The organism is Flavobacterium cucumis (assembly GCF_900148835.1).
Lineage (GTDB): Bacteria > Bacteroidota > Bacteroidia > Flavobacteriales > Flavobacteriaceae > Flavobacterium > Flavobacterium cucumis.
Genome location: NZ_FRYK01000003.1, coordinates 173,015 through 288,357 on the forward strand (window position 1 = coordinate 173,015; position 115,343 = coordinate 288,357).

Annotated in this window: 101 protein-coding genes, 4 tRNA genes, 1 other RNA gene and 1 pseudogene (2 of these 107 running past the window's edge); 69 read left to right on the forward strand and 38 right to left on the reverse strand. The window is 32.8% G+C overall.

The window, feature by feature from the left end:
• The 4 genes and pseudogenes from BUE95_RS09625 to BUE95_RS09640 all read left to right on the forward strand — a co-directional run.
• Positions 1 to 296: the final stretch of an anthranilate synthase component I family protein gene (locus BUE95_RS09625; RefSeq protein WP_073583861.1), read on the forward strand. 991 nt of this gene lie to the left of the window's left edge; only the last 296 of its 1,287 coding nucleotides appear in the window; its start codon lies off the left edge, out of view; the stop codon is at positions 294 to 296.
• Between the two features lie 82 nt (positions 297 to 378).
• A pseudogene (locus BUE95_RS09630) lies at positions 379 to 695 on the forward strand (four helix bundle protein).
• Between the two features lie 93 nt (positions 696 to 788).
• On the forward strand, positions 789 to 2,036 hold the full coding sequence (tilS, locus tag BUE95_RS09635; protein WP_317041533.1) for a tRNA lysidine(34) synthetase TilS: 1,248 nt from the start codon (positions 789 to 791) through the stop codon (positions 2,034 to 2,036).
• Complete coding sequence (locus BUE95_RS09640; RefSeq protein ID WP_073583865.1) at positions 2,033 to 4,039, forward strand: protein-disulfide reductase DsbD family protein; 2,007 nt, start codon at positions 2,033 to 2,035, stop codon at positions 4,037 to 4,039. The genes tilS and BUE95_RS09640 overlap by 4 nt, the downstream gene beginning before the upstream one ends.
• A 72-nt stretch (positions 4,040 to 4,111) precedes the next feature.
• On the opposite strand, the gene BUE95_RS09645 is transcribed toward BUE95_RS09640, so the two are convergent.
• Positions 4,112 to 6,649 carry a zinc-dependent metalloprotease gene (locus tag BUE95_RS09645; RefSeq protein WP_073583867.1) on the reverse strand — a complete coding sequence of 846 codons (2,538 nt, stop codon included), beginning with the start codon at positions 6,647 to 6,649 and terminating at the stop codon, positions 4,112 to 4,114.
• Between the two features lie 187 nt (positions 6,650 to 6,836).
• Here BUE95_RS09645 and BUE95_RS09650 point away from each other — a divergent pair, with 187 nt between their 5' ends.
• The 3 genes from BUE95_RS09650 to BUE95_RS09660 all read left to right on the forward strand — a co-directional run bounded on the left by BUE95_RS09650 (position 6,837) and on the right by BUE95_RS09660 (position 8,765).
• The gene (locus tag BUE95_RS09650) at positions 6,837 to 7,787 is read left to right on the forward strand and encodes an NAD(P)H-dependent flavin oxidoreductase (RefSeq protein WP_073583869.1); all 951 of its coding nucleotides are present in this window, start codon (positions 6,837 to 6,839) and stop codon (positions 7,785 to 7,787) included.
• A 34-nt stretch (positions 7,788 to 7,821) separates the two neighbouring features.
• A complete protein-coding gene (locus BUE95_RS09655; protein WP_073583871.1) occupies positions 7,822 to 8,211 on the forward strand; it encodes a hypothetical protein in 390 nt (129 codons plus the stop codon).
• Positions 8,212 to 8,294: 83 nt separating this feature from the next.
• Positions 8,295 to 8,765 carry a hypothetical protein gene (locus BUE95_RS09660; RefSeq protein WP_073583873.1) on the forward strand — a complete coding sequence of 157 codons (471 nt, stop codon included), beginning with the start codon at positions 8,295 to 8,297 and terminating at the stop codon, positions 8,763 to 8,765.
• 78 nt (positions 8,766 to 8,843) lie between these two features.
• On the opposite strand, the gene BUE95_RS09665 is transcribed toward BUE95_RS09660, so the two are convergent.
• The gene (locus tag BUE95_RS09665) at positions 8,844 to 9,887 is read right to left on the reverse strand and encodes a glutaminyl-peptide cyclotransferase (RefSeq protein WP_073583875.1); all 1,044 of its coding nucleotides are present in this window, start codon (positions 9,885 to 9,887) and stop codon (positions 8,844 to 8,846) included.
• A gap of 88 nt (positions 9,888 to 9,975) precedes the next feature.
• Here BUE95_RS09665 and ffs point away from each other — a divergent pair.
• The 4 genes from ffs (at position 9,976) to BUE95_RS09685 (ending at position 12,601) form a co-directional block, all read left to right on the forward strand.
• An RNA gene (ffs, locus tag BUE95_RS09670) (signal recognition particle sRNA small type) lies at positions 9,976 to 10,073 on the forward strand.
• Between the two features lie 68 nt (positions 10,074 to 10,141).
• Positions 10,142 to 11,140 (forward strand): enolase C-terminal domain-like protein, encoded by a 999-nt coding sequence (locus BUE95_RS09675; protein ID WP_073584194.1) that lies wholly within the window; start codon positions 10,142 to 10,144, stop codon positions 11,138 to 11,140.
• Positions 11,141 to 11,177: 37 nt separating this feature from the next.
• Positions 11,178 to 11,981 carry an SDR family oxidoreductase gene (locus tag BUE95_RS09680; RefSeq protein WP_073583877.1) on the forward strand — a complete coding sequence of 268 codons (804 nt, stop codon included), beginning with the start codon at positions 11,178 to 11,180 and terminating at the stop codon, positions 11,979 to 11,981.
• A gap of 95 nt (positions 11,982 to 12,076) precedes the next feature.
• Positions 12,077 to 12,601 (forward strand): GNAT family N-acetyltransferase, encoded by a 525-nt coding sequence (locus tag BUE95_RS09685; RefSeq protein ID WP_073583879.1) that lies wholly within the window; start codon positions 12,077 to 12,079, stop codon positions 12,599 to 12,601.
• Between the two features lie 11 nt (positions 12,602 to 12,612).
• Here BUE95_RS09685 and BUE95_RS09690 read toward each other — a convergent pair whose 3' ends face one another.
• Positions 12,613 to 13,491, reverse strand: a complete 879-nt coding sequence (locus BUE95_RS09690) for a Brp/Blh family beta-carotene 15,15'-dioxygenase (protein ID WP_073583881.1) — start codon at positions 13,489 to 13,491, stop codon at positions 12,613 to 12,615.
• A gap of 109 nt (positions 13,492 to 13,600) precedes the next feature.
• Here BUE95_RS09690 and BUE95_RS09695 point away from each other — a divergent pair, with 109 nt between their 5' ends.
• Together BUE95_RS09695 and fsa are read left to right on the forward strand one after the other, a co-directional pair.
• Entirely contained in the window at positions 13,601 to 14,335 is a 735-nt protein-coding gene (locus BUE95_RS09695; RefSeq protein WP_073583883.1) for a bacteriorhodopsin-like, read from the forward strand.
• Positions 14,336 to 14,461: 126 nt separating this feature from the next.
• Positions 14,462 to 15,118, forward strand: coding sequence for a fructose-6-phosphate aldolase (gene fsa, locus BUE95_RS09700; protein WP_008257736.1), 657 nt, complete (start codon positions 14,462 to 14,464; stop codon positions 15,116 to 15,118).
• Between the two features lie 84 nt (positions 15,119 to 15,202).
• Here the strand turns inward: fsa and BUE95_RS09705 are convergent, their stop codons facing one another.
• A complete protein-coding gene (locus tag BUE95_RS09705) occupies positions 15,203 to 16,603 on the reverse strand; it encodes a TlpA family protein disulfide reductase (protein WP_073583885.1) in 1,401 nt (466 codons plus the stop codon).
• A gap of 156 nt (positions 16,604 to 16,759) precedes the next feature.
• Here BUE95_RS09705 and BUE95_RS09710 point away from each other — a divergent pair, with 156 nt between their 5' ends.
• The 6 genes from BUE95_RS09710 (at position 16,760) to BUE95_RS09735 (ending at position 22,439) form a co-directional block, all read left to right on the forward strand.
• Positions 16,760 to 18,379 carry an ABC-F family ATP-binding cassette domain-containing protein gene (locus BUE95_RS09710; protein ID WP_073583887.1) on the forward strand — a complete coding sequence of 540 codons (1,620 nt, stop codon included), beginning with the start codon at positions 16,760 to 16,762 and terminating at the stop codon, positions 18,377 to 18,379.
• A 211-nt stretch (positions 18,380 to 18,590) separates the two neighbouring features.
• Entirely contained in the window at positions 18,591 to 19,130 is a 540-nt protein-coding gene (gene pyrR, locus BUE95_RS09715; protein WP_073583889.1) for a bifunctional pyr operon transcriptional regulator/uracil phosphoribosyltransferase PyrR, read from the forward strand.
• Between the two features lie 90 nt (positions 19,131 to 19,220).
• Complete coding sequence (locus tag BUE95_RS09720; protein ID WP_073584196.1) at positions 19,221 to 20,150, forward strand: aspartate carbamoyltransferase catalytic subunit; 930 nt, start codon at positions 19,221 to 19,223, stop codon at positions 20,148 to 20,150.
• A 5-nt stretch (positions 20,151 to 20,155) separates the two neighbouring features.
• Positions 20,156 to 21,097, forward strand: coding sequence for a tetratricopeptide repeat protein (locus BUE95_RS09725; RefSeq protein ID WP_073583891.1), 942 nt, complete (start codon positions 20,156 to 20,158; stop codon positions 21,095 to 21,097).
• A 30-nt stretch (positions 21,098 to 21,127) separates the two neighbouring features.
• Positions 21,128 to 21,460, forward strand: coding sequence for a ribonuclease Z (locus BUE95_RS09730; protein WP_073583893.1), 333 nt, complete (start codon positions 21,128 to 21,130; stop codon positions 21,458 to 21,460).
• 73 nt (positions 21,461 to 21,533) lie between these two features.
• On the forward strand, positions 21,534 to 22,439 hold the full coding sequence (locus BUE95_RS09735) for a ribonuclease Z (RefSeq protein ID WP_073583895.1): 906 nt from the start codon (positions 21,534 to 21,536) through the stop codon (positions 22,437 to 22,439).
• A 67-nt stretch (positions 22,440 to 22,506) separates the two neighbouring features.
• On the opposite strand, the gene BUE95_RS09740 is transcribed toward BUE95_RS09735, so the two are convergent.
• Entirely contained in the window at positions 22,507 to 23,013 is a 507-nt protein-coding gene (locus BUE95_RS09740) for a hypothetical protein (RefSeq protein WP_073583897.1), read from the reverse strand.
• A 212-nt stretch (positions 23,014 to 23,225) separates the two neighbouring features.
• Here BUE95_RS09740 and BUE95_RS09745 point away from each other — a divergent pair, with 212 nt between their 5' ends.
• Entirely contained in the window at positions 23,226 to 24,347 is a 1,122-nt protein-coding gene (locus BUE95_RS09745; protein WP_073583899.1) for a cysteine desulfurase family protein, read from the forward strand.
• Between the two features lie 377 nt (positions 24,348 to 24,724).
• On the opposite strand, the gene BUE95_RS09750 is transcribed toward BUE95_RS09745, so the two are convergent.
• On the reverse strand, positions 24,725 to 25,117 hold the full coding sequence (locus tag BUE95_RS09750) for a hypothetical protein (protein ID WP_026725027.1): 393 nt from the start codon (positions 25,115 to 25,117) through the stop codon (positions 24,725 to 24,727).
• 48 nt (positions 25,118 to 25,165) lie between these two features.
• Positions 25,166 to 25,813 carry an orotate phosphoribosyltransferase gene (gene pyrE / locus BUE95_RS09755; protein ID WP_073583901.1) on the reverse strand — a complete coding sequence of 216 codons (648 nt, stop codon included), beginning with the start codon at positions 25,811 to 25,813 and terminating at the stop codon, positions 25,166 to 25,168.
• 7 nt (positions 25,814 to 25,820) lie between these two features.
• On the opposite strand from pyrE, the gene BUE95_RS09760 reads away from it, so the two are divergent.
• The 5 genes from BUE95_RS09760 (at position 25,821) to BUE95_RS09785 (ending at position 33,697) form a co-directional block, all read left to right on the forward strand.
• Positions 25,821 to 26,429: an NUDIX hydrolase gene (locus BUE95_RS09760; protein ID WP_073584198.1), complete on the forward strand. Its 609-nt coding sequence runs from the start codon at positions 25,821 to 25,823 to the stop codon at positions 26,427 to 26,429.
• 557 nt (positions 26,430 to 26,986) lie between these two features.
• Positions 26,987 to 28,075, forward strand: a complete 1,089-nt coding sequence (locus BUE95_RS09770) for an efflux RND transporter periplasmic adaptor subunit (RefSeq protein ID WP_073583905.1) — start codon at positions 26,987 to 26,989, stop codon at positions 28,073 to 28,075.
• A 20-nt stretch (positions 28,076 to 28,095) separates the two neighbouring features.
• Positions 28,096 to 31,284: an efflux RND transporter permease subunit gene (locus BUE95_RS09775; protein WP_073583907.1), complete on the forward strand. Its 3,189-nt coding sequence runs from the start codon at positions 28,096 to 28,098 to the stop codon at positions 31,282 to 31,284.
• On the forward strand, positions 31,271 to 32,707 hold the full coding sequence (locus tag BUE95_RS09780) for a TolC family protein (RefSeq protein ID WP_073583909.1): 1,437 nt from the start codon (positions 31,271 to 31,273) through the stop codon (positions 32,705 to 32,707). Before BUE95_RS09775 ends, BUE95_RS09780 begins: the two co-directional genes overlap by 14 nt.
• 129 nt (positions 32,708 to 32,836) lie before the next feature.
• The gene (locus BUE95_RS09785; RefSeq protein WP_073583911.1) at positions 32,837 to 33,697 is read left to right on the forward strand and encodes a patatin-like phospholipase family protein; all 861 of its coding nucleotides are present in this window, start codon (positions 32,837 to 32,839) and stop codon (positions 33,695 to 33,697) included.
• A gap of 28 nt (positions 33,698 to 33,725) precedes the next feature.
• Here BUE95_RS09785 and BUE95_RS09790 read toward each other — a convergent pair whose 3' ends face one another.
• Together BUE95_RS09790 and BUE95_RS09795 are read right to left on the reverse strand one after the other, a co-directional pair.
• Complete coding sequence (locus BUE95_RS09790; RefSeq protein WP_073583913.1) at positions 33,726 to 34,391, reverse strand: toxin-antitoxin system YwqK family antitoxin; 666 nt, start codon at positions 34,389 to 34,391, stop codon at positions 33,726 to 33,728.
• A gap of 9 nt (positions 34,392 to 34,400) precedes the next feature.
• Positions 34,401 to 36,125 carry a M14 family zinc carboxypeptidase gene (locus BUE95_RS09795; protein ID WP_073583915.1) on the reverse strand — a complete coding sequence of 575 codons (1,725 nt, stop codon included), beginning with the start codon at positions 36,123 to 36,125 and terminating at the stop codon, positions 34,401 to 34,403.
• 264 nt (positions 36,126 to 36,389) lie between these two features.
• Here BUE95_RS09795 and BUE95_RS09800 point away from each other — a divergent pair, with 264 nt between their 5' ends.
• The 4 genes from BUE95_RS09800 (at position 36,390) to BUE95_RS09815 (ending at position 38,986) form a co-directional block, all read left to right on the forward strand.
• Complete coding sequence (locus tag BUE95_RS09800; protein ID WP_073583917.1) at positions 36,390 to 37,736, forward strand: DEAD/DEAH box helicase; 1,347 nt, start codon at positions 36,390 to 36,392, stop codon at positions 37,734 to 37,736.
• Positions 37,737 to 37,804: 68 nt separating this feature from the next.
• Positions 37,805 to 38,050: a type II toxin-antitoxin system ParD family antitoxin gene (locus tag BUE95_RS09805; protein WP_073583919.1), complete on the forward strand. Its 246-nt coding sequence runs from the start codon at positions 37,805 to 37,807 to the stop codon at positions 38,048 to 38,050.
• A complete protein-coding gene (locus tag BUE95_RS09810; protein WP_073583921.1) occupies positions 38,050 to 38,349 on the forward strand; it encodes a type II toxin-antitoxin system RelE/ParE family toxin in 300 nt (99 codons plus the stop codon). The genes BUE95_RS09805 and BUE95_RS09810 overlap by 1 nt, the downstream gene beginning before the upstream one ends.
• A 1-nt stretch (position 38,350) precedes the next feature.
• Positions 38,351 to 38,986 carry a class I SAM-dependent methyltransferase gene (locus BUE95_RS09815; RefSeq protein ID WP_073583923.1) on the forward strand — a complete coding sequence of 212 codons (636 nt, stop codon included), beginning with the start codon at positions 38,351 to 38,353 and terminating at the stop codon, positions 38,984 to 38,986.
• A 1-nt stretch (position 38,987) separates the two neighbouring features.
• Here the strand turns inward: BUE95_RS09815 and coaD are convergent, their stop codons facing one another.
• The 4 genes from coaD to BUE95_RS09835 are packed head-to-tail and all read right to left on the reverse strand — an operon-like array spanning position 38,988 to position 40,990.
• The gene (coaD, locus tag BUE95_RS09820) at positions 38,988 to 39,446 is read right to left on the reverse strand and encodes a pantetheine-phosphate adenylyltransferase (protein ID WP_073583925.1); all 459 of its coding nucleotides are present in this window, start codon (positions 39,444 to 39,446) and stop codon (positions 38,988 to 38,990) included.
• Between the two features lie 2 nt (positions 39,447 to 39,448).
• Positions 39,449 to 39,790: a DUF5615 family PIN-like protein gene (locus tag BUE95_RS09825; protein ID WP_073583927.1), complete on the reverse strand. Its 342-nt coding sequence runs from the start codon at positions 39,788 to 39,790 to the stop codon at positions 39,449 to 39,451.
• Positions 39,787 to 40,011 carry a DUF433 domain-containing protein gene (locus BUE95_RS09830; protein ID WP_073583929.1) on the reverse strand — a complete coding sequence of 75 codons (225 nt, stop codon included), beginning with the start codon at positions 40,009 to 40,011 and terminating at the stop codon, positions 39,787 to 39,789. Before BUE95_RS09830 ends, BUE95_RS09825 begins: the two co-directional genes overlap by 4 nt.
• Positions 40,012 to 40,015: 4 nt before the next feature.
• On the reverse strand, positions 40,016 to 40,990 hold the full coding sequence (locus tag BUE95_RS09835; protein ID WP_073583931.1) for a D-alanine--D-alanine ligase: 975 nt from the start codon (positions 40,988 to 40,990) through the stop codon (positions 40,016 to 40,018).
• A 179-nt stretch (positions 40,991 to 41,169) separates the two neighbouring features.
• Here BUE95_RS09835 and BUE95_RS09840 point away from each other — a divergent pair, with 179 nt between their 5' ends.
• Positions 41,170 to 41,829: a PASTA domain-containing protein gene (locus BUE95_RS09840; RefSeq protein WP_073583933.1), complete on the forward strand. Its 660-nt coding sequence runs from the start codon at positions 41,170 to 41,172 to the stop codon at positions 41,827 to 41,829.
• The gene (locus BUE95_RS09845; RefSeq protein ID WP_073583935.1) at positions 41,816 to 42,856 is read left to right on the forward strand and encodes an RluA family pseudouridine synthase; all 1,041 of its coding nucleotides are present in this window, start codon (positions 41,816 to 41,818) and stop codon (positions 42,854 to 42,856) included. The genes BUE95_RS09840 and BUE95_RS09845 overlap by 14 nt, the downstream gene beginning before the upstream one ends.
• Before the next feature lie 9 nt (positions 42,857 to 42,865).
• Here BUE95_RS09845 and BUE95_RS09850 read toward each other — a convergent pair whose 3' ends face one another.
• The 8 genes from BUE95_RS09850 to tsaD form a co-directional block, all read right to left on the reverse strand.
• A complete protein-coding gene (locus BUE95_RS09850; RefSeq protein WP_073584200.1) occupies positions 42,866 to 43,435 on the reverse strand; it encodes a hypothetical protein in 570 nt (189 codons plus the stop codon).
• Between the two features lie 5 nt (positions 43,436 to 43,440).
• Positions 43,441 to 44,619 carry a THUMP-like domain-containing protein gene (locus BUE95_RS09855; protein ID WP_073583937.1) on the reverse strand — a complete coding sequence of 393 codons (1,179 nt, stop codon included), beginning with the start codon at positions 44,617 to 44,619 and terminating at the stop codon, positions 43,441 to 43,443.
• 2 nt (positions 44,620 to 44,621) lie between these two features.
• Positions 44,622 to 45,716, reverse strand: coding sequence for an AI-2E family transporter (locus BUE95_RS09860; protein WP_073583939.1), 1,095 nt, complete (start codon positions 45,714 to 45,716; stop codon positions 44,622 to 44,624).
• A gap of 72 nt (positions 45,717 to 45,788) precedes the next feature.
• A complete protein-coding gene (locus BUE95_RS09865) occupies positions 45,789 to 46,739 on the reverse strand; it encodes a zinc metalloprotease (protein WP_073583941.1) in 951 nt (316 codons plus the stop codon).
• Positions 46,740 to 46,916: 177 nt separating this feature from the next.
• Positions 46,917 to 47,555 (reverse strand): DUF4159 domain-containing protein, encoded by a 639-nt coding sequence (locus BUE95_RS09870; RefSeq protein ID WP_073583943.1) that lies wholly within the window; start codon positions 47,553 to 47,555, stop codon positions 46,917 to 46,919.
• Positions 47,548 to 48,252 carry a 16S rRNA (uracil(1498)-N(3))-methyltransferase gene (locus BUE95_RS09875; RefSeq protein WP_073583945.1) on the reverse strand — a complete coding sequence of 235 codons (705 nt, stop codon included), beginning with the start codon at positions 48,250 to 48,252 and terminating at the stop codon, positions 47,548 to 47,550. The genes BUE95_RS09870 and BUE95_RS09875 overlap by 8 nt, the downstream gene beginning before the upstream one ends.
• 6 nt (positions 48,253 to 48,258) lie before the next feature.
• A complete protein-coding gene (locus BUE95_RS09880; RefSeq protein ID WP_073583947.1) occupies positions 48,259 to 49,227 on the reverse strand; it encodes an alpha/beta hydrolase family protein in 969 nt (322 codons plus the stop codon).
• A 3-nt stretch (positions 49,228 to 49,230) separates the two neighbouring features.
• Positions 49,231 to 50,253: a tRNA (adenosine(37)-N6)-threonylcarbamoyltransferase complex transferase subunit TsaD gene (tsaD, locus tag BUE95_RS09885; RefSeq protein WP_073584202.1), complete on the reverse strand. Its 1,023-nt coding sequence runs from the start codon at positions 50,251 to 50,253 to the stop codon at positions 49,231 to 49,233.
• 162 nt (positions 50,254 to 50,415) lie between these two features.
• Between tsaD and BUE95_RS09890 the strand changes: the two genes are divergently transcribed.
• The 5 genes from BUE95_RS09890 (at position 50,416) to BUE95_RS09910 (ending at position 58,373) form a co-directional block, all read left to right on the forward strand.
• Entirely contained in the window at positions 50,416 to 54,855 is a 4,440-nt protein-coding gene (locus BUE95_RS09890) for a translocation/assembly module TamB domain-containing protein (protein WP_234977647.1), read from the forward strand.
• A 134-nt stretch (positions 54,856 to 54,989) separates the two neighbouring features.
• The gene (gene pfkA / locus BUE95_RS09895; protein ID WP_073583949.1) at positions 54,990 to 55,976 is read left to right on the forward strand and encodes a 6-phosphofructokinase; all 987 of its coding nucleotides are present in this window, start codon (positions 54,990 to 54,992) and stop codon (positions 55,974 to 55,976) included.
• A 25-nt stretch (positions 55,977 to 56,001) separates the two neighbouring features.
• Positions 56,002 to 57,012, forward strand: a complete 1,011-nt coding sequence (gap, locus tag BUE95_RS09900) for a type I glyceraldehyde-3-phosphate dehydrogenase (RefSeq protein ID WP_073583951.1) — start codon at positions 56,002 to 56,004, stop codon at positions 57,010 to 57,012.
• 69 nt (positions 57,013 to 57,081) lie between these two features.
• Entirely contained in the window at positions 57,082 to 57,933 is an 852-nt protein-coding gene (locus tag BUE95_RS09905; RefSeq protein ID WP_073583953.1) for an N-acetylglucosamine kinase, read from the forward strand.
• A gap of 68 nt (positions 57,934 to 58,001) precedes the next feature.
• The gene (locus BUE95_RS09910) at positions 58,002 to 58,373 is read left to right on the forward strand and encodes a methylglyoxal synthase (protein WP_073583955.1); all 372 of its coding nucleotides are present in this window, start codon (positions 58,002 to 58,004) and stop codon (positions 58,371 to 58,373) included.
• Between the two features lie 6 nt (positions 58,374 to 58,379).
• Here BUE95_RS09910 and BUE95_RS09915 read toward each other — a convergent pair whose 3' ends face one another.
• Positions 58,380 to 59,141 (reverse strand): C40 family peptidase, encoded by a 762-nt coding sequence (locus BUE95_RS09915; RefSeq protein WP_073583957.1) that lies wholly within the window; start codon positions 59,139 to 59,141, stop codon positions 58,380 to 58,382.
• An 86-nt stretch (positions 59,142 to 59,227) separates the two neighbouring features.
• The gene (locus BUE95_RS09920) at positions 59,228 to 60,406 is read right to left on the reverse strand and encodes an acetyl-CoA C-acyltransferase (protein ID WP_073583959.1); all 1,179 of its coding nucleotides are present in this window, start codon (positions 60,404 to 60,406) and stop codon (positions 59,228 to 59,230) included.
• Positions 60,407 to 60,674: 268 nt separating this feature from the next.
• Here BUE95_RS09920 and BUE95_RS09925 point away from each other — a divergent pair.
• From BUE95_RS09925 to yaaA, 4 genes are all read left to right on the forward strand, one after another.
• Positions 60,675 to 60,758: transfer RNA gene (locus BUE95_RS09925), tRNA-Ser, on the forward strand.
• A gap of 14 nt (positions 60,759 to 60,772) precedes the next feature.
• Positions 60,773 to 60,847 (forward strand) — tRNA-Pro (locus BUE95_RS09930).
• A gap of 14 nt (positions 60,848 to 60,861) precedes the next feature.
• Positions 60,862 to 60,935, forward strand: a tRNA-Arg gene (locus BUE95_RS09935).
• 145 nt (positions 60,936 to 61,080) lie between these two features.
• Positions 61,081 to 61,839: a peroxide stress protein YaaA gene (yaaA, locus tag BUE95_RS09940; RefSeq protein WP_073583961.1), complete on the forward strand. Its 759-nt coding sequence runs from the start codon at positions 61,081 to 61,083 to the stop codon at positions 61,837 to 61,839.
• 63 nt (positions 61,840 to 61,902) lie between these two features.
• Here the strand turns inward: yaaA and BUE95_RS09945 are convergent, their stop codons facing one another.
• The 11 genes from BUE95_RS09945 to BUE95_RS09995 form a co-directional block, all read right to left on the reverse strand.
• Positions 61,903 to 63,423, reverse strand: a complete 1,521-nt coding sequence (locus BUE95_RS09945) for a flotillin family protein (RefSeq protein ID WP_073583966.1) — start codon at positions 63,421 to 63,423, stop codon at positions 61,903 to 61,905.
• A gap of 12 nt (positions 63,424 to 63,435) precedes the next feature.
• Positions 63,436 to 63,993 (reverse strand): NfeD family protein, encoded by a 558-nt coding sequence (locus BUE95_RS09950; protein ID WP_073583970.1) that lies wholly within the window; start codon positions 63,991 to 63,993, stop codon positions 63,436 to 63,438.
• Between the two features lie 83 nt (positions 63,994 to 64,076).
• The gene (gene trpA, locus BUE95_RS09955; protein WP_073583974.1) at positions 64,077 to 64,838 is read right to left on the reverse strand and encodes a tryptophan synthase subunit alpha; all 762 of its coding nucleotides are present in this window, start codon (positions 64,836 to 64,838) and stop codon (positions 64,077 to 64,079) included.
• Positions 64,839 to 64,873: 35 nt separating this feature from the next.
• A complete protein-coding gene (gene trpB / locus BUE95_RS09960) occupies positions 64,874 to 66,067 on the reverse strand; it encodes a tryptophan synthase subunit beta (protein ID WP_073583977.1) in 1,194 nt (397 codons plus the stop codon).
• Entirely contained in the window at positions 66,057 to 66,692 is a 636-nt protein-coding gene (locus BUE95_RS09965) for a phosphoribosylanthranilate isomerase (RefSeq protein ID WP_073583981.1), read from the reverse strand. The genes trpB and BUE95_RS09965 overlap by 11 nt, the downstream gene beginning before the upstream one ends.
• Entirely contained in the window at positions 66,689 to 67,474 is a 786-nt protein-coding gene (trpC, locus tag BUE95_RS09970) for an indole-3-glycerol phosphate synthase TrpC (protein ID WP_073583984.1), read from the reverse strand. Before trpC ends, BUE95_RS09965 begins: the two co-directional genes overlap by 4 nt.
• Before the next feature lie 73 nt (positions 67,475 to 67,547).
• Positions 67,548 to 68,540 (reverse strand): anthranilate phosphoribosyltransferase, encoded by a 993-nt coding sequence (gene trpD / locus BUE95_RS09975; RefSeq protein ID WP_073583987.1) that lies wholly within the window; start codon positions 68,538 to 68,540, stop codon positions 67,548 to 67,550.
• Between the two features lie 38 nt (positions 68,541 to 68,578).
• Positions 68,579 to 69,142: an anthranilate synthase component II gene (locus tag BUE95_RS09980; RefSeq protein WP_073583989.1), complete on the reverse strand. Its 564-nt coding sequence runs from the start codon at positions 69,140 to 69,142 to the stop codon at positions 68,579 to 68,581.
• A 62-nt stretch (positions 69,143 to 69,204) separates the two neighbouring features.
• Positions 69,205 to 70,605, reverse strand: a complete 1,401-nt coding sequence (locus BUE95_RS09985; protein ID WP_073584015.1) for an anthranilate synthase component I family protein — start codon at positions 70,603 to 70,605, stop codon at positions 69,205 to 69,207.
• 200 nt (positions 70,606 to 70,805) lie between these two features.
• Positions 70,806 to 73,208: an alpha-ketoacid dehydrogenase subunit alpha/beta gene (locus BUE95_RS09990; RefSeq protein WP_073584028.1), complete on the reverse strand. Its 2,403-nt coding sequence runs from the start codon at positions 73,206 to 73,208 to the stop codon at positions 70,806 to 70,808.
• Between the two features lie 182 nt (positions 73,209 to 73,390).
• Positions 73,391 to 76,186 carry a gluzincin family metallopeptidase gene (locus tag BUE95_RS09995; RefSeq protein ID WP_084530268.1) on the reverse strand — a complete coding sequence of 932 codons (2,796 nt, stop codon included), beginning with the start codon at positions 76,184 to 76,186 and terminating at the stop codon, positions 73,391 to 73,393.
• Positions 76,187 to 76,351: 165 nt separating this feature from the next.
• On the opposite strand from BUE95_RS09995, the gene BUE95_RS10000 reads away from it, so the two are divergent.
• From BUE95_RS10000 to BUE95_RS10030, 7 genes are all read left to right on the forward strand, one after another.
• Complete coding sequence (locus tag BUE95_RS10000; protein ID WP_073584029.1) at positions 76,352 to 78,331, forward strand: endonuclease; 1,980 nt, start codon at positions 76,352 to 76,354, stop codon at positions 78,329 to 78,331.
• Between the two features lie 100 nt (positions 78,332 to 78,431).
• Positions 78,432 to 78,854 carry a hypothetical protein gene (locus BUE95_RS10005; protein ID WP_073584030.1) on the forward strand — a complete coding sequence of 141 codons (423 nt, stop codon included), beginning with the start codon at positions 78,432 to 78,434 and terminating at the stop codon, positions 78,852 to 78,854.
• Positions 78,855 to 78,905: 51 nt separating this feature from the next.
• Positions 78,906 to 81,323, forward strand: a complete 2,418-nt coding sequence (locus BUE95_RS10010; RefSeq protein WP_073584031.1) for an ATP-binding protein — start codon at positions 78,906 to 78,908, stop codon at positions 81,321 to 81,323.
• Complete coding sequence (locus BUE95_RS10015) at positions 81,320 to 81,679, forward strand: response regulator transcription factor (protein WP_073584032.1); 360 nt, start codon at positions 81,320 to 81,322, stop codon at positions 81,677 to 81,679. The genes BUE95_RS10010 and BUE95_RS10015 overlap by 4 nt, the downstream gene beginning before the upstream one ends.
• Before the next feature lie 12 nt (positions 81,680 to 81,691).
• Positions 81,692 to 82,894, forward strand: a complete 1,203-nt coding sequence (locus BUE95_RS10020) for a YaiO family outer membrane beta-barrel protein (RefSeq protein ID WP_073584033.1) — start codon at positions 81,692 to 81,694, stop codon at positions 82,892 to 82,894.
• Positions 82,894 to 83,622 carry a HEAT repeat domain-containing protein gene (locus tag BUE95_RS10025; protein WP_073584034.1) on the forward strand — a complete coding sequence of 243 codons (729 nt, stop codon included), beginning with the start codon at positions 82,894 to 82,896 and terminating at the stop codon, positions 83,620 to 83,622. The genes BUE95_RS10020 and BUE95_RS10025 overlap by 1 nt, the downstream gene beginning before the upstream one ends.
• Positions 83,619 to 85,052 carry a glycosyltransferase family 2 protein gene (locus BUE95_RS10030; protein WP_073584035.1) on the forward strand — a complete coding sequence of 478 codons (1,434 nt, stop codon included), beginning with the start codon at positions 83,619 to 83,621 and terminating at the stop codon, positions 85,050 to 85,052. Before BUE95_RS10025 ends, BUE95_RS10030 begins: the two co-directional genes overlap by 4 nt.
• A 16-nt stretch (positions 85,053 to 85,068) precedes the next feature.
• On the opposite strand, the gene glmM is transcribed toward BUE95_RS10030, so the two are convergent.
• Positions 85,069 to 86,457, reverse strand: a complete 1,389-nt coding sequence (gene glmM / locus BUE95_RS10035; protein WP_073584036.1) for a phosphoglucosamine mutase — start codon at positions 86,455 to 86,457, stop codon at positions 85,069 to 85,071.
• Positions 86,458 to 86,557: 100 nt separating this feature from the next.
• On the opposite strand from glmM, the gene BUE95_RS10040 reads away from it, so the two are divergent.
• From BUE95_RS10040 to BUE95_RS10060, 5 genes are all read left to right on the forward strand, one after another.
• Positions 86,558 to 87,151: an acyl carrier protein phosphodiesterase gene (locus BUE95_RS10040; RefSeq protein WP_073584038.1), complete on the forward strand. Its 594-nt coding sequence runs from the start codon at positions 86,558 to 86,560 to the stop codon at positions 87,149 to 87,151.
• 49 nt (positions 87,152 to 87,200) lie between these two features.
• Positions 87,201 to 89,018, forward strand: coding sequence for a chloride channel protein (locus tag BUE95_RS10045; protein ID WP_073584040.1), 1,818 nt, complete (start codon positions 87,201 to 87,203; stop codon positions 89,016 to 89,018).
• A gap of 14 nt (positions 89,019 to 89,032) precedes the next feature.
• On the forward strand, positions 89,033 to 89,473 hold the full coding sequence (locus BUE95_RS10050) for an acyl-CoA thioesterase (RefSeq protein WP_084530269.1): 441 nt from the start codon (positions 89,033 to 89,035) through the stop codon (positions 89,471 to 89,473).
• Positions 89,474 to 89,542: 69 nt separating this feature from the next.
• The gene (gene uvrA, locus BUE95_RS10055) at positions 89,543 to 92,374 is read left to right on the forward strand and encodes an excinuclease ABC subunit UvrA (protein ID WP_073584042.1); all 2,832 of its coding nucleotides are present in this window, start codon (positions 89,543 to 89,545) and stop codon (positions 92,372 to 92,374) included.
• A gap of 88 nt (positions 92,375 to 92,462) precedes the next feature.
• Positions 92,463 to 93,188, forward strand: a complete 726-nt coding sequence (locus BUE95_RS10060) for an LOG family protein (RefSeq protein ID WP_073584044.1) — start codon at positions 92,463 to 92,465, stop codon at positions 93,186 to 93,188.
• Positions 93,189 to 93,251: 63 nt separating this feature from the next.
• Here the strand turns inward: BUE95_RS10060 and BUE95_RS10065 are convergent, their stop codons facing one another.
• Positions 93,252 to 93,818: a DUF1543 domain-containing protein gene (locus tag BUE95_RS10065; RefSeq protein WP_073584046.1), complete on the reverse strand. Its 567-nt coding sequence runs from the start codon at positions 93,816 to 93,818 to the stop codon at positions 93,252 to 93,254.
• A 122-nt stretch (positions 93,819 to 93,940) separates the two neighbouring features.
• Between BUE95_RS10065 and BUE95_RS10070 the strand changes: the two genes are divergently transcribed.
• From BUE95_RS10070 to proC, 13 genes are all read left to right on the forward strand, one after another.
• Positions 93,941 to 96,127 (forward strand): glutamine synthetase III family protein, encoded by a 2,187-nt coding sequence (locus BUE95_RS10070; RefSeq protein ID WP_073584048.1) that lies wholly within the window; start codon positions 93,941 to 93,943, stop codon positions 96,125 to 96,127.
• A gap of 141 nt (positions 96,128 to 96,268) precedes the next feature.
• A complete protein-coding gene (locus tag BUE95_RS10075) occupies positions 96,269 to 97,084 on the forward strand; it encodes an OmpA family protein (protein WP_073584050.1) in 816 nt (271 codons plus the stop codon).
• Between the two features lie 10 nt (positions 97,085 to 97,094).
• A complete protein-coding gene (locus BUE95_RS10080) occupies positions 97,095 to 97,538 on the forward strand; it encodes a hypothetical protein (protein WP_073584052.1) in 444 nt (147 codons plus the stop codon).
• Positions 97,539 to 97,612: 74 nt separating this feature from the next.
• A complete protein-coding gene (locus tag BUE95_RS10085) occupies positions 97,613 to 98,791 on the forward strand; it encodes an AIR synthase related protein (protein ID WP_073584054.1) in 1,179 nt (392 codons plus the stop codon).
• Between the two features lie 97 nt (positions 98,792 to 98,888).
• The gene (gene guaA / locus BUE95_RS10090) at positions 98,889 to 100,421 is read left to right on the forward strand and encodes a glutamine-hydrolyzing GMP synthase (protein WP_073584056.1); all 1,533 of its coding nucleotides are present in this window, start codon (positions 98,889 to 98,891) and stop codon (positions 100,419 to 100,421) included.
• A 54-nt stretch (positions 100,422 to 100,475) separates the two neighbouring features.
• Positions 100,476 to 102,401, forward strand: a complete 1,926-nt coding sequence (locus tag BUE95_RS10095; RefSeq protein WP_073584058.1) for a LysM peptidoglycan-binding domain-containing protein — start codon at positions 100,476 to 100,478, stop codon at positions 102,399 to 102,401.
• Between the two features lie 11 nt (positions 102,402 to 102,412).
• Positions 102,413 to 104,302, forward strand: a complete 1,890-nt coding sequence (locus BUE95_RS10100) for a LysM peptidoglycan-binding domain-containing protein (protein ID WP_073584060.1) — start codon at positions 102,413 to 102,415, stop codon at positions 104,300 to 104,302.
• The gene (locus BUE95_RS10105) at positions 104,302 to 104,706 is read left to right on the forward strand and encodes an OsmC family protein (RefSeq protein ID WP_073584062.1); all 405 of its coding nucleotides are present in this window, start codon (positions 104,302 to 104,304) and stop codon (positions 104,704 to 104,706) included. The genes BUE95_RS10100 and BUE95_RS10105 overlap by 1 nt, the downstream gene beginning before the upstream one ends.
• 85 nt (positions 104,707 to 104,791) lie before the next feature.
• A complete protein-coding gene (locus tag BUE95_RS10110) occupies positions 104,792 to 105,364 on the forward strand; it encodes a hypothetical protein (protein WP_143165269.1) in 573 nt (190 codons plus the stop codon).
• Between the two features lie 35 nt (positions 105,365 to 105,399).
• Positions 105,400 to 105,630: a DUF3820 family protein gene (locus BUE95_RS10115; protein ID WP_073584066.1), complete on the forward strand. Its 231-nt coding sequence runs from the start codon at positions 105,400 to 105,402 to the stop codon at positions 105,628 to 105,630.
• 128 nt (positions 105,631 to 105,758) lie between these two features.
• Positions 105,759 to 107,372 carry a CTP synthase gene (locus BUE95_RS10120; RefSeq protein WP_073584210.1) on the forward strand — a complete coding sequence of 538 codons (1,614 nt, stop codon included), beginning with the start codon at positions 105,759 to 105,761 and terminating at the stop codon, positions 107,370 to 107,372.
• A gap of 36 nt (positions 107,373 to 107,408) precedes the next feature.
• Entirely contained in the window at positions 107,409 to 109,298 is a 1,890-nt protein-coding gene (gene yidC, locus BUE95_RS10125) for a membrane protein insertase YidC (RefSeq protein ID WP_073584068.1), read from the forward strand.
• A 58-nt stretch (positions 109,299 to 109,356) separates the two neighbouring features.
• A complete protein-coding gene (proC, locus tag BUE95_RS10130) occupies positions 109,357 to 110,157 on the forward strand; it encodes a pyrroline-5-carboxylate reductase (RefSeq protein ID WP_073584070.1) in 801 nt (266 codons plus the stop codon).
• A gap of 29 nt (positions 110,158 to 110,186) precedes the next feature.
• Here the strand turns inward: proC and BUE95_RS10135 are convergent.
• Together BUE95_RS10135 and BUE95_RS10140 are read right to left on the reverse strand one after the other, a co-directional pair.
• A tRNA-Tyr gene (locus tag BUE95_RS10135) sits at positions 110,187 to 110,268 on the reverse strand.
• A gap of 164 nt (positions 110,269 to 110,432) precedes the next feature.
• Positions 110,433 to 111,557 (reverse strand): TlpA disulfide reductase family protein, encoded by a 1,125-nt coding sequence (locus tag BUE95_RS10140; RefSeq protein ID WP_073584072.1) that lies wholly within the window; start codon positions 111,555 to 111,557, stop codon positions 110,433 to 110,435.
• 246 nt (positions 111,558 to 111,803) lie between these two features.
• Between BUE95_RS10140 and rpsA the strand changes: the two genes are divergently transcribed.
• From rpsA to BUE95_RS10160, 4 genes are all read left to right on the forward strand, one after another.
• On the forward strand, positions 111,804 to 113,570 hold the full coding sequence (gene rpsA, locus BUE95_RS10145) for a 30S ribosomal protein S1 (protein WP_073584074.1): 1,767 nt from the start codon (positions 111,804 to 111,806) through the stop codon (positions 113,568 to 113,570).
• Positions 113,571 to 113,787: 217 nt separating this feature from the next.
• Positions 113,788 to 114,111: an ArsR/SmtB family transcription factor gene (locus BUE95_RS10150; protein ID WP_073584076.1), complete on the forward strand. Its 324-nt coding sequence runs from the start codon at positions 113,788 to 113,790 to the stop codon at positions 114,109 to 114,111.
• Positions 114,112 to 114,141: 30 nt separating this feature from the next.
• Positions 114,142 to 114,618, forward strand: coding sequence for a DUF6428 family protein (locus BUE95_RS10155; RefSeq protein WP_073584078.1), 477 nt, complete (start codon positions 114,142 to 114,144; stop codon positions 114,616 to 114,618).
• Between the two features lie 131 nt (positions 114,619 to 114,749).
• A protein-coding gene (locus tag BUE95_RS10160) for a class I SAM-dependent methyltransferase (RefSeq protein WP_073584080.1) crosses the window boundary here: on the forward strand, positions 114,750 to 115,343 show its 5' portion. 21 nt of this gene lie beyond the right edge of the window; the window shows 594 of its 615 coding nt (coding positions 1-594); it begins with the start codon at positions 114,750 to 114,752; its stop codon lies beyond the right edge, outside the window.

Below are 115,343 nucleotides of genomic sequence, written 5' to 3' on the forward strand. Positions count from 1 at the left end.
TTCTAAGAACTACTTTTCCTATGGGGAGCATGACGGGTGCGCCAAAGATCTCAGCCATGCAAATCATAGAAACATTGGAAGAAACAAAACGCGGATTGTACAGTGGAGCAGTGGGTTATTTTACTCCAAATGGCGATTTTGATTTTAATGTAGTCATTCGAAGTATTTTATACAATTCAAAAAAGCAGTATTTGTCTTTTTCAGTAGGTAGTGCCATAACATCTCAAGCCTTTCCTGAGAATGAGTATGAAGAATGTTTGTTGAAAGCAAAAGCGATGTTTGAGGTTTTAAGCTAACGAAAAGTTATAAGGGATTATGGAAAAGTAAAAAACAATAAACATGAAAAGTTATAGAGATTTAATAGTTTGGCAAAAATCGATGAGTTGGGTTACATCGGTTTATTCTCCAACATCAAAAATCCCTAAAAGTGAAAAGTTTGGGTTAATTTCACAAATTAGGAAAAGTTTAGTCGCTATTCCTTCAAATAGAGCTGAAGGTATGGCAGAAATTATAAAAAAGATTATTCAAGATTTTTGCAGATTTCAAGAGGTTCTTTGTTTGAATGTCAAACCCAAATAGAAATCGCAATAAATTTAGTTTTTATTTCAAGGGAAGATTGTAAAGAAATTAATAATTTGACTATTGAAATCGAAAAAATGCTAAATTTATTAATGAATAAATTATCAGAAAACTAATCCCTATTCCCTTTTTACTAATTACTTTTGATAATGCTTACAAAACTCCAAAATCATATCACACAAAATTTTCCTCAACTAAAAGGAAAAAAAATGCTCTTAGCGGTTAGTGGCGGCATTGATAGTATGGTTTTGTTGGATTTGTTTTATAAGTTGAGGTTTACTATTGGCGTAGTACATTGCAATTTCCAACTGCGAGGAAAAGAAAGTGATGGAGATGAAATGTTAGTTAGAGAAATATGTCAAGATAGCGACATTCCTTATTTTATCAAGACGTTTGATACAATCGATTTTGCTAAAGAAAATAAACTATCCATTCAATTAGCCGCTCGAAAGTTGCGTTATGATTGGTTTCAAGAAATTATTTCATTTGGATTTGATTATGTTTTAACGGCACATCATTTGGATGATAACGTAGAAACGTTTTTAATCAATTTTACTAGAGGAACTGGCTTAGAAGGATTAACGGGAATTCCAGCTCAAAATGAAAACATTATTCGTCCGTTGTTGCCTTTTTCACGTGAAGAAATTGAAAATTATGCTAAAGAAAATAACATTAAATGGCGAGAGGATTCCACCAATACATCGGATAAGTATTTTAGAAATAAATTGCGTCACGACATTGTTCCCATATTAAAAGAATTGAATACGGGATTTTTAGATTCTTTTCAAAATACCTTACACCATTTGCAAGAATCAGAGCGTTTGGTTGAAGATGCTTCAAACATGGTTTATGAAAAGGTTGTTGAAAAGAAGGAAAGTCAATTGGTAATTCATTTGAAACCATTGCTTCAATTCCAAAATCACAAAGCGTATTTGTACCAATGGCTTAAAAATTATGGCTTTTCGGCTTGGAATGATCTTTATGATTTGGTGCATGCACAATCAGGAAAGCAAGTGTTTTCAGAGACCCATGTTGTGTTGAAAGACCGTGAGAAATTAATCCTTTCCGAGAGAAAACCAACAGATAAGGCTGTAGTTTTTAGTATTGAATCTTTGGATAGTAAAGTTAATATTCCCTTAAAACTTAGGTTTTATAAAGGAGTTAACACAATGGAACGACATTCCAATTGTATATTTGTAGATGAAAGCAAACTTAAGTTTCCATTGACCATTCGAAAGTGGAAAGAAGGAGATTATTTTTATCCCTCTGGAATGAATGGAAAAAAGAAATTGAGTAAGTATTTCAAAGATGAAAAATATTCACTTTTAGATAAAAAAAGCCAATGGTTATTATGTTCGGAAGACCAAATTGTTTGGGTAATTGGAAAGCGAGCTGATAATCGATTTTTATTAAAAGAAAAAACACAAAACTGTATTAAAATCACCTTAGAAGAATGAGAAAATATTTTGCCTTAATCGCCTTAATTTTTGGATTTTTTGGAAATGCACAAATTTTAAATCCAGTTCAATGGAAGACGAAAGTTGTTCAAAAATCTGCCACTGAATTTGAATTGATTATGGATGCTACTATCGAAAATGAGTGGCACATGTATTCGCAATTTACACCAGAAAACGGACCACTTCCAACAGTCTTTGATTACAAAAATGCTAAGGGTAACTTTGATTTAGTTGGGAAAACCAAAGAAAGTCCCTATAAAAAAGTATACAACGATATTTTTGAAGTTGACGAATATTACTTTGCTAAAACGGCTCAGTTCAAACAAATCATAAAAGTTACCAATCCCAAACTAAAAGAGGTAAAAGTTTATGTGGAATACCAAGTTTGTAAGGAACAATGTATTCAGCAAGATGCTACGTTTACTTTTAAACTGCCTGAAATTAAGGTAGAAGAAGTTGTGCCATCAAATGTTGTTACAGCCGATACAGCAACTGTTATTATTGATACAACAACCGCTTCAGTAGTAGTACCAGAAAAACCAACAAAAGAAATTACGACAACTTCGACTCCAAAAACGGAAGAAAAAGGATTATGGTCTATTTTCTTTTTGGCTTTCTTAGGGGGATTTGCAGCTTTGTTAACACCCTGCGTTTTTCCAATGATTCCAATGACGGTAAGTTTCTTTACCAAGCAAAGCAAAACTAAGGCTGAAGGAAAGAAAAATGCAATTTTATACGGTATATCAATTATACTAATTTATGTAATTTTAGGGTCTTTAGTAACTGGAATTTTTGGAGCAGATTCTTTAAACGCGCTTTCTACAAACGTTTGGTTTAATTTAATTTTCTTCGGATTATTAGTGTTCTTTGCAGCTTCATTTTTAGGAGCGTTTGAAATTGTTTTACCAAATTCTTGGGCCAATAAGGTTGACCAACAAGCGGATAGAGGAGGATTTATAGGAATCTTGTTTATGGCATTGGCACTGGCAATTGTATCGTTCTCATGTACAGGTCCAATTGTAGGTACTTTATTAGTAGAAGCAGCATCCAAAGGAGGTTTAGCGCCAATTATTGGAATGTTAGGATTCTCGTCAGCTTTAGCTTTACCGTTTATGTTGTTTGCAATGTTCCCAGGCTGGATGAATTCATTGCCAAAATCAGGTGGCTGGTTAAATACCGTTAAAGTTTCATTAGGATTTTTGGAGTTAGCATTAGCGTTTAAATTTTTGTCGAATGCCGATTTGGTAGTGCAAGCCCATTTATTAGAAAGAGAAGTGTTTTTGGCTATTTGGATTGCTATTTTTGGAGCTTGGGCATTGTATTTGTTTGGAAAATTAACGCTACCACATGATAGTCCAATGACTCATTTATCTGTTGGAAGATTGTTTATGGCAATTTTTGTATCGATATTTACGATTTATCTAATTCCAGGGTTATGGGGTGCTCCTTTAAAAATTATTTCAGGATTTCCGCCACCAATGACCTATAGTGAAAGTCCGAATGGAGTAGGAGCTTCTGTAGGTAATACCACAGCAGCTGTTGCACTTCCAGAGAATGCTCATTCAGGACCACATGGAATTATCGCTTTTCATGACTATGAACACGGTTTAGCCTATGCAAAGAAAGTTGGAAAACCTATTTTATTAGATTTCACGGGTCATGCTTGCGTAAATTGTAGAAAAATGGAAGATTTTGTTTGGTCGAAGCCAGAAATCTTAGCTATTTTAAAGGATAAAGTAGTTTTAGTTTCGTTGTACGTTGATGACAAACGCGAATTACCTAAAGAAGAACAATACGTTTCCAAAGAAACAGGTAAAGAAATAGTGACCATTGGTAACAAATGGAGTGATTATCAAATTACACGATATAAAAATAACGCACAACCTTATTACATTATTTTAGATAGTGACGGAAAGGATATCACGCAGCAAATTGGTTATACACCAAATGTTGATGAATACAAAAAATGGTTAGAAGAAGGAATTTCTAATTTTAAAAAATAATTTTTAATAGCCTACAATAAAAAAGGGATAACTGAAATGTTATCCCTTTTTGTTGTTTATTAATATCCTAAATTATTTAGGCTTCATTGCATTTTCAATTCTTGCTACTAAATCATTTAAATGGAATTTAGTTAAACGATCTGTAGAAACTGCCGCAGCTGTTTTTAACTGATTTTTTAACTCGTTTAATTGACCACGAGCAATAGATGGGATATCGGTATCTGCTAAAACAATTCTTCTTCCACCAAAGAAAGTTACATTTGTTTTTTCGCTAGACATGGTTTCGATTAATTTTGAAACAAACAGTTTTTGTAAATTTCTACGATAAATATCAACAGCTGTGTTACTTCTCAATTCAGAGAAAATACCTCTTCTCAAATCGCTCATCAATTCGTCTACAGAATAGTTTGCTTTGTTTTGAGACGAAGTTTCTAACAATCTAACTAATCGATCTCCAGCTAACAAGCTAGAAAGTGTTCCATCTTGAATAGATTTAATTGCTTCAACACCATTTTCAGGTTTAATTTTTGACAAAACATTTTGATCCAATAACCACATTGGTGTTTTAAACAATTGATCGTTTAAGAAAGCTACTGCTTCATTTTGAATTGTAGAAGGGACCACTTCATATTTATTTCCTTCCATGTCATATGTTTTTGGTGTTTCGTAGATACCACCCACATTTTTAGTAACATGCCCCATATAACGTCTGAACTGACCTGTTAATGAGTTATACAATCCGTTCAATTCATCATAATCTTCCCCGTTTTCCTTACTCCAAACGATAAGATTAGGTAAAATTCTTTTTAAGTTTTTGATTCCGTATTCAGAAGCTTTCATCGCATTATCTCCTAAGTCTTCTGTTTGATAACGAGGATCGTATGGATTTGTTTCGGTACCAAACCACAAACGACGATTTTTATAAGCGTCTTTGGTCATTTCATTTAACAAGGCTTTCTCACTATCTTCATCTTTTGCATCTTTGAAGTAAGAATAACCCCATTTAATAGCCCATTTGTCATAATCTCCAATTTTAGGAAATAAATCTTTAACGCCATCTTCTGGTTGTGCAACATAGTTGAAACGAGCATAATCCATGATAGAAGAGGTGTGACCGTTTTTCTTTTGGAATTCAGGATCTCTTAACATTTCTACTGGAGTAGCAAAACTTGCACCCATATTGTGACGTAATCCCAAAGTATGTCCCACTTCGTGAGCCGCAACGAAACGAATTAATTCGCCCATTAGTTTATCATCAAACTTGATATTTCTTGCAGCAGGATCTACAGCTGCAGTTTGTATCAGGTACCAATCACGCAATAAACTCATGATGTTATGATACCATCCAATGTGACTTTCTAAAATTTCTCCCGTTCTAGGGTCGTGTACATTTGGTCCGTATGCATTTTGTATATCAGCAGCAAAATAACGTAACACTGAAAAACGAGCATCTTCTAAACTCATTTCTGGATTATTTTCAGGCCAATATTCACCACGAATAGCGTTTTTCCAACCTGCAAATTCAAAAGCTTCTTGCCAATCATCAATACCTTGTTTGATGTAAGGTTTCCATTTATCTGGTGTTGCAGGATCTAAATAATAAACAATTGGTTTTTTAGGCTCAATTAATTCACCTCTTTTTTGTTTTTCTGCATCTTCTTCGTTTTTAGGCTCTAATCGCCATCTTACAGCAAAAACTTCTTTGTCTGCTTTTTGAGAATCCTCCTCAAATACATCATAATCATTAGCAAAATAACCAACACGCTTATCAAAAGCTCTCTTTCTCATTGGTTTTTGTGGTAACAAAATCATAGAAGTATTAAATTCAAAAGTAACTACACCAGCATCTACACCAGCAGGTAAATCAGTCCCAATTCTTGGTGTTGGCGTTAGCGAAATTTGTCTCGGAACTGTGGTATATGTTTTTACAGTTCTGATTTCGGTATTAATTGGGAAACTTTTAATGGTTTGAATAAAAGAGCGGTCTTTTTGGAAGGCCTGAACTTTAAGCATTTGTTTATCAATTGATCCAAGAGAAAAAGTTTGTAAATCAGAATCAAAAGCAGCAGTCATATCAATAACATATCCTACATTCTCTTTTCCGTTTGCATCTTTTTTGTATGCTAAAACATCATAATTACCAATGATAGGATCAGCGCTTGAATTTTTTACAGCTTTCGTAATAGGTTTGTCTTCATCTGGAGTTGCAATAACATAAGTAACGGAACGCACTAAGATGTTGTGATTTAAACCTTTTTCAAATTTTATCACTTGACGATTTACTTCCTCGCCTCCAAAAATCCCACCTCCTGCTGGAGTTTTAGAATAACGGGTAATTGTCATAATTTCTTTACCAATCAAAGAATCGGCAATTTCAAATAAGTATTTGTCACCTACTTTGTGAACATCAATTAAACCGTTTTGTGTAACAGCAGTAGTGTCAATGACTTTTTTGTAAGGTTTTGGTTCCTTTTTGTTGTCAGGTTTTTTTGCCTCTGCAGGAGCTTCTGTTACCTGACCTTTCTTAACTTTTTTCTTTCTTTGAGCAGTAACATCACTTGCACTAAAGAGTAAAAGCAAACAACTTAATAAGGTTAATTTTTTTATCATAATTTAATTTAACAATGGTTATGAACCAAATTTATTTAAATTCGTAGTGATTGTATAATAATTAAGTTTTTATTATGATTTTTAACAAATGTTTTCACAAAATAGCGTTTGTAGAACAAAATAATAATTTTTATATGCATGCATAGTATTTTTTACTATATTTGAAATTCAAAAAAGATATAATATAATGAAAAAACAAGCACTTACTTCGCTTTTGCAAATTACACATCCAGTAATCATGGCACCTATGTTTTTAGTTTCCAATACTAGAATGGTTATTGAAGGGATGAAAAGTGGTGTTGCAGGTTGTATTCCTGCTTTAAATTATAGAACTTTAGAAGAATTAAAAACTGCAATACAAGAATTAAAAGCCGCTAAAGTTTCAGGAGGAAGTTTCGGATTCAATTTAATAGTCAATAAATCCAATGTAAAATACAAAGAACAATTGCGTATTTTGTGTGAAGAAAAAGTGGATTTTATCCTGACATCATTGGGTTCTCCAGAAGAAACAATCATAGAAGCTCATAAAGCAGGAATCAAAGTTTTTTGTGATGTTACGGATTTAGCTTTCGCCAAAAAAGTAGAAAGTTTAGGTGCGGATGCACTTGTAGCAGTGAACAATCAAGCTGGTGGACATCGAGGTAATATTGATCCGGAAACTTTAATTAAGCAATTAAATGAAAACACATCATTACCCGTAATTTCTGCTGGTGGAGTAGGTAGTAAGACCGATTTAGATAAAATGTTAAGTTTCGGGGCTGTAGGCGTTTCTGTAGGAAGTCCGTTTATTGCATCAATTGAATCTGGTGTTTCACAAGATTACAAGCAAGCATGCGTCGATTATGGTGCAAAAGATATTGTAATGACAGAACGTATCTCAGGTACGCCTTGTACGGTGATTAACACCCCTTATGTTCAAAAAGTAGGAACCAAACAAACGTGGTTAGAAACACTTCTAAATAAAAATAAGAGTCTTAAAAAATGGGTCAAAATGATTCGCTTTTATATTGGAATGAAAGCTACCGAAAAAGCAGCTACACAAGTAACTTATAAAACCGTTTGGGTAGCTGGACCAAGTATTGAAGATACCAAAGCTATTTTGCCCGTTTCTGAAATTGTATCTAAATTAGTTAAGTAGTTCATTTATATTTACATTTGCAAAAATAAACCAATTGAAAAGAGTCGCTCATTATATTGTTACCGCTTTAACCATTTTCGTATTCGGTTATCTGTTGTTACATAGTAATGATACTTCGGCTATTTCTCAACCGATAAAAAAGGAATCTACAAAAGAAATTTCGCTTCATTTTAGTCAAGGAAAAATTGATTTTAATCAAGAAGGAATTCAAAAAGAATCGATTTCATTAAAAACGAGTCAAAATTATTCGGGTTCAACGGAAATTGCTAGAAAACAAATTCCTTCGTTTTTATTACCAACTTCCTTCGTTCAATTAGAAATATTTAATAAAAATAGTTTTGAAGTTTTCTTTGTTAAGAAGAACCTTTTACATCTGTTTTTAAACACATCTAGAATCATTTTTCCGTTTCATTATTTTTGGTAAAATTTATTTTAAGTTTCGTTAATCCCTTGTAAATAGTATACTTGGGAAATCTTATTATACACTTAATTTAAAATAAATTCAAAATGGATATTACCAACACTCTAATAGGAATCGTATTTTTTTCATTAATCATTATTCCTATTTTCATCATCAATAACAATGTTAGAAAAAGAAAAAATCAATTATTAAATACCTTAAACGAATTATCATCAGATAAAAATACTAAGTTCTCAGATACCGATTTTTGGGCAAACAATTCAGGAATTGGATTAAAAGGCGATATGTTAGCATACTTTAGAAAAGCAGACGATAAGCAAGTTAATGAGGTTGTTGATTTAAGAGAAGTTAAAAAATGTACTTTAGTTCAGTTTGACAAACATGGAAATACTCCTAAAAACAACCATGAAATCAACAAATTAGCATTGTACTTAACATTAAGCAATCATAGAGAAATTAATTTGGTATTCTTTCATGCCGATGCAAAAAATTTCATCATCGGAGAAGAATTTAGAATTGCTAAAAAATGGTTCGAAATTATTACGAGTAAAATTTAAAAATAAAAATGCCCCAAATAGTATCTAACTTTTTGGGGCATATTCAAATTGAGACTTTTTTATAAACTTTGAGTAAATTTACTCAACAATAATTTCAAAAGTTTTATCCCAATTTTTACCCGTTACAAAATACGTTTTTGTTGCAGGATTGTAAGCAATTCCATTTAAAACATCTATTTCTGCATGTTTTGTAACCTTTGTTTTTAATTCGCTTAGATTAATAATAGCTTCGATAGAACCATTCTTAGGATTTATAATAGCAATAGCATCTTTTTGATACACATTTGCCCAAATTTTTCCATTAACCCATTCCAATTCATTAACGGCTTCAATCTTAGCACCATTTGTATAAACGTTAATATAATCTTCAACTTTTAAGGTTTCTGGATTTAAAATGTAGATTTTTTCAGTTCCATCACTCATGTATAATTTTTCTCCGTCATTGGTAATTCCCCATCCTTCGGTTTCAAATGAAAACGTTTTTTCTAATTTAAAAGTTTTCGCATCATAAACGAAACCTGTTTTTTCTTGCCATGTTAGTTGATAGATTTTGTCTTTTAAAACTGTAATTCCTTCGCCAAAATATTTGTCTTCTAACTTAATTTGTTCGGTTACTTTTCCAGTTTTATAATCGGTTTTTCTTAAAGTTGATTCTTTGTATTGACCAGTTCCTTCTAATAATACGCCATTATAAAATTCAAAACCTTGCGTGTAAGCATTAATGTCATGCGGATATGTATTGACAATTTTATAATTCAAAATCTTTGGTTCGGCATTAGCGTAAATTGAAAATCCAGAAGTGATATCAATATTTTGTCCTTCAAAATAAACTAAAGCCTTAATCGTTTGGTTGCCTAATTTCTGATTGTTTAATGCAAAAGATAATTTTTCATTTCCTTTTACCGAACCAATTTTAACTTCGTTAATATAGTAAACAACAGAATCGATTGTTTTATTTTCTTTGTTTTGAAGAACCAAATCAATGCTTTCTTCTAGCTTAAGAATAGGTTTTATAGTAGGATTTTCAATTGAAAATAAATTTTTTAATGCATTTTCATCGTCTTTACATGAGGTAGAAACAATTCCTAATACTATGAAAGCGAATAGCTTAACTTTTAACATGGTTGAATTATTTTATATCGTAAATATACAATCATTTTTTATACTCACAATTGCCTTGCAGAAATATAAAAAGGTTGTATATTTGCACCGGCAAGTCCTACACGACCAGCTCCTGCAGACTCCTCCAGGGTGGGAACACAGCAAAGGTATGTGGTTGTAGCGGTGCGATGTAGGTCGCTTGCCATTTTTTGTTTCTTATGAATTGTAGTCCCGATTGTTCGGGATTTTTTATTTTTACTCCAATTCTAATTCCTATGCAAATCACTTGGCAAATTGTTCGCTTACAATTAAAAGAAACATTTTCAATTAGTTATGGAAGTTACTCGTTTAGAGAAGCCTTAATTATATCGCTTTCCAAAAACGGAAAGACAGGTTATGGCGAATGCACCGCAATTGATTACTACGGAATTAATTTAGCCGATTTCACTCAGAAATTAGTCGAAATTCAAGCTCAAATCGAAAAACAATCCATAAAGCATCCTTCCGAATTTTATGCTTTTTTAGAAAGTTTAAAGCTACATTCTTTTTTACGCTCTGCTTTAGATTGTGCGTATTGGGATTTATTTGGGAAGTTAGAAAATAAGAGTTTCTTAGAATTAAATTCGATTAAAATAAAGCAATTAACCGAATCTTCCATCACGATAAGTGTTGCACCAATTGAAGAACAATTGCAAAAAATCGCAAAATCAGATTGGAATAAATTCAAAGTAAAATGGAATCATTACGATGAAAAAGCGTTGGATGTATTGTTGAATTGCGAAAAAGAAATCGCTTTAGATGCGAATGGAAGCTTCTCTATTTCCGAATGTCAGAAATTGGAAGAAAATCCGTTATCAGCTCAATTTACTTATATGGAACAACCCATGAAAACTGGAATTTCAAATTATTCTCATTTGAATGCTTCCAAATTTGCGAATTGGATGGCAGATGAAGATTACCAAGAAAAAACAAAACTTTCCGATTTAAAATCGCATTATAAAACTATCAACATTAAATTAGTCAAAACGGGTGGATTGACTCCAGCTTTACAACTAATCAAAGAAGCTCGAGCAAACGATTTCAAAATCATGATAGGCTGCATGACGGAATCTACCGTTGGAATTTCAGCTGGAGCTGTTTTGGTTCCGTTAGTGGATTATGTAGATTTAGATGGCGCGAATTTAATTGCTAACGACATCGCTTTTGGAAGTACCATCGAAAAAGGAAAAGTATTGCTTTCGGAGAAAGTTGGGTTAGGAATTTCCTTGAAATAATATAAAGCCGTATTTTCGCACTATAATTCACAGAAAAATGAGTAAAGTAGTATTAATTACAGGTGGTTCATCAGGAATTGGAAAATCAATTGGCGAGTTTTTGCACCAGAAAGGTTTTGTGGTATATGGCACAAGCCGAAATCCTGAAAAAATCACGAATTCAATATTTCCATTAGTAGCTTTAGATGTTCGCGATAAGCAAAGTATTTTTAATTGTGTAGCTGAAGTTATCCAGAAATCTGGACGATTGGATATTGTAATTAATAATGCAGGAGTAGGAATTACGGGACCAATTGAAGAAATCCCAACAGAAGAAATCAGAAACAATTTTGAGACGAATTTATTTGGTCCAATTGAAGTGATGAAAGCAGTTTTACCTCAAATGCGAGAACAAAAATCGGGTTTAATCATTAATATTACTTCAATTGCTGGTTATATGGGATTGCCTTATCGTGGCATTTATTCCGCTTCAAAAGGCGCTCTTGAATTAATTACTGAAGCTTTACGAATGGAAGTAAAATCCTTTGGAATCCAAATTACCAATGTGGCTCCAGGTGATTTCGCAACGAACATTGCTGCAGGTCGTTATCATGCGCCAGTGGTAAAAGGTTCAGCTTATGAAGTTCCTTACGGAAACACCTTAAAAGAAATGGATTCGCACGTGGATAGCGGAAGTAATCCAAACGAAATGGCAGAAGCAATTTTTGCTATTATTCAAACAGAAAAACCAAAAGTGCATTATAAAGTTGGGGCTTTCATGCAAAAGTTTTCTATTGTTTTAAAACGCATTTTGCCGGATACGGTGTATGAAAAAATGTTGATGAATCATTATAAGTTGTAGATTGGTAAAAGGGGATGGGTGAAGGGTGAAAGAAGTTGTCAACCTGAACTTGTTTCAGCTTCTAAATTAATATCGTTCTCATAAAATATTTAATCATGCTAAACATCTCTATCATAAAAGCCGAATTACAAGACATTGAAAAGCTTCAAAAAATTGGAAGAAAAACTTTTTTTGAAACTTTTTCGGAAAGTAATTCAGAAGAAAACATGCAAAAATATTTGGAGGAAAGCTTTTCTGTCGAAAGATTAATAACGGAACTCAGTAATAAAAATTCGGTATTTTATTTTGCGATTTTTGATCAGGAAGTAATTGGTTATTTGAAACTTAATTATGGCGATTCGCAAACCGAATTAAAAGACAATAAAGCGTTAGAAATAGAACGAATTTATGTTTCCAAAGAGTTTCACGGTAAAATCGTAGGACAATTGTTGTTCGATAAGGCTATTGATGTAGCCAAGCAGAAAAAAGTTGATTATGTTTGGTTGGGCGTTTGGGAAGAAAACCTACGGGCAATCCGTTTCTATAAGAAAAATGGTTTTGAAGCATTTGATAGACATTTTTTTAAATTAGGAGATGATGAGCAAACAGATATCTTGATGAAATTGAATTTGAAGAATTAAATCAAACCGTTTTATTTTTCATACATTTTTACAATTACCAATACATGTGGAAACGTTATTGAGGCCAAGAATGAGAAAAATAAAGCATCAAAGATGATCATATCTTTCGCTGTAAAGAATAATATTCCTATACCCATGATAGAAAATAACCAATAAAAAAAAGCGGTTTTTAAGTATCTTACAAAATTTTGAAGGTTATACTTTCCATATAAGAACACAATTTGTTCATAAATAGATGGGATACTATGCCAAAAAATAAAGTAAATGGCAAAACTCCATATTAAATTCGAGGATTTAAATAGAATACATAGTAAGAAAAGATAAAATAATTGCTCCACACCCCACTTTTTTATTAAATGCGATTTCCTATAAATTATTACAGTAGTTACTAGTAATAAGGTTGTTATAATAAGGAATGCATTAATAATTAAATTATTTGATAGTTTAACTTGAGCTATCTTATTGATAATCTCAATTACTTCCTCCTGATTAAAAACAAATAATAACATTAGAATTTCAAGTCCATATACTAACTGAAACATTTTAATTAGTTTTTTATTACAATCCTTAATTAAATGATGCCAGTGTTGTTCTCCAAAGTGATAAGCACTTACTAATATAAATAATAGCAATGCTAATATTGGAATTTTAGTAAACAGAAATACAGAAATCAAGACTACTGTTACGTAGGAAGTCAATATTTTTATGAAAGTATACTTTTTTTTAGTTTCCAAATGATTTATTAACACCAAATCATTAGCTCCATGTAAAATTCCAAAGGTAAAAATTAGTAAAAATCCCAGAATAACTTGGTTATCGTCTGATAAATAAGATGTTAGCCAAAGTGCTAAAAAGCTTGTCAAGACCGATATTTGCTGTACTTTATACATTTTTTTATTTTTTTGTTCAATATTTTTTTTAAAAATTTAAACAAAATATTTTTTATTTCGTTTAATCTTTAGTAAATTTACTTAAACAAATCAATAAAAACTATTTATTATGTCAAATTTTATGTTTTTTTCAGCTAGTGTAGCTAAGATGCTACCAAATGATTATGTTGGTTTTACATTCTTTATTGGGAGTATGGCTATGATGGCTGCTTCTGCATTTTTCTTTTTATCATTAAGTCAATTTGATAAAAAGTGGCGCACATCAGTATTAGTGTCAGGTTTGATTACTTTTATTGCCGCGGTTCATTATTTCTACATGCGTGATTATTGGAATGCTTTTCAAGAATCACCAACTTTTTTTAGATATGTTGATTGGGTATTAACGGTACCATTAATGTGTCTTGAGTTTTATTTAATTTTAAAAGTTGCAGGTGCAAAACAGAATTTATTGTGGAAAATGATTTTTCTATCAATTATTATGTTAGTTACCGGTTATTTTGGGGAAACAATTTTTAGTAATCAGGCTGCATTATGGGGATTCATCTCAGGTGTTGCTTATTTTTGGATTGTTTATGAAATTTGGTTAGGTGAAGCATCAAAATTAGCAGTTGCTGCAGGTGGTGATGTTTTAGCTTCTCATAAAATTTTGTGTTGGTTTGTACTAGTGGGATGGGCTATCTACCCATTAGGTTACATGTTAGGAACAGAGGGATGGTATACAAGCTTCTTGGGTAAAGGAAGTGTGGATGTTGCCTACAACATTGCAGATGCTATTAATAAAATTGGATTTGGATTGGTTATTTACAATTTGGCTGTTAAATCAACTTCAAATGTAAAAGCGTAATCTCTTTTTGCTTCTACTAAACCGCTTCATTTTTGGAGCGGTTTTTTTATTTTATCATTTTAATGTGGTTTTGATTTCTTACTTTTGCATTTCAAAACAACACACAATACTTAAAATTTAAAAAAGATGAAATTTTTTATTGACACAGCTAATTTAGAACAAATTAAAGAAGCACAAGAATTAGGAATTTTAGATGGCGTTACTACAAACCCATCGCTAATGGCTAAAGAAGGCATTACCGGAAAAAACAATATCCTAAAACACTACGTAGACATTTGTAACATTGTTGACGGTGATGTAAGTGCAGAAGTTAATGCAATGGATTTAGAAGGAATGATTAGAGAAGGTGAAGAGTTAGCAGAATTGCATGAGCAAATTGTAGTGAAATTGCCTATGACTAAAGAAGGGGTTAAAGCTTGTAAATATTTTTCTGATAAAGGAATTAAAACTAATGTTACTTTGATTTTCTCTGCTGGACAAGCTTTATTGGCTGCAAAAGCGGGAGCAACTTATTGTTCTCCTTTCTTAGGAAGATTAGATGATGTTTCTACAGACGGTTTAAATTTAATTGATGAAATTCGTCAAATTTATGATAACTACGGATTTGAAACTCAAATTTTAGCGGCTTCTGTGCGTCACACAATGCATGTGATTAACTGTGCTAAAATTGGTGCTGATGTTATGACAGGTCCTTTATCATCTATTACAGGATTGTTAAAACATCCATTAACAGATATCGGAATTGCTCAGTTTATTGCAGATTACGAGAAAGGGAATAAATAAGTTCTACAGGTATTAAAATCAAAAAGCGTTCTAATAATAGAACGCTTTTTTCATTACAAATAGTTAACCACAACAATCTATAATTTATTTTAAATTTTCTTCGAAGTTAACATCAAAGAAATTGGTAAAACCGTTCTTTATAGTGCCATCAGCATTAACAATAATCACCCGGTGAATTTTTGTAATCACCCATTTTTTTCTGATCGATTCAAAATCAGTTGAATGAAGTTCTGTAAATTGATTTAAATTATATTTCTTAAGAGCTTCTTTCCATTTATATTCGGTGTCATTAACGTTGATCGCTATAAAGTCATAGTTGGGATATTTTGCTTTGAATTCAGCTGCTTTCTTGTGAGACGAAAGCAAGTGTGATTCTGCAAGAGTTGTCCAAAAAAACAAAACAGCAGGTTTTTTTCTATCCGAAACCAAAACATTTTGATTGTTTTTATCAATCAATTTTATCTCGGGTAGTATATTTCCAATTTTTAAATTCTGAACAGCGTTATAAATCTCCTTAATTTCTTGTTCTTGCTTTTCATCAGTAGACAATGCCAAATAACGTTCAATAAATTTTTGATTATTGTACATGTTTTGGTCCTCTAACAAATACATCAAAGCTACATTTTTAAGAACATTATTTTTTACCCTTTGATTTTTGATTAAAGTATCGGAAATATTTAACTTAGTAATATTGTTGTCTAAAGAGTTTTCATTTAAATCTTTTCTATTATTCTGTAATGAAAGATTGTTCAACATGACACTTACATATCGAACATATGGGGAATAGGTCGTTAAAACCTCATTGTTAAAATCTACATTTTTTCGATGGCTGTAATAGTCTTCAGGTAAAGATTTTCTAATGTTTTCACCAGTTCTAAATTGGTGTGCATATGGATAAATTTCTTTTTTGGTTATGTGATGAAAATCTAAACTTGATTTGGCAATTAAATCGAAATCTTCACCCCAACCAATTTCTGCTTTTTTCTTGAGATAAAAAGATTTTCTTATAGCATAACTTGAATCTATATTTTTGATGAACTGTTTAACATTTCTATCAAAAGTATCATACATTAATTCTTTATCGGATTCGTTTTTAAGATACAATTCCATTAAAAAATTATTCTTTTCATCACCTCTTCCACAAAAAACTACTGAATTATCAAAATCAAAAGTATTCAGACGTACCATAAGACTATCGTTTTTATCAAAATAAACATATTGATATTCAGGATGGTGTTTAAAGGTATACAAACCAGGTGCTAAAGAATCAAATTTGTGTATGAATCTATTTTGTTTGTCTAAAAAAATAGTATCCACAACTTCATTGTCTTTCATGAAAATCACATATTTGTCTTGGGGATTTATGATTTCACCTCCAAAGTAAGCAACATAATCATCTGAAGCAAAGTCTCTTTTACAAGAGGTAAGCGAAAGTAAAATTGCTGAAAATGATAAGGTTATGTATTTAAAATAGTTTTGGGTCATTCAATGATGAAGTTTATTATCGAAAACAAAAATATTAGTAATTATTAGATTAGCTTGTTAAGGTTCAGTTAAAATAAACTTAATATTATTCTTTATAATGTAAGCAAAAATCTACTTATTTTAGTAATTTTGCAACAGTTTTAAAAAAAAGTAAAAATGTTAACAGTTTCAAATTTATCGGTTCAATTTGGTAAACGAATTTTATTCGATGAAGTAAATACAACGTTCACTCAAGGTAATTGTTATGGAATAATTGGTGCCAATGGCGCTGGGAAATCTACTTTCATGAAAATTATAGCTGGTGATATGGAGCCTACTTCGGGTAGGGTTATTCTAGAGCCAGGTAAACGTATGTCGGTTTTAAACCAAAATCACAATTTATTTGACGAACACACTGTTTTAGAGACGGTTTTGATGGGAAACAAAGTACTTCATGCCATCAAAACGGAAATGGATGCGCTTTATGCGGATTACACGGACGAAAATGCTAACAGAATTGGAGAATTGCAATTGCAGTTTGATGAAATGAATGGATGGAATGCTGAAAGTGATGCAGCAACGATGTTGTCAAACTTAGAAATTGGAGCAGAACATCATTACACATTAATGGGAGATTTGGATGGTAAACTAAAAGTTCGTGTGTTATTAGCACAAGCCTTGTTTGGTAACCCAGATGTTTTGATAATGGATGAGCCTACAAATGATTTAGATTTTGAAACCATAGGTTGGTTAGAAAATTTCTTAGCGAATTATGAAAATACCGTTTTAGTGGTATCTCATGACCGTCACTTTCTAGATGCCGTTTGTACGCATATTTCGGATATCGATTTTGGTAAAATCACACATTATTCGGGAAATTATACGTTTTGGTACGAGTCTTCACAATTAGCAGCTCGTCAGAAAGCGCAACAAAATAAGAAAGCAGAAGAGAAAAAAGCGGAACTAGAAGAGTTTATTCGTCGTTTTAGTGCAAACGTTGCTAAGTCGAAACAAGCAACTTCTCGAAAAAAAATGATTGAAAAATTAAATTTAGACGAGATTAAACCTTCAAGCAGAAGATATCCTGCGATCATTTTCGAAACCGAAAGAGAAGCTGGAGATCAGATTTTAAATGTACAAAATTTAGCAGCATCAGTTGAAGGAGAAGTATTGTTTAAAAATGTAGATTTAAACATGGCTAAAGGAGATAAGATTGTTGTTTTCTCAAAAGATTCAAGAGCAACTACTGCTTTTTATGAGATTTTGAATAATAAAATGAATCCAGATGCAGGAACATTTGATTGGGGAATTACAACAACGCAATCATACTTACCAGTTGAAAATCATGAGTTTTTTGATGGTGTAGATTTAAATTTAGTGGATTGGTTACGTCAATGGGCTAAAACAGAAGAAGAGCGTGACGAAGTTTATGTTCGTGGATTTTTAGGTAAAATGATTTTCTCTGGTGAAGAAGCTTTGAAAAAATGTAATGTTTTATCGGGAGGAGAAAAAGTACGTTGTATGCTGTCTAGAATGATGATGATTAGAGCCAACGTTTTAATGCTAGACGAACCAACAAACCATTTGGATCTTGAATCCATTACAGCGTTTAATAATTCGTTGAAAAATTTCAAAGGTTCGGTTTTATTTACCACTCATGACCACGAGTTTGCACAAACGGTTGCCAACAGAGTTTTAGAATTAACACCAAATGGTGCGATTGACCGATACATGACCTTTGATGAGTATTTAGAAGATGATAAAATCAAAGAATTGAGAAAGAAAATGTATTCTTAAATAGGAATCCCGTTGCTAATTTTAGTAACGGGATTTTTTTTATTCAAAAGCCGCAGATTACACAGATTATCACTTTTTTTCTCTAATATTAATCCCTTTAAATCATATAATCCGTGGCAAAAATATTTTGTTTAAATATGAATATTCTCTTTTCTTTACAATACGATTGTTATTAGAAATATAAATTCTAAATTTGTACAAACAACACACTATGAGTCAAAAAGTTTTGCTCACTTCAAAAGAAGTTCACATTATACTACATCGATTAGCTTGTCAACTAATTGAAAATCATTTAGATTTTTCCAAAACTGTTTTAATAGGATTACAACCAAGAGGTAAATATTTGGCCGAAAGAATTAAACAAATTCTGGAATCCGATTACAATATTTCCAACATTGAATTAGGTTTTTTAGACATTACGTTCTTTCGTGATGATTTTAGAAGAGGTGAAAAACCTTTAGAAGCCAACAAAACCCAAATCGATTTTTTAGTTGAAGATAAAAAAGTAGTCTTCATTGATGACGTTTTATATACCGGAAGAAGTATAAATGCGGCTTTAACTGCAATACAATCTTTTGGAAGACCATCAGAAGTAGAACTTTTAACGCTAATCGACAGAAGATTCAGTCGTCATTTACCAATTCAACCCGATTACAGAGGAAGACAAGTGGATGCTATAAACAATGAAAAAGTAATTGTAAAATGGCAAGAAAATGATGGGGAAGATGCAGTATACTTGGTAACGAAATAGCATAATTGAATGCAGATTTTCGGATTTTTAGACGTCCGAAATAATTATATCAGAAATCAGAATATCCGAACAATCAGAATATCCAAAACAATGAAAGAATTATCAGTAAATCATTTAATCGGAATAAAATACATTACCAAACAAGATATTGATTTAATTTTCGAAACGGCAGACCATTTCAAAGAAGTGATCAATCGTCCTATTAAAAAAGTACCCTCTTTACGAGATGTTACGATTGCCAACATTTTCTTCGAGAACAGTACGAGAACCAAATTATCTTTCGAATTAGCACAAAAGCGTCTTTCAGCAGATGTTATGAGTTTCTCAGCGGCCCAATCGTCGGTAAAAAAAGGAGAAACATTGATTGATACGGTGAATAATATTTTAGCCATGAAAGTGGATATGGTGGTGATGCGTCACAGTAGTCCAGGGGCGGCTCATTTTTTGTCGCAAAATATTGGAGCAAGTGTTGTAAATGCAGGAGATGGTGCTCACGAACACCCAACACAAGCCTTATTGGATAGTTTTACAATTAGGGAAAAATTAGGTGATGTAGGCGGAAAGAAAATCGTGATCGTAGGGGATATTTTACACTCGAGAGTAGCGTTATCCAATATCTTTGCTCTTCAAATGCAAGGTGCCGAGGTTAAAGTCTGCGGACCAAAAACATTGATTCCAAAATACATTGAATCACTTGGAGTTACGGTGGAACATAATCTTCGTAAGGCTTTAGAATGGGCAGATGTGGCGAATATGCTTCGCGTTCAAAACGAACGTTTGGATGTTAGTTATTTCCCAACCACAAGAGAATATACCCAACAATATGGCGTTACCAAAGAATTATTAGATTCGCTAAATAAAGAAATTGTAATCATGCACCCTGGTCCAATTAATAGAGGAGTGGAAATCACTTCAGATGTTGCCGATTCACAACAATCGGTAATTTTAGAACAAGTGGAAAATGGAGTTGCGGTACGAATGGCGGTAATTTATTTATTGGCAAGTAAGATTAAGAATTAGTACTTATGAAAAGTCTTTTTAGATTGTTTATATTCATTTTTATATTTCAAACACAATTTAGTTTTGGCTGTCTGAATGGAGAAACTTTAGAATTGAAAAATGGGGTTTTATTATATCAAGATAGTGAATATATGGACATTCCTAAAGGACATGATTTTTATAAACAAGATTTTGAAGCAATAATTAAGGACTTAAGAAAATTATATAAAGAAACAAAAGATATTGATTATTTATCCGATGTAGGAGTTGTTTTAATTCTTCAAAAAAAGTATAATGAAGCAATAAAATTATATAATGAGATTGAAAAATCACATCCTAATAGATATTCTACAGCTTCCAATTTAGGAACAATCTATGAATTGACTGGAGATAATATAAATGCTTTAAAATGGATTGAAAAGGCAATTAAAATTAATACTAAATCTCATAATGGTTCTGAGTGGATTCATGTCAATATTTTAAAAGCGAAGGTAAATGGTTTAAATTTTTCAAGTCAAAATATTATAAATACTGATTTTAGTTTTGAATCATTTCCTAATACTGATTTAACTAAAAATAATTTAAGTTCTTTGAGATTTCAAATTTATTTTCAGTTAAATGAAAGAATGTCATTTATAAAGGCGAAAGATAAATCAATTGCTATTTTACTATTTGATTTAGCTAACATTGATTATTTACTTGGAAAAAAATCAAGTCAATACAAAGAACTTTATAAAATGGCTATTGACTATGGTTTTGATAAAAAATTTGTTGAAGATAGATTAAATGCGATTGAAAAACATGAGCTTATTAATAAAAGTGAAGTTAATGATTTAACAATCAAAGAAGAAAATTCAAAAAAAGTAAAAATTGATAATAAAGAAAACCCAAATTTTATAATTTACTTATTCCTTATAGTCGTATTAATAATAATTTCTTATTTACTATTTAAGAAATTTAAAAAATAAGTATCTTAGCATAAAATCAGAATTCAACAAATGAAAGTCGATCAAAAAGGACATACTACAATAATTAAAGATACCCACAACAATGTGGAAGCTTTTGTGGAAAAGTTAACTAATGAATATCATGCATTTCAAGGTCAAAATTTGATTTTGGATGTATCGCAAGATAAAGCTATTTCCAATGCCGATTTAGCGCATTTTAAAGACTTAGCCAAAAACCACAAAAAGACAAAAAAATCAATGATTATCGTTACTGACACGGTTGATTTTAATAAAGTTCCCAATTATTTAAACGTAGTTCCTTCTGTCTTAGAAGCCCACGATATGATTGAAATGGACGAAATTGAACGCGATTTGGGATTTTAATGATGGATGCTGGGTGATGGAAGTTGGAAGAAAAACTTGAAACCTGAAACTTGAAACCTGAAACTTTTTAACCTTGAAACTACAAATACTCGGTTGTTACGCAGCCACTCCAAGAACCATAACGAATCCCACATCACAAGTTTTAGACATAAAAAATCATATGTTCTTAATCGATTGTGGTGAAGGGACGCAGGTGCAATTGCGCAAGCATAAAATCAAGTTTTCTCGCATTAATCATATTTTTATTTCGCATTTACACGGCGATCATTTTTATGGATTAATTGGTTTGATTTCGACTTTTATGTTGTTAAATCGCGAAAATGATTTGCACGTGTATGGTCCAAAAGGAATTAAAGAAATTATTTTATTGCAATTGCGGGCTTCAGGTTCGTTTACGGGATACAATTTGTATTTCCACGAATTAGAATCTACAGCAAGTGAAGTTATTTTTGAAGACGAAACGGTAATGGTAAAAACGATTCCCTTAAATCATCGGGTGTATACTAACGGATTTTTGTTTCAAGAAAAGTTAGGAAAACGTCATTTGAATGTTGAAGCGGTTGCCAAATACAAAATTGAAAAAGTCTATTTCGACAAAATCAAATCTGGTGGTAATGTTACGTTAGATTCAGGAGAAGTGATTGCAAATGAATTGCTTTCGTTTCCACCAGATGCACCAATGAGTTATGCTTTTTGTAGCGATACTTTGTATGATGAAGCTATTGTTCCCATTATAAAAGATGTCGATGTGTTGTACCATGAATCTACCTTTTTAGATTCTGAAATGCAATACACCGAAAAAACCAAACATGCAACAGCAAAAGAAGCGGCTAAAATTGCGAAATTAGCCAATGTAAAGCAACTGATTTTAGGACATTATTCCACAAGATATGGTTCTATCGAACCTTTCAAAACTGAAGCACAAACCATTTTTAAAAATGTTCTTTTAGCTGATGATGGAAAAGAATTCGAATTCTAAAGTACTATGATATAAAAAAACGGACTATTCTATATTGAATAGTCCGTTTGCTTTTTAAAATAAGCTACTAAAAGGTAATCTCGTAGTTACCAAAAATATATTCAGTAAAACTGAATGAATTTGAAGCTCCAGAAAAATTAACATTGATAAATCGGATGTTGTGCGTTAGTCCAGTCTGCGTTACACCATCTGTAGCAAATAATGTATTAGTAATAATTTCAATCGTTCCTCCTGTAGCATTCCATTCTTGTTCTACAATGGGAGTTGCAGGAGGTATTAAATCACAAATACTAGCTTGTGTTACATTTCCAGAATAAATTCGATAAATTATTTGATCGTTCGATGTGATGTTGATAATCTTTGGATTTCCATCAGGCGTTTCTTCAGTAGGAAATTCCGATTCCGGAATATTAATTAACAACATTTCATCCCCATTAATTTTGAAAATTAAATCATTACTGGTGCAATCTTGTACCGCTACCGTATCAAAATTAAAAGATTCTAATTTAATATCGCCATCATCACAGGCTTGTAGCATAAATACTGAGGCTACTAATACTAGAAATTTTTTCATGGATTAATCGAATTTGTGCAACAAAAATAAAGGTTTTAATTTATTAATTAACTAAACTTTGTTAATTTCAATACGAATTGAATTTAAGATTTGTAAAATAAAATGATTTGTATCTTTGCACTATGAAATGAGCACTTCCAGATTTTTAGTTTTTTTACCAATTTTCATGTGCGAATTACATTTGACCAATAAAAAACAATTGAAAACCTCAAATGAAAAAAGTGTATTTAGATAACGCCGCAACTACGCCCATTCATCCAGAAGTAATTACTGCCATGATGAACGTGCTTCAAAACGATTTTGGAAACCCATCTTCTACCCATAGTTTTGGTCGAAGCGCCAAGACGTTGTTGGAATCATCGCGTAAATCCATTGCGAAATTACTAAATGCTCAAGCTTCTGAAATTATTTTTACGTCAAGTGCCACTGAAGCTACAAATTGGATTTTAACCAGTGCTGTGAAAGATTTGGAAATCAAACGCATTATCACAACTAAAATTGAGCATCACGCAACATTACACACTGTCGAACATCTAGCAAAGGAATTCGGAATTCTAGTCGAATACATTTCTATTTTACCCAACGGAAACATCGATTACCATGATTTGGCAGCTCAATTACATTCGGAAGTTCCAACACTAGTGTCATTAATACACGTAAATAACGAAATAGGAACGATTTTAGATATCAAACGTGTTTCAGACTTATGCATGTATGCAAAAGCTCTTTTTCATTGCGATACGGTACAATCTATCGGAAAAACAAATTTAGATGTGCAAGAGTTAGGAATTGATTTTTTAGTAGCAAGTGCTCATAAATTTCATGGTCCAAAAGGAATTGGGTTTGCCTATTTGAAAAAAAATTCGATGCTACAGCCCATGATTTTTGGTGGCGAACAAGAAAAAGGCATGCGTGCTGGAACTGAAGCCGTACATCAAGTCGTAGGAATGGCAAAAGCTTTAGAATTAGCTTACGCGAATTTAGAAAGCGATACACAATATATTTTCGATTTAAAAGAGTATTGTATTTCGGAATTGAAAAAAGTATTTCCAGAAGTGAAAATTAATGGAGAAAATACGTTTTATAACCTTTTAAATGTTCAATTGCCTTTATCGGAAGAAAAGACTTCAATGTTATTATTTACGTTGGATATGAAAGGAATAGCAGTTTCACGCGGAAGTGCTTGTCAAAGCGGAAGTATTAAACCATCGCACGTTTTAGCCGAATTTTTATCACCAGAAGAGACAAAAAAACCAAGTTTACGAATTTCTTTCAGTCATTTCAATACAAAAGAAGATATTGATTTGTTGGTTGAGGCTTTAAAACAAGCATAACTATTACCGTCACTTCGAGTGATTTTTAAAAGAAAAAATGCTAATTTTTGCTTTTAAAAATTGTATCGAGAACTATAGCAACGATTTTCCTTCTACAGTTCTCGATACATTTTGTATTCGGAAATCTGAGGCTTTCCAAATACAAAACACTCGAAGTGACGCAGGTGGAATTTCGTTTTCATTTCACTTTTTATAATGTTTTTCTTTTTAACTCAATTACTAATAAACAAGTGATAAATATTATCGTCACTTCGAGTGATTTTATATTTTAAAAACCTTAGTTTTTGAAATGTAAAATTGTATCGAGAACTTTAGAACATAAAAAAACACGAATTACATAAATCATGCAATTCGTGTTCAATAAGTTATTCAGGAAACTACAATTTTCCCATATTTTGAGCCAATGTCTCGATGAATTTTGTGATTGGTCCTTTGATCATCATCGCCATCATTGGATTAAAATCGCCTTCAAAAGCTAATTGAACTTCAGTATTATCAGCATCAATAGCGTTTAAGTTTCCAGTTAAAGTAAAAGGCAATTTACTTGAAGCAGCTCCTAAAACGATTTGCGAATTTGGAGTTCCTCCTTTTTTTACCAATTTAATTTCTGGCATTCCTTTTAAGCCAAATTCAAAGCAATTTTCGTCAATTACTTCAAATTTTGCTATATTTTCAGGCATTAATTTTTCGAAATTCTTTACGTCGTTTAAAGCGTTGAATAAATATTCAGCCGATTTTGCTACGTTTACTTTTGGACTTTCTAAGTTCATATCTTTTTGTTTATAAGTTTAAAAGGTTAAGAGTTTAAAAGGATGAAACTAAACTTCTGCATTCCACTCAGCAGGATTAGCATTCCAAGCGCTTAATGTTTCCAATTCGTTTTCGGAAACATATTGTTTGTCTACTGCTTTTTGTAATAAGCTTTCGTAATTACTTAGGGTAAAAACATCCAAATTAGCTGCTTCAAAGCGTTCTTTTGATACTGGAAAGCCATAGGTAAAAATGGCTGCCATTCCTTTGATATTAGCACCTTCGTTGCGTAAAGCTTCAACGGCTAACAAACTGCTTCCGCCAGTCGAAATCAAATCTTCTACGACAACTACATTTTGTCCTTTTTGCAAGAAACCTTCTACTTGGTTTTGTCTTCCGTGTTTTTTGGGTTCTGGACGAACGTATACAAAAGGCAGTCCCATTGCTTCTGCGACAAGTATACCAATGCCAATAGCGCCTGTTGCAACGCCCGCAATGACATCCGGTTTGCCAAATTTGTCTTCAATATGTTTCGCAAATTCATCGCGTACATAGTTTCTAACCGCTGGAAATGAAAGAATTATGCGGTTATCACAATAAATCGGAGACTTCCAGCCTGAAGCCCATGTAAAAGGATTTTTAGAATTTAATTTAATTGCGTTTATTTGTAAAAGCAATTCGGCTGTTTGTTGTGCTGTGTTGTTATTAAAAATCATATTGCAAATGTATAAAGTTTTTGTGAACGATAAGCCACTTTTTTTAACAAATCAGGTTCAAAAGGAAACCGATTTCAAACTTTTTTTGTTGGAAAGTGTTGATATTAAAAAGCTGATTGTAAAAATATTTCAGAATAAAATTCAGAAAGCATTTTTATATCATCCAGATGAAAAGCTGATAATGAAAACGCTTAGAGCAAAACTTCCGGTTGAAAAAGCGGGAGGAGGATTGGTTTTTAATAAGAATGGTGATGTACTTTTTATTTTCAGAAATGGGAAATGGGATTTACCAAAAGGTGGAACCGAAAAAAATGAAACTATTGAGGAAACGGCTATTCGTGAAGTTGAAGAAGAAACAGGCGTTACCGGATTAGCCATCACTGAAAAATTGCAAAGAACCTACCATATTTTTAAACGAAATGGTCGTTATAAATTAAAAATTACCCAATGGTTTGAAATGCGAACTAAATTTGAAGGTGTTCCACAAGGACAACTTGACGAAGGAATAGAGCGCGTAGAATGGGTAAATCCGAAGGATATTAAGTTTTTATTAGAGAACTCTTACGAGAATATTAAACTGTTGTTTGAGAACGAATTAATTCACAATAGTTTTTAAAGAAAATTTAAGATGTGTAATTCAAATGTTTTTATACATTTGTACCGAAATGAAGAAGAATCTGTTTAAATATTTTTACTTTATAATATTTAGTATCATTGGAAATATTGCTTTTGCAAGTTCCAACGATTTTTCACAAACTGATTTTTCTATATCTGAAAACAGTTCTATTTTTCAACAAGATTTCGATTTTCCTCTGTTTTATAAAAAAACAGAAAATAATTTTGAAACAAATCAAGGAAAAATAGAAGTTATTGAATATGAATTAGAGGAAGAAGAATACTCTTATTCTAAATATTCCAAAAATTTTAATTTTTTTGCAAACTTTTTTGATACTAAAGTTTCAGAAAATAATTCACAATTTATTCAAAATAGATTTGCGCCTTGCAAGTATATAGATTATCTATCTACACTTACACCACTTAATATTTACTATTGCGTCTACAGGATTTGATTTAAAATTTATTTTCAGGTTGTTACAGAATTTCAATAAAAGATTTTCTGTGTTTTTTACAATTCATTACAAAATAAATATTAATTCAAATTATTAAAATAAAATGGCTAAAAGAATTTTTATGCTTTTAAGCTTAGGTAGTATCTTATTACTATCTAGTTGTGGACACAAAGAAGAAGTAAAGGAAGAAGAAGCAAAATTTTTAGTTTCAAACCCGCTTGAAAAAGATACAATTGTTGATCGAAAATATGTTGCCCAAATTCACTCAATTCGCCATATCGAATTAAGAGCTTTAGAAAGAGGTTATCTACAAAACATTTTTGTAGACGAAGGACAGTTTGTAACAAAGGGTCAAAAAATGTTTAGAATTATGCCAAATGTTTATGAGGCAGAATTAGCTAAATCAAAGGCAGAAGCAGAATCTGCACTTATAGAATATCAAAATACAAAAACTTTAGCAGAAAAAAATGTCGTTTCTAAAAACGAATTGGCTTTAGCTAAAGCTAGATTATCAAAAGCAAATGCAGAAGTTAGTTTGGCACAAACTCATTTAGGTTTTACCGATATTAGAGCTCCTTTCTCAGGAATTATGAATCACTTAGAAGCAAGAGAAGGTAGTTTGTTAGATGAAGGAGATTTATTAACGACACTTTCTGACAACAGTAAAATGTGGGTTTATTTTAATGTCCCAGAGGCTGAATACTTGAACTATGTTACTAAGAAGTCAAAAGGAGAAATGATTAAAGTAAACTTAGAAATGGCTAATGGAGCTATTTTTAACCAAGAAGGAGTTGTTGAAACTATCGAGGGTGAATTTAATAACGAAACAGGAAATATTGCTTTTAGAGCAACATTTAACAATCCAAACAAAATTTTAAGACATGGTGAAACAGGAAATATTATAGTTAGAAATGACTATAAAAAAGCATTGTTAATACCACAAAAAGCAACTTTTGAAGTTCTAGATAAAAAGTTTGTTTTTGTTATCGATAAAAATAATACAGTAGTTCAAAGAGAAATAACAGTTTCAGAGGAAGAAATTCCATACTTGTTTATTGTTAAAAGTGGACTTACCGTAGGTGATAAGATTCTTTTAGATGGATTACGAAAAGTGAAGAATGGTCAAAAAATTCATGTTGACTATCAAACACCTAATAAAGTGTTTTCTTCATTACATCTTTATGCTGAATAATCTCTAAAAAAAGAACTATCATGTTTAAGAATTTTATCAAACGACCTGTTATGGCGATCGTTGTATCGCTCATAATAATATTTTTAGGGTTATTGTCAATTAAAACGTTGCCAATTTCTCAGTTCCCTGAAATTGCACCTCCAAGGGTTTTAATTACACTAGCTTATCCAGGAGCAAGTGCCGAAGTATTAGAAAAATCGTCATTAATTCCATTAGAAAGAGCAATTAATGGTGTACCAGGAATGCGTTATATTGTTTCTGATGCAACCAGTGCCGGTGAAGCTACAATCCAAATTTTATTTGATTTAGGAACAGATCCTAATGAAGCGGTAGTTAACGTTAAAAACCGTGTAGACAAAGTAATCAATACCTTGCCAGAACTTGTTCAGCTTGAAGGGGTTATTGTACAAGTTGTACAGCCGAGTATGTTGATGTACATTAACTTATATAGTGAGGATAAACATGCAGATGAAAAGTTTTTGTATAACTATGCCAATGTAAATATTATTCCTGAAATCCAACGTATTAAAGGGATTTCTACCGCTCAAATCTTAGGTAACCGTAATTACGCAATGCGTATTTGGTTAAATCCTGATAGAATGCGTGCTTATAATGTTTCTACTGACGAAGTTATGAAAGCGATGGCTGAGCAAAGTCTTATTGGTAGACCTGGACGTTTAGGTCAGGCTACCGGTATAAAAGCACAGTCATTAGAATATGTATTGGTATACAAAGGAAGGTTTAATAAACCCGAAGAATATGAGAATATAATTGTAAGAGCTAATGCTGAAGGTGAGATTGTCAAGATTAAGGATATTGGAAAAGTTCAATTTGGAAGTGAATTTTTCGATATTTACTCTAACAAAGACGGACACCCTTCTGCGGCTATTCAATTAAAACAAGTATATGGTAGTAATGCATCTGAAGTAATTGAAGGTGTTAAACACAAATTAGAAGAATTAAAAGGAGCTTTCCCTCCTGGAATGAAATATGAGGTTAGTTATGACGTTTCGAGCTTCTTAGACGCCTCTATTGAAAAGGTTATCCATACTTTAGGTGAAGCCTTTGTATTAGTTGCAATCGTTGTATTTATTTTCTTGGGAGATTGGCGTTCAACGCTTATTCCAATTATTGCTGTACCAATTTCATTAATTGGAGCCTTTATCTTTATGAAGATGTTTGGGCTAACCATCAACTTAATTACATTATTTGCCTTAGTTCTTGCAATTGGGGTCGTAGTAGATGATGCGATAGTCGTCGTCGAGGCCGTCCACCTCAAGATGGAGGAAGATCATATTGGACCATTTAAAGCCGTACAAAGAGTATTGGGAGAAATTGGTGGAGCCGTTGTAGCGATTACGTTATTAATGACCTCCGTATTTATTCCAGTAGCCTTTATGTCGGGACCTGTTGGGGTATTCTATAGACAGTTTGCTATTACCATGGCATCTTCTATTGTACTTTCTGGGGTTGTTGCACTTACTTTAACTCCTGTTTTATGTGCAATGATTCTTAAAAATAACCATGGTAAACCTAGAAAGAAAACACCTATTAACATGTTTATTGATGCATTTAATAGATTGTTTGAAAAACTAACGGGAAAATATACAAACATTCTAACTAAGATTGTTGACAGAAGACTTGTTACGTTTTTAGCATTAGGAGGATTTGCCGTTTCTACAATTTTAGTAAGCGAAACATTACCTTCAGGGTTTATTCCAGGAGAAGATCAAGGTATGATTTATGCCATTATTCAAACGCCTCCAGGATCGACTCTAGAAACTACTAATGCGGTTTCTAGAAAATTACAATCTATTGCTGAGCATGTAGAAGGGGTGCAATCGGTTTCTTCGTTAGCGGGTTATGAAATTCTTACTGAAGGTAGGGGTTCTAATGCTGGTACATGTATCATCAACTTAAAACCATGGTCTGAAAGAAAGAATTCGGTTCATGAAGTTATTGAAGAATTAGAAAAAGAAACTAAAGACTTTGGAGCTGTAATTGAATATTTTGAACCACCAGCGGTTCCAGGATATGGTGCAGCAGGAGGATTATCATTCCGTTTATTAGATAAAACGAATAGTGGGGATTATTATTCATTTGATAAAATCAATAAACAATTCATGGATGATTTAGGAAAACGTAAAGAGTTAACAGGATTGTTTACTTTTTATGCGGCAAATTACCCTCAGTACGAAATCATTATTGATAACCAAAAAGCAATGCAAAAAGGTGTTTCTATTGGAACTGCAATGGAAAACTTAAATATCTTAATTGGTAGTACATTTGAGCAAGGTTTTATTCGTTTTAATAATTATTTCAGAGTATATACTCAGGCAGATCCTTCATTCAGAAGAAATCCTAATGATTTGTTACAATACTATGTAAAAAATGATAAAGGAGAAATGGTTCCGTATTCTGCATTTATGACTTTGAAAAAACGTCAAGGTCCAAATGAAATTACACGTTATAATTTATACAATTCGGCAACAATTAGAGCGGTTCCTGCAAAAGGTTATACAACTGGAGAATCAATCAAAGTTATTAATGAAGTAGCCAAACAAACACTTCCAAATGGATATGATGTAGCTTGGGAAGGATTAACTTTTGACGAGGCTCAAAGAGGAAATGAGGCAATTCTTATTTTCGGAATTGTATTAATCTTCGTTTACTTTGTATTATCGGCTCAGTATGAAAGTTTTATTTTACCATTTGCGGTTGTTCTTTCTTTACCTGCCGGAATTTTTGGAACATTCTTCTTGTTAAAACTATTTGGTTTAGCAAATGATATTTATGCGCAAGTAGGACTAGTAATGCTTGTTGGATTACTCGGTAAGAATGCCGTTTTAATTGTTGAGTTTGCTGTCCAGAAAACCCAACAAGGAATGTCAATCTTTGATGCGGCAATTGAAGGAGCTAAAGTTCGTTTTAGACCAATCTTGATGACATCTTTCGCATTTATTGCCGGATTAATTCCATTAGTAAAAGCAACAGGTGCTGGTGCAATTGGTAACAGAACTATCGGTACAGCTGCACTTGGAGGAATGTTATTCGGAACCATTTTTGGAGTTTTATTAATTCCTGGGTTGTACTACATTTTTGCCAAATTAGCTGAAGGAAGAAAAATGATTAAAAACGAAGACTTTACTCCGTTAACAGAAGATTACCACTATATTGATTCTGATAAACACAAAAATGAAAAGAAATAATTTATTAAAAGCAGTAGTATTAGGATGTTCCATCCTAATACTACATTCTTGTGGAATTCCAAAAGTAGCTACACAAGAAAGTAATATTACTTTGCCAACTAATTATTCGGAAAAAGTAACTCAAAGTGATAATTCTGGAAAAGTAAGATGGAAAGATTTTTTTGAAGATAAATATTTACTAAGCTTAATCGATTCTACATTAGTTAATAATAAAGAATTGAATATTTTGATGCAAAAAGTAAATATGGCTCAAAATGAAATTCAAGCTAGAAAAGGGGAGTATTTACCAAGTGTTGGTTTAGGTGCTGGTGCCGATTTAGATAAAGTTGGTAAGTTTACTAGAAATGGTTCAGTAGAAGAAAATTTAAACATCAGAGAAGATGAGAAATTTCCTGAGCCATTAACAAACTACAAATTTGGTTTATACAGTACTTGGGAATTAGACGTTTGGAAAAAACTTCGTAATTCTAAAAAAGCTGCTGTAATGGAATATATGGCTTCTCAAGAAGGGAAGAACTATTTAGTTACTAATTTAGTTGCTGAGGTTGCTAACTCTTATTACGAATTGATTGCTTTAGATGCGCAATTGAAAAACCTAGAGCAAAATATTGAAATTCAAAAAAATGCTTTAGAAATAGTAAAATTATTAAAAGAGTCGGCAAGAACAACACTTTTAGCGGTTAAACGTTTTGAAGCTGAGGTTCAAAAAAACCAAAGTGAAATTTACAATCTAAAACAGGAAATTGTTGAAGTAGAAAATAAAATCAACTTTTTAGTGGGTAGAACTCCTCAACCAGTTTTAAGAGATGCTAGCAATTTCATGGCTACAACTCCAAAATTTGTAAATGTAGGTTTACCTTCAGATTTATTAGAAAACAGACCTGATATCAAACAAGCGCAATTAGAATTAGAAGCTGCTAAATTGAATATTAAAGTTGCTAAAGCTAATTTTTATCCGCAGTTTGGATTAAAAGCGGGTATTGGTTATGAAGCATTTAATCCTAAGTATTTATTAAATTCTCCAGAATCGTTGTTGTATTCTATTGTAGGAGATGCAATTATGCCATTAGTAAATAGAAATGCAATTAAAGCAACGTATAAAACAGCTTCAGCAAAACAAATTCAGGCTGTTTATGAATACGAACAAACAATTTTAAGAGCTTATACAGAAGTTATTAATCAAATGTCTAAGATTGAAAATTTAGAGAATTCATTTAACTTGAAAAATAACCAAGTTGAAGCTTTAAATCAGTCTATCGATATTGCAAATCAATTATTTCAATCAGCAAGGGCAGATTACATGGAAGTTTTACTTACACAGCGAGATGCTTTGGAAGCAAAAACAGACTTAATCGAAACTCGTAAAAATCAAATGCTTACTGTAATTAATTTATACAAAGCGCTTGGTGGTGGATGGAATTAATGGATTTATTTGTAATGTAATTGTGAAAGAAAAGTCATCCGAAAGGGTGACTTTTTTATTGCGTTTCAATTTGTAAAATTTATTTACTATTTTTAATACAAGTTTTTCCATAATCAGATTTCCAATTCAATGAAAAAAGATATTACTTTAGTTCTTTCAGGTGGCGGTGCAAGAGGAATTGCTCATATTGGAGTTATTGAAGAATTATTGAAATTAAACGTAAATATTGCTTCCATTTCAGGAACTTCTGTGGGTGCTTTAATTGGCGGAATTTACGCTGTAGGAAAACTAGAAGAATTCAAGCAATGGATGTTGAAAGTAAACAGAACTAAGATTTTTAGATTGATAGATTTTAGTTTTTCAACACAAGGATTGGTTAAAGGAGAACGCGTTTTTAATGAAATTAGAGAATTTATTACCGATGTTAATATTGAAGATTTACCAATAAAATATACGGCAACCGCTTTTGATATTGCCAATGGTAGAGAAGTAGTGTTTGATAAAGGAAGCTTATTTAATGCTATAAGAGCTTCTATTTCTATTCCAACGATTTTTACACCACTAACTATTGGAGATTCCGTTTTTATTGATGGTGGCGTTGTAAATAACATTCCAATAAACACGGCAAAACGAGTTGAAAATGATATTGTAATAGCGGTTAATGTAAATGCAGGAGTTACCGATGATATCGTGTATTATTCTGAATTAGAACAACTAGCAAAACAGAATCAGAAAGCAAGTAAATCTATTTACAGAATTAATAAAAATATCAATTACTTATTCTTGGTCAACAATAGTTTAGTAACCTTGACCAATCATATTTCTAATCTTATTTTAGAAAAGAATCCGCCCGATGTTTTAGTTGAAATACCACGAAATGTAGCCGGAATTTTTGAATTTTATAATACCAAAGCCATTATAAATTCTGGTAGGGAATATTTTGCAAATTCGATTCCTGAAATTGAATCAAAGATTAGAAATGTTTTATAAATTGGATATTATTAGTTTTTCTCTGTTCTTATTTTAAAACGCTGTAATTCTCATATTCAGTTTTAATAAGTTTGTTTTTTGAATTAAACGTTTTAATTGTTTTTTTACCTTTTCTGTATTTGATTTTTTGGTATTCATAGAGGTTGCCTTCTTTATCAAAATATTCATTTGTGATAACATTTAATTTTCCAAATTCATAGGTTTCTTTTAATTCAATAATTCCTTTTTTATCGGAATAATATATGATTTCTAGAGGTTTTCCGTTTTTGAAGACCCCTTCCAATCTTTTATTTCCATTAGAGAAATAATCGATAATTTTTCCATTGCATAAAATGTCACAATTATAATAATTCCAATATTTGGAATGGAGTTCTAGACTAGTTACAAAACGTGTTTTAGGAATTGTAATAGTATCAATAAATTTTACTGAGTTATTAATTTTTAATGAAGTATTGATTGAAATTCTAAAATCACCATCTATTAAATGAGAACTCAGAATATAATTTCCAATAGTATCAACAGAAGTTTTAAAATTTGATGAAATAAATTCTTTTTGGTTATCAAGGTTAGTTAATTCAAAATTTAATTTTTCAATTTTATTGTTGCATTCATTAAAAAAATATAGTTCAACATCAATCTGCGAATGAATTTGATTTATGAATATTATCAAAAGAAAATTTAAAATGTTTTTCATAGATTTATTTTAGTTAACTCTATAAACCGGATACTGCAAATGCGCTTTCTCATAATAAGGTGATTGTCTATAAACCCAATCCAATTGCGCTGCACCATTTTCAGCGAAAGCTTTGTCGTTTTGTTTCTTCTGTTCTAATTCGGCTTTGATTTTTGGATTTTTATCCAAGAATTCTTTCGCCAAATCTTCAAAAACATAACTCGAAAAATACTCTTTTTGTTGTAAAATAGGATCAAAGAAGTTCCAATTGAAATAACTGTCTACGGCTTCTGGTTCTAAAGTTTCCACTAAATATTTCACGCCTGGTTGATTCGTGTAAAACATATAATCACCCATGAAAAATTTTATTTTTTGGGTCGATTTAGAAACTTTCGTATTGTAGTGTGTGTAATGCCCTTCGTAAGGCGATTTTGAAGTTTGATAGCTTTCAATTTTATACGATTCTACTTCAATAATCGTATCTTTTTGAAGACGTTCTGAATTCATATTGTTCAATTTCAAAATATCCAACACTTGCCATTGCGATTGCGGAATAATATACGCTTTAGGAATGTTTACAAATTTCGTAGGTTTATAATTCCCATAAAACGGAATTTTCTTGGTAAACGGTTTGCTTTTGTCGTAAAACAAACGGTCTTTTCCTGAAATATCGCTTGGTTTGTAACCGCCTTGATAGCCTTTAAAATCAATATAAGAAACTTTCGTTGAATCAATTGCCCAATCCATCGGATATTGCATCCCAACTTGATATTCGTTCAATGCTTCTTTTCGCATTTGTTTGATTTTTTGCCAATTCACATCGGCGAAATTAATCGTGCTGACCATAAATTCATACGTCACTTTTACACGTTCTTTATATATTTTCAACATGTGTGTTTCTGGAACAAATCCTAACGTATGGAATAAAGTCGAATAACCTGTTGCATAACGTGGAGTATCGGTAAATTGTTCGAAACCTTTATCAGGCGTGGTACTATGTACATTGACATACGGAACCACATCGATTTTCTTTTTGTTCATGTCTTTCACCACGGAAGGATACAATTCGTTGATGAAATAATTGCCTAATTTGTTTCCCAAACGTTCGTGTTGAGTAGCAATACAAGTAAACGTATATTGATAATCCGCACCATTAGAAACGTGATTATCAAGGAAAATATCAGGATTTAACTCGGTAAACAATTTTTGAAAACTTCTCGAATTTTTAGTATCCGATTTGATAAAATCGCGATTCAAATCGTAATTTCTACCGTTTCCTCTAAAACCATATTCTTCTGGGCCGTTTTGATTGGCTCTTGAATGCGAATTTCGATTCAACATCCCACCCACACTATACACTGGAATTGCAGCAATTAAGGTGTTTTTAGCCGTTTTGATTTTTCCCATGGCTAAATCGCGCATCAACATCATCGTAGCATCAATTCCGTCAGGTTCCCCCGCGTGAATGCCGTTGTTGATTAATATTACGGCTTTGTTTTTAGTAAAATATTCGTCAAAATCAAATTTGCCTTCGCTTGAAAAAAGTACCAAATGCAATGGTTTTCCGCTATCGGTGGTGCCTTTTTGAATCATTTGGATGTTGGCATAACTTGCGTCTAATTTTTCATAAAACGCAATACATTCTTCATAAGTAGTAGATTGATTGCCATTGCCACGTTCAAAAGGCGTGGTAAAATTGTTTTGAGAAAACGCAGAAATCGATAAGAAAAGTAAACTTATTTGTAAAAAACGCATAGTTGAATTGTATTTGATTTTCAAAAATAAAGTTTTTTACTTGAAACACATAGAAACATAGGTTAATTGTTGATAGAGTTGAGTCGTTTCACTCTTTATATAGTTTATATAGTTTATCTGAACCCAAATTTTGGGCTATCCAATTCTTTTTTCCTATGTTTCTATGTGGTTTAAAATTCTTTGATTTTGTTTTATTTAATAGTATAAACGGGTTAATTTACGAATCGATAAGCATCAATCAACAATCATCACTATCTTTGCCGCATGAGTCAAAATCCCTATTCCAACAATGTACTATTGAATCTTGGTATTCAAAGTTTAAACAAAATGCAAGAAGCAGCCCAAAAGGCTATTTTGAATGAAGATAATGTGTTATTGCTTTCTCCAACAGGTTCGGGGAAAACGTTAGCCTTTTTATTGCCCATTCTTAAATTATTAGATGAAGAAGTAAAAGGGGTGCAATGCTTAATTTTAGTACCATCACGCGAATTAGGTTTACAAATTGAACAAGTTTGGAAAAAAATGGGAACGCATTATAAAGTCAATACGTGTTATGGAGGGCACTCGATAGAGACGGAATTCAAAAACTTAAGCAATCCGCCAGCATTGTTAATTGGAACACCAGGAAGAATTGCCGATCATATAGAACGAGGAAGTTTTGCTACCGAAAATGTAAAAACCTATGTTCTAGACGAATTTGACAAATCGTTACAATTGGGTTTCCATGAAGAAATGTCTTATATCATTGGAAAAATTACTAAAGCAAACAAACGTGTTTTAGTTTCAGCGACTTCAGGTGTGGAAATTCCAAAATATACTAAAGTTGTTAATCCGAAAGTATTGGATTTTATTCCGAAAGAAAAGCAAAATGACAATTTAGATATTCGCATTGTTTTTTCGAAATCTAAGGATAAAATCGATTCGTTGTTTCAATTGATTTGTTCTTTGAATTCCGAAGCAGCGATTATTTTTTGTAACCATAGAGAAGCAGTGGAACGCATTCATGACATGTTGACTCAAAAAGGCATTATTTCTACGTTTTATCATGGTGGATTAGACCAAGACGAACGCGAGCGTGCTTTAATTCAGTTCAGAAATGGTAGTGTTTCGTATTTAATCACAACTGATTTAGGGGCACGTGGTTTGGATATTCCTGAAATGAATCACGTAATTCATTACCATTTACCTGCTAAAGAGGACGAATTCACACACCGAAACGGTAGAACCGCTCGTATGTTAGCCACCGGAACCGCTTATGTTTTGGTAAACGAAACCGAAAAGAAAGTAGATTATTTTGATTATGGCAAACGTAGATTAGATGTTTCTAATGCCAAATCATTACCAAAAGCGCCTTTATATCAAACGCTTTACATCAGTGGAGGAAAGAAAAACAAGTTGAATAAAATTGATATTGTAGGTTTCTTTTCGCAAAAAGGAAAATTGGAAAAAGATGATATTGGATTAATCGAAGTCAAAGATTTTATTTCGTTTGTAGCGGTGAAATATTCAAAAGTAAAATCGTTATTGCAAAACATCAAAGATGAAAAAATGAAAGGGAAGAAGTATAAAATTGAAGTAGCGAGAAAGGTGATAAAGAAAGAGGAGGAGTAAAGTTTTTAATAATTATTTAAAATCATTTGCAATAAATACCAATTCTTGGTATATTTGATAAAAAAGTTATGGCACGAAATACTTCTATATTATTAGGTGAATATTTTGAAAATTTCATCAATGAACAAATGGCTACGGGAAAATATAGTTCTGTTAGTGAGGTGGTTAGAGCTGCTTTGAGAGTTTTTGAACAAGAAGAAAACAAGTCGAAATCATTAATAAATGAGCTTAAAATTGGAGAAAAAAGCGCAAAAATTAAAAATTTTGATCGTAACAAAAATTTAGAACAACTTAAAGCAAACTTTCAAAAATAATGTCGAATTATATTCTAAGCGAACAGGCGCTAGACGACATTAATAGAATTTGGATTTACACCGCTGAAAATTGGTCTTTAGAACTAGCAGACCGTTACTATAATTTAATTTTTGATGAAATAGAATATATAGCAGCAAATTTTCAAATGGCTCGTGATTTTGGAACTGTGAGAAAAGATTATCGATGTTCAAAAGTTAAGTCACATTTGATATTTTTTAGAATAACTAAAGCCAATGAAATTGAAGTGGTGAGGGTTTTACATGAAAGAATGGATATAGAAATTAGATTAAGCGAATAAAATGATTTCTCCAACTTGCCCACTTTGTAATTCCACTTCAACGCTTTTCTGCGAAAAGGCAAAGCATTTGTTTTATAAATGTGATACTTGCGATGGTATTTTTAGGCCAAAACATACTTTTTTAACTGCTGAAGAAGAGAAAGAACACTACGAAAAACACAATAATGATATTTATGATGAGCGCTATCAAGCGTTTGTTTCTCCTATAGTAAATGCGGTTTTACAAGATTTTTATCCAGAAGCAAAAGGTTTGGATTTCGGTTCAGGAACAGGTCCGGTAATTGCCAAAATGTTGACGGATAAAGGCTATCAAGTACAGAATTACGATTTGTTTTTTGCGAATGATGTATCGCTTTTAAATCAAAAATACGATTACGTTTCGTGTTGCGAAGTAATGGAACATTTTCATCAACCTTACAAAGAATTTGAATTACTAAAAAGTTTATTACTTCCGAAAGGGAAATTATACTGTAAAACCGAAGTTTTCAACAACCAAAAGCCTTTCGAAAATTGGTATTACAAGGATGATTTCACACACGTTTTTATTTACCAACCCAAAACCATGGAATGGATCAAAGCAGAATTCCACTTTTCGAATTTAATTATTCAAGAGAAATTGATTGTGTTTGAAAGCTAATTTATTTTTTATCCAAAACCGATTCTGGAACTAACTGCGAAATATCACCACCATTTCGCAATACATCACGCACAATACTCGAAGAAATAAACGAAGTTCGAGCAGCTGTTAATAAGAAAACCGTTTCAATTTTGGACATGACACGATTCGTATGTGCAATAGCTTTTTCAAATTCAAAGTCGGCTGGGTTTCGTAATCCACGTAAAATGAATTCTGCTTTTTCTTTTTTGCACAAATCAATCGTTAAACCTGAATATGTAATGACTTTTACTTTAGGTTCATCTTTAAAAGCTTCTTCTATAAAACGTTTTCGGTCTTCTAAGGAAAACATGTATTTTTTTTCGGCATTGACACCAATCGCTACAATGACTTCATCAAACAAAGAAACGCCTCTTTTGATTATATCGGAATGTCCGTTAGTAATAGGGTCAAACGAACCCGGAAATATTGCTTTTTTCATAGTTAGTTTATTTCAAGACAACTTATTTCAATATACAATGGATTTGAAATAAAATCGATTATAATTTCTTTTTTTTGTTGAAGGATTTCAATGATATTTTTAGTAGTGGTATTTCCAGTCCTAAGCCATATAATTTTTGGAGGATGACCTTTTAAATTCGATATTTCAAAAAAATCACTATCAAAAGTAACGATTGTATAATTGTTTTCTTTGGCAAACTTCCAAATTTCATGATCAGAAAATCCTTCTAATCCTAATTCTCTTACCTGTTTAGAATTAGGGAAATCTTCTTTGATTTTTTGAATTATCCTAAAGGATATATTTTGGTCAAACAATAAGCTCACGATGCTACCCTAACTTTATGTTCTTTGTCAGCAGCGTATGCCAAACAAGATTTTATCTTATCTTCGGTTAATTCTGGGAAATCAGTTATTATTTCATTGATATTCATTCCATTAGCTAGCCAATTTAAAACATCATAAACTGAAATTCGAGTTCCTTTTATGATTGGTTTCCCAAAACGAACTTCAGGTTTTATTTCGATATGTTCTTGGTAATTTATCATAAATTTACTTCTTTAAAGCCAATTCAATAGCATTTTCAAACAATTCAGGTAATGAAATTCCAGCTTCTCTCGCTTGTTGAGGTAAAATACTTTCGGTAGTTAAACCTGGAATCGTATTCATTTCTAACATATAAGGTTCATTGTTTACGATAATGAATTCACTTCTCGAAAAACCTTTCATTTTCAATACTTCGTACGCTCTTTTGGCAACCGTTTCGATTTTTATTTTTAATTCTTCCGAAATTCTGGCTGGCGTAATTTCTTTTGATTTGCCTAAATATTTCGCTTCGTAATCAAAAAAATCGTTTTCGGATACGATTTCGGTGATTGGTAAAACCGTAACTGTTCCTTTATAATTAATCACACCAACCGAAACTTCAGTTCCGTCCAAGAAACTTTCTATGATGATTTCGTCGTCTTCTTTATAAGCATTTTCGATAGCTGGAAGAAATTCTTCTCTAGTTTTTACTTTCGAAATTCCGAAACTCGACCCTGATTTATTTGGTTTTACGAAACAAGGTAAGCCAACTTTCGCCAAAATAGTGTCCACATTAATCTCATCACCCAAATTCAAATAATACGATTCCGCTGTCTTGATTCCGTAAGGTTTTAAAACGGACAACATATCGCGTTTGTTGAATGTTAATGCCGCTTGGTAATAATCACAAGAAGTTTGAGGAATATTTAGTAACTCAAAATAGGCTTGCATCAAACCATCTTCTCCCGGCGTTCCATGAATAGCATTAAAAACCACATCAAAATTGATTTTTGAGTCATTAATCGTTACTGAAAAATCGCTTTTATCAATTGGAAATTCACTGTTATTCTCATTAACATATACCCATTTTTCTTTGAAAATATGAATACGGTATGGATTAAATTTAGCGCGATTAATATTGTTAAACACAACATTTCCGCTTGTTAACGAAATTTTATACTCGCTAGAGTAACCTCCCATAATGATGGCAACGTTTTTCATTTTGAAATTCTAAAAGTGATACACAAAATTACATTATTTATTCAGATTTTACGTTCTTTTGTTTCTTAACCAAAAAAATATTTTTTCAAAATTATCGTTCTAGTAGCGTTATGAAATGAAAATGAAATGCATCGTGATTTCTTTTTGAATTTTATATCTTTGTCAAAATATCATTTTATATGAGTTTATTTAAATTTTTAACAAGTAGGGTTTTTTTTATTCAAGTTGCCATAGCGATAGCTATTGTAGTAGTTTTCACATTTTTGATAATCCAATTTTTAGATTTTAGAACGAATCATGGCCAAGAAATTAAAGTGCCTGATTTGTCTAAGATGAAAATTGAAATTGCTGAGGAAAAACTAAACGAACTGGATTTAGAGGTGTTTTTATTAGATACGGTAGAATTTAATGCTGATTTTCCTCCCTTTACAATTTTAGAGCAAGATCCTAAAGCAGGTAGTTTGGTAAAAGACGGTCGTAAAATTTATGTAAAACTGAATGCAGGAGAATTTACTGATATTACCATTCCAGAATTCAAAGACAAAACGTTCCGACAAATTTCGGCAACTATAAAATCATTAACATTAAAAGAAGGAAAAATTACCTACAAACCTCATATAGCAAAAGATATAGTATTGCAAATTTTTCAAGATGGGAGACGTTTGAGAGCTGGTGATAAGGTAAAGAAAAATTCTACGCTAGACTTTGTATTAGGAGATGGTAAAGAAGTGTTTAATGGTGAAACATTCAGTTCTGAAGAGCCTGCGGATACTTTACCACCTGTAGAAGAAAATGTTACAGAACCAGTAGAATTTAAAGAAGAAGATGGCGGATTATAATGTAGGAACCGAACTCGAAGACGAGTTATACGAACATCATCGTTTTGAAGCAAGCAAAGGGCAATCAGCCTTGCGTGTGGATAAGTTTTTGATGAACATGATTGAAAATACAACCCGAAATAAAATTCAACAAGCAGCAGAGAAAGGTTCGATTTTAGTGAATGATGTTCCTGTAAAATCGAATTATAAAGTAAAATCGGGTGACATTGTACGATTAGTATTGGCACACCCAACTTACGAACAATTGCTTACGCCGGAGAATATTCCGTTGGATATTGTGTATGAAGATGATCAATTGTTGGTCGTTAATAAACCCGCTGGCATGGTAGTGCATCCAGGGCATGGAAATTATTCGGGAACCTTAGTCAATGCGTTGGCTTATCATTTCGAAAATTTACCGATGAATAGTTCAGAAAGGCCGGGTTTGGTTCATCGAATCGATAAAGATACTTCGGGTTTATTAGTAGTTGCTAAAACCGATTTCGCAATGGCTTATCTTACCAAGCAATTTGCTGAGAAGACTTCGGAAAGAGAATATATTGCATTGGTTTGGGGAAATGTAGAAGAAGATGAAGGAACTGTAGAAGGCAACATTGGTCGTCATGATACCAATCGAATGCAAATGGCAGTTCATTCTGATGAAGAAAAAGGTAAACCAGCTGTTACACATTATAAAGTTTTAGAGCGATTTGGCTACGTTACTTTAGTTTCTTGTCAACTAGAAACGGGAAGAACGCATCAAATTCGTGTTCACATGAAACACATAGGCCATACCCTTTTTAATGACGAGCGATATGGTGGCGATTCGATATTAAAAGGGACTACATTTACTAAATACAAACAGTTTGTTGATAATTGCTTTAAAGTATTACCAAGACAAGCGCTTCACGCTAAAACGTTAGGGTTTGAACATCCTATTACAAAAGAATTTTTACGATTTGATTCACCTATTCCACAAGATTTTATGGAATGTATTGATAAATGGCGTGTGTATTCGAAAGCACAGACTTTCACAGAAGAGGCATAATGTTTGCCTTTACTGTACACATTTTAAATAATCAATGAAATAGTCTTTTGGATTTGTTTTGGTATTAAATGTCTCAGAAAAATATTCTGATGCAACTACATAATCTTTTGTTTCACTAATAAACTGAATTCGCATAAGCGAGATCGAACTTTTACTTAACTCTTCGTAGTTTGATGGTGTAAAGTAAAAATAACCCGTTAAAATTCGGATATTATCTTTTGTTTCAGAGTCGTAGTTTAATTGACTACAGCTTTCTAAATCAGAATGCACTAGTGTAACAATCTTTCCGTTAGCCAATTGAAATATAATTTTTGATTTTTTATCCAAGCAGTTTACAGGAATGAAGGCATTATTTTTCTGAATTTGTTGTACAACCAGCATTGGTGTCCCAGATTCATTTATTAAGTTGAAAAATATAAACTCTTTTGAATTTCCAAAAAGACGTTCATGGAGTAGTTTTTGTGGCGTTACCTTAAGCGATGTACTATCTGTTTTTTCATTTACATCATAGATGCAATCTTGACTTTGAGCTGAAGAAAATAATGGTATTAAAAGAAAAAGAAAAAGAATGTTTTTCATGAAATTTAAATTTTTTCGCAAAGTAAAACTATTTTTTCGTTATTCAAATTGGTTGTAAAAAAAGCATAGGTGATTCCGCCATCTTGAATTTTAAATTTTTTCTTTATTTCTTCTGGTTTTAAAGGGAAATTTCGAGTTGAAATGTTCATTTTCTGATTTTGAATATATTGCTTCATTTCTTGTTTCTGATATTTGATTTCTTGAATAATTTTAAATTTTCTTCCTTGAAATTCTTTATTTTCATTTGAGGTGTAAAGATGCGAATGTTGGTGTAATTTAGCAACCCCAAACAATTCTGAAATCGCATTAAAATAGCCCGATTTAAGTAAAGAAGCATTGGGCTCATAAAGATACTGTTGAGGTAAGCTGAAAGTAGCGTGATAGTTTTTTAAAAGAACAATTTCCGTTGAATAAACTATACCTTTGTCAATAGTAACAGCTTTAATCATTGGGTTTTTAGAATTTCCTTTTTCAATTAGCCATAACAATTCTTTAACTTCATTTTCAACAGCTACAATATAAATTGTTGTTACATTTTTCAATTCGCTTAATCCAGCTGTAATGTCTAAAATTGGAGCGGTTTTAATGAGTAAAGTTTCTGAGTACTCTTCATAAAAATTTTGTAATTCTACTACATTTGGAAGACAGTCTTTCAGCATAAAAACCTTTCCCTTTGCATCATTTCTTCTAGAGGGATCTACATAAATACAGTCAAACTTTTGGTTGCGGTTTTTTAAAATAGAGGTGCTGTCACCAATTACACATGATACATTCTCCACATGAAGTGCTCTGAAATTATGGGCAACAATTAAAGAAAGTTCCGCATTTATTTCACAATGGATTACTTTGTTAAACTGTTTTGAAAAATAGTAGTCGTCAATTCCAAAACCTCCAGTACAGTCAATTAAGTTATTTCCTGAAACCAAACTTGCTTTATATTTTGCTGTAATTTCAGAAGATGTTTGTTCAATCGAAATTTTTTCGGGAAAAATTATAGCTGGATTAGCAAACCATGTAGGTAATTTTTCTTTTGCTTTTTTTTTAGCAATAATTTGGTTAATTAAGGTGGTGTAATCAACATCAGGAAAAGGATTTTTTTTAAAGGCCAGCTTTGTAATATCTAGGTTTATGTTTTTGTTTATAAAATCTTGTATATCAGATTTTAAAATTCTTTCAATATTCAAAATTATAAGTTTTTTGTGAGGGCTTTAATAAATTTGTTTTCAGGTAAGAATTCTTTTCCAATTACTTTTAAAGAAGTGTAAAAAGGAACTGCTATAATCATTCCGGTTACACCAAATAAAATTCCTGCAATCAAAATGATTAAAAAAATTTCTAAAGGATGTGAGTTAGTACTTTTTGAAAATATAATGGGCGAACTCAAATTATTATCGATAACTTGAACAACCGACATTCCGATTAAAACATAAATTGCTGTGGGAAGTGTTTCAGTGGCAAAATCAGCACCAGTTCCAATACCACTTATCATAATTAACAACCCAGCAATAACAGATGCTATTAGAGGGCCGATGTAAGGCACAATATTAAAAATGGCACACAATAAAGCTATTATCAATGCATTTTCAACGCCAAAAATCAAAAAAACAATTAAGTATAGTACCATTATGATACTTAATTGAAGCAGTAACCCCAGAAAATACCGAGATAACATCTTGTTTATGGCATGAATTGAGTTAACTATTTTCTCTTTTTGATTTTCGGGTAACAATTTTTTAAAATTTAGGTAAATCGCATCGCTTTCTTTTAAAATAAAAAAGGTGATGAATAAAACCGAAGCAAATCCCATGCTAAAATTTCCTAAAGTACTCAGAAAACTATTTAAAAAATTTGGAATAAATTCGAAAGTAGTAAAGGAGGAAAGTTTGCTGCTTTGGATAAGTTGTTTGGTGTTTATGTTGTAAGCATCTAAAAAAGTGATGATGTTTTCTAAAAGAAGACTGTAATTCTTTTCCAAAGAATCAATATCTAACAAGGAAAGATTTTCTCCTTGTGATAAGATAAGAGGGATGAAAAGAAGTATAAAACCAGATACAACCAGAAATGCTAGGAATAGAGAACTAATTACAGCTAGGGTATTTTTAAATTTGAATTTTCTTTTTAAAAAGAGTACTAATGGTCTAAGTAATAAAGAAATTATAATGGATAAGATACAATATAGTATTACGGAGGTAATTTTATAGAGAAATAATAACGTCAATGCTGCCGTAATAAGAAATGCTACTGCTTTTATAATACCAAGTGAAATTTCTTTCGAATTCATACTTTTTGTTTTAGCTAATATAAAAAAAAACTCGCTAAAATAGCGAGTTTTAATATCAAATAATAAATTATATTATCTAAATGAACTTCTAGGTCCAGATGTGCTGAAAATAGCTGCCATTCTAGAAGCTTGACCAGATGAGAACATATACATTCCTCTATCATCTGTATAATCCATGTAGTTCATATACATTTCAAGCGGTTGTCCTGAACAAGTACTTCTGTGACCTACAGCAGGAACGCCACTGTTTGGAGCATTGTGAGTAGGTGTGTCTGCAACTAAATCAGAACCACAAGTAGCATCACCCCAAATGTGTCTTAAATTCATCCAGTGTCCTACTTCGTGAGTAGCTGTTCTTCCTAAGTTGAAAGGAGCAGTAGCAGTACCTACTCTTCCTGTATATCTTGAATCAACAACAACTCCATCAGTTGCAGAAGAACCTCCAGGGAATTGAGCATATCCTAAAATTCCACCACCAATTGTACAAACCCAATAGTTCAATTTTGTAGTTGGAGAAGTTGGGTTAATACCTCCTTGTCTAGAATTTTTCATAGCATCACGGGTCCCCCAAGACGTTTTAGTTGTAGATTTTCTTACTACATTGTCAAGAACAAATCTTACGTTAAGAGCACCTCTCACACTGTTGTAAGGGTTGCTTGAATTGTAATCTGCATTAATGCCTTGAAAATCTTCATTCAATACGTCGATTTGAGATTGTAATTGAGCTAATGAAATGTTCTCAGAAGCTGTTCTGTATAATACATTGAATACAACAGGAATTTCTAAAACACCATTAACGATTCTACCCTCAGCAATAGCTCTGTCTGTAATTTGTTCAATCTCAGCCATTTTTTGAGCTAATAACGGGTTTTCACGCAATTGTCTTTCATGAATTTCATGAGAGGCACAACCTCTGTGATGTGCTTCTGTTGCAGCTGTGTCTTGTGTACCATTAGCGTTTTCATCGTTGCTACAAGAGAAAAGCAACATTAATGAAAAGGCAGAAAAAATTAATTTTTTCATAATTAGTTAAATTATTTAATTTGGTTAATAATGGCACAATATTAGGATAAAAAAAAAATATAAAAAAAATATTTTACCAAAAAATTAAGAAATATTTAAAAAATTATTAATAAAAAAGAAAAAAACTCAATGAAATAAGGATTTCAAGATGTTTTTGTTTTTTCTTAAATTTTGCGTTTAAAATTGGAATGCGTAATTTAAAATATTTGCCCCCATCTTTAAGGCTTTATCCCTAACATTCTGAGGGTTGTTATGGACTTCAGGGTCTTCCCAACCATCCCCTAAGTCGGTTTCGTATGTGAAAAGTAACACGATTCTACCGTCAATGAAAACGCCGAAGGCTTGGGGTTTTTGATTATCGTGTTCGTGAATTTTAGGCAATCCACCCGGAAAATTGAAAGGTTCTTGGAATAAAATATGATTAGCAGGAATTTCTGTTAACGGATTATCTGGAAATATTTTCTGGATTTCTTTTCGGATATATTCGTTCATCCCATAATTGTCGTCAATGTGCAAAAAACCACCCGATAATAAATAATTACGAAGATTAATAACATCGTTTGCACTTAAAACTACATTTCCATGTCCTGTCATATGAACATAGGGATAGGAGAAAATTTCGGAACTTCCAACAGCCACTGTTGCAATTTTGGTGTTGATTTTGGTATTGATATTTTGATTGCAAAATTTGGCCAAATTAGGTAAAGAAGTCGGATTTGCATACCAATCACCACCACCTGAATATTTAACAACAGCGATTTCTTGGGTAAATCCCAAGTTCCAAACCAATACTAAAACAACTAAAATTTTATTCATTTATCAAGGCAATTGTATGACAAGCTACTAAAGCTGCAGTTTCTGTTCGTAATCTTGTGTTTCCCAAAGTTACAGGAATAAAATGATTTTCTGTAGCCAAATTGATTTCTTTTGTAGAAAAATCACCTTCTGGACCTATTAATATAGTGATTTTCTCGTCTTTTTTGACCTCGTTTTTAAATGATTTTTTATCGGTTTCTTCACAATGTGCGATGAATTTTTGTCCATCGATGTTTGACTTTACGAATTGGGAGAACGAAATCGGCTCATTAATTTTTGGAATGTAATAATGTAGCGATTGTTTCATTGCCGCTTGAATAATTTTTTCCGCGCGATCAGTTTTATACACTTTTCGTTCGGAATGATCGCAAATAATCGGCGTGATTTCGTGAATACCGATTTCGGTTGCTTTTTCTAAAAACCATTCCAACCGGTCATTCATTTTAGTAGGAGCCACCGCAATATGGGTATAAAAAACATCTGGTTCTTGAGAGATTTCTTTTGTGATTTTAACTTCACATTTTTTTTCAGAAGATAAAGTTATAACAGATTCAAATAAAAACCCTTTTCCATTAGTGATATAAATAGAATCGCCTTCTTTTTTGCGTAACACTTTACTAATATGTTTACTTTCTTCTTTGTCAAAAAAGAAAGTGTCAGCCCCTTGCTTGATATCGGGATTATAAAATAGTTGCATATTTTTTTAATTTTTATCTAACCAGTTTTTCCAATCTTTTCCAACGTTCTCCCAGTTATAAATTTCATAGTTTGGTTCTCCATTTTCATTAACTGGGAAAAAATTATGTTCTACATCGAAATAGGTTTTGAATTCTAAATTTTTTAAATGTAGTTGAATACTTTCTACTTGTAACAAATCGTTGTAGGGTGCATTCCAATCTTTAGTGCCATAAGTTATTAAAACTGGAATTTTAAGTTTTTTAAGATACTTAGCTGATGGTTGAGAAAAATCATAAGTAGCTTTGTAAGTATCACCACCATTGTAATCCAAATTGTCTTTATTTGCTACAACAACTTTCCAATATTTTATTGCATCATAATCTTTGAATTTGAATATTTGTTCTTGTAAAATGTTTAAAATCCTCCCATATGGATTACCACCAGAATAAATAAGATGTGTAACTTTTTTATTTTTAGTTGCTAATTTGGCAGCAATTGTACTTCCTTCAGAATGACCTGCTAGCACTAGTTTATTTTTTGAAACCCATTTTTCTTTAAATAGTTTTTTAATGAGAAAATCATTTCTTTCAACATAATAATCTAAATAATGGTTATCTGAATATGTTTTAGGAACACTATCGTTTCCAACTAAATACTGATAATTTTTTTTTAAATCTTTTACATCTGAAACTACTGGAACTCCGGGTTTTCCAACTACAACTACATGAAATTCATCTAAAAAATCGTTTACATCAAATGGAAAAGTTCCATACAAACCAGTTTCATCATACTTTAATAATGGTTGAGGCATACTACCTTGACACCAAAAAAACAGAGGTTTTTGAATATTTTCTTCTCCTTTTTTTGATTGAATTAGCAAATCAATAGTTAGTTTTTTATACCCATAGGTTAAATGCTTATAACCAAAATCTTCCGGTTTTTTTTGACCAAAAGTTGTTAGGGAAATTAAGAGTAGAAAAAATATTTTTTTCATGCTTTAAAATTCAATTCGTGCTTTTGAAGTCACATCCGCCAGACTAAAGTTTTCTTCTAAATAGTTATAATACCCTACAATTCCAATCATTGCCGCGTTATCGGTTGTGTATTCGAATTTTGGAATGTAGGATTTCCAACCGTATTTTTTTTCTGCTTCTTTTAATGTAGTTCGAATTCCTGAATTTGCCGAAACACCTCCACCAATTGCAATTTGAGTGATACTCGTTTCAGCAACAGCTAATTTCAATTTATCCATCAAAATATTGATGATAGTATATTGTATTGAAGCACAAATATCCGCTTTGTTTTCTTCAATAAAATTGGGATTAAGCGCTACATTTTTTTGGATGAAGTATAAAATTTGGGTTTTTAAACCACTGAAACTAAAGTTTAAACCATCCACTTTTGGTTTGGTGAACGGAAACGCTTTGGGATTTCCTTCTTGTGCAAATTTATCAATCAATGGTCCGCCAGGATAGGGAAGTCCTAAAATTTTAGCCGATTTATCGAAAGCCTCTCCCACGGCATCATCTGTAGTTTCTCCAATAATTTCTAAATCAAAGAAGCTATTTACTTTTACTATTTGGGTATGTCCGCCTGATATCGTTAAGGCTAAAAAAGGAAAAGTAGGTTTGTCATAGCCTTCTTCCTTAATAAAATGAGCTAAAATATGCGCCTTCATATGATTCACCGCTACCAACGGAATATCCAAAGCCATACTCATCGATTTTGCAAAAGATCCTCCCACTAGAAGCGAACCCATTAAACCGGGACCCTGTGTAAAAGCGATACAATTCAAGTCGTTTTTGGTGATACCCGCTTTCTTAATTGCCACATCTACAACAGGAACAATGTTTTGTTGGTGTGCTCTCGAAGCTAATTCTGGAACGACACCACCATATTCTTCATGAATGGCCTGTCGGGCCACAATATTTGACAAAACAACATCGTTACAAAGTACGGCAGCAGAGGTATCGTCACACGAACTTTCGATAGCTAAAGTATATATTTTTCTTTCTGACATTTTAGGCATGAAATTTGAATTGAAGATATTGTAATTATCCTACAAAATTCCTTATTTTTGTTGGGTTATACTCTAAATCAATTAATTTGTAGCAAATTTAAAACAAAAGAACGTATCAAAAAATTTAAAAAAATACTATTTCGTTCTCTAATCGCAATTTTATTGCTGTTTTTACTATTGGGTTTTCTTTTGTCTTTACCTTTTGTGCAAACGGCTCTAGGAAAATATGCTACAGACAGTCTTAATAAGTCATTTGGGACAAATATTACCATAGGTAAAGTTGCTGTTACCCCTTTTTTAAGTGTGAAATTAGGTGATGTTTTGGTTTTAGATCATCATCAAGATACCTTGTTTTACATTAAGAAATTAAATACCTCTATCTTAAGTTTGAAAAAAATGTATGACCCAGGTCATCCATATTTGAAAAATGTGGTATTACATGGATTGGATGTTCGCATTGTAAACTATAAAAATGAAGATTATACCAACTTAGATAAATTCATTGAAGCATTTGATGACGGTTCGCCATCATCAGGTAAGTTTAGAATGAAAGCGAATTCGATGCTGGTTTTTAAGAGTCGCTTTCAATACACGGATTACAATTTAAAAACTCCAAAAATGCTCGATTTTAAAGAGCTTAACGGTAATATTAAAGATTTTTTCATTAAAGGGGCGAATGTTACTACTTTTATTAACAGACTTTCTTTTATAGATCACAGAGGATTATTTGTAGAAAATATTACAACCGATTTTACCTATACCAAACAAAATATTTTATTGGCAGGATTAACTATGAAAACTGCTGAATCCGAAATGGTTGGAAGAGTTGAGTTGAAATATAAAAGAAAAGATTTTTCCGATTTTAATAATAAAGTTGTTTTTGATGTTCAATTTGATAAAGCTTCAATAGCATCTAACGATTTGAATTATTTTTATAATGAATTTGGAAAAGACAATGTTTTTTATGTTGATACCCATTTAAAGGGAACTTTAAACAACTTTACAACACACAACTTAAAGTTGGTTGATAAAAATCAATCTGAAATCATTGGAAGTATCAATTTTCAGAATTTATTTGGTAAAAAAGGGCAATCCTTCTACATGAAAGGTAACTTTGATAGATTAACGTCTAGTTATCCAAGATTAATCGCAATTTTACCAAGAATTTTGGGTAAAAGTTTACCATCTACTTTGGACAAACTGGGTACGGTAACTATTATTGGTGATGTGGCATTAACACAAAAAAAGATTAATGCTAATGTTTATTTAATTTCTAAATTAGGCGAATTAGAGAGCAATTTGGCTATGCAAAATATTGATTTTATCGATAATGCACTCTATCAAGGTACGATTGCTCTAAATGATTTTGATTTGGGTACTTTATTAGGTATACAAGATATTGGTAAAGCAACCGTAAATTTTGAAGTTGACGGAAGAGGTTTTACCCAAAAATTATTAAACACTGCCGTAAAAGGCGAAATTCAGAAGTTTTATTTTAATGGTTATAACTATCAAAATATTACTGTGGATGGTAGTATGAAAATGCCTTATTACAAAGGATATTTTAACAGTAATGATCCAAATCTAAGAATGGATTTTGATGGTGTTATCGATTTAAACAAAGCAGCTAACAACTATGATTTCAAAGCTCAAGTAGATTATGTAGATTTACACGAACTTAATTTTGTTACAAGTGATTCTATTTCAATCTTTAAAGGTGATATTACTCTGAAAGCCAAAGGAAAATCATTTGATGATTTAAAGGGGGAATTGTTTATTCAAGATGTGTCGTATCAAAATGGTAGAGATGCTTATTATTTTGATGATTTTAAAATTACTTCGACATTTGATAGTGAAGATGTTCGAACGATTAAAGTGGTTTCACCCGATATCATCAATGGTGAAATTATTGGTAATTTTAAAGTAAAAGAGGTTAAAAAAATTGTTGAGAATGCAGTAGGAAGTTTGTATGCTAATTATTCCCCTAATAAACTACAGAAAGGGCAGTTTTTAGATTTTAATTTTACCATTTACGATAAAATTGTTGAAGTTTTTGTGCCCGATGTTTCAATATCAGAAAACACACAAGTTAAAGGAAAAATCAATGCAGACGAAGGGCGATTTGAGTTTGATTTTAACTCGCCTAACATCGTAGCATATGATAACATTATCCAAAAAATAAAGATTGATATTGATAATAAAAATCCAATTTACAACGCTTATATCACCATTGATTCTATAAAAAATAGCAACTATAAGATTGCAGATTTTAACCTTATTAATGTTACTTTAAACGATACGTTGTTTGTTCGTTCAGAGTTTAAAGGAGGAAACAAGAGTCAAGACAGTTATGATTTGAATTTATATCATACGATTAATGCTGATAAACAGTCTATCGTAGGATTTAAAAAATCTGAAATAAAATTTAAAGATTATTTGTGGTTCATCAATGAATTAGAAACCAATGATAATAAGATTGTCTTTGATAAGAATTTTAAGAATTTTGATTTTCAAAAAATTAGCTTATCACACAACAATCAAAAGATGGCGTTTTTCGGAAAACTCAAGGATTCTACGTATAAAGATTTAGAACTGAATTTTGTTGATGTTGATTTGGAAAAAATTACACCATCATTAGAAAATTTATCTTTTCAAGGGAAATTGGATGGTTTTGTGAAATTCAAACAGAATGGTGCAGTTTACGATCCTTCTTCAAGTGTAGCAATAGAGGCGTTAAAAATTAATTCTTTTTTATTAGGTGATTTGGATTTTCAAATAAAAGGAAACGAGAGTTTTAATCAATTTAAAGTCAATTCTAATTTAAAACAAGAGGGGGAAGACCGTTTTTTCTTAAATGGAAATATTAATTTTAACAAACTCCAGTCTAGCTTAGATTTAGAAGCAGGTTTAGATGAATTTAATTTAGCCCCTTTTGGTCCTTTGTTAGGCTCAATCGTTTCAAATGTTAGAGGAAACGCAACAGGAAGAGTAAATATTGCAGGTTCGCTCTCTAGCCCAGAAATTGATGGTAGGCTATATTTAAATGATTCTGGACTGCTTGTCCCTTATTTAAATGTAGATTATGCTTTTGAAAAAAATGCCATTTTAGACCTAACAGAGCACCAATTCAGTTTGAGGAAAATCCAAGTAACCGATACTAAATACAAAACAAAAGGAGTGTTGGATGGAACTATCAGACATAATAAGCTGAGTGAATGGCAACTCGATTTGAATTTGAATTCCGAAAATATTTTAGCACTTGATACCAAAGATGCTGAAGGAGCTTATTATTACGGTACGGCTTTTATGAAAGGTAGGGCTAGTATTACTGGAGAAATCAATGCAATTAATATTAAGGTTGCTGGAGAATCAGAACCTGGTACTTCCATAAAAATTCCTGTTAACGACAGTGAGGATATAGGGGATAATTCTTTTATTCGATTCATTAAAAAAGAAGATTATCAAAAAGTAACAGAAAATGATATTGCTAATGTTAATAAGTACCAAGGAATTGAATTGGATTTTAATTTTGATATCGACACTGATGCCGAAATTGAAATTATTTTAGATCGATCTTCTGGTCACGCAATGAGAGGAAGAGGGTATGGTTCCATGCAAATGAATATCAATACGCTTGGAAAATTTGAAATGTTTGGTGACTTCCAGATTCAAGAAGGGGAATATAATTTCAAATATGGAGGCTTAATCGACAAAAAGTTTATTGTTGAAAAAGGAGGAACTATTCGATGGGAAGGAGAGCCAATGGATGCTATTTTGGATTTAGAAGCGGTTTATAAAACGACGGCGAATCCTTCTGTTTTACTTGAAAGTGCCTCTATTAATAGAAAGGTAGATACCAATGTTTCAATTTTATTGAATGGGAATTTGAGTAATCCACAGCCCGATTTTAATATTAATTTCCCAAATGTAAGTTCGGTGCTAAAGAGTGAAATAGAGTACAAGCTTCAAGATAAAGATACCCGACAAACCCAAGCTTTTGCTTTGTTGTCAACAGGTTCTTTTGTTACTGCAGAAACTGCAGGAAATGCAGCTTATGGACCTCTTTTTGAGCGTGCCAACTCTATTATAAATGATCTTTTTGCAGATGAAGACAGCAAACTTCAATTCGGATTCGATTATTCTCAAGGGAATCGTTTGAATGAGGTTTCGGATCGCGTAGGGGTTACAATTAATACGCGAATCAACGATAGAATTACTATTAACGGAAAAGTTGGAGTTCCTGTCGGAGGTGTGACCGAGTCAGTTGTAGTAGGTAATTTGGAAGTATTAATTCGATTAAATGAAGACGGTACTCTTAATGCAAAAGTGTTTAACAGGGAAAATGATGTCAATTATATTTTGGAAAGCATTGGATATACGCAAGGGCTAGGAGTGTCCTATAATGTTGAATTCGATGATTTTAAAGAAATGTTCCGAAAAATATTTACAAAGAAAAAAGCCACATCTGAATCTAACAATACTAATGACCAAATTCCAGATTCAGAACCCAACTTAGAATTTTCTGATTTCATAAACGAAAGAAAGAAAATCAAATCAGAAGGAACAAAAGAAGAACCTCTAAAAGTTCCTGAAATCGATTAATTCTTCAATTTTTAATAATAAAAATAAAAAGTTATTAACGAAAACGTTTGAATTTGCAACTAAAATTAAATAGTTGGCAAAAAGCTTATTTTTTTCAATTTTCGTTTGTTAACTTTACATAAATAATCAATTAAATGACTTCAAAAATTAAAAAAATTGGTGTTTTAACATCAGGTGGTGATTCACCTGGAATGAATGCTGCCATTCGTGCAGTAGTTAGAGCTTGCGCTTATTACAATGTAGAATGTGTTGGTATTTACAGAGGGTATCAAGGAATGATTGAGGGGGACTTTAAAGATATGGGACCGCGTGATGTGAAAAATATCATCAATAAAGGGGGAACTATTTTAAAATCAGCGCGTTCGGCAGATTTTCGAACAAAAGAAGGACGAAAGTTAGCTTATGATAATTTGACTGCCGCAGGAATTGACTCTTTTGTAGTAATTGGTGGAGATGGTAGTTTCACTGGAGCAGAAATTTTTAATGAGGAATATAAGTTTCCAGTGATTGGAATACCAGGTACAATTGATAATGATATTTATGGTACAAGTCACACGTTAGGATACGATACCGCATTAAACACAGTTATTGATGCTATTGATAAAATAAGAGATACAGCAAATTCGCACAACAGATTATTTTTTGTTGAAGTAATGGGTAGAGATGCTGGACATATAGCATTAAACGCCGGAATTGGGGCAGGAGCAGAGGAAATTTTAATTCCCGAAGAAGATTTTGGTTTAGAGCGTTTAGTAGAATCATTAAAAAGAAGTAAGGACTCGGGAAAAACTTCAAGTATCGTCGTAGTTTCTGAAGGGGATAAAATTGGTAAAAATGTTTTTGAGTTGAAAGACTATATCGAAGAGAATATGCCAGAATATGACGTTCGTGTTTCGGTTTTGGGACATATGCAACGAGGAGGTTCCCCATCTTGTTTCGATAGAGTTCTAGCCTCAAGATTAGGGGTGAAAGCGGTAGAAACTTTATTGGAAGGAAAATCAAATTTTATGGTTGGTCTAAATCAAGATAAAGTAACCTTAACACCTTTAGAACAAGCTATTAAAGGACAAAGTGAAATCGATATGGAATTGGTTAAAGTATCTGATATCGTATCATCATAATAAAATGTAAATTAAAGATAATAAAATGTCAAAAGTAAAATTAGGAATTAACGGATTCGGAAGAATCGGGAGAATTGTTTTCAGAGAAACGTTCAATAGAGATAATGTAGAAGTTGTTGCTATAAATGATTTATTAGATGTTGAACATTTAGCTTATTTATTAAAATATGATTCGGTTCATGGTCGTTTTAATGGTAAAGTAGAAGTGAAAGACGGCAAATTGTTTGTTAACGATAAATGGATTCGAGTTACTGCTCAGAAAGATCCAAAACTTATTGGATGGGATGATAAAGCGGTAGCTGTTGATGTAGTTGCTGAGTGTACCGGAATTTTCACAACTTTAGAAACGGCTCAGGCTCATATTGATGGTGGAGCTAAAAAGGTGGTTATTTCTGCTCCTTCTGCCGATGCTCCTATGTTTGTAATGGGGGTAAATCACAACGAAGTAAAAGCTACGGATACCATTGTGTCTAATGCTTCTTGTACAACCAACTGTTTGGCGCCATTAGCAAAAGTAATTCATGATAATTTTGGAATAGTAGAAGGGTTAATGACTACAGTTCATGCTACTACAGCTACGCAATTAACGGCAGATGGACCATCGCGAAAAGATTGGAGAGGGGGACGCGCAGCTAGTGTAAATATTATTCCATCTTCAACTGGAGCAGCTAAAGCTGTTGGAAAAGTGATTCCAGCTTTAAACGGAAAATTGACAGGAATGTCGTTTCGTGTGCCAACCGTAGATGTATCAGTTGTAGATTTAACAGTTAAATTAGCTAAAGAGACATCTTACGAAGAAATTATGTCTGTCTTGAAAAAGGCATCTGAAAATGAAATGAAAGGAATTTTAGGTTTTACAGAAGACGATGTTGTTTCTCAAGATTTCGTAGGAGACGCAAGAACTTCTGTAGTTGATGCAAAAGCAGGGATTGGATTAAATTCAACTTTTTTCAAATTGGTATCTTGGTATGATAACGAATACGGATATTCAAGTAAATTAATTGATTTATCAGTTCATGTAGCTGGTTTAAAATAAAAAGCAAAGAGCAAAGAATTATAAATAAATAGGGTTATTTTCTTTGCTCTTTTTTTATACGCTAAAAATATGAAATTATTAGTTGACAGTGGATCTACCAAAGCCGATTGGATTGCTATTGATGATAACGGAAAAGTACTATTCACAACACAAACTTTAGGTCTAAATCCAGAAGTTTTAGATAGAGAAGAAATTATAGCTCGCTTAGATGATAAATTTGATATTTCTCACAACAAGCACAAAGCAACCCATTTGTTCTTTTATGGCGCTGGTTGTGGAACGGACAGAATGAAAACGTTTCTCTCTGATGTTTTTCAATATTATTTTAAAAACGCTACAGTTGTAGTTCATGAAGATACTTATGCTGCTGTTTATGCTACTACACCTAAGGATAGTGAAGCGATTGTTTGTATTTTAGGTACCGGTTCAAATTGCAGTTATTTTGATGGAAAAGTGTTGCATCAAAAAGTACAATCATTAGGGTATATTGCAATGGATGATTGCTCAGGAAATCGTTTTGGGCGCCATTTATTAAGAGGGTATTATTTTAATAAAATGCCTAAAGAGTTGGCAGTAGAGTTTGAAGAAGAGTATAATGTAGATGCCGATTATATCAAACACAATTTGTACAAAGAGCCTAATCCAAATGCGTATTTAGCTACTTTTGCAAAGTTTCTAATTAAGCATAAAGATACCGAATTTTGTCAAAAGTTCATCCGTAAAGAAATGGAGAGTTTTGTAGAAAATTATATAGAACAATTTGACAATTGTAAGGAAGTTCCTGTTCATTTTGTTGGTTCAATAGCTTTTTATTTAAAAGATGAACTAACCGAAATCCTATCGAAGCGCAAGATCCAAATTGGAAATGTATTGCGTAGACCTATTGATGGATTAATTGCTTATCATATCATGAATAAATAATTCTAAATCCCATAACAAAAAAATGTTTTGGGATTTTTTATTTTATATTTGTTTAGAAATTTAGTACAATGGAAATCGCAATAATAGCCCATGATGGTAAAAAAGCCGACATGGTTCAGTTTTTAAATAAAAATAAAAACCTTCTTTTAAAAGAAAACATCAAAATCATTGCAACTGGTACCACTGGAAGTAGAGCCGAAAAAGCGGGATTTAAAGTAAAGAAGATGCTTTCTGGACCTCTAGGGGGAGATGCTCAAATTGCTGCTCGTGTGGCAGAAGGAAAAACAAAAATGGTGTTGTTTTTTAAAGATCCGAATTCCAGTCATGCTCATGAAGCCGATATCAATATGTTAATCAGAATTTGTGATGTACACAATGTACCTTTGGCAACCAATGAAGCTACAGCCCAACTATTATTATTAAGTTTAGAGGAGAGGTAAATAGTATTAGATGATTTTTTTGATTACCCTAAGTTTATGGGTATGTCTGTTTACTTCAGCATTGTAGATCCCTAGATGATCTAAACGATCTATACGAACTTTTCCAGAGGCATGTATGATATAATTATTTTCCATCATAATGCCTACGTGTATGATGTTTCCTTCTTCATTATCAAAAAAAGCCAAGTCACCAGGTTCGCTCTCTTCAATAAAACTTAAAGCTTCTCCTTGACTCGCTTGTTGCGATGCGTCTCTTAAAAGCGAGTAACCGTTTAATTTATAAACCATTTGCGTAAAACCAGAACAATCAATTCCAAAAGGCGTTTTCCCACCCCATAAATAAGGGCTATTCAAATACATGAATGCCGTTTTAACCAATTCTGATTTTGGCTTTTGACCACAAATTTTAATACCTTCAAAACTATATTTATTGGTATTGATTTCTTCATTATCTAAAAAGGATAATGAAGCGCCTAATGTGATAGAAGTTAATTGATTATTTGGAGTAGTAATGTATTCCACTAAATCTGCATTTAGTACTATTGGAATGTCATTTAAGATACCATATTGTTCTTCTGAAATGGTTTGATATTGTTTCGCGTCTATCCATCCAATATAATTGTCAAATGCCAATTCCACCTGAATCCATTTGGCGGTCATTTCTAAAATTTTGAAGTGCTCACCAAACAACAATTGCGTCACTTGTTCGCTTTTATCACTGGCTTCTGCTCTAACGGGTACTATGGCTAAATTACAAATTCCAAACATGTTGGGTCAGAATAAAAATGGTGAATTAAGAATTTAATTACAAATGTAGTTAAAAATCAAAATTCACCATTCATAAAAGTTATAAATTATGCTCTTTCAATTACAATAGCAGATGCACCTCCACCACCATTACAGATAGCAGCTGCACCAATCTTAGCATTATTTTGGTTTAATACACTTATTAAAGTAACGATAATTCTCGCTCCAGAACATCCTAGAGGATGACCTAAAGAAACGGCTCCACCGTTAACATTAATTTTGCTATTATCTAGTCCTAAAATTTTTGCATTCGCTAATCCTACAACCGAAAAGGCTTCGTTAAATTCGAAGAAATCGACATCCGAGATTGCGATTCCCGCTTTGTCTAATGCTTTTGGTAATGCTTTTGCTGGTGCTGTAGTAAACCATTTTGGTTCTTGCGCCGCATCCGCATAAGATTTAATATAAGCTAAAGGTTTTAATCCTAGCGATTGTGCTTTCTCTTCACTCATAAGTACTAAAGCTGCAGCACCATCATTAATAGTTGAGGCATTGGCAGCAGTTACCGTTCCGTCTTTAGTAAATACAGGGGCTAATGAAGGAATTTTGTCTAATTTTACATTAGTAAATTCTTCGTCTTTAGTAACAATAATAGCATCTCCTCTTCTTTGAGGTACTTCGACAGAAACAATTTCCGTATCGAATTTACCCGCTTCCCAAGCAGCTGCTGAACGCTCATAGGATTGAATGGCGAAGTTATCTTGCTCTTCTCTTGAGATATTGTGTTCTGACGCACATAAGTCCGCACAAACCCCCATAGCGTTGTTGTCATAAGCATCAGTAAGTCCGTCTTTCTGCATTCCATCCACTAAAGAGGTTGGTCCAAATTTTACGCCATTTCTTAAGTGAACATAATGAGGAATCAAACTCATGTTTTCCATACCCCCGGCAACTACGATTTCAGCATCACCTGCCATGATAGCTTGCGCACCTTGCATTACAGCTTTCATCCCGCTTGCGCAAACTTTATTCACAGTAGTACAAGCTACACTTTCTGATAAACCAGCATATAAAGCAGCTTGTCTAGCAGGCGCTTGTCCGTTTCCAGCTTGAACAACATTACCCATTAATACTTCGTCAACTAATGCAGGGTCTAAATTGATTTTATTTAAAGCGCCTTTAATGGCAGCAGCACCTAATTTTGTAGCAGGTACACTAGATAAAGCTCCCATGAAACTTCCTATTGGAGTTCTAACGGCAGAAACAATAACTACTTTTTTATTCATGATAAATAGGTTTTTTATTTGAATTGCGAATTTACTATTTTTATTCGAATTGCGGTAAGCTTTTTGTTGATATTCTAGCTTGCAGTCCTTTATTATTTTGATATTACTAATTTTATATTGATTTTAGTAAAATGCTATCGTGTTGATTGTAAGCGTTTTTTTATAGAATTGAAAAATATATTTAAAAAAACTGTTGAAATTGTTGTATAATTAAGAATGAAAGTATACATTTGCAACCGCAAAAAAGATAAGTTCTTACAAGAAAATAGGAGAGGTGCCGGAGTGGTAACGGAGCAGATTGCTAATCTGTCGACGGGTAACCGTCGCCAGGGTTCGAGTCCCTGTCTCTCCGCTTTTTTGATTTTGCGGGGTGTAGCGTAGCCCGGTTATCGCGCCTGCTTTGGGAGCAGGAGGCCGCAGGTTCGAATCCTGCCACCCCGACGATAATAATTTTAGGTTGCGTAGCTCAGCTGGATAGAGCAACTCACTTCTAATGAGTAGGTCCCAGGTTCGAATCCTGGCGCGATCACAAAAAGCCTTGCATTTGCAAGGCTTTTTTGTTTTCCAGAATTTCTATTTTAAGAAAATCTTATCCTGCCATAGTTATTTCTTATTAATAGGATAAACCAAAAGTTGAATATTTTCGTATTTTTGAAAAACAGAAAAAATAAATCATGAAAATTGTTATATCGCCAGCAAAATCGCTAAACTACGAGAGCCCTTTACCAATTTCTAACTATACCGAACCCGATTTTTTATCAAAATCCGAAACCATTCAAAAAACTTTAAAAAAACAAAAGCCTAAGCAATTGATGGCGCTTATGGATATTTCTGAAAAGTTAGCCGAATTAAATTGGCAACGCAATCAAGAATGGAGTATTCCTTTTTCTCCTGAAAATGCTCGCCCAGCGGTGTATGCTTTTGATGGGGATGTTTATACAGGATTAGATGTGTATTCGTTACCAGCAGAAAAAGTAGCTGTTTTACAAGAAAAATTGCGCATCCTTTCGGGTTTGTACGGACTTCTAAAACCTTTAGATTTAATGCAACCCTATCGCTTAGAAATGGGAACTTCTATTGCTATTGGAACCAAGAAAAATCTATACGAATTCTGGAAGAAAACCATAACGGATACTTTAAACAAAGAACTTTCTAAAGAGGAATTATTTCTAAATTTAGCTAGCAACGAATATTTTAGTGCGGTTGACACTAAAGCATTAAAAGTTCCAGTCATTACTCCAGAATTCAAAGATTACAAAGACGGAAAATTGAAAATGATTAGTTTCTTCGCCAAAAAAGCAAGAGGTTTAATGGTGCGCTACATAATCGATACGAATGCTGAAACCATTGAAGATTTGAAAGGTTTTAACTATGAAGGTTATGCTTTTGATGCCAATTTAAGTAAAGGGAATACTTTGGTTTTTACAAGATAAATGAGGTATAAAAAAATCCCAAATTCATTACAAATTTGGGATTTAATATTATAAGTTCTAAAATTATTTTACTTCTTCAGTTGGAATAACTTCCGTAGAACTTGAAGCATCTTTTGGCATATCTTCACCCTTTAAATACGTGGGTAAATTTAACCCAGCCATATTAAATAAATCGTTTAATGGCGGAACGGTTTTCATCATTCCAGAAACGAAATTCGCAGTCGAACCATTGCCATCGGTATTATTTCCAGAATCCCAAACCGTGATTTTATCAATCTTGATGTTTTTAACGGCTTCCACTTGAGTTTTAACCAATTCTGGTAATTTTTCAATTAATAACAATTGGAAGGCTTTTGTTGGATCACCACCAGCAGCACTTACGACTTCTCGGTAACCTTCTGCTTGTTTCGTTAAGATTTCATACAAACCTTTTGCTTCAGCTTCCATTTTTGCAAAAATCGCATCGGCTTCTCCTTTTGCTTGTACTCTAATTCTCTCCGCTTCAGCTTGTGCATCAATAACGGCTTTTTGTTTCGCAATTTCTGCCGGAATTACAATATTCGCATTTTGTGTGGAACGTTCTCTTTCAGCACGAGCCGCTTCTGCTTTTTGTTCGGCAACATACGATTCTTCTAATGCTTTTGCTTGTTGTACTTTCTCAGATGCTAAAGCAATGCGTAAGGCCTCTGCTTCTTTTTCACGTCTAGCAGCTTCCGATTGTGCAATGGCAATTTTTGCCTCATTTTCTCCTTGAATTGCAATTGCATTTGCTTCTGAAGTAGCAACACGTGTATCTCTTTGTGCTTCTGCTTTTCCGATACTTTCATCTTTGAAGGCAGCCGCAATACTTACTTCTCTATCTTTATTGGTAATCGCAATTTTAACGTCACGATCTCTATGTGTTTCCGCAATTTGAACGTCTTTTTCACGATCCGCCATTGCTTTACCAGTTTCCCCAATTTTCTCTTGCTCAGCAACCGAAATTTTCGCTTCGTTAATCGCTTTTGCAGCTGCTTCTTTTCCTAAAGCCTCGATATAACCTGACTCGTCTTTGATATCGGTAACGTTAACGTTGATTAACTTTAAACCAATTTTCTTTAGTTCCGAATCTACGTTTTTCGAAATGTTATCTAAGAATTTATCTCTATCCGAGTTGATTTCTTCAATTGTCATGGTTGCGATAACCAAGCGCAATTGTCCAAATAATATATCTTTTGCCAATTCCTGAATTTGCTCTGGTGCTAAACCTAATAAACGCTCAGCAGCTGTATTCATACTATCTGTTTCTGTTGAAATTGCGATAGTAAATCGACACGGAACATCTACACGAATATTTTGACGAGAAAGCGCATTAGTTAAATTCGCTTCAATTGAAATTGGTTTTAAATCTAAAAATGAATAATCCTGAATTACTGGCCAAATAAAAGCTCCGCCACCGTGAACACACTTAGCTGATGTGCCACCCGTTTTTCCATAAATAACTAAAATTTTGTCTGAAGGACATCTTTTGTAACGCGAAATTAAGGTCACGAAAGTAACGAATAGCACAAAAGCGGCTACTACAATAATAATGATTTGTGTCATATAAATAAAGGATTAGATTTTTTCTACAATAACTAAATTGTGCGCTACAGCTACTACTTTTACAGCACTGCCTGACGCCAATTTTTCAGATGAATTGGTGATAGCGTCCAATTCATGAAACGAACCATTCACACTGATTTGAATTTTTCCTTTCCCTGATTTAGCTTCGGGAATGGTTAAATATACTTCAGCTGTTTTATTAATAGTATTTTCAATTTTGAAGCTATTGTCTTCCGAAAGTTTTAAAATTTGTTTGATTAAAAAAAAGAAAACAGCCACAAAAAGAATTCCGACTAAAACCGAAATTCCAATTAGCATTGTTTTGTTTTCAATTGATTGATAAAACGAAATTCCAGTCCAACTAAATCCCAATAAAAAGTTGATTAAGTTGCGAAGGGTAAACAATTCAAATGGCATGTCGCCATCCCCTCCATCAGTATCGGCATCGGTTTCAGAACCGCTCAATCCAATGAAAGTGGAAATGGTTTGTAATAGAAAAAAGATACTCACCGGTAACGCAATGTACCAAAAAGCCTTGAGTAGTGGCTCGTAATGTTCAAGAAAGTTCATAGTTGTCAGTTGGTTTTGTAATTATACGATTACTTTTACAAAAAGTTACAATTTACAAAAAATTACTATGAACTTTCTTAATTTTATTTAATTTTATTGATAAATTTTAAAATGTCTGAAATCGGATTTTCCTTCAAGAAGTTGATAAAAGCACTTCCAATAATCGCTCCTTTTTGATGTTGCGTAGCTTGTTGAAATGATTCTTCGTCTTTAATTCCAAAACCAACAATTTGTGGGTTTTTCAAACTTAAATTGGAAATTCGTTTGAAATACTCCATTTGTTCAGAACCAAAACCAGATTGACTTCCTGTAACGGCAGCCGAACTCACCATGTAAATAAAACTATCTGAAATGGCATCGATTTGTTGAATGCGCTCAACCGAAGTTTGGGGCGAAATCAAAAAGATGTTTTTCAAATGGTATTTTTCGAAAATAGCTTTGTATTCGGTTTCGTAAACATATAAGGGTAAATCAGGAATGATTAAGCCATCAATTCCTACTTCGGCACATTTTTGACAAAATTGCTCTATTCCGAATTGCATCATCGGATTAAAATAACCCATAATTATCAAAGGGATTTGAACCGATTTTCGAATGTCTTTCAATTGCTCGAATAGGAGTGAAGTCGTCATGCCGTTTTCAATGGCAATTGTAGAACTTTCTTGAATAGTTGGACCGTCAGCTAAGGGATCGGAAAAGGGTAAACCAATTTCAATCATGTCCACGCCATTTTTCTCTAATTCTTGAATTATGGTTACCGTGTCGTTTAGTTTTGGAAATCCTGCTGTGAAATAAATCGAAAGCAGTTTTTTATCTTCTTGTAATTTTTGGTTGATTCTGTTCATGTTATTTATTTTGGCTAATCACTTTTCACTTATTACTATTCACTAAACTTAAAATAATCAATATAAGTATTCAAATCTTTATCGCCTCTTCCCGATAAGTTGATGACTACGATATCAGTTGGTAGGAATTGTTTTTTATCTAAAACCGAAAAGGCATGAGCTGTTTCAATTGCTGGAATAATTCCTTCTGTTTTTGATATTTCTAATCCGGATTGCATCGCTTCAGAATCCGTAATGGCAATAAACTCGGCTCTGCTTGTGTCATGTAAATGGGCATGAAGTGGCCCAACTCCCGGATAATCTAATCCAGCAGAAATAGAGTAGGGTTCTGTGATTTGTCCGTCTTCCGTTTGCATTAATAAAGTTTTACTTCCATGAATAATCCCAATTTTTCCTAAAACGGAAGTTGCTGCACTTTCACCAGAATCAACGCCATGTCCAGCTGCTTCCACTGCAATAAGTTTTACCGCTTCTTCCTCTAAAAATTCGTAAAAAGCCCCAGCTGCATTACTACCACCACCCACACATGCAATTACATAATCTGGATTTTCTTTGCCTTCTTGAGCTAAAAGTTGGGTTTTAATTTCTTTAGAAATTACACTTTGAAAACGTGCCACCATATCTGGATATGGATGTGGACCCACTACAGAGCCAATGATGTAAAACGTATCAATCGGGTTGTTAATCCAGTCGCGAATTGCTTCGTTAGTAGCATCTTTCAGTGTTTTCGAACCTGAAGTTGCGGGACGAACTTCTGCGCCCAACATTTTCATGCGCGCTACATTTGGCGCTTGCCTTTTAATATCAACTTCGCCCATATAGACAATGCATTCCAATCCCATTAAAGCACAAACCGTAGCAGTAGCAACTCCGTGTTGGCCAGCACCAGTCTCCGCAATGATTCGGGTTTTGCCTAAACGTTTTGCTACTAAAATTTGTCCGATCGTGTTGTTAATTTTGTGTGCTCCAGTGTGACATAAATCTTCTCGCTTCAAGTAGATTTTAGTGTTGTATTTTTCGGATAAGCGTTTGGCAAAATACAGCGGAGTAGGTCGTCCAACAAATTGTTGCAATAAATCATTGAATTCTTCTTGAAAAGAAGATTCGGCCATAATCTTTAAATAGTTTTCTTTTAATTCTTCTACATTGGGATACAACATTTCAGGAATAAAAGCACCTCCAAATTGGCCGTAAAACCCGTTTTCGTCAACATTATACTTAGTTTTCATATAGCAATTTTTTAAATTTTCTCAGTTTTGTTTCGCTCTTGTAGCCAGGTCTTGTTTCAAATCGACTATTCACATCAATTGAGACACATCTTTTGGCCACATCTGTTTTTAAGAAACTTTTTATAGCATCAATTTCAGTTTTTCCTATTCCACCGCTTAAGAAGAAAGGCTTTTCATAGGTGTAATTTTCTAATATTTTCCAATTGAAAATTATGCCATTTCCCCCTGGTAACTTTCCTTTGGTATCAAAAAGGAAATAATCAACATGGGGTGTGTATCTTTTTAAGGTGCTGAAATCAAAATAGTTATCAACGGAAAAAGCTTTTATTATTTTGATGTTGTATTGTTTTAAAGCTTCACAAAATCCCACACTTTCATTACCGTGAAGTTGAATGATATCAAGCTGATATTGATCTATTTTTAAACCTATTTCCTCAATTGTTGCATCAACAAATACACCAACTTTTTTAATGGTATTGGGAATTTCAGGTAGGGTTTTTATCGTCATATTGCGGCTTGATTTTTCCCAAAAAATGAATCCAATGTATTCAGGATTTAAAGCGATAATATCTTGAATATTATCGGCATACTTCATACCGCAAATCTTTAGTTGCACTTTTATCATACCCTTAATTCTTTTATAAAATTTTGCGCTTCTAAACCTGGATTTTCAGTTTTCATAAAGTGTTCTCCCATTAAAAATCCTTGATATCCATATTGTTGCAATTCTTTTACCGCCTCAACTGAACTAATTCCGCTTTCCGAAACTTTTACAAATTCGTCTGGAATTTTTGATGCAAGTTCTTTACTGTAATCCAAACGCACTTCAAAAGTTTTTAAATTTCGATTGTTTACCCCAATCATATCCAAACTTGGCATGATCGATTTTTCTAATTCTTCTAAATTATGAACTTCTAATAAGACTTCTAATCCTAAACTTTGAGCAAATTCAGATAGTGTTTTAATTTCTTCCCGGGTTAAAACAGCAGCAATTAATAAAATTACATCTGCTCCATGTGCTTTAGCCTCTAAAATTTGATATTCGTCTATTATAAATTCTTTTCGCAATAATGGGATATTGACAGTAGCTTTTGCTAATAATAAATCCTCTAAGCTACCTCCAAAATATTTCGTATCTGTTAATATAGAGATCCCACATACTCCCGCATTTTGGTATCCTAAAACCACATCTTCTACAGTATGACTATTATTTATTACAGCTTTAGATGGAGATCGACGCTTGTGTTCTGCTATAATACCTGAAGCACTGTTTTTTAACAATTTACTCAAAGAATAAGTTCGAGAGTTGAACAAAGCTGCAGCTTCTAATTGTGCGACTGGGATGATGCTTTTCTTTAAGATTACCTCTCTTTTTTTATCGGTAATTATTTTATCTAAAATGTTCATAGTTTATATTTTTTGTGTCTGATGGAGCGGAATCTTGTTTTTTTAGTCCTCGCCTTGGTTTAGCTGTACTACTTTAGTTACTGATTTCTATTAATTTTTTTAGCTTTTCAAATGCTTTTCTGCTGGCTAAACTTTCTTGTGCTTTTGCTAAAGCTTCATCATAATTTGATTTTTCTACGGTTTGAATCGCGATAGCAGCATTAGCACAAACCACATTTTCTTGTGCTTTTGTTCCTTTACCAGAAATAATAGTATAGAAAATTTTTGCGGATTCTTCGATGGTTTTCCCACCCGATATCATTTCTAAGGTGTGTTGTGAAAGCTTGAAATCTGTTGGTTTTAGAATTTTTTCAGACGCATTTGAAATAATTTTTACTTCATCGGTTAATGAGATTTCATCAAAACCACTTAATCCGTGTAAAATAGAGTAGTTGGTAGAGGTGTTCTGATATAAATAGGCGTACATTCTCGCCAATTCTAAACTAAAAACACCTACCATTTGGTTTTTTGGAAATGATGGGTTTACCATAGGACCTAATATATTGAAAAAAGTTTTTACACCCAATTCTTTACGGATAGGTCCCACATTTTTCATAGCTGGATGGAAGAGAGGAGCATGTAAAATTGCAATATTGGTCTCTTCTATGGATTTAGTAAGAAAATCAAAATCATTAGTAAATTTAACGCCCATTTTTTCCATCACATTACTCGAGCCTGAGATAGATGAGACGCCATAATTTCCGTGTTTTGCAACTTTAATTCCAGCGCCAGCAACAATAAATGAAGCTAAAGTAGAAATGTTAAAAGTATCTTTTCCATCACCTCCTGTACCACACAAATCAATAGTGTTGTAAGCTGAAAAATCTACTGGTAGGCATAATTCCAATAATGCCTCACGAAACCCTGCCAACTCTTCAATAGTGATACTTCTCATCATATAAACAGTCATGAAGGATGCGATTTGGCTTTGGTTGTAATTTCCCGAAGAAATGTTAACTAAAACTTCTTTAGCTTCTTCTTTGGTCAAGATTTCGTGATTGATTAATCTATTTAATATATTTTTCATTGGATTGCTTTTATTGACTTATTACTTATTATTTCTTCCTAATTCAAAAGCCAATTCTCTAAAATCTTTTTCCCATGAGGTGTTAATACACTCTCTGGATGATACTGTACGCCTCTAATATTGTAATAGGCATGCTTCATAGACATAATTTGACCGTTATCATCAGTGGAAGTGATGATCAAATCGGTTGGAAGGTTTTGGCTGGAAACTACCCAAGAGTGGTAGCGCCCTACTTCAAACGTATTTGGTAAGTCGTTGAAAATAAAATCATCTTCAGTTTTAGTGACTTTAGTAGCCACACCGTGATATACTTTTTCAAGATTGGTTAATTGTCCTCCAAAAACTTCACCAATAGCTTGTAATCCCAAACAAACGCCGAAAATACTTTTAGTTGAACCATACTTCTTAATAACGTCTTTTAGTAATCCTGCTTCATCAGGTATTCCTGGTCCGGGCGAAAGTAGAATCTTATCAAATTTTTCCAACTCTTGTAATTCAAATTCATCGTTTCTAAAAACGGTTACTGTAGCATTCAAATCTTCCAAATAGTGGACTAAATTGTAGGTAAAACTATCGTAATTATCGATAACTGCTATTTTCATATTTTTTTTCAGTTTTTTGTTTCAAGTTTCAAGTTCTAATTAACCTGAAACTTGAAACCATTTTATATGTTTTCAGCTAAATCTAAGGCTTTTTGCAAAGCGCCTAATTTGTTGTATACTTCTTGCATTTCATTTTCTTCAGAGGAACTTTCTACAATTCCTGCTCCGGCTTGACAATGTAACGTATGATTTTTACTCAAAAACGAGCGAATCATAATAGCGTGATTGAAATTGCCATCAAAATCTAATACTCCTATGGCACCTCCGTAGAAACTTCTGTTGGTTTTTTCAATACTTTCAATCAACTGCATGGCTTTTACTTTTGGGGCACCGGTTAAGGTTCCTGCAGGAAATGTTTTGGCAACTAACTCCATAAACGAATGTTTTTCTTTTAGTCTTCCTGAAACTTTAGAAACCAAATGAATTACGTGAGAAAAAAACTGAACTTCTTTGTATTTTTCCACTTTCACTTCGTTACAACTTCTACTTAAATCATTTCTTGCAAGGTCTACTAACATAACGTGTTCACTGTTTTCTTTAGCATCTTCTCCTAATTTTTTTGCTAATTCTGCATCCTGCTCGTCGTTTCCTGTACGCTTGAATGTTCCCGCAATTGGATGAATTTCGGCATTTTTATTTTTGATAATCAATTGGGCTTCTGGAGAGGATCCGAATATTTTGAAATTTCCATAATCAAAATAGAATAGATAAGGTGAAGGATTTACACTGCGTAAAGCACGGTATACATTGAAGTCATCTCCTTTAAAATCTTGTGAAAATCTTCTGGATAAAACCAATTGAAATACGTCACCACGTAAGCAGTGTTTCTTAGCTAATGAAACATAGTTTTTAAAATCTTCGTCTGTTAAATTAGAAGTTCCACTACCTGATTTTTGAAAAGAAAAAGAAGCAAAGTTCTTCGCTTGAAGGAGTTGTTCAATTTCGGGAATATTATTCAGTCCTTCCAAGCTATGACAAAAAATATAAGCTTCATTTTTAAAATGATTGATTGCAATAATATTTTGATATACCGCATAATAAATCTCAGGAATTTCATTTTCTGTTCCCTTTTTTGCAATAGAAACTTTTTCAAAATGTTGAATCGCATCATAAGCGATGTAGCCAAATAAGCCTTGTGTAATAAACTTGAAATCTGATTTTTCTGTTTGAAATTGGTTTGAAAAAGTTTCAATCTCTCTAGCTACGTTAACGGTAGCGTCGATGGGGATGATTTCTGAAAATCCATCAGGAAAAGTGGTCTCAATTTGATTGTTTTCCACGGTTATAGAGGCAATTGGATGAAAACAGATATAGGAGAAACTATTATCACTTGCATGATAATCAGAACTCTCCAAAAGAATACTGTTTGGATATTTGTCTCGAATTTTCAAGTAAATACTCACCGGCGTAATGGTGTCGGAAAGAATTTGTTTGTAATAGGATTTTAATTGATACTTTTTCATAATTATTTTAGTTGCAAAAAAAAAGGCTTGTCGTGATTGACAAGCCTTTTCTATGTATTGGTTTAAATGATACTATAGCAGGTTTCGCTCACGACGTTTGACGTAAGTTAGACCACCACCAAGTATTGTTTAAAATTGAAATCATTTTTTTAATTGTATGATGCAAATATTGCTAATTAATTTTTAAATAACCAAATTATTTAATATAAACTTGGATATTTTGTTGGGTTTGCTTCATTCATAATCGCGTATACTCTTTCAAAAATGTCTTCTGCAGAAGGTTTTGAGAAGTAATCACCATCGGTTCCATAAGCAGGGCGGTGTGCTTTAGCTGTTAGGGTTTGCGGAGCACTATCTAAATGTTTGTAAGCATTTTGATTTTCCACAATTTCTTGTAAAATATAAGCACTAGCTCCACCAGGAACGTCTTCGTCAATTACTAGTAAACGATTTGTTTTCGCTACCGATTTTACAATGTCGTGATCGATATCGAAAGGTAATAACGATTGGATATCTATAATTTCAGCGCTAATTCCAACAGACTCTAATTCATTTGCTGCTTGTTCTACTAAGCGTAAAGTTGAACCGTAAGAAACCAATGTAATGTCAGTTCCTTCCTTAATCGTTTCAACCACTCCGATTGGTGTTTTGAATTCACCCAAATTCGTTGGCATTTTTTCTTTCAAACGGTAACCGTTCAAACATTCTACAACTAAAGCAGGTTCGTCTGTTTCTAATAGTGTATTATAAAAACCTGCAGCTTTGGTCATGTTTCTTGGAACCAAAACGTGAATTCCTCTGATGGCATTGATAATCATACCCATTGGAGAACCAGAATGCCAAACACCCTCTAAACGGTGTCCTCTAGTTCTAATGATTAACGGTGCTTTTTGACGGCCCGCTGTTCGGTATTGTAATGTAGCTAAATCATCACTCATGATTTGAATAGCATACAACAGATAATCTAAATATTGAATTTCAGCAATTGGACGCAATCCTCTCATTGCCATTCCAATTCCTTGACCTAAAATCGTAGCTTCACGAATTCCAACATCTGCAACGCGCAACTCTCCGTATTTTTCTTGCATGCCTTCCAAACCTTGATTAACATCACCAATGTTTCCAGAGTCTTCACCAAAAATTAACGTTTCAGGATATTTAGAGAAAATGGCATCAAAATTATCTCTTAAAATTAACCGCGCATCTACTTCTTCAGCAGCCACATCGTAAGTTGGCGATACATCTTTCACGTGTTTAATTGCCATACTTGATTGTGAAAACAAGTTAGCGCTAAACTTAGGTTGAATTTTATCCGTATAATTGGCTATCCAGCTAGCTAAGGTAGCACGAGAATTTTCTTTAATAATCATGCGTAACACTTTACGAGCAGCTACTAAAATATCTTTACGTATCGGTTCTTTAATTGCGGCAACGTCATTAGCTATCTTCTCGATAAATACTTTGTTTTCACTTTGTGAAGCGATAGTATTTAATAAGCCAACTAATTCCTGTTGTTCTGCTTTGATAGGAGCCGTAAAATTGGTCCAAGCTGTTTTTTTACCTTCTAAAACTTCTTTTTTAATTTGATTGTCGATTTCGTCTAATTCTTCTAAAGTAGCGATATTGTTTTCAATCAACCATGTTTTCATTTTAGCTAAACAATCAAATTCGGCTTCCCAAGCCAAACGTTCTGCATTTTTGTAGCGTTCGTGACTTCCAGAAGTAGAATGACCTTGTGGTTGTGTTAATTCTTGGACATGAACTAATACGGGTACGTGTTCTTCACGTGCAATTTTCGATGCTTTTTGATATGTTTCTACTAAAGCAGGATAATCCCAACCTTTTACGCGTAAGATTTCATAGCCGTTATTTTCTTCATCACGTTGGAAACCTTTTAAGATTTCCGAAATGTTTTCTTTTGTAGTTTGATGACGCGCATGGACTGAAATTCCGTATTCATCATCCCAAACACTCATGACCATTGGAACTTGTAAAACACCAGCAGCATTAATAGTTTCAAAGAATAAACCTTCAGAAGTGGAAGCATTTCCAATAGTCCCCCAAGCGACTTCATTTCCGTTTTCAGAAAAGTTCGTTTGGTTGATACCGGAAACATTTCGATATATTTTTGAAGCTTGAGCCAATCCTAACAATCGCGGCATTTGTCCAGCGGTAGGAGAAATGTCTGAACTCGAGTTCTTTTGTTGGGTTAAGTTTTTCCAATTACCGTTTTCATCTAAGGAATGGGTTGCAAAGTGACCGCCCATTTGACGACCAGCACTCATTGGATCAAAATTAATATCGGTGTGACCATATAATCCAGCAAAGAATTGCTCGATATTCATTGCGCCTATTGCCATCATAAAGGTTTGGTCGCGGTAATATCCAGAACGAAAATCTCCGTTTTGAAACGCTTTTGCTAATGCTAATTGCGGCACTTCTTTACCATCTCCAAAGATTCCGAATTTTGCTTTACCTGTTAGTACTTCTTTTCGTCCAAGAAGACTACATTCTCTACTGATTCGAGCTATTTTATAATCGTTAATCACTTCTTGTTTGAAATCTTCAAAAGAAACTATTTCCGATGTTGATTCTGTTTTCATAAGCTTTTTTGCAAAATTGTGTATGCAACAAATTTAATTAAAACGAATTATAAAACAATAGTTAGTAGTATATTTTTTTAATTATTGTTAAATTATCAAAGGTTTTGGTTTTAAAAACGCAATGAATTCACTAAAAAAGCTTTTTTTGTTATTGAATTCTTAAGTAAACAATTGAAAAACTATCAAAACCATTTTCTTGTAAATAGTGAAATTAAGGTTTTTGGACTCAGTGTGACTACAAAACGAATTTTTTCGCCATAATTATTCGTGTTTAATTCGAGTCCGTTAGAGGAGTAAATGGGTAAAAAAAGTTCGAAATAGTCTGGAACAACATTAAGATGTAGGCCAGAATCGAACACGAATTTTGGATTTGAATACTGATTTTTAAACATACCCGCATCGCCATAAACTTGAATCCAATTCCAAATATTAAAGGTACCATTAAGAGTCGTCATCCATTGATTAGCAAATCGGGTATCCAATTTAGATTTGAATCCACCCTCTGCATAAACATATTGTTGGCTATATATTCCAGTTGTTTCACTTCTTCCTAATAAATTATAATCAAACATATAATCGTTTGGGCGGTCTAATCCAAAACTGAAATAATCGGAATTAGTACTTCTGAACATAAATGCTCCTGCAAAAAAGCGTAAACTGATTTGTCTGTTGTTTTCAAATAGCTTTCTGTAATGAATTTCAGCAGTAACTTTTCCAAACGAATTGGCTATTTGTAAATCATTTGTGAAAGAGAAGTGTTTGGTCCCCTCTGATTGATAATTACCATATCTAGCGTTGAATACATTGTAATTTTCAGTATTAGCATCTGTGATTAATGGTGATTTATCTCTTTTGACATAAACCTGTCTAAGTTGGATGAATTCGTTTTTGTTGACTCTTAAATTTTCATCACGAAATCGAAATTGTATAACGGGAACAATATTGGTATAAAAAGCATCAGTTGTGTAATGAAAGCGACTTCCCGAAACAAAATAACGAATATTATAAAGCTTTCCCTTTTCTCTAATATTGTCTTCCACCATTGCTGATACTTTTCCTACTAAAGTATTGGTATTACTTGAATACATTGGCGAAAAACTAAAAGTAAAAGGCTTATTTAATATGGATTTATTGTTAATTCTCATTCCTAAAGCTATTCCATCATAGATGTTAAATTCAACTTCAGGGACATAGAAAACTTGATTGTAATAAGGTTCCTCTAAATCTTTGAAAAAATTGAATTTTAATGGGCGATTGTTAAAGAAAAAACCTTTCAAAGATTTCCAGTTGTTTCTCAAATTGTATTCAGGAACTTCATTATTGTAATTCAGTACAATTTTATCTGCTTGCAATCTGGGTATTACTATTGTAGAATCATTAGTAATGTTAGTAAGCCACATTTTATTGATTACTTCATTGTTTTTTAATTGATAAAGTGAAATAGGGGCATTTGTTTTGGTTTTGTTAATAATATTTATTGTAATAGCATCTTGTGTTTTAGTCACTTTGCCAAATTTATAATCGATTAGTTCTCTGGTTTCAACTGTATTTCTGAAGAACCAATCTATTTTTTTGGGTGAATTTTTCTCTAAAATAGTTTCAAACTGACGCGAATTGGATGCCGTGTAATGATTTGCTTGAATGAATTCTTTTATACTCGACAGCACAATGCCATCACCGAGGTACTGATCTAGATAATTCAAACTAAGTCCCGCTCTATAGCGGCTCGATATTTGTTCATTAAATTTGATTAATTTGTTTTTGGGTTCGCTTAAAGCTTGATCTAGATTTTTTCTTGCCATTAACATATACAAATAATTGTATTGTTGATTGAACGGGAGGTTTATGAAATGATAGGATTTTAAAATTTTGAACTGAGCTAAATTTCCTGTCATTTTAAGGTTTGGATAATGTTCATCAATATATTTCATCATGAGAAAAACTTGAATTCCATCATAAATCCATTGGTCGTTCCTTGGATTTAATTGTAAGTTATCTTTTAGATAATTGTTTAAAAAGGTTTTTAAAAACTTCAATTCGAACATAAATTCATCAGGAAAGGGACTCAAAAAACCTGGTAATTGATTCAATCCATAAAAGGGCTGGTTGAGATAGTCTTCTTGTGATACCAAGATTTTTGAGGAAAGTGAATTTCCAAGTTTGGAGTGCACAAAACGAGTTACTTTGTCAATGATTATCGCTTTTTCAATTTCACGTACTTTATTTTCTTGTAAACCACAGCTAACCGTGATCAGTTCGTTCTTGTAATTTTCGAAGCTGCTCTTCGTTTCTAAAATTAAAGAAACTTCATGTGTATTTATACCAATTAAGGTTTTTTGATTTTTAAAGTCTAAATTACTTGATATTGCTAAATTATCTGCATTTTCAAATGTAATTTCATAATCGGATAAAGCATTGGAGATGTCGTCTAGATTTTCATTACTGTACAAGATAAAATGCTTATTTTCGTAGCGTGTTGGGGATAAAAACCAATGTTTTAAAACCCATTTATCATCATCGTAAAATCCAAAACGAGTGAATTTTGCATTCGGAATTTTAATCGAATAAAATAGCGTAATAGTTTCCATAGAACAAGGAAGAATAGGAGCGTTTAAGGTAACTTTAATTAAATCGATACTATTTCTTGGTCGTTCCCAATCTACATTTTTAAAATTATCATCCACAATAGCATTGATTGTGGTTTTTCCTCTTTCTTTTTCGCTTGATAAATGAAAACTTCTTGAAAACTCATCTGAAAATCTTTTAGCTAAAGCAGATGTTTTAGAGGAGTAAGCGTTGTTCCAATCGTTTAAAACAATGTGCTTTAAGGTGTCGTTTGAAGCGTTGTTGTAAGTTAAAACGTGTTTAATTAAAAGGGTTTTTTCTTCTAAATTTACCCTAACCTCCATCTTTGATGAATGTTGTGCCACCATCAAATGAGAGAAAAATAAAAAAGAAAGTTGTAATATAAGTTTCAAGAGATACAATAATTTACTATTCAGATGACCAAACCTACAATAGGTTGCTTATAAATTTCGAAAATATAAAAATACTCGTACAATAGCACAAAAACGAGGGTTAAAATTTTAAAACTTAGGCTAATGTTGGTTTTATATTCGTAGTTTTGATAAAAATAGATTGTTATGATTAAAAAATTACTTGGTTTTTTCTTGTTTTTTATTGGATTTTTTGGCTTTTCTCAAACAGTTGTGATCAATGAGATTGATTCCGACATGGATGGAACGGATCAATATGAATTTGTAGAATTAAAATCTACTACTCCAAATTTTTCTTTAGACGGTTATGTTTTGGTTTTTTTTAATGAAACCAATTCTTCTTGTTATTATGCTTATGATTTAGATGGGTTTACAACAGATATCAATGGAATTGCTCATTTTGGAAATAGTTTGGTTACACCATCACCTGTGGGAACTTTTTCAAACGGTAGAATTCAAAACGGTCCAGATGTTGTGGCTTTATATTTAGGAAATGCAGCAGATTTTCAATTTGCGGTGCAACCAGGAACAATTGCCACCACAACAAATTTGATTGATGCAGTAGCGCACAAATCTTTAAATTCACATGCCAATCCTGTAAATTTAATGTCGATATTAGGCATTACGGTTTGTACTAATGAAAATGAGAATGGCCAGGGATTAATACATTCTATACAAAGAAAAAACGATGGTACATATGAAGTGAAATTACCAACTCCTGGTGTTAATAACGATGGAAGTGGAATTGTTTTAAATACGATATCGGTTACAACATCCACTTCAACTATAAGAGAAGGAGAGGGATTTAACTTTATTTTTACAACAAGTCAACCTGTCCAAAATGAGCCTTTGATTTTCAATTTCACATTAGACAATGGAAATTTTAATATGACTGATTTTTCTGGAGGATTAACCGTTTCTATTCCAGTTGGTCAAACTACTGGTCAAACAGGAATAAATGTTATTGATGATGGTTTAGATGAGGGAGATGAAGAAATGAAATTAGTCTTTCAATCGTTACCATTTGGTTATGTAGCTAATAATAACAATATTATTTACCGAGTTTATGATGCTAATTTTGTTGTACAATCTTATGGAACTCCTTTAAATCCTACATTTGGATTAGTAACACCCACCATTCCATCAGGCTATTATGATTCATTAGAGGGGTTATCGGGTAATGCATTAAAGCAAGCGCTTCAAGATATTATTGCTAATCCAACAGTTGTTAGAGCTCACAGTTATGGTGATATATGGGATATTTTAAGAATAGCCGACCAAAATCCAGCGAACAGTAATGAAGTTTGGATGCATTATGTGGAAGCTCCAAAAGCTAAATTAGACCAGCAGACGGAAAGTAGTGGGACTGGAAAGTGGGTTAGAGAGCATGTTTTTGCTCAATCTAGGGGAGGATTTTCAGGAGGTACTTCTTCAACAGCAGATGGTATTAGTATTTGGTTACCAACAAATGCTGATGATATTTTAGCCGCTCATGCAGACGCACATCATATTCATGCAGAAGATGGGACAGAAAATGGGGTAAAAAGTAATAAAGACTTTGGTCCATTAGATTACAATGGCCCCGTTGGAACGCAAGGTAAATGGAGAGGCGATGTTGCAAGAGCCTTATTTTATATGGCTGTCCGTTACAATGGATTGAATTTGGTTAATGGGAATCCTACAGACACTTCGGGTAATAAAATAATAGGCGATTTAGCTACTCTATTAACTTGGAATACAACAGACCCTAGTGATGATTTTGAAATGAATCGTAACAATTATATTTACACTTGGCAAATGAATCGAAACCCTTTTGTGGATTATCCTAGTTTAGCCGACTATATATTTGGTGCAAATTTTGGACAACCTTGGTCCGCTACTTTGTCAACAGTTTCTCCTGAAGAAAGTAAGGTTGTGGTGTATCCTAATCCAGCAATTGATTATTTAATTGTTTCAGGATTACAAGGAAAATCAAAAATAGAAATTTATACCATAACGGGGCAATTAATACAAACTGAAAACGTGGAGAGCGAAACCCAAATCAAATTGGATTTAAGTGCTGGAATGTATTTGGTTAAAGTTTCAAGTGGTTTTGAATCTACTACCCAAAAAATAATAGTGAAATAGAAGCAGGAGTTGCCATTAGGAAACATTTTTACAAAAAAGAATCATTTTGGCAACATTATTGTATATTTACATTTTAACAAACTAATTAAAATGAAATATTATGAATGCAACTAAAAGAATTTCAGCCCTTATAGGAACTTTGATTTTAGTCTTTTTGTTGGTGATACCTACTGATGTTTTTTCTCAAGGACCGCCGCCTTGGGCTCCTGCCCATGGTTATAGAGCGAAAACAAGACATGTCTATTTTCCAGACCAAAACATGTATTATGACATGCAAAGAGGCACTTATATTTATTTTAGTAATGGAAAATGGTCAATAAGTACAAGAGTTCCCTCTATTTTTATTGGAATTAACCTTGGTAGAAGTACTCAAATTGAATTGGATTTTTATGGAGATAGACCCCAGCGCTATAATTATTCACATAAAACAAAGTATAAAGTAAAGAAACAAAAACACCATCATAAACACCACCATCATAAAGGGAAGGGAAATCATGGAAATGGTCGTGGCAACGGAAAATAAATATTTTATGTTAAAAAAAATCCTTATCTTTATTCAGTTAAGGATTTTTTTATGGATATAAAGCAAAATGAAATAGAAAGATTAAAAGCGCTTCTCTCTTATAATATCATTGATACTTTAAAGGAGGAAGAGTTTGATAAATTAGCACAATTGGCTTCAATCATTTGTGAAACCCCCATAGCACTTATTTCCCTAATTGATGATAAAAGACAATGGTATAAAGCTAAAGTTGGGATAGAAGCAAATGAAATACCTAAAGAGCTTACTTTTTGTCAATTTACCATTCAAAAAGATCATTTATGGGTAGTTGAAGATGTTACTAAGAATGATTTATTAAAAGATAATCCTAATGTTACTGCAGAAGATGGGATTCGTTTTTATGCGGGTTTACCATTGCAATCAGTCGACGGGTATAATATAGGAACACTTTGTGTAGCAGATATTAAGCCCAAACAAATTTCTGAAAAAGAGAAGATAGCACTCCAAATTATTACAGAACAAATAATGATTCTTTTAGAGGCTCGAAAAAGAAATCTACAACTTATTACGGAACTAAGAGAAATAATTGATCATAAAGAAATTGAGTCTAAGAAAATAATTGAAAAAACCTCTGGTGAATTTAAAACCTTTTATGAATCGATCTCTAATAATAATGGAATTATCGAGATTGATATAAACGGTGTAATAACGAGTACGAATGAAGTTATTGGTAGATTGCTTAGAGCGCCTGCAAACAAATTAATTGGATTAGATTTTTACACTCTTTTTGCTTTAGACAGATCACATAATTCAATCGAAGAATTGATAGAAAAAAAGAACTTTTTACTAGAATACCAATCTAGTATAGCTCAAAAGAAATGGATTCAAGCCAATTTTGTTAAGATTACCGACTATAATGATACGATTATAAAGATAATTTTAATTTGTCAGGATGTAACGTCTAGAGTTCGATGGCAACAAGAATTAGAAAAGTCTAAGCGGATTTCCGAATTTTTAAACCAACAAAAAGACCGGTTTATAGCGAATGTTAGCCATGAAATTAGAACGCCAATTAATGCCATTTTAGGGTTTACTGACGTTTTATTTGAATTGGAAAAAGACAGTCTTAAATTGGAATATTTAAACTCCATTAAAGTTGCGGGTATCGGCCTTTTACACATTATAAACGATATTTTAGATATTTCTAAGATTGAAGCTGGAATGATTAAAATCGATGAAGCTCCGTTTCAATTAGAGGAATGTATTTCTAATGCTTTTACTGTTTTAAAGCTAAAAGCCAAAGAAAAAGGAATAAAATTTTTGTATTCAATTGATTCAGATGTTTACACAAACCTTATCGGTGATAAACATCGATTGAATCAAATTTTAATTAATTTATTAGGGAACTCAATAAAATTTACGGCAAACGGTAAAGTGGAATTAAAAGTATCACTTTTGGATGTAGTAGACCAAGTTTGTCATGTAGAATTTAGAATTTCGGATACGGGTATCGGAATTAGTCAGGAAAAATTGCAATCAATGTTTGATCGATTTTCTCAAGCGGAAGTCTCTACAACCAGAAAGTTTGGCGGCACAGGATTAGGGCTTAGTATTACAAAAGAACTGGTTGAAATTCAAAATGGTAAAATTAGAGTAGAAAGTAAAGAGAATGAGGGTACAACTTTTGTTTTTGTTATCCCATTTAAAATAAACCAAACGAATGAAAAAATCGTTTATGTTAAAGGAGAAGTAGAACTGTTGGATTTAAGCCCAAAAAAGATTTTGTTATGTGAAGACAATGAATTGAATCAAAAATTAATCCTTTCTATTTTTAAGTCAACACCTTATACTATTTTAATAGCTAATAACGGACAGGAAGGATTAGATTTATTAGCTAAAAATACTTTTGATTTGGTCTTTATGGATCTCCAAATGCCGATAATGGATGGATTTGAAACTACCAAAAATATAAGAGAGAATTTAAAATTACAAATGCCAATTATTGCGTTAACTGCTAATGCTTTGATTTATGAAAAAGAGATTTGTCTGAAACTGGGAATGAATGATTTTTTAACCAAACCTTTTACAAAAAAAGAATTGTTTGAAGTTTTAAACCGAACTTTTACAGGAAATACAATTCCTACACTACCAGAGCCTAAAGAAGAGTCGATTTCTTTGACCTCTTTGAAGGAGTTTATAGGGGAAGATAAGGAACAATTAAATGAAATTATAAATTCATTTCAAGAGCAATTAGAAAAATTCTTATCGAGTATTGAGGGTTTATTCTTAGAAAAAAAATTTCAAGAGATTAGATTATATGCTCACAAAATGAAAACCTCGTTTGGAATGTTTTCCATTTCAACGGAAGAATTAGTAAAAATTGAATCAACTGATGACGAAGATTTTGTTTCAAACGGAATCACTATTTTTAAACCTTTATTGGACCAAATAGAAGATATTCTTGTTAAACTTAAAAATGTAGCGCTATGAAAATTGTAATTATAGAAGACGACGATATTTTGAGAAAATCATTGGTTTTTTTCTTAAAATCAAAAGGATATGAAGTATTTGATTTTGATAATGGCTTACAGGGGCTTCATTTTCTAAATGAGAACTATAGTGATCTGTCATTGGTTATTACCGACTTGAATTTGCCTTTTACAGGAGGAAAACAAATTGTTTTTGAAATGAAAAGTAAATACAAAATACCTGTTATTGTTTTGACGGCTTCTAATGTAGAGGCTACTGAAATGGAGATATTAGAATTAGGAGCTGATGATTTTATTACGAAGCCCTTTAGCCCTAATATTTTACAAATGCGAATGGAACGATTATTAAAAGTTTAAAATTTTATATTGATGCTGAATAAAATTATCGTTAGTTACCTATTATTTATTTCGGGTTTTTGTTTTGCTCAAGAAAAAGAGCTTTCTTCAATAAATAAATTGATTGAATCCAAAAAATATGACGAAAGCATTGCACAATTAATTAAATTAGAGGACAATTATCCAAATTCAACTCTTGTGAAATTTAAATTAGCACAAGTTTATTTTTGGAACTCAAAATATGAAGCAGCATTTCAAAGCGTAAAGTTACTTGATCAAAACAACGAAGATGAGGAGGTGTTAAAGCTCAAAATTTTGATTCAACAAAACAGAAAAGCATCTGATGAAGTTGTTGCATTGTGTAATATTGGAATTGAGAGATTAAGCGATAAAAATTTTTATTATCAGCAGCAAGTTCTTGCTTACATCAACAATAATCAGTTGGAAAACGCTTCAAATGTGTTGTCAAAAATTCAAATTACAGATACAAATGAAGAAGTTGTTAAATACCTTAGAAATGAAATAGCTAATAAAAAAAAGAATTTTGTTATGCTTGGGTATTTACAGACCAATACGCTAAATGAAGAATTTCCAATTTGGTATTTAACAAGTTTGGAGTACGGACATAAATTTGAAAAGCATACTTTAGTGGGAAGGGTCAATTATTCCTTTTTAGGTAGCATAGATGCCGTTCAGTTTGAGATGGATTGGTATCCAAAGATTTCCAAAAATAATTACTTGTATACCAACATTGCGATTTCTAATAGCGAGTTGTTTCCAAATTATAAAATTGCTTCTGAGTTGTTTCATGAGAAAGATAGGATATCCGCTTCTGTAGGAGGGAAAAGCCTTTTTTTTGATGAACAAAATATCAATATGATTACGGCTCATTTTGGGTATTTAATACAATCCTACAAAATTGCTTATCGGGGTTACTTTATAAAACAGGATAATAGTGATAGTTATTTTGCACATTTGTTGAGTTTTCAAAGAAAGTTAGATGAAAAAGATTCCTATATACAATTAGAATTTATTTATGGAAGTGCACCATATTTTTATTTCACAACCGATAATTTCACAACTGTTGTAGATTATCGTATTGGACTTTTAGCGCGGTTCAAGCTAAATAGTTCTTTGATTTTACAACCCAATTTTCAATATCAAATAGAGGAATATGCTCCCAATAATTTTAGAAATAGATTGAATTTACAAGCTAATTTAACGTATATATTTTAATGGTTAAATCCTTTTATTATTCCTTTTTAGAACTTGAATTAGAATTCCAAATTATCCTTGTTTTTATTGGTTTTTTTGGATTCGGATCTATTTTTTTGTTGGTTTTTACCTTAATAAAAAGACAATCAAAGCTGAATAAAATAGTCTTAAAAGAGGAGTATACTCTTTTAATTGAAAACAGTATTTTTCCATTTGTGTTTGATGATGATGAAGAAGCTGTTCAAATGTTGCTTAAGAATCCAAATTATAAAAAAAAATATTTCAAAAAAATTGCGATTAAATACTGTATCAATTTGCATAAGAGTTATACGGGGCATATGCAAGATAAAGTTGATGAATTTTACAAAAAATCGGGATTAGTTGATTATTCCCGTAATAAGTTAAAATCCAGTTTTTGGGAACATAAAATAGAAGCAATAAGAGATTTATCCACCTTAAAAGATTTTGAGTCTATTGCTCAAATTGAAAAGTTAGTGCAACATCGCGATAAAAAAATTGCTACAGAATCTATTCTAGCATTAATTAAATTGAGGGGTATTTCAGAACTTGTTTTGTTAAGAAATTTCAAATATAATCTTGATGAATGGTCACAAGTTTTGATTTTGTCTGTAATTAAAAGTGATAAAATCTCATATAACAGTAAAATTGAAGATCTAAAAACTTCAAAGAACAAATCAATACAATTGCTATCATCTCGTATAGTTGAATTTTATAAATTGAATTTATGAATGACTTTGGTTGGATAAATATAGACATAACCGTTTTCAACTACTTTATTTTAGCATTTGCATTTACAGTTATGCTATCTTATATCGTTTTGGCAATTGTATCTGCATTTTCATTGAAACATTATCTTAGAGTTAATCGATTAATTCCTTACAAATCGTTATTAGCATTCCAAGATGCTCCAAGAATTTCTATTCTGGCACCTGCATATAATGAAGGATTTACCATTAGAGAAAACGTTTTATCTTTATTGTCAATTCAGTATAATAATTTTGATGTTATAGTAATTAATGATGGAAGTAAAGATGATTCTATTGCTATTCTTGTTGATGCCTTTGAACTAATTCCAAGTGATGAAGTTTATGTAGCAAGTATTCCAACCAAGCAGGTGAAAAATGTTTATATTTCAACAAATCCTACTTTTTCAAAGTTAATTGTCATTGACAAAGAAAATGGAGGTAAAGCAGATGCACTTAATGCTGGGATTAATTTTTCAAAAAACCCTTATGTGGTTTGTATTGATGTTGATTGCATTATTGAGAAAGATGTTCTTTTAAAACTTTCTAAACCTTTTCTCGAAGCAACAAATAAGCGAATAATAGCAACAGGAGGAGTGGTTAGAATCGCAAATTCTTGTATTGTTAAATCTGGAAAATTAATTAAAGTTAACGTTCCAAAAAATTTAATCGCTAGAATTCAGGTTTTAGAATATTTGAGAGCTTTTGTGTTAGGCAGAATGGCTTGGGCAAAATTAGATGGGTTGTTATTGATTAGTGGGGCTTTTGGTATGTTTGATAAAGAGATTATTCTAAAAGTTGGCGGTTATAATACGAATACTGTTGGGGAAGATATGGAGTTAGTGGTGCGAATGCGACGCTACATGATTGAAAATAAATTTCCTTATACGCTTAAATTTATCCCAGATCCTTTGTGTTGGACAGAAGCTCCAGAGTCCTATGAAATATTAGGAAAACAAAGAAGTAGGTGGACTCGGGGTACTATGGAGACATTATGGATTCATCGTAAAATGTTTTTTAATCCTAGATATAAAATTTTGGGAATGATAAGTTATCCTTATTGGCTGTTTTATGAATATTTAGCGCCTATAATTGAATTAACGGGGTTACTGATTTCTTTATTGATGGTTTATTATGGTATTCTTAGTTGGAGTTTTTTTGGGTTACTCTCGTTATTTGTTTACACTTTTGCTTTGTTTTTTTCTGTATTAGCTATTTTCACAGAAGAGGCAACTTTCAAAAAATATGAATCCAAAAAAGATATTTTTAAATTAGTTTGGGCAGCTCTTTTAGAACCCTTTATTTTTCACCCTTTTTTAATTTATGCTGCTTTGAAAGGGAATTGGCAAAAAATAAAAGGAAGTCATTCTTGGGGTGATATGACTCGAAAAGGATTTGAAAAAAAGCCAGAGTAAAACTCTGGCTTACTATTTAAATTCCGGTTATTTCTTTGAGTTCTTTAACAAATCTTTCGGCTAAAACATCAGCTTCGGTTTGCGTTGGAGCTTCGGTGTAAATTCGAATAATAGGTTCGGTATTTGATTTTCTCAAGTGTACCCATTCTGTTGGGAAATCAATTTTTACTCCGTCTATAGTTGCAATGTTTTCCGATTTGTATTTTTCGGTTAACGTAGCTAATACCTTATCTACATCAATTTGTGGCGTTAATTCAATTTTGTTTTTACTCATGTAATATTGAGGAAAACTCGCTCTAATTTCAGCAACTGTCTTATCTTGATTGGCTAAATAGGTTAAAAATAAAGCGGCACCCACAATACTATCTCTTCCATAATGAGATGATGGATAGATGATACCCCCGTTTCCTTCACCTCCGATAATAGCGTTGGTTTTCTTCATTAATTCTACTACATTTACTTCACCAACAGCACTTGCTTGATACGTTCCACCGTGTTTTTCGGTAATATCGTGTAAAGCACGAGAAGATGACATATTTGAAACGGTATTTCCTGGAGTTTTAGATAAAACATAATCCGCAACAGCTACCAACGTATATTCTTCTCCAAACATTTCGCCATCGTTAGAAATGAAAGCCAATCGATCTACGTCTGGGTCAACTACAATTCCAAAATCCGCTTTTTCTTCTACAACTAATTTGCAAATATCACCCAGGTGTTCCTTCAAAGGTTCCGGATTGTGAGGGAAATGGCCGTTTGGTTCGCAGTATAATTTTACGACTTCAACGCCCATTTGCTCTAGTAAATTCGGAATAATGATTCCTCCTGATGAATTGACACCATCAACTACTACTTTGAACTTTTTAGTTTTTACCAATTCAGCATCAACCAGAGGCAATTCTAATACTTCATCAATGTGAATGTCCATATAAGCATGGTTTTCTGTAACGTCTCCTAATCTATCTACATCGGCAAAATCAAATGCTTCGGCTTCTGCAATTTCCAGGATTTTGGCTCCGTCTGCACCACTTAAAAATTCTCCTTTAGCGTTCAATAACTTTAAGGCATTCCATTGTTTTGGATTATGCGAAGCCGTCAAGATAATTCCCCCATCGGCTTTTTCCATTGGAACCGCAATTTCTACTGTTGGAGTAGTGGATAGGCCTAAATCGATAACGTCAATTCCTAACCCAACTAATGTATTGACTACTAAATTATGAATCATGGGTCCCGAAATTCTAGCATCTCGACCAATTACTACTTTTAGTTTCTCTTTTGCAAGGTTTTGTTTTAGGAAGGTTCCGTATGCAGAAGCAAATTTTACCGCATCTACTGGGGTTAAATTATCACCCACTTTTCCGCCAATGGTTCCCCGAATTCCTGATATTGATTTTATAAGAGTCATGATTAAATGTAATTTGAAATACAAATATATTAAGATGTAGCTCGCAAAGTGGAAAAGTCGCAAAATATTTTTTTATATATTTACGAAAATAACTTACAAAATGAATTTTTTAGCTCATATCTATTTGTCCGGTGAAGATGATTTTGTCAAAATTGGCAATTTCATGGCAGATAGTATTCGAGGTTCAAAATATTTAGATTATCCAAGTGCTATTCAAAAAGGTATTTTGTTACACCGACACATCGACAGTTTTACAGATACACATCCCATATACCGTAAAAGCAAGCATCGTTTGCACGAAAAATACGGACACTATTCAGGTGTGATTATGGATATCGCTTACGATCATTTCTTAGCAAAAAATTGGAGTAAATATTCGAGTGAAAAACTAGACAATTATGCTGCTGACTTTTATCAATTGATGCAAGAGAATTACGAACTTCTTACCGACAGCGCTAAAGGGATGTTGCCTTATATGATAGGAAGAAATTGGTTGGTAAGCTATGCCACCCTTTCTGGTTTAGAAATGATTCTTTTTCAGATGGATTATAAAACTAAACACCGTGTACATATGCAAGAAGCAATCGTAGAAATTCAAGATTTTTATTTCGAGTTTGAATCAGAATTTTTTCAGTTTTTCGAGGAATTAATTCGCTCGTGCCAACAAAAAATTATAGAATTAAATGAGGCTTAATTTTTAACTTCTGATTTTAAAACTTATTTTCGCATTTAAATTAGTAGTAATGCCTAGAAATAAATCTTTTTCAATAAAAACGTTTTTTTATAAAAACTTCAGACGTTTGGAGCGATTTATTTTTCTTTTAAAATCACTTTTGACTCCAAGACAGTTTATTTATTTGTCCTGTGTTTTGGTTGGGATTTCTTCGGCTTTAGCGGTGATTATTTTAAAAACGTTTGCCCATTGGGTTTTTAAAATGTCACAACAGCTTGATGATTTTTTACATTTACCCTTCAGTAATAGTACACTTCCCATTATTGGAATTGTTATTACGGTAATCATAGTCAAAAAAGTATTGGATGGTTCTATTGAAAAAGGTACGGCCCAAATCATGTATGCGGTTGCAAAAAAACGCGGGATTATGCCAAGAAAGCAAATGTTTGCCCAAATCATCACAAGTTCCTTTACTGTTGGTATGGGCGGTAGTGCTGGTTTAGAGTCACCCATTACCATTACAGGAGCTGCTTTTGGAAGTAATTATGCGCAAAATTACCGTTTAAGTTATAAAGACAGAACGCTTTTATTAGCCTGTGGTGTTGCTGCCGGAATAGGTGCTGCTTTTAATGCACCGATTGCAGGAGTTTTGTTTGCTATCGAAGTAGTTTTAGCCGAAATCAGTATCACAGCGTTTATACCGATTATGATTAGTGCGGCTACTGGAGCCTTAGTTTCTACTGTAATGTTGAATGAAGATATCTTGTTTTCGTTTAAAAAAGTACAATTTTTTGATTATCATAATTTACCTTATTATATTTTATTAGGTGTTTTAAGCGGATTGGTTTCGATAAATTATGCGCGAACTTTTAGAAAAATCGAACATTATTTCAGTGGGTTGCGATCTAATTTTATCAATAAAGCGCTTTTTGGAGCAGGAATTTTGGGTGTTTTGATTTTTTTGTTTCCCTCATTATTTGGTGAAGGATATGAAAGCATAAAACTTTTAGCTGATAGTAATCCAGAACGTTTGGTTCAGAATACTGTTTTTCAGCGGTTCGAAGATTCAAAGTGGATTTTGTTATTATTTGTTGGTGCTACAATGTTAATTAAAGTATATGCTACAAGTTTGACATTAGGTGCTGGTGGAAATGGTGGAAATTTTGCGCCTTCCCTTTTTGTTGGTTCGTATTTAGGATTTTGTGTGGCTTATTTTTTTAATATTGTTGGTTTTGCTAAGTTGCCAATTGGAAACTTTACGCTGGTTGGAATGGCTGGAATTTTAAGTGGATTATTTCATGCACCTCTAACAGCGATTTTCCTTATTGCTGAAATTACGGGGGGATACAATTTAATGGTCCCATTAATGATTGTTTCGTCAGTTAGTTTTGCAATTTCGAAACGTTTTGAACCTCATTCTTTTGACATCAAAAATTTAGCAGATAAAGGAGAGGTGTTTACCGATAATCGCGATGCTAATATTTTGAATTCTATTGATGTAGCCAAATTGATTCAAACCGATTTTAAAGCAATTTCTTTGAGTAATAGTTTAGAGGAATTGGTTCAAAAAATTCAGGAATCTGATGAACATTTTTTTCCAGTTTTAGACGAAAAAAATAAACTACTTGGACTTATTCATTTGGATGAAATTCGACCAATTGTTTTCTCTCAATTCAAAGTAAAATATACAGTTGTCGAAGAAATCATGCAACCCCCTAAAGAAATTATTTTCTATGACGAAACCTTAGAAACCATCATGGAAAAGTTTGATACTTCTGGTTGTAAAGTGTTACCAGTTTTAAAAGATGGAATCTTCCTTGGATTCATTTACAAACAACTTATTTTGGAAAAATACAGAATGCGATTAAAATCAATGATTATCGAATAATTTACTATTTACATATGGCTACAATACACCTTCAAGATTTCAAATTTTCAATACCTTTAAGCATTCGCTGGAATGATTTAGATCCATTAAATCATGTTAATAATGTATATTATTTTGAGTATTTTCAAATGGGTCGCGGTTACTATATGCCAACAGCATGTCCTAAATGGGATTGGACCAAACACATGTTCGTAATTGCACATATTGAATGCGATTATTTTAAAGAATTAAAATTAACAGCTGCTAAACCAACGATCAAATTAAGAACATCTTCATTAGGTGAGAAGAGTTTTGAAATAGAATATTTAATTACCAGTTTGGATAAAGAAAACAATGAAGTTATTCACGCAAAAGGCAAAAGCATTCAGGTTTTAATAGATACAACACTAGGTAAATCTATTGAAATTCCTGATTGGTTACGAGAGGCAATTATGGATTATGAGCCCGCTTTGTAAAGCAATTTAAATTGAAACACATTAGTTATTCTACATTCAAAATAGTATCTTTGCGTTTTGCCAAAAAACATGCAACACACAGAAGAAACTATCGAAATTATTGGAGCAAGAGCTCATAATCTTAAAAATATTGACGTATCCATTCCGCGTGAAAAGCTTGTTGTTATTACAGGTTTGTCAGGTTCTGGAAAATCGTCATTGGCTTTTGATACGATTTATGCAGAAGGACAACGAAGGTATATCGAAACCTTTTCAGCTTATGCGCGTCAGTTCTTAGGTGGATTAGAGCGTCCAGATGTAGATAAAATTGACGGACTTTCGCCTGTGATTGCTATTGAGCAAAAAACTACAAGCAAATCCCCTCGTTCTACAGTTGGAACAATTACGGAAATTTATGATTTTTTACGTTTGTTGTATGCTCGTGGCGCTGATGCTTACAGTTACAACACGGGTGAAAAAATGGTTTCGTATTCCGATGAGCAAATCAAACAGTTGCTTTTAGAGGATTTTAATGGAAAACGTATTACTATTTTAGCACCGGTTGTACGTTCCCGTAAAGGGCATTACCGCGAATTGTTTGAACAAATTGCCAAGCAAGGCTTTTTGAAGGTACGTGTAAATGGCGAAATCCGTGATTTAGAATACGGTATGAAAGTCGATCGTTACAAAACGCATGATATCGAAATCGTAATTGATAGATTGGCGATTGATTTAGAGGAAGATACCGATAAACGTATATCAGAAAGCATCAAAACCGCGATGTATCATGGTGAAGATGTTATGATGGTCATCGAGCAAGAAAGTCAAGAAGTACGTTTTTATAGCCGTAATTTAATGTGTCCGTCTTCTGGAATTTCGTATCCAAATCCGGAACCCAATAATTTTTCATTCAACTCTCCAAAAGGCGCTTGTCCGTGTTGTAATGGATTAGGAACGGTGAATGAAATCAACTTACAAAAAATTATCCCAAATCCGAAATCATCAATCAAAAACGGTGGTTTTGCACCTTTGGGCGAATATAAGAGTTCTTGGATTTTCAAGCAATTGGAAATTATCGCACAAAAATATGATTTCAAAATAACCGATGCCATCGAAACCATTCCGCAAGAAGCAATGGATATGATTTTGTATGGTGGAAACGAAAAATTCTCAGTCGTTTCAAAGGTTATGGGCATTACTAAAGATTATAAAATCGATTTTGAAGGCATTTCGAATTTCATCAAAAATCAATACGATAATTCCGATTCAGCAAGTATCAAACGTTGGGCAAAAGAATTTATGGACGAAAATGATTGTCCAGAATGTGAAGGAACACGCTTGAGAAAAGAATCCTTATATTTCAAACTAAACGGAAAAAATATCGGGGAGTTAGTCCAAATGGATGTAGCCGAATTATCCGAATGGTTTGCAGATTTAGATAATCATTTGTCTGAAAAACAAAAAGTTATAGCGGTTGAAGTTGTAAAAGAAATCACGGCTCGATTGCAGTTTTTATTGGATGTTGGTTTGAATTATTTATCACTAAACCGAAGTTCAAAATCGCTTTCGGGTGGTGAAGCCCAACGCATTCGATTGGCCACGCAAATTGGTTCGCAATTGGTTGGGGTTTTATATATTTTAGACGAACCTAGTATTGGTTTACACCAAAGAGACAACGAACGCTTGATTAAATCATTAGAAAGTTTGCGCGATATCGGAAATTCAGTAATCGTAGTTGAACACGACAAAGACATGATTGAGCGTGCCGATTATGTGATTGATATTGGTCCGAAAGCAGGTCGTTTTGGTGGACAAATCATCAGTAAAGGAACGCCAAAAGAATTGTTGAAAGAAACTACCATTACGGCACAGTACATGAATGGTAAAATGCAAATTGAAGTTCCAAAATCGCGCAGAGAAGGCAATGGGAAATCCCTCAAATTAACAGGTGCTACTGGGAATAATTTAAAAAATGTTTCCATTGAAATTCCGCTAGGAAAACTGGTTTGTGTTACTGGAGTTTCAGGAAGTGGAAAATCGACATTGATTAACGAAACGTTGTATCCGATACTAAACGCGCATTTTTTCAATGCGGTGAAGAAACCACAACCTTACAAGAAAATTGAAGGTTTAGAGCATATTGACAAAGTAATTGATATCGACCAAAGTCCGATTGGAAGAACCCCACGTTCCAATCCAGCGACGTATACGGATGTTTTTTCAGAAATTAGAAGTTTGTACACGCAAACACCTGAAGCAATGATTCGTGGCTACAAGCCAGGAAGATTTAGTTTTAATGTTAAAGGCGGACGTTGTGAAACTTGTGAAGGCTCGGGTGTTCGAACGATTGAAATGAGCTTTTTACCTGATGTTTATGTGGAATGTGAAACCTGTATGGGAAAACGATTCAACAGAGAAACATTGGAAATTCGTTACAAAGGAAAATCGATTTCGGATGTGTTGAACATGACGGTTGATGAAGCGGTCGATTTTTTTGAAAATATTCCTAAGATTTATCGAAAAGTAAAAACCATTCAAGATGTTGGATTGGGTTACATAACATTAGGTCAACAAAGTACAACACTCTCTGGTGGTGAAGCACAACGTATTAAATTAGCAACGGAACTCTCTAAAAAAGATACTGGAAACACGTTTTATATTTTAGACGAACCGACAACGGGATTGCATTTTGAAGACATTCGCGTTTTAATGGATGTAATCAATAAATTAGTTGATAAAGGAAATACGGTATTAATTATCGAACACAATTTAGATGTTGTAAAATTATCGGACTACATTATCGATATTGGTTACGAAGGTGGAAAAGGTGGCGGAGAAGTTGTGGCTAAAGGCACTCCGGAGGAAATTATAAAAAATAAAAAAAGTTATACCGCGCAGTTTTTGAAAAAAGAATTATCTTAGCAATCTAATTACTACACACAACAACACTGCTAAAACTTTATTATTTAATCGTAATAGTTTGTTTACAAACAAATTAATTAAAATTACTATGGCAGCAGATCAGTACGAAAACGAAGAGCACAGAATTCAAGAAAAATTCAAACAAAAAACTTGGAATGAAATAAGAACCAATGATTCATGGGCGATTTTTAAAATCATGTCGGAATTCGTAAATGGTTACGAATCGATGGGAAGAATAGGTCCTTGTGTATCGATTTTTGGTTCGGCAAGAACAAAACCTGAAGACAAATATTATTTATTAGCCGAAAAAATAGCGTATAAAATTAGTAAAGCGGGTTATGGAGTGATTACTGGCGGTGGTCCTGGTATCATGGAAGCAGGGAACAAAGGAGCGCACTATGGAGGAGGAACATCGGTAGGTTTAAACATCGAATTGCCTTTTGAGCAACACTTTAATCCATATATCGATAAAGATAAAAATTTGAACTTTGATTACTTCTTTGTAAGAAAAGTAATGTTTGTAAAATATTCACAAGGGTTCGTAGTCATGCCAGGAGGTTTTGGAACTTTAGACGAATTATTTGAAGCTATTACTTTAATTCAAACCAAGAAAATTGGAAAATTTCCGATTATTTTAGTAGGTACTGAATTTTGGTCAGGTTTGTTGGATTGGATTAAAACAGTAATGATCGACAAAATGAAAAATGCCAGTCCTGAGGATATGAACTTAATCAAAGTGGTAGATACCGAAGATGAGGTGTTAGAAGCCTTAGATAATTTCTATAAGAAATACAATTTATCACCCAACTTTTAACGATATCCTGTTCTAGAAGACTTCACAGAATTTAGAACAGGATAATCTTAAAATGTATTTGTTTTAAAAATCCGTTATTTTATCAATCTTTACATAACCAATGTGTTTTTCATCTTCTGAAATTCCATTGGTTTTTGTTATTTTTAAACGATACTGTGATTTGAATTGATTGGAAAGAATCTCTTCTATATTGTGAATATCGTCAACATCTATACCGTATTGATCGTCAATATGTGATTCGCCTCCTTTAAAACCACAATGTTTGTAAAAGGTAGTTTGTTTCGCTTTCTTGATAGCTTCGGCTTTCGTTTTGGCAACCACCAATACTTTGTAATGATACTCTTCAAATTCCCCTTCTTTGTATCCTCCTAGATTCAAAAAGAAAAGTTGTTCTTCTTTTTCGAATGCGTTTTCTTTTGATACGACTTCAATTGCAAATCCATCAACAGAAGTTACTTTTTGCCAAGCATCAATGTGAATCCTTCCCTTTGCTTCTGGCCAAAAATCTTTCATCGTTGGAATTAGTTCTTTTAAACTGTTACTAATCCCAAAAAAGATATCATGTTGTTCGGTATAACGGCCTTTTGGGGTGCATCCCAACATAACCATATATAAATGTACTGTTTTCATAGTGTAAAAATAGTAAAAAAAATAGTTACCCCTAAAAAAATAGGGGGTGTTTGTAAAAATATTTAAAAAAATTATATATTTGCATAACTTTTCAAGGGTTTAACTTTAACACAACACAACTTATGTCAACATTTCGTTTTCAAGCTTTAGGAAGAGCAACCGACAGAAAACCTGTTCATGTAGAAGAATTGGACAGAAAATCAGCTATTTTTGGTACAAATGTTTTTGGAGATAAAGCGATGCGACAATTTTTGACACCAGAAGCTTACAAAGCTGTTAAAGCTGCAGCAGATGGCGTTAAAATTGATCGTAAAATTGCCGATTATATTGCTTTGGGAATGAAGGAATGGGCATTGTCAAAAGGGGTAACTCACTATACGCATTGGTTTCAGCCTTTAACAGGAACGACAGCTGAAAAGCATGATGCTTTCTTTGAGACTTCGTTTGATGGAAGTGATCCAGTAGAAAAATTTGGAGGGAGTCAATTGGTACAACAAGAGCCCGATGCGTCTTCTTTTCCAAATGGAGGAATTCGAAATACTTTTGAGGCTAGAGGATATACTGCTTGGGATCCAACGTCTCCTGCTTTTATTTTTGGTACCACACTATGTATTCCAACCGTTTTCGTCTCGTACACAGGAGAAGCTTTAGATAATAAAACGCCTTTATTAAGAGCGTTACATGCTATCGATTCTGCAGCAATTGATGTTGCACGATACTTTGATAAAAATGTTAAAAGAGTAACACCAACTTTAGGTTGGGAACAAGAATATTTCCTTGTAGACAGTGCTTTGGCATCTTCTAGACCAGATATTTTAGCTACAGGTAGAACATTATTAGGACATACTTCTGCTAAAGGACAACAGTTAGAGGATCATTATTTTGGTTCGATTCCAACTCGAGTTTTACAATACATGCGTGATTTAGAGAACGAATGTATGTTGTTAGGAATTCCTGTGAAAACACGTCACAATGAGGTGGCTCCGAACCAATTTGAGTTGGCTCCTATTTTCGAAGAGACAAATTTAGCAGTAGACCATAACTCGCTATTGATGGACGTAATGCAAAAAGTGGCAGAACGTCATGATTTTAAAGTTTTATTCCATGAAAAACCGTTCAAAGGCGTAAACGGATCTGGAAAACACAACAATTGGTCATTAGCAACCGATACGGGTATAAATTTATTAAGTCCAGGAAAAACACCAATGAGTAACTTACAGTTCTTGACGTTTTTCATTAATACCATTAAAGCGGTTCATGATTACGAAGAATTACTAAGAGCTTCAATTGCTTCTGCAAGCAACGACCATCGTTTAGGAGCGAATGAAGCGCCACCAGCGATTATTTCTGTTTTCATTGGTGAAGCTCTTTCAAAAGTGTTAGATGATTTAGAAGGGGTATCGAAAGGGAAATTGTCTCCAGAAGAAAAAACCGATTTAAAATTAAACGTAGTGGGTAAATTGCCAGACGTTTTATTGGATAATACCGATAGAAATAGAACGTCACCATTTGCCTTCACAGGGAATAAATTTGAATTCAGAGCGGTTGGTTCTTCTGCCAATTGTGCGGTTTCAATGACGACTTTAAATACGATTGTAGCGAAACAACTAAAAGATTTCAAAAAAGAAGTAGACGCTTTAATCGAGAAGAGTGATTTAAAGAAAGATGAAGCAATTTTTAATGTTTTAAGAGAATATATTAAGAAAACTAAAGCCATTCTTTTTGAAGGTGATGGTTACAGCGAAGCTTGGGAAAAAGAGGCAAAGAAGCGCGGCTTGAGCAATCACAAAACAACGCCACAAGCATTAAAAGCTAAAGTTTCTAAAAAAGCGGTTGAGGTATTTGCTGAAATGGGGGTAATGAATCATGTTGAGGTAGAATCGCGTTATGAAATTGAACTGGAAGAATACGTGAAAAAAATCCAAATCGAAGGGCGTGTTTTAGGTGATATTGCTCGCAATCATGTGGTCCCAACGGCCATTAAATACCAAAATGTCTTAATCGAAAACGTAAAAGGTTTGAAAGAAATCTTTGGAAAAGATTTTGAGAAAATTGCAAAAGAGCAAATTTCGTTAATCAAAGAAATTTCAGAACATATAGAAGGAATCAACTCTAAGGTTGAAAAAATGACTGAAGAACGTAAAAAAGCAAATGCTTTAACTAGTACAGAAAAAATGGCTGATGCCTACTGCGATAAAGTAAAGCCTTACTTTGAAGAAATTCGTTACCATGCTGACAAATTAGAATTGTTAGTAGACGACGAATTGTGGACGCTAACTAAATATAGAGAATTGTTGTTTACAAAGTAATTTTCTAAAAAAAACATTAAAACCTGCTTTTTTGAGCAGGTTTTGTTTTTTTTGATCACGACGAAATTCAATTTATCAAAAATTAGTTTTGGCATACTTTTCTATGTGCTATATTTGTTGTTACTTCGTAAAAAAGTAAAAATGAAGTTTTTGTTTTCAATAATTTTTATAGGGTTTGTGAATTTCGTTTCTTCACAAGAAGAAGTTGTGTTCTATTTTGAAACCAATAGATTTGAGCTAAACAAGTCGGAATTTATAAAACTTCAGCAGTGGATTTCAGCAAATAAAACTTCGAAAATCTTAGCTATTACAGGTGCTACTGATGAAGTAGGAACATCAGGCTATAACGATACACTTTCACAAAAACGAGTTAGCTATATTTTTGATCAAATAAAGGATAAAATTAAAATTCGCGAAGATTTTAAGAGTATTTCTCTTGGAGAAAAAGGAGCGACCTCAGACAATAAAGCTCAAAATCGAAAAGCGATAATTCACTATTTGCTTGAAAAAGATTTGGATAAAGAAAACGAAATCTTGGGGAAACAAGAAGAAAATGAAATCGTAATTCCAGAAAACGCAACTTTGGAAGAAAAAATTAAGTTGGCTAAAGTAGGAACTAAAGTGGTATTGAAAAATATTAATTTTTATCAAAATACTTTTGCTACACTTCCAGAATCACAAGGAGCGCTTTATGATTTATTGTTTGTTATGCAGAATAATCCCAATTTAAAAATTGAAATTCAAGGACATATTTGTTGCATAGACAAAGATCATCGTAATTTGTCTGCTGATAGGGCGAAACAAGTTAAACGATTTTTAGTTTATAATGGTATTCCACAACATCGTATTTCTACTAAAGGTTTCGGAGTGTCTCAGCCTTTATATCCTATTCCTGAGGCAAATGAAGAACAAGCTGCTGCAAACAGACGTGTTGCGATTGAAATTTTAAGCAAATAAATTTTAGCAAATGAAAAAACCAATTCCATTTTTATTCCTCTTAATTGCTTTATTAACGCTAAGTTGCGACAAATGTAACGAAGGAAACACTGCTACACCAACGTCTCTATTTGTTGAAATTATAGATGCGACAACATCAGAAAATGTTTTTGAAAACGAGACATTTACAGCGTCTCAAATTTTGATTGAAGATTTGGATGGCGAACTAATTCCGTTTAGTTTTATTCCAAATCAGAATTTAATTCAGGTTTTCCCAAATGTTGAAAATCCTATTGGGAACACAATAGTCATAACCCTAAATAACGAAACTACTGCAACAATTGAAGAAATTACGATTACCCATGATGTTTCTGAAATGAAAGAGGAATGTTACACTACTTTTAAAATTGAAAATGTTGAAGTGCCAAATAATTCTTCGGAATTATTGAATGGAATTTATGTTATAAAAATATAACAAATTCTAAAATCATACTTCTAAATTCTAAATTTTAAAACTATCTTTGCGCAACAACAACAACACACACATTCATGAGTTCGGATACTAGCAAACGCTACAATTTAAGAGGAGTTTCGGCTTCTAAAGAAGATGTACACCAAGCTATCAAAAACATCGACAAAGGCTTATTTTCACAAGCATTTTGTAAAATCATCCCAGATTATTTAACAAACGACGACCAATATTGCATCATTATGCATGCGGATGGCGCAGGAACAAAATCGTCCTTAGCCTATATGTATTGGAAAGAAACAGGTGATATTTCGGTTTGGAAAGGAATTGCTCAAGATGCCTTAATCATGAATATTGATGATTTATTATGTGTCGGAGCAACCGATAATATTCTACTATCATCAACTATCGGAAGAAACAAAAATCTAATACCTGGTGAAGTCATTTCAGCCATCATCAACGGAACAGAAGAATTGATTTCAGAATTGAAAAATCATGGCGTTACTATCCATTCCACTGGAGGAGAAACGGCTGATGTAGGGGATTTAGTTCGTACCATTATCGTTGATTCAACCGTAACAGCTCGTATGAAACGTGAAGACGTAATTGATAATGCAAATATTCAACCTGGTGATGTGATTGTAGGATTGGCTTCTTTCGGACAAGCTACTTACGAAAAAGAGTATAATGGCGGAATGGGAAGTAACGGTTTAACTTCAGCGCGTCATGATGTTTTTGAGAAATATTTGGCTGAAAAATATCCTGAAAGTTTTGATGCTTCAGTCCCAAATGAATTGGTATATTCAGGTCAAACTAAATTAACAGATACAGTTAAAAATAGTCCAATTGACGCCGGAAAATTAGTCCTTTCTCCAACAAGAACGTATGCGCCAGTAATCAAAAAGATATTATCAAAATACAATTCAAATCAAATTCACGGAATGGTTCATTGCTCTGGTGGTGCGCAAACAAAAGTGCTTCACTTCGTAGAAAACGTTCATGTGATTAAAGATAATTTATTTCCAGTACCACCTTTGTTCCAATTAATTCAAGAGCAATCAAAAACCGATTGGAAAGAAATGTACCAAGTTTTCAATTGTGGTCACCGTATGGAATTATACGTTCCAGCTGAAGTAGCACAAGATATCATCGAAATTTCAAAATCATTCAACATCGACGCCCAAATCGTTGGTAGAGTAGAGCAATCAGATAGCAAGAAATTAACGATCACATCTGAGTACGGAACGTTTGAATATTAAATTATTTGTTTCAAGTTTCAAGTTGTTTTTGTTTCAAGTTGAACAAAAGTAACTTGAAACCTGAAACCTGAAACAAAAAACACACAACAACAATAAAATGCAACACAACGTATTAATTTTAGATTTCGGTTCGCAATATACCCAATTAATTGCCCGAAGAGTTAGAGAGTTAAACATTTTCTGTGAGATTTTCCCATTCGATAAAATTCCAGCAGATTTATCATCATACAAAGCCGTAATCTTGGGCGGAAGTCCGTGTTCGGTTCGTTCAGAAGAAGCACTTCATCCAGATTTATCTCAAATTAGAGGCAAAATGCCGTTGTTAGCGGTTTGTTATGGAGCACAATATTTAGCCCATTTTTCAGGGGGAGAAGTAGCTGCTTCCAATACAAGAGAATATGGAAGAGCGAATCTTTCCTATATCAAAGAAGGGGAAGTTTTTTTAGAAGGAGTGAGTCCAAACAGTCAAGTTTGGATGAGTCATTCAGATTCTATCAAGAAATTACCGACCAATGGTGTGATGATTGCTAGTACCAAAGACGTAGAAAACGCAGCTTATAAAATAGAAGGTGAAACGACCTATGCGATTCAATTTCACCCAGAAGTATATCATTCAACAGATGGTAAACAAATGTTAGAAAACTTCTTAGTGAAAATTGCGCAAGTGCCTCAAAATTTCACACCAAACGCTTTCGTAGAGGAAGTGGTTGCTGAGATGAAAACGAAAATCGGAAACGATAAAGTAGTTTTAGGGTTATCAGGTGGTGTAGATTCAACGGTTGCTGCGGTATTATTAAACAAAGCTATTGGTGATAACTTATATTGTATTTTCGTAAACAACGGATTATTACGAAAAAACGAATTCCAAAGTGTATTGGATCAATATAAGGGAATGGGATTAAATGTAAAAGGAGTTGATGCTTCTAAACGTTTTTACGATGCGTTAGCTGGGTTAGATGATCCAGAAGCAAAACGTAAAGCCATTGGAAAAGCGTTCATTGAAGTTTTTGATGATGAAGCACACCAGTTAACCGATGTAAAATGGTTAGGTCAAGGTACAATTTATCCGGATGTTATCGAATCGGTTTCAGCAACGGGTGGACCTTCTGCAACGATTAAATCGCATCATAACGTAGGTGGATTACCTGATTTTATGAAATTGCAAGTGGTAGAACCTTTACGAATGTTATTTAAAGATGAGGTACGTAGAGTGGGAAGAAGTTTAGGAATCGACGAAGAATTATTAGGTCGTCATCCATTTCCAGGACCAGGATTGGCGATTCGTATTTTGGGCGATATTACACCAGAAAAGGTAGCCATTTTACAAGAAGTAGACGCCGTTTTTATCAACGGATTGAAAGAACACGGATTGTATGATAAAGTTTGGCAAGCTGGAGCCATATTATTACCTGTGAATAGTGTAGGAGTAATGGGTGATGAGCGTACCTACGAAAAAGTAGTGGCGTTACGTGCCGTTGAATCTACGGATGGTATGACAGCGGACTGGGTACATTTACCTTATGAGTTTTTAATGAAAATTTCGAATGAAATTATAAATAATGTTAGAGGTGTAAACCGAGTGGTATATGACATCAGTTCAAAACCACCGGCAACGATTGAATGGGAATAAGTGATTTTATTAATTTAAAATTACTATTTTTAGCGAGCCAAAAAACTAACATCAATGAAATTTTCCCTATCTATCATTATTACGGTATTTTTTTTTCAACTCTCTATTGCACAAGAATCTTTTGTAAAGTATGTTGTCAATAAAGGAGAAACCATTAATCAAATTGCTAAAAAGTTTAATATTTCTGTACAAGAAATTAAAGAATTGAACCCAGATGTAGCAAATGGATTAAAAGAAAATCAAGTACTTTTTGTCTCGGTTGTCAATCTAATTTCACATCAGGTTAAAGAGAAAGAAACGCTTTATGGTATCGCTTTAAAGTATAATGTTACTATTGAAGAAATACGACAGATTAATCCCAATCTAGCCATAGAAAATCTTAAGGCAGGAAATTCAATTAATATTCCTAAGTTAAACAAGAACTTTGTTGCTTCATTGGCTACTAAAAGTAGGAATTTAACCTATCAAAATGAAAACATTTTGCATGAGGTTAAGCCTAAAGAGACATTATTTAGTATAGCCCGATTGTACAATGTGTCGGTTTCAGACTTGGATGAATTAAACGCGAGTTTACTTGAAAATGGGCTTAGAATTGGACAACAAATCCAAATTCCTTACAAAAAGAAAACCTTAGATGGAAATGTTCGTGTTATTAACGAAGAATCTATTTTTCATGTAGTGGCTCCTCAAGAAACTAAGTTTGGAATTGCTAAAAAGTATGGAATTAGTATAGACCAACTAGAACTTCAAAATCCTGAAATCGTATCGGGATTAAAAATTGGCACAAAATTAGCTATTAACCTTAAACAATTTCAACCTTCAAATAGTAAAGAAGAGCTTATGATTGCTTTGGCAGAAAAGCAAATTGCTTTAGAAAAAACGAAGGCAGTTAGTATTGAAAATTCTAAATTGAAAGAGGAAAACAAAAGTGGAATAGCTAAATTAAATGCGAAAACGGCTGAAGTTGAAAATTTACAAGATTTGGTTGCCGTGCAAAAGCAGATGGATCAAAAAGTACTTAAGGTCAATTCCCTAAATGTTAACTTAGAAGAAATTGATGAAAAGGAAAAAGGTTCGGCTGAGAAGTTAAAACTTGTTTTAGAAGCCAATCGAAATGTACAAGAAGTGTTACTTTATAAATTGGATTCATTGGTTTACAACATGAAACAAGATGTTGAAGCACTAAAAAATAAAGAAATTACGGATTTAGAAACTTCCAGACAATTGGAGAAAAGTTCCTATAAAAATTTAAAAGAAACAAACGTCTTACTTCAAGAATTAAAGCAAGATTTGGCTAAAAACAGATCAAATTATGCTGTAATCATGAATAAAGTAAAGCAAATTAACTTAGAAGAAAATAAGATTTATAAAGCAAAATCTAGAGATTTAGCAAGTGGAAAAGTAAAAAAAGCAGATACAGCGGATTTGTTAAATGAGCTTGAAGCCGAACAAGACATGGTAAATAGTCAAAATGATGCCTTGATTAATGAAATTGAAAAATTAGCGGTTGAAAAAGATTTAGTAATCAAAGAAAAATTAAGAAAAGCTACCTTTTACAGTGAAGAATCAAGAGCATTTGATGATAAATTAGCTTTAGAAAAATTAAAGCGATATAAAGAGAAAGTTAAAAATTCCGATAAGAAAAAAGAGCCTGAAGTAAATGATAATCAAGAGGTGTTTTCTCAAAGTTTGGATTTAGTTGCCATTGAGGTCATAGAGAATATAAAAGACACAAAAGATGGTTATTATTTAGTTGTTGGTAAGTTTGTAGATGGTAAGGAGCGAGATGAGAAAGTAATGGAGTTAATAAATCATGGCCAAATTGACGCTTCTTTTTTCTATAATTTTAATACTTTGAGTTACTATGTTTACGTTAAAGTAGAAACAAGTGCTGTAAACGCATTGAAGTTTTATAATTTGCATCATAATGAATCACTTTATAAAGATTTATTGATTGTTCGATTAACTTATAATTACTAAAAATACTATTGATGAAAGTTTTATTACTGTTATTTATCTTTTTCAATTCCTTGGTTTTCGCCCAAAAAAAAAATTTCATAGAGCATAAAGTAATGGCTAAAGAAACTGTTTTTAGCATTGCAAAGAAATATAAAGTAACCCCATCGGATATTTACAAGTGGAATCCGGATACTAAAAATGGAGTTCAGGAAAATAGTGTGTTAATAATTCCTAAATCGGGTTTCGAATCAAATGGAATGCTACATAAAGTGCAGCCAAAAGAAACACTTTTTAGTATTGCAAAAAAATATAAAGTAAAAGTTTCTGATATAGAGAAATGGAACAAGGAAGCGTTGACGGAAGGTTTGAAAACAGATCAAGAAATTTATGTTTCAAAACCATCAAGTTCAAAAAAAACAAAAAATACTATAAAAGATAAAGTAGAGGTTGTTAAAGATGCGAATAGTGATAAAGTTGCCTTGGGTTTTTCGCATACGGTAGCGGCCAAAGAGACCAAATATGGAATTGCTACGAAATACGGAATTTCAGTTGAAGAATTAGAAAAATTAAATCCTCAAATTGGATCAGAATTACAAGTGGGTGATGTTTTAAAAATCAGAGCCAATCAGGAACGTAAAGATGATGTTGTTGAAAATCAGTACGAAGTTCAACCTAAAGAAACCTTATTTAGCTTAACAAAAAAGTTAAACTTAACGCAAGAGGAACTGTTGGTTTTAAATCCAAATTTAAAAGACGGACTTAAAGAAGGCATGGTTTTAAATTTACCATCAAAAAAGATGGTTAGGGATAGTATTTTTGCCGCCAAGATTAAAAAAGATTTATTGCTAACGGTTGACAAAACAACACAGAAAGAATTGGTTATGTTTCTTCCGTTTAATTTAAACAAGATCGAAAATGATTCTTTAAAATCAAAAACAGAACATTTAAAAACCAATAAATTTTTAAACTTAACACTCGACTATTATGCGGGAGCCTTAATGGCAATAGATTCTGCTAAAGTTTTAGGTTTGCCAGTTACGGTTAAAATATATGATGTAGAAAGCTCCAAGTTTTCTTCAAATATTGCTTCTATAATCGCTAAGCATGATTTTTCAAATGTTGATGCAGTAATTGGACCATTTCAAAATTCTCACGTAGAAAATACAGCTCAGTTGCTTTCTAAATATGATATTCCTGTAATTTCACCTCTTTCTAAAGAAAAAGGATTGGCACTACCTAATTTGTATTATGCTATTCCTTCTGAGGACAGGTTGAAAGATAAATTATTTTCTTATTTTAAACAAAAGGAAGCTAATGTAGTGGCAATTATTAGTACAAAGAAAACCTCTTCAACAGAATATCTTACGGCTAATTATCCCAAAATCAAGCATGCTGTTTTCAATGAAAAAGGGGCATTAGACCTAGCACATCTTAAGACACAATTGGTTAAAGGAAAACCTAATTTTGTTTTGTTAGAAATAGAAAATTCGGGAAAAGTTCTTGCTATCACGAATAGTTTAAAAAATTTACAAAAAGAATACGACATTCAATTAGTAGTTTTTGAAGTTTATGACGCGCTTAATTTTATAGAAATCCCAATTAAAAATTTAACAGCTCTAAAGATGATGTATCCTTCAGCTAGCAAAGTACTTGAAACACCAGAAGACTTTATTTTCGCTAAGGAATTTAAAAATGATAATAACGTTGCGCCTAATGCTGCTGCAATCAAAGGATTTGATATTACTTTTGATACTATATTACGTATTTGTCAAGAGGAGGGATTTGTAGCTTCCGTTTCAAAGTACAAGACGGAATATGTAGGGAATAGCTTTGACTATTCGATCGAAAATGGTGCAAATAACAACAATGGGTGTTTTTTGTTATATTATGACAACGACTTAACAATTAAAAAAGTTCAATAATGGCAACTTCAAAAGTGACTTACTTAGGTGATTTACGCACCTCTTCGATACATTTACAATCAGGTTCAGAAATAATTTCTGATGCACCGCTAGACAACAACGGAAAAGGCGAGGCTTTTTCTCCAACCGACACCGTAGCCAACGGATTAGCTAGTTGTATGTTTACCGTTATGGGAATTAAAGCTCGTGATTTAGGCGTAGATTTTTCAGGTTCCACCGCAGAAGTAACCAAAATCATGGGAACTGAACCAAGAAGAATTACGGAAATTCACGTAACTTTCCATTTCTCCATCCATCCCGATGAAAAAACAAAAACCATCTTAGAAAGAACCGCAATGACTTGCCCTGTTTTTTATAGCTTACATCCGGACATTAAAAAGGAGATTGTTTTTAATTGGAAGTAATAAATCATATTTTAATGTGAATAAAAAGATATTTTTTTTAATATTGTCATTCTTTGTATCGATAACTTTGAAAAGTCAAAGTTATTTGGCTGATGATATCATAAAAATAGCCGAAAATAACCTCAGAGAAACTGTTGGAGATTACTTTTTTAGTTATTTTAAATTCGATGAGAATTCTTTTTACCAATATCAAGATAGAAAAGGAAATATTAAATGGGCAAGACTAAAAAAAGGCAGGCAAACAAAAGGGAAATTTTTAAATGCAAAACAGGTTGTCTTTATTTATAAACACCCAGATTTTGAATATGATTACGTCAATAAAAGGGTTTATGTACATTTTGACTCTATTCTCAATCTTGTTGAAAAAATTGATATTGATAGAATTCCAAAATTTCTATTAGAGAATAAAAAATCAAATTGGCTTAATAGAACTGAACTTAATCAAATTATTGATAATCAAAATTTAAAAAAATCCGCAAGAAAGATTAATTTAAGGTTAGAATTTGATTCAAGAAAGAAAGAATATTATTGGATTGTTTTTAACACAATTGCAATTTTTGATTGTTATTCGGATGAAGAGATTTTACATCTTGATCCTGTTACAGGAGAGATTCTAAAGCATTTTGAAGAAAGACAATATTTAACTAATTGTAATTAAATATAAAATCTTACCATTTCTTCCTCTCAAAAAAAATGACCAACCACGAACTCCTCATCAAACTCGCACACACTAAAATGCCCTTTGGTAAATACGAAGGCTATTACTTAATCGACCTTCCGGAGTATTATGTGGTTTGGTATGCCAATAAAGGCTTCCCAAAAGGACAATTAGGCGAACAATTAAAATTGGTCCACGAACTCAAGCTAAATGGCTTAGAAGAACTCGTTCGAAACATTCGCAGAAACTTTCCAAAACAAAAATAAATTGTTTACAATTTAATTACGAAATTGATACATCCACTAATTGGCACATTGACTAATTAGTGTTATCTTTGCGCGATTTTATTACAGATAAATCAAATTTATCGCAACAACAACACAACTACAACACAATGAACCAAACTAAGTACATTTTTGTTACCGGAGGTGTGACTTCTTCTTTAGGAAAAGGAATTATCGCAGCTTCGTTAGCCAAATTATTGCAAGCCAGAGGATACCGAACGACCATTCAAAAGTTTGACCCCTACATCAACGTGGACCCAGGAACATTAAATCCTTACGAACACGGAGAATGTTATGTAACAGATGACGGAGCCGAAACGGATTTAGATTTAGGTCACTACGAGCGTTTTTTAAACGTTCCTACTTCTCAAGCGAACAACGTAACTACAGGAAGAGTTTATCTTTCAGTTATTGAAAAAGAACGTAGAGGAGAGTTTTTAGGAAAAACGGTTCAGGTAGTACCTCATATCACAAACGAAATCAAGGAACGCATGCAGTTGCTTGGAAAATCGGGTGATTATGATATTGTAATTACAGAGATTGGTGGAACTGTTGGCGATATTGAATCATTACCTTATATCGAGTCAGTTAGACAATTGATTTGGGAATTAGGTGAAAATAACGGAATCGTAATTCATTTAACGCTAGTGCCTTATTTGGCTGCTGCCGGAGAATTGAAAACGAAACCAACTCAGCATTCAGTAAAAACTTTAATGGAAAGCGGAATCAAAGCCGATATTTTAGTGTGTCGTACCGAACACGAATTGTCGCAAGATTTACGTCAGAAGTTAGCATTGTTTTGTAATGTGAAAAAAGAAGCGGTAATTCAATCGATTGATGCGGCTACTATTTATGAAGTTCCCAATTTAATGTTGGAAGAAGGATTGGATAGAGTAGCGTTGAAGAAATTAGATTTACCTGAAAAAAATACGCCAGATTTAACCAACTGGAACGAGTTCTTATTTAGATTGAAAAATCCAAAGCACGAAGTAAACATTGGTTTGGTTGGAAAATATGTGGAATTGCAAGATTCTTACAAATCAATTTTAGAGGCGTTTATTCATGCTGGAGCGGCAAACGAGACAAAAGTAAATGTCATTTCGATTCATTCTGAGTATTTAGATGCCAATTCGGCAGAAAATCAGTTGAAAGATTTAGATGGTATACTTGTTGCACCTGGTTTTGGCGGTCGTGGAATTGAAGGTAAAATTGACACGGTTCGTTATGCAAGAGAAAATAACATTCCGTTTTTCGGAATTTGTTTGGGAATGCAAATGGCTGTAATTGAATATTCTCGTAACATTTTAGGTTATGCGGATGCCAATTCAACCGAAATGAATGAAAATACAACTCATCCAGTAATTAACTTAATGGAAGAGCAAAAAAATATTGAAAACAAAGGAGGAACTATGCGTTTAGGCGCATGGAAATGTAGCATAAAGGAAAACACGTTGGCACATAAAATCTATGGTAAAACTGAGATTATGGAGCGTCACCGTCACCGTTACGAATTCAATGGTGCGTATTTAAACGAATTAGAAAAAGCAGGATTAGTAGCTTCAGGAGTAAATCCAGATACGAAGTTGGTAGAAATTGTTGAAATTCCTACACATCCTTTCTTTATCGGCGTTCAATACCATCCTGAATATAAAAGTACAGTAGCTAATCCACACCCACTTTTTGTGAGTTTTGTAGCCGCAGCTGTACAACATAAAACTAAATAAACTGTTCAATTAAGAACACTGAACACTAATAAGTAGATGGAAGAAAAAAAATTAGACCTTAATTCGATTATCGGATTTGTATTGATTTCTGGAATTTTGATTTGGATGTTATATTCAAATGCACCAACACCAGAAGAATTAAAGGAAAAAGCGAAAAAAGAGCAAGTTGAAAAACAAGCCAAAGAAGTCAAAACCATAACTTCAACTGTTGCCGCAACACCCGTAGCAGATTCTACTAAAAATGTTGCAGCGCAAGCGCAATTAGGTTCGTTTGGCTATTCTGCAACACTTCCATCAGCAACTGATGCTGTAACTGAAATTAAAAATGAAGTTTTATCGCTTAAAATTTCAAATAAAGGTGGTTATATCACAGAAGCAACTGTTTTAGGATTTGATCAATTCGAGAAAAATTCTAAAAAAGCAGTTCAAATTATTAAAGATAACAATGCTTCTTTAGACATTGCTTTAAATACAACTGACAACAGAACGTTGCATACAAAAGACATGTATTTTGAACCTAAGGTAACGACTGAAGGAAAAAATCAAGTCTTAACGATGCAGTTAAAAGCGGGTCCAGATCAGTTTTTAGAATACCGTTATGTGTTGAAGCCTAACGAATATATGTTAGATTTTGCTATCCGTTCACAAGGGTTGGAAAAAGTAGTGAATACTTCAAAACCATTGGATTTAGAATGGCAATTAAAATCTTACAGAAACGAGAAAAGTGTTTCGTATGAAAATCGTTATACCGAGTTAGTTTTCGAATACGAAGACGGAAAAGACGATTATTTAAACGCTGCAAAGGATTCTGAAGATGAGGCAAATGAAGTTTCTTACATCGCTTTCAAACAACATTTATTCACTTCGATTCTATTGACTGATACGAAGTTTAAAACAGCTAAATTCAAATCGGATAATTTAGTTGATGATGAAAAAGTAGATACTGTTTTTACAAAAAATTTCACTGCTCAAGTACCGTTAGAATTTAAAAATGGTGCGTTAAACTATAATATGAATTGGTATTATGGTCCAGCTAAATATGAAATCTTAAATGGTTATGAAAGAAATCTAGACGAAATCATGCCATTAGGTTGGGGGATTTTCGGATGGATTAACCGATACATCTTTATCCCGGTTTTCGGATTGATTTCTAGCATTGGAATTGGTTACGGAATGGCGATTATTTTATTTACGATTTTAGTTCGTATTGTCATGTCGCCAGTAACGTACAAATCCTACTTGTCTCAAGCAAAAATGAAGGTATTACGTCCTGAGATTGCTGAATTGAATGAGAAATTCAAAGACAATCCAATGAAGAAACAACAAGAAACAATGAAGTTGTATTCAAAAGCAGGTGTGAATCCTATGGCAGGATGTTTACCAGCGTTGATGCAATTACCAGTTTTTTATGCGTTGTTTCAGTTCTTCCCATCGATGTTCGATTTAAGACAAAAATCATTCTTATGGGCAGATGATTTATCTTCATTTGATGCGGTAATTCAGTTACCTTTCCATATTCCCTTTTATGGAAGTCACGTGAGTTTATTCCCAATTTTGGCTTCTATCGCTATTTTCTTCTATATGAAAATGACAACGGGTGACCAAGCGATGAGTACGCCGCCACAAGAAGGTATGCCAGATATGGGTAAAATCATGAAAATTATGATTTACATTTCGCCTGTAATGATGTTGTTCTTCTTTAACAATTATGCATCTGGATTGAGTTTGTATTACTTTGTTTCTAACTTAATTACTATTGGAATTATGTTAGTAATCAAAAATTACATCGTGAAAGAAGATAAAATTCACGCTCAAATTCAAGAGAATAAAACAAAAGAGAAAAAGGAAAGTAAATTCCAAAGAAAAATGCGCGAAATGATGGAGCAAGCAGAAGCTCAAAAAGCAGCGCAACAAAAGAAAAAATAAATAGCATTTTAATACAAACCCTGTCTCTAAACGACAGGGTTTCTTTTTTAATTACATAATGAAAATAGCGATTATCGGATTTGGTAACATGGGACAAACCTATGCCAACAGTTTTATGAGTTCGGGCTTTGTCGGAGCTTCCGATATTTTAGTTTTAAACAAAATGGCAGTGGATGAAAAGTATTCCTTTGGAATTGATGCTGTGAATTTCTTTACTGAACCTAATCCCAAAATCTTCGAATCAGATATTTTAATTTTAGCGGTAAAACCTCAAGATTTTAAACAATTAGCAGTAGAAATTAAACCTTTTCTAAATCCAGAGCATGTTGTATTATCTGTTATGGCTGGAATTTCAATTGAAGCCATGCAGCGGGAATTAGGAGTTGCTAAAATTGTTCGTTCTATGCCAAATATCCCAACGCAAATAGGTGAGGGAATGACTGTTTTTTGCGCTTCAAATGTTGTAGATAGAAAAGAACTTTTCATAGTTCAAAATCTAATCAATACAACAGGAAAATCAATTTACATAGAAAAAGAAGAAATGCTAAATGCAGCTACAGCGGTTTCGGGTAGTGGACCCGCTTACGTGTTTTATTTTATGCAAGCAATGATTGCATCTGCTGTTACCTTGGGTTTTTCACCTTCAGAAGCAGAGTTTTTGGTAAGTCAAACGTTCTCTGGTTCGGTACAATTGCAAAATAGAAGTAAATTGTCTAATGAAGACTGGATTCAACGTGTTGCCTCGAAAGGCGGAACAACCGAAGCTGCTTTATCCGTTTTTAATAAAGAATTACTTCAAGAAATTATTAGAGAGGGAATAGCAGCAGCCAACACAAGAGCTGTTGCATTAGGGTTATAAAAAAACCGCCTTAAAATAAGGCGGTTTTGTGGGGAGAGCAGGATTCGAACCTGCGAAGATGTAATCAGCGGATTTACAGTCCGCCCTCGTTGGCCGCTTGAGTATCTCCCCAAGCCATCTTGCTTATTTGTCTAAGCGGTTGCAAATATAGAATTGTTTTTTATACTTGCAAAGTAATTTTCCACTATTTTTGCTACAATTTTATAACGTTCTGTAAATGAAAAACATAAAAAAATCTCCTAATGGAGATTTTTTTCATTATAGTAAGATTGGTCTTATTTTGCTTCTAAAAGTTCTTTAACTTTAGCGTATAGCGCATCACCTCTTAAGTCTTTTGCAATAATATTTCCTTTTGCATCTACTAAAAATGTAGCAGGAATAGATTGTACATTGTATAGTTTAGCAATAGGTTCGTCCCAAAATTTAAGATTAGAAATATGAGGCCATACCAAACCGTCTTTTGCAATAGCTTCTTTCCATTTTGCAGCGTCTTTATCTAAAGAAACGCCGATGATGTTTAAACCTTTAGGGTGAAATTCATTGTAAAGTGCCACTACGTTTGGATTTTCTTTTCTACAAGGACCACACCAAGAAGCCCAAAAATCAATAATGGTAATTTTTCCTAAAGATTCTTTTAGAGAAATCATTTTTCCGTCTGGAGATGGTGCTGAAAAATCTGGAGCTTTTTTACCAACTACTACAGCGCTTAATAATTCTAATGATGATTTTATTTTTTTAGCACTTTTGGTATCTAATAAATTTTTATCTAGTTTTTCATAGTACCCTTTTACTTCTTCAGGAGTTAAATATTGTCTCATTAAAAAGTTTTCTAATAACAATACAGATAAAAAGGCGTCTGGATTCTCTTTTATAAATTTCTTAGAATAATCATTCATTTCATTTTGAAATTTTGAATATTCTTTCATTAGTTTATTGATGGTAACGGTGTCTCTTTCCATTTGAGCTTTTTGCATAATGGGACCATTGTCTTTTTCAAATTTCACCACTCTATCAGAAATGGTTCGAGAATCATCGTTAAATTTCTGAAACTTATCATTATTAGGTGTACCTCCTAAGGTTGACTTTTGTAGGGAATCCTTAACAATGTTAATTTCGATTTTCCCCTCTTCAAGTATTATTGGAAGATTTATTTGTTCATTCTCTATTCTAACAAACCCTAGGTCAATTCCTTCTGTAATTCCTTTTAATTCAAATTTTCCATCTTTAACAAAAGCGGTATCTTTAGCTAACGAACCAGTTTCTGTTTGAATTTCTACAAATACCTTTTTGCCATTTTCAACACCATTAGCAGTTCCAGAGATAAGAAATTCATTATCTTTTAAATTGTTACATGACACCATTAAAATAGCACATGTGATAATTAAGGTTAATTTTTTCATTTTAATTATTTAAATTTCTACAAATGTATTTAAAATAACTCACTTACAAAACATAAATAAATGTTAGAAAAACAGCTAAAACTTAGTTTTAAAGTTTTGTTAATCAAAAATATAGTTGTAATTTTGCGCACCTTTTGGCGGATAGCGTTTCCATTAGGTGTCAAATATTTATGTAAAACACTGCTGTTGTTTTCTATTTCGCTTTAAGAAACGCTAGGAGCACGGCATACAAATTTTTTAATCAGCATGTCTGAAATTAACAAAACACAAGAAGAGTTTTTAGCGAATTTTAACTGGCACAACTATGCAGAAGGTATTGATGCAGTTGACGAGAAAAACTTACAAGAATTTGAAGACCTAGTAACTAAAACTTTCATTTCTACAGGAGATGAGGAAGTAGTGGAAGGAGTTGTTGTAAGAATTACGGATAGAGATGCTATCGTTGATATCAACGCTAAATCTGAAGGTGTTATCTCTTTAAACGAATTCCGTTACAATCCTAACTTAAAAGTTGGTGATAAAGTAGAAGTATTAATCGACGTTCGTGAAGACAAAACAGGTCAGTTAGTATTATCTCACAGAAAAGCTAGAACGATCAAAGCATGGGATAGAGTTATCGCAGCTAATGAGTCAGGAGAAATCGTTAATGGTTTCGTAAAATGTAGAACTAAAGGAGGTATGATCGTTGACGTTTTCGGAATCGAAGCATTCTTACCAGGTTCTCAAATTGATGTAAAACCAATCCGTGATTACGATCAATATGTGAATAAAACTATGGAATTCAAAGTTGTGAAAATCAACCACGAATTCAAAAACGTAGTCGTATCGCACAAAGCACTTATCGAAGCTGATATCGAAGTTCAGAAAAAAGAAATTATCGGTCAGTTAGAAAAAGGTCAAGTATTAGAAGGTGTTGTTAAAAACATCACTTCTTATGGTGTTTTCATTGATTTAGGAGGTGTAGACGGATTAATCCACATCACTGACTTATCTTGGTCAAGAATCAACCACCCATCTGAAGTATTAGAATTAGACCAAAAATTAAACGTTGTAATCCTTGATTTCGATGATGAGAAAACAAGAATTCAATTAGGTTTAAAACAATTACACGCTCATCCATGGGATGCTTTAGGAGCTGAATTAAAAGTTGGTGATAAAGTAAAAGGTAAAGTAGTTGTTTTAGCGGATTATGGTGCTTTCATCGAAGTTGCGGAAGGTGTTGAAGGTTTAATCCACGTTTCTGAAATGTCTTGGTCTACTCACTTAAGAAGTGCTCAAGATTTCATGAAAATTGGTGATGAAGTAGAGGCAGTTATCTTAACTCTTGATAGAGATGAAAGAAAAATGTCTTTAGGTATCAAACAAATGACTCAAGATCCTTGGACTGATATCACGGCTAAATATCCAGTAGGTTCTAAACATACTGGAATCGTAAGAAACTTTACTAACTTCGGAATTTTCGTAGAGTTAGAAGAAGGTATTGACGGTTTAGTTTATATCTCTGATTTATCTTGGACTAAGAAAATCAAACACCCATCTGAATTCGTAAACGTTGGTGATAAGTTAGATGTAGTTGTTTTAGAATTAGACGTTGAAGGTCGTAAATTATCTTTAGGTCACAAACAAACAACTCCAAATCCTTGGGATAAGTATGAAGATGCTTTCGCTGTTGGAACAATCCACAACGGAACAATTTCAGAAATCGTTGACAAAGGAGCTACTGTAGAATTTGGTGACGATATCGTTGCTTTCATTCCTACACGTCACTTAGAAAAAGAAGACGGTAAAAAATTGAAAAAAGGAGATACTGCTGACTTTAAAGTTATTGAATTCAATAAAGAATTCAAAAGAGTAGTAGCTTCTCATACAGCTATCTTCAGAGAAGAAGAAGAGAAAAACGTTAAAGCTGCAGTTGAAACTACATCAAATAGTTCAGCTCAAACATCTACTTTAGGTGATAATAACGATATTCTTGCTGAATTAAAAGCTAAAATGGAAAAAGGAGGTAAATAATCTCTAATTTTCTAAATATTTTAAATCCCGAAAGAAATTTCGGGATTTTTTATTGTATAATATATTTGTTTATCGTAATATTGCAATATAATAATAGTGATAATTCTTGAAACGTCAATTCGAGTGATTTGTTAAAGTAAAAATGCTAATTTTTGCTTTAATAAATTGTATCGAGAACCGTTTTTAAATAATATCATACAAGTAAATTTAAATAATTATGGGTGCATCAAAATCAGATTCTTTTTCAATAGAACAAAACGAAATGGCAGGTTTATTCAAAGCCTTGTCACATCCAGCACGTATTGCAATTGTAGACTATTTGTTAACAGTTGATACTTGTATTTGTGGTGATATTGTAGAAGTGTTGCCATTAGCCCAACCAACCGTTTCTCAACACTTAAAAGAACTTAAAAACGCTAACATTATCAAAGGTACCATAGAGGGAACGGCTATTTGCTATTGTATCAATCCAGACACTATAGACAAAATCGAAAATCACTTTGGTATGATTCGTCATAAGTTAAAAAATAAATGTTGTTAGCTAATCACTTTTCACGAATTACTAAAAAATATGAAATTATCCGAAATCAAATCCGAATTAAAAAAGCTGTCTACAATAGCTTTTCAATTGCCAAATGGCGAATTAGTACCAAATCATTTCCACGTTACTGAAGTTGGAAAAGTAACCAAACATTTTATTGATTGTGGCGGAACCGTTCGCAAAGAAGAAGTGGTGAATTTCCAACTTTGGGAAGCAAATGATTACGACCACAGACTACATCCTGAGAAATTGGTTCATATTATTGAACTTTCAGAAAAAACGTTAGAAATACCTGATTTAGAAATCGAAGTCGAATACCAAATGAAGGAAACTATAGGGAAATTTAGTTTAGATTTCGACGGAACTAACTTCCAATTAAGGTCAAAATTAACGGATTGCTTAGCTAAAGACAATTGCGGAATTCCACCAGAAAAAATGAAAGTTAAAATAGGGGAGTGGAAGCCAAAACAAACCTCATGTTGCACACCTGATTCAGGCTGTTGTTAATGGTGTACCACAAAGTATCTCAAAGTTTTCACGAAGTTCTACAAAGAAATCATAAAAACATCAACTAAAAGTTGAAATAACTTAGCGAACGCAGCGTAAATCCTTGCGCTCTTTGCAGTTAAAATAATAGTATGTCAGAAAAAAAACAACATTGGGAAACGGTATTTACAACAAAAGCTGAGAACGAAGTGAGTTGGTACCAAAAAGAACCACAAACTTCAATTCAATTGATTCAAGCTTGTAAAGTACCGAAAGATGCTAAAATCATCGATATTGGTGGTGGCGACAGTTATTTGATTGATAGTTTATTGGATTTAGGTTACACAAATTTGTACTTGTTGGATATTTCTGATGCTGCCATTGAACGTGCTAAAATACGATTAGGCGATAAGGCTAAGCAGGTGACTTTTATAGTCTCCGACAGTTTGCATTTTCAATCGGATGAAAAATTTGATGTATGGCACGATAGGGCATCTTTTCATTTTTTTACTGATGCGAATGATATAGCCCTTTATAAAAAAAACGTAAAGACAAATACCAGTCAAAACGCCCACTTTATTATCGGAACTTTCTCGGAAGAGGGACCTCTGAAATGTAGTGGTTTACCCATAACACAATATACGGTGGAAAAAATGGAAGCCGTTTTTGGAGATGATTTTGAATTAGAAAATTGTTTTACTGAAGATCATCAAACTCCTTTTGAAACTGTTCAAAATTTTATTTTT

Coding starts and splice junctions, on each gene's coding strand:
- BUE95_RS09795 (WP_073583915.1), bottom strand. CDS start 36,125: ATGCGTTTTTTACAAATAAGTTTACTTTTCTTATCGATTTCTGCGTTT.
- BUE95_RS09790 (WP_073583913.1), bottom strand. CDS start 34,391: ATGAAAAACATTTTAAATTTTCTTTTGATAATATTCATAAATCAAATT.
- BUE95_RS09730 (WP_073583893.1), top strand. CDS start 21,128: ATGAAAGTCGATCAAAAAGGACATACTACAATAATTAAAGATACCCAC.
- BUE95_RS09840 (WP_073583933.1), top strand. CDS start 41,170: ATGAGTTTATTTAAATTTTTAACAAGTAGGGTTTTTTTTATTCAAGTT.
- tilS (WP_317041533.1), top strand. CDS start 789: ATGCTCTTAGCGGTTAGTGGCGGCATTGATAGTATGGTTTTGTTGGAT.
- BUE95_RS09950 (WP_073583970.1), bottom strand. CDS start 63,993: ATGAACTTTCTTGAACATTACGAGCCACTACTCAAGGCTTTTTGGTAC.
- trpB (WP_073583977.1), bottom strand. CDS start 66,067: ATGAAAACTAAGTATAATGTTGACGAAAACGGGTTTTACGGCCAATTT.
- BUE95_RS10105 (WP_073584062.1), top strand. CDS start 104,302: ATGGCAACTTCAAAAGTGACTTACTTAGGTGATTTACGCACCTCTTCG.
- pyrR (WP_073583889.1), top strand. CDS start 18,591: ATGAGTCAAAAAGTTTTGCTCACTTCAAAAGAAGTTCACATTATACTA.
- fsa (WP_008257736.1), top strand. CDS start 14,462: ATGAAATTTTTTATTGACACAGCTAATTTAGAACAAATTAAAGAAGCA.
- BUE95_RS10045 (WP_073584040.1), top strand. CDS start 87,201: ATGCCTAGAAATAAATCTTTTTCAATAAAAACGTTTTTTTATAAAAAC.
- coaD (WP_073583925.1), bottom strand. CDS start 39,446: ATGAAAAAAGCAATATTTCCGGGTTCGTTTGACCCTATTACTAACGGA.
- BUE95_RS09775 (WP_073583907.1), top strand. CDS start 28,096: ATGTTTAAGAATTTTATCAAACGACCTGTTATGGCGATCGTTGTATCG.
- BUE95_RS09745 (WP_073583899.1), top strand. CDS start 23,226: ATGAAAAAAGTGTATTTAGATAACGCCGCAACTACGCCCATTCATCCA.
- uvrA (WP_073584042.1), top strand. CDS start 89,543: ATGCAACACACAGAAGAAACTATCGAAATTATTGGAGCAAGAGCTCAT.
- trpC (WP_073583984.1), bottom strand. CDS start 67,474: ATGAACATTTTAGATAAAATAATTACCGATAAAAAAAGAGAGGTAATC.
- BUE95_RS09680 (WP_073583877.1), top strand. CDS start 11,178: ATGAGTAAAGTAGTATTAATTACAGGTGGTTCATCAGGAATTGGAAAA.
- BUE95_RS09660 (WP_073583873.1), top strand. CDS start 8,295: ATGGATATTACCAACACTCTAATAGGAATCGTATTTTTTTCATTAATC.
- BUE95_RS09690 (WP_073583881.1), bottom strand. CDS start 13,491: ATGTATAAAGTACAGCAAATATCGGTCTTGACAAGCTTTTTAGCACTT.
- BUE95_RS09910 (WP_073583955.1), top strand. CDS start 58,002: ATGGAAATCGCAATAATAGCCCATGATGGTAAAAAAGCCGACATGGTT.
- BUE95_RS09800 (WP_073583917.1), top strand. CDS start 36,390: ATGAGTCAAAATCCCTATTCCAACAATGTACTATTGAATCTTGGTATT.
- BUE95_RS09650 (WP_073583869.1), top strand. CDS start 6,837: ATGAAAAAACAAGCACTTACTTCGCTTTTGCAAATTACACATCCAGTA.
- BUE95_RS10040 (WP_073584038.1), top strand. CDS start 86,558: ATGAATTTTTTAGCTCATATCTATTTGTCCGGTGAAGATGATTTTGTC.
- BUE95_RS10080 (WP_073584052.1), top strand. CDS start 97,095: ATGAAAAAACCAATTCCATTTTTATTCCTCTTAATTGCTTTATTAACG.
- proC (WP_073584070.1), top strand. CDS start 109,357: ATGAAAATAGCGATTATCGGATTTGGTAACATGGGACAAACCTATGCC.
- BUE95_RS10005 (WP_073584030.1), top strand. CDS start 78,432: ATGAATGCAACTAAAAGAATTTCAGCCCTTATAGGAACTTTGATTTTA.
- BUE95_RS09770 (WP_073583905.1), top strand. CDS start 26,987: ATGGCTAAAAGAATTTTTATGCTTTTAAGCTTAGGTAGTATCTTATTA.
- BUE95_RS09810 (WP_073583921.1), top strand. CDS start 38,050: ATGTCGAATTATATTCTAAGCGAACAGGCGCTAGACGACATTAATAGA.
- BUE95_RS10075 (WP_073584050.1), top strand. CDS start 96,269: ATGAAGTTTTTGTTTTCAATAATTTTTATAGGGTTTGTGAATTTCGTT.
- BUE95_RS10000 (WP_073584029.1), top strand. CDS start 76,352: ATGATTAAAAAATTACTTGGTTTTTTCTTGTTTTTTATTGGATTTTTT.
- BUE95_RS09695 (WP_073583883.1), top strand. CDS start 13,601: ATGTCAAATTTTATGTTTTTTTCAGCTAGTGTAGCTAAGATGCTACCA.
- BUE95_RS10150 (WP_073584076.1), top strand. CDS start 113,788: ATGGGTGCATCAAAATCAGATTCTTTTTCAATAGAACAAAACGAAATG.
- BUE95_RS09990 (WP_073584028.1), bottom strand. CDS start 73,208: ATGAAAACAGAATCAACATCGGAAATAGTTTCTTTTGAAGATTTCAAA.
- BUE95_RS10155 (WP_073584078.1), top strand. CDS start 114,142: ATGAAATTATCCGAAATCAAATCCGAATTAAAAAAGCTGTCTACAATA.
- BUE95_RS09785 (WP_073583911.1), top strand. CDS start 32,837: ATGAAAAAAGATATTACTTTAGTTCTTTCAGGTGGCGGTGCAAGAGGA.
- BUE95_RS09830 (WP_073583929.1), bottom strand. CDS start 40,011: ATGATAAATTACCAAGAACATATCGAAATAAAACCTGAAGTTCGTTTT.
- BUE95_RS10085 (WP_073584054.1), top strand. CDS start 97,613: ATGAGTTCGGATACTAGCAAACGCTACAATTTAAGAGGAGTTTCGGCT.
- BUE95_RS09920 (WP_073583959.1), bottom strand. CDS start 60,406: ATGAATAAAAAAGTAGTTATTGTTTCTGCCGTTAGAACTCCAATAGGA.
- BUE95_RS09905 (WP_073583953.1), top strand. CDS start 57,082: ATGAAATTATTAGTTGACAGTGGATCTACCAAAGCCGATTGGATTGCT.
- BUE95_RS09725 (WP_073583891.1), top strand. CDS start 20,156: ATGAAAAGTCTTTTTAGATTGTTTATATTCATTTTTATATTTCAAACA.
- BUE95_RS10025 (WP_073584034.1), top strand. CDS start 82,894: ATGGTTAAATCCTTTTATTATTCCTTTTTAGAACTTGAATTAGAATTC.
- BUE95_RS09645 (WP_073583867.1), bottom strand. CDS start 6,649: ATGATAAAAAAATTAACCTTATTAAGTTGTTTGCTTTTACTCTTTAGT.
- guaA (WP_073584056.1), top strand. CDS start 98,889: ATGCAACACAACGTATTAATTTTAGATTTCGGTTCGCAATATACCCAA.
- BUE95_RS09915 (WP_073583957.1), bottom strand. CDS start 59,141: ATGTTTGGAATTTGTAATTTAGCCATAGTACCCGTTAGAGCAGAAGCC.
- BUE95_RS09805 (WP_073583919.1), top strand. CDS start 37,805: ATGGCACGAAATACTTCTATATTATTAGGTGAATATTTTGAAAATTTC.
- BUE95_RS10140 (WP_073584072.1), bottom strand. CDS start 111,557: ATGAAAAAATTAACCTTAATTATCACATGTGCTATTTTAATGGTGTCA.
- BUE95_RS10095 (WP_073584058.1), top strand. CDS start 100,476: ATGAAATTTTCCCTATCTATCATTATTACGGTATTTTTTTTTCAACTC.
- BUE95_RS09965 (WP_073583981.1), bottom strand. CDS start 66,692: ATGATAAAAGTGCAACTAAAGATTTGCGGTATGAAGTATGCCGATAAT.
- yaaA (WP_073583961.1), top strand. CDS start 61,081: ATGAAAATTGTTATATCGCCAGCAAAATCGCTAAACTACGAGAGCCCT.
- pyrE (WP_073583901.1), bottom strand. CDS start 25,813: ATGATTTTTAATAACAACACAGCACAACAAACAGCCGAATTGCTTTTA.
- BUE95_RS09880 (WP_073583947.1), bottom strand. CDS start 49,227: ATGAAAAAAATATTTTTTCTACTCTTAATTTCCCTAACAACTTTTGGT.
- BUE95_RS09640 (WP_073583865.1), top strand. CDS start 2,033: ATGAGAAAATATTTTGCCTTAATCGCCTTAATTTTTGGATTTTTTGGA.
- gap (WP_073583951.1), top strand. CDS start 56,002: ATGTCAAAAGTAAAATTAGGAATTAACGGATTCGGAAGAATCGGGAGA.
- BUE95_RS09835 (WP_073583931.1), bottom strand. CDS start 40,990: ATGAAAAACGTTGCCATCATTATGGGAGGTTACTCTAGCGAGTATAAA.
- tsaD (WP_073584202.1), bottom strand. CDS start 50,253: ATGTCAGAAAGAAAAATATATACTTTAGCTATCGAAAGTTCGTGTGAC.
- BUE95_RS09860 (WP_073583939.1), bottom strand. CDS start 45,716: ATGAATTCGAAAGAAATTTCACTTGGTATTATAAAAGCAGTAGCATTT.
- BUE95_RS09980 (WP_073583989.1), bottom strand. CDS start 69,142: ATGAAAATAGCAGTTATCGATAATTACGATAGTTTTACCTACAATTTA.
- BUE95_RS09850 (WP_073584200.1), bottom strand. CDS start 43,435: ATGAAAAACATTCTTTTTCTTTTTCTTTTAATACCATTATTTTCTTCA.
- BUE95_RS09665 (WP_073583875.1), bottom strand. CDS start 9,887: ATGTTAAAAGTTAAGCTATTCGCTTTCATAGTATTAGGAATTGTTTCT.
- BUE95_RS09845 (WP_073583935.1), top strand. CDS start 41,816: ATGGCGGATTATAATGTAGGAACCGAACTCGAAGACGAGTTATACGAA.
- BUE95_RS10030 (WP_073584035.1), top strand. CDS start 83,619: ATGAATGACTTTGGTTGGATAAATATAGACATAACCGTTTTCAACTAC.
- BUE95_RS09780 (WP_073583909.1), top strand. CDS start 31,271: ATGAAAAGAAATAATTTATTAAAAGCAGTAGTATTAGGATGTTCCATC.
- BUE95_RS10065 (WP_073584046.1), bottom strand. CDS start 93,818: ATGAAAACAGTACATTTATATATGGTTATGTTGGGATGCACCCCAAAA.
- BUE95_RS10050 (WP_084530269.1), top strand. CDS start 89,033: ATGGCTACAATACACCTTCAAGATTTCAAATTTTCAATACCTTTAAGC.
- BUE95_RS09945 (WP_073583966.1), bottom strand. CDS start 63,423: ATGACACAAATCATTATTATTGTAGTAGCCGCTTTTGTGCTATTCGTT.
- BUE95_RS09705 (WP_073583885.1), bottom strand. CDS start 16,603: ATGACCCAAAACTATTTTAAATACATAACCTTATCATTTTCAGCAATT.
- BUE95_RS09675 (WP_073584194.1), top strand. CDS start 10,142: ATGCAAATCACTTGGCAAATTGTTCGCTTACAATTAAAAGAAACATTT.
- BUE95_RS10120 (WP_073584210.1), top strand. CDS start 105,759: ATGAACCAAACTAAGTACATTTTTGTTACCGGAGGTGTGACTTCTTCT.
- yidC (WP_073584068.1), top strand. CDS start 107,409: ATGGAAGAAAAAAAATTAGACCTTAATTCGATTATCGGATTTGTATTG.
- BUE95_RS10070 (WP_073584048.1), top strand. CDS start 93,941: ATGTCAACATTTCGTTTTCAAGCTTTAGGAAGAGCAACCGACAGAAAA.
- BUE95_RS09685 (WP_073583879.1), top strand. CDS start 12,077: ATGCTAAACATCTCTATCATAAAAGCCGAATTACAAGACATTGAAAAG.
- trpA (WP_073583974.1), bottom strand. CDS start 64,838: ATGAACAGAATCAACCAAAAATTACAAGAAGATAAAAAACTGCTTTCG.
- glmM (WP_073584036.1), bottom strand. CDS start 86,457: ATGACTCTTATAAAATCAATATCAGGAATTCGGGGAACCATTGGCGGA.
- BUE95_RS09740 (WP_073583897.1), bottom strand. CDS start 23,013: ATGAAAAAATTTCTAGTATTAGTAGCCTCAGTATTTATGCTACAAGCC.
- BUE95_RS09985 (WP_073584015.1), bottom strand. CDS start 70,605: ATGAAAAAGTATCAATTAAAATCCTATTACAAACAAATTCTTTCCGAC.
- BUE95_RS09870 (WP_073583943.1), bottom strand. CDS start 47,555: ATGAATAAAATTTTAGTTGTTTTAGTATTGGTTTGGAACTTGGGATTT.
- BUE95_RS09815 (WP_073583923.1), top strand. CDS start 38,351: ATGATTTCTCCAACTTGCCCACTTTGTAATTCCACTTCAACGCTTTTC.
- pfkA (WP_073583949.1), top strand. CDS start 54,990: ATGACTTCAAAAATTAAAAAAATTGGTGTTTTAACATCAGGTGGTGAT.
- BUE95_RS10015 (WP_073584032.1), top strand. CDS start 81,320: ATGAAAATTGTAATTATAGAAGACGACGATATTTTGAGAAAATCATTG.
- trpD (WP_073583987.1), bottom strand. CDS start 68,540: ATGAAAAATATATTAAATAGATTAATCAATCACGAAATCTTGACCAAA.
- rpsA (WP_073584074.1), top strand. CDS start 111,804: ATGTCTGAAATTAACAAAACACAAGAAGAGTTTTTAGCGAATTTTAAC.
- BUE95_RS09720 (WP_073584196.1), top strand. CDS start 19,221: ATGAAAGAATTATCAGTAAATCATTTAATCGGAATAAAATACATTACC.
- BUE95_RS10020 (WP_073584033.1), top strand. CDS start 81,692: ATGCTGAATAAAATTATCGTTAGTTACCTATTATTTATTTCGGGTTTT.
- BUE95_RS10100 (WP_073584060.1), top strand. CDS start 102,413: ATGAAAGTTTTATTACTGTTATTTATCTTTTTCAATTCCTTGGTTTTC.
- BUE95_RS10115 (WP_073584066.1), top strand. CDS start 105,400: ATGACCAACCACGAACTCCTCATCAAACTCGCACACACTAAAATGCCC.
- BUE95_RS10010 (WP_073584031.1), top strand. CDS start 78,906: ATGGATATAAAGCAAAATGAAATAGAAAGATTAAAAGCGCTTCTCTCT.
- BUE95_RS09710 (WP_073583887.1), top strand. CDS start 16,760: ATGTTAACAGTTTCAAATTTATCGGTTCAATTTGGTAAACGAATTTTA.
- BUE95_RS10060 (WP_073584044.1), top strand. CDS start 92,463: ATGGCAGCAGATCAGTACGAAAACGAAGAGCACAGAATTCAAGAAAAA.
- BUE95_RS09750 (WP_026725027.1), bottom strand. CDS start 25,117: ATGAACTTAGAAAGTCCAAAAGTAAACGTAGCAAAATCGGCTGAATAT.
- BUE95_RS09875 (WP_073583945.1), bottom strand. CDS start 48,252: ATGCAACTATTTTATAATCCCGATATCAAGCAAGGGGCTGACACTTTC.
- BUE95_RS09760 (WP_073584198.1), top strand. CDS start 25,821: ATGTATAAAGTTTTTGTGAACGATAAGCCACTTTTTTTAACAAATCAG.
- BUE95_RS09865 (WP_073583941.1), bottom strand. CDS start 46,739: ATGAAAAAATTAATTTTTTCTGCCTTTTCATTAATGTTGCTTTTCTCT.